Genomic DNA, 115,343 nt, shown 5'->3' with positions numbered 1-115,343 from the left:
CAAAAGCAGGTACTACATACACCCCTTGTGCAGAGGTGACTCTGGCTGCGTACTGTTCACTGTCCGCTGCTGATTTGAGCATCCGCATACCGTCTCGCAACCACTGAATAGCTGAGCCAGCGACAAAAATACTTCCCTCCAGTGCGTACTCTACTTTACCGTCCAACCCCCAGGCAATCGTCGTCAATAAGCCGTGCTGCGAGGAAACTGCTGTTGAGCCCGTATTCATGAGCATGAAGCAGCCTGTTCCGTATGTATTTTTTGCCATTCCTTCATCAAAGCATGCTTGCCCGAACAAAGCAGCCTGCTGGTCTCCAGCCGCTCCGGCAATTGGCACTTCCGCTCCAAAAAACAGATTTCGATCTGTGTGGGCGTATACCTCGGAGCTAGAACAAACCTTTGGCAGCATCGCTTTGGGTACATCAAGCAAAGCAAGTAATTCCTCATCCCAGGTTAGCTCGTGTATGTTGTACAGAAGGGTTCGCGATGCATTCGTATAATCCGTCACATGGGCGCGACCTCCCGACAGCTTCCAAATCAGCCATGTGTCGATCGTGCCAAACAACAGCTCCCCTCGTTCTGCCCGCTCTCTCGCTCCTGGTACGTGATCCAGAATCCACTTGACCTTGGTTCCCGAAAAATAAGCATCGATTAATAGACCTGTTTTCGCGCGAACCCAGTCATTTTTCCCCTCCTGCTTCAAGTCATCGCAAATTTTGCTCGTTTGTCGCGACTGCCAGACGATCGCATTGTAGATCGGAACTCCGGTCTGCTTATCCCAAACCAGTGTCGTTTCACGCTGATTCGTGATTCCAATCGCCGCCACCTCGTCCGCCGAAATGTTGTGGCTCGTCAGAACCTGCCCGATTACGGCCACCACAGATGACCAAATCTCTAGCCCATCATGCTCTACCCAGCCCGGCTCGGGAAAAAGCTGTGTAAACTCTTTTTGAGCCACACCGGCTATTTTCCCTTCGTGAGTAAAAAGCATGGCACGCGTGCTCGTCGTTCCTTGGTCAATGGCTAACACGTAACGCTTTTCTGTTGCTGTCATCTGCTTCGCCTCTCTTTCCTTGTCTAGTCTGCCTCGTGTAGCAAATTTTTTCTTACTACCTATATTTGAGAAAAAGAAGTTGATCCCTTTTTTCAGCAGAAAGATAAGAAAAGAAAGAAGCTCTTGCTTTTTATTCAGCCGTCTCCAATACCGGGAAACACCGCACCGACAAACCAAAATCGCTCTCCAGTACTGCTTCATGCTCAGCAGTTAAACCACTCGTAATCAACCCGGCACGCAAAACACCTCCGAGATCAAACTGCACTTTTAATTTATGGATCGAAACACCTGCGGTACGTAAAAAGTGCAGAACCCGATCAGGGGTAGCCGAGGAGCATGAGCCTTCGAGATAACACAGCGAACATTGATCCTCCTGCAGGGCGCCAGACTGTGTTGCAGCAATTTCTTTCCAGGCTGGATGTGGTGCAAATGGCTGTGTCAACAAATACGCCAAGTCTTCTACCACCGCACTAGCCGTCGGCAGCTCACCTGCTCCTCTTCCTGTAAACAGCAGGTCACCCACAATATTTCCGGAGAGCTGTACCGCATTGAACGCATCCTGAATTTGAGCCAGTGGATGGACAACAGGCAGCATCGTTGGCTGGACAGAAAGACGAATGCCTTGCTCTGTCTGATAGGCCTGAGCAATCAGCTTGATCCGATAGCCCAGCTCGCTTGCGATATGAATGTGCCCTGCCGAAAGATCCGAAATTCCTTTTCGTACCACATCTGCTAACGGAAGAGATTCTCCGTATACCAGTTGGGCCAGAATGTACAATTTATACATCGCATCGAAGCCCTCTACGTCCGAGCGAGGGTCCGCTTCGGCATAGCCCAGCTCTTGTGCTTCTTTCAGCACCTCTTGATAAGACAGCTGCTCGGCTTCCATTTTGGTCAAAATAAAGTTGGTGGTTCCATTGAGAATTCCACGTACACCACTAATGTCATTGGTTCTTAAAAATTGGCGCAGAACACTCAAAATAGGAATTCCACCGGCGACACTCGCTTCATACGCCAGATGCACCTCATGCTGGTTTGCCAGCTCCACCAGCTCTGTTCCCCGTTTTGCCAGCAGCTCTTTGTTGGCGGTCACCACATGACATCCTTTTTCAATCAACGCACGGACGTAATCATAGGTAGGCTCAACGCCTCCCATCACTTCCACGACGATATCCACATCACTCTTTAATACATCCTCAAAATCTGTCGTCAATATCGCCTGATCGATCTGAACGGCACGCTCCTTTTCAGAATCCCGAACCAGTGCCTTTACAATTTCAATGCGCTTTCCCAAACGTGCTGACAGCTTTTCTTGTTGCGACCGTATTGTTTTTATGACGCCACCGCCTACAGTTCCCAATCCTAGCAATCCCACTTTAATTACGTCTGCGCTCATCCTAACCACTCCATCCTTGTAATTGAAAAAAGAAAAGCCTTCTTCGCTAAGAAGAAGGCTTTAGGCATCGCTGCTCCCCTTCTCCTTATCTCCCAGGAACCTGTGTCCTGCAGGAATTGGCACCTTGTCACATGTTGCATGACGGTTGCCGGGCTTCATCGGGCCAGTCCCTCCACCTCTCTGGATAAAGAAAAATATGAATTTTGGCACTTCCAAAAGATTTAAAAATCTCTTTTTACTAAGCGTTACGACGCTCTCACGAAAACAAAAAAACCTGCTTCATTTAAGAAGAAGGTTCGTCTTTACATGTACGCGACACCCGCTTCTTATCTGCCGAGACTCATCGCCTCGCAGGAATTGGCACCTTGTCACCTCATGTGACGGTTGCCGGGCTTCACAGGGCCAGACCCTCCACCTCTCTGGATAAGAACAGTGTATTCTGTTGAGCTTTATTCTAAGAAATTCCATACCATCCGTCAACACAATTCTTTCTTTTCAATAAAAAGGAATTTGGCTGATTCCAACCAAGCAACAGCTACCAGGTTTGCTTTTAGTTAGCGTCCTTTGAAAAACTGGATGGCATGTTCCAAATAAATTTTTTCATCCGTCTCTCAGCTCTCCATCCCAAAATATAGCGGCAACGGGACAAACTGCTTCACAGGCCCACAATCAATACAGGTGTCGGGATCAATGTAAAATTGGTCAGTACCTTCTTCAATACAGCCTCCCGGGCAAACATCCATACATTCACCGGCTTTTTCCTCAATACAGTTCGCAGGCTTTTTTCGTGCATTTGTAGCGCCGAGCAATGTTTATCTTCATGATAATCATTTCAATTCTGAAAAAGTGATTGTAGATCAGGAGGTCCTGCAGCGGATTGACAAGCTAGCACATGAGGTTGTTTTTATGCAGAAAAGACTCAATCAAAGACTGAAGCTCTAGGAGTCTATGGCAAAATGCAGCCAAAAAAACAGGACAGCTCGAATGATTCATTCGTCTGTCCTGTCCGGTATTTGAAGGGATTAGGATTGAAGATTGCGTTTACGGATTTTATAGACATATTTTTTGCTGCCTTCTGCCAAGCATTCTGGCCGGGATATATTGGCATTCAGCAAGGATTCAAATAAACGCAGCTCACACTGACAAGCATGGTTGTACTGATGAGCGATTTTCGCGATTGGACAATTATGCTCAATAAACATGTACTCGTCGTCGCTGGTCTTTTTCAGCTCCACCATGTATCCATTCTCGCTCTGAATATCTGCGAGAATAGCGACCTTTTCTTCAAAGTCTTTGTCTTCCAAGCTTTTCGTATATTTTTTGTACAAGGTTTCTTTTCTGCGTTCAAACAATCTCTCTACCATGCTCTCTCCAGATTCCTGTACCAGCTCATCAAGAAGATCTAACGCAATGGAGTGATATTTCGTAGGAAAAAGAACGTTCGCACGCTCTGTCAAAGAGTAAGTGGCAGTCGGTCTACCCATAGGGCGCCGTACGATTCTGGACTCAATAAACCCATCCCGCTCAAGTGAATCGATATGGCGGCGAACAGGCATCGATGTAATGTTTAGATGATCTGTGAGATCTTTGGCGCTTAGCTCGTCATTTGTTTTTAACAGATGTAAAATCGTCTCGCGGGTCGACAATTCGTCTTTAGGTTGCAATGTCATTTACCACCTTGTGTTTTCTTTCAATTTAAAGCCACACGACTATCCAGACATAAGAGTAAAAAAAGTATTGTAGCACAATCTAGCAGGTTGACAAGTACGGTTGAACTTCTTACATGCTCGTAGTTATCCTAATCACGAAGGATCCTTTGTACCATGGATATAAAGCAGCTGTCTTTATTTGATCGCGTCGGCGGAGCACCTGTCATCCATCGTCTGGTCGATTTATTTTACATGAATGTGCTGGCAGAGCCTAAGCTGGCACCGTTGTTCCCGCAAGATATGAGTTTGGTCATCAGTAAACAGAAGCAGTTTCTCACCCAATATTTCGGTGGTCCTCCTCTCTATACAAACGAGCATGGACATCCGAAGATGAGAGCGCGTCACTTGCCATTTCCGGTCACAAAGGAACGGGCAGACGCATGGCTTGCCTGTATGCAAAGAGCGTTGGAGGAAACTACCCCTGAAGTCGCATTGCGAGAAGAGATGATGGCCCGTTTATCCACTACAGCGTATTTTTTTATTAATAAGGAGGAATAAGATTTGGAACAAGAGGACTTGTTATGGCACTAGGGCTTGTTGTCGTTGAAGTATGCGAACAAAACATTCTGGCTGCCCATTCAATAGATGAGCTTGAACAAGAGAATCCTGAGGTTGCTGTACTGAGGACACAATGCTTGTTCATGTGCCATATGTGCCGAGCTGTACCTTATGCCATGGTGAATCAGAAGAGGGTATATGCCAAAAGGCTAGATCAATGCTTTGGACTACTGAAGGAGACCATCGAAGAAGAAATTGTGGCTTTTTTCGACGAATCATAAGAACCGGGACAGCAAAAAGGCAAGTGCAGCGACACTTGCCTTTCTTCATGGGAAACCAGCCTACAACAATGCTTCTCCCCTGTGGCGTCCTCAAAATAAGACATGTTTTCAACCACGCCCAAAATGCGATGGTTCGTTTGCTGCGGCATCTTCCCTGCACGAGCTGCGACGTGGCTTGCGGGAGCACTTGCCTTCATGTCAACAAAAACCCCTTCATCCATAGCTGTAGCATCAGGAAACAACAACGAAAATCGATAAAGTGGGCCAAAGGATAATTTGATAAAGTTGCGCGCCATCACTATACTTAATATTAATAAATGTATAAAAACGTTATGATAACGAATTGGGCACAAGAAAAAACCTCACTTTGAACAAAGCTTGATCAAAGTGAGGCTTGATAACACACCCCATTAACAATGGGATGTTAACGGGAACATAAAATTCCCCTTCAGCAATGGCTTTTTCGATAAGATGAATAAAGCATCATCATCATTTTGCATAATGGTTGCGGTCATTCCCTCGATCGTAAAATCAGGCGTGAAAGAAAATACCACTTTTTTCGTCGTTTCCTTCACAAGGCTTGCGATAACCGCTTCAACATTCGGTGCACACAGCGATATGATATCGAAAATACGCAGGATCCCTTCTTCTTCCTCCATGAGCACAATCGTTTCTAACTCTTCCAAATAGAAAATAGATTCCTGAAATACAACTGTGAAATAAAACAGTAACAAGCTTTCATTCTGCTCCACATCTAAAATCTTTGTGTTTACATATCGGTTTTTCGCGAATCTTTCAAGTAAGGAAAGGTCGTTTTCAATCGTAAGCTGCTTTACTTTCGCATCTGTATTCATTTGAATCGAGCTTTTTTCCAGGTCTACGCTAAACTCACTTTCATGTAAACGTGTAAAGCCAAACCTCGGGTAAAAATCCAAAACCGTTTCATTCGCAAAAAGATACATGAAGTCACAACTCTTTGCATGCTCCTTCATAATGTGCTGCATTAATTGCTTCGCAAGGCCTTGATTGCGATAATTTTCATCTGTCATAACTGTACCAATCTGAATCGCTTTAAAGGTTTCGCCATTTATAATCACTGACATTTGATTGACCGAAGCATTTGCAATAACCTTGCCTTTATCCACAAAAGAATACGGCCTATAGCTGTCATTCCAATACCCTTTGTCGTACCAATCTCGAAAATCTAACTTGAAGGTTTGCATCACTAAGGAATTAAAGCTCTCCTTCAAGCTTTCGTTATTACGATAATCACTTACTAATGTATATTCTTGCATGTAAATTCCCTCCGATTTATTTTTTCATTACTTTGATTCATGACGTGTATTTACGGGAATGACCACCTCCTAAAAACAGAAAAAGACCTCATGAGAATAAACTCATAAAGTCTTTGTATACGCCAAAAATAATGGGTACCAGCCTAAAGCAAGTGCCTGCCTTCAGCTGGATGACAACCCGTTATTTTTTGCTTATATGAATTAGACATGATATGGCTTCTCTATTATCGCAAAAGGGCATCCCAAATAAAACTATTTGTAAAGGATAGAATCGCCCTTCTATTAAATTCGTTGGAATTTAATTTGCGATAATGAGTTTTAACATATAGTCTAATCTCCCTTCTGTTTTTAAGATTGAAGTTATCCTATCACCTTTACCAGATGCTTGTCTACCATTCCTTGCCCGAATTTTTGTTCATTTTCATGCATGATGAATTATCCAGTATGAAATTCCAAACCGTATTTATGGAAGATGGCCTGGTATTTCTTTTCGAATATCGTCCATCGATTCTCTGTTCCGTACTTTTCCTGCAAAGCCTTCAAATATTGTCTAGCCGCTGCTACATCATTGGATTGCAGTAGCAAATGAAAGCTTTCTTCACCCAGATGTAAAAAGGGACCGGAAGTATAGTAATGAACGATATCTCGAGCACTGTTCATCTTCTCATAAAAATGGTTAACCTCTTCTAATTCACTAAGCAGCGTTTTTCTCAAATCATCCATATTCGTATCAGGAGTGATTGAATAACGGTCTGGGGCAGACTCGGTAATTTCCCCTATTCTTGCTCTGAAGTGACAATCCACTTCTTTGGGTGTAGTCAAAATCTCTCTAGATTGTATCTGTGCCAACTCCGCTGCATAAATACCGCAGTTCACATAAAACATGACATTGTCCGAAGAGTTGCCAGAGGATTTTTGGAAATGAATCATGTAAATGAGACTTTCTGTGGTCTTATAAAAATTCAAACCTTTCTTTGCGAAGCCATGCTTGGAAAGGAACGGCTTGACATCACACTTTACCAGTTCGTTAAAGAGCTGCTGCAATAAGATCCCTCCTAGAAGATTGCTATCCATATCTTAAAAGCTCACATCTTTTCGCGCAATGACGAATTAGCGAAAGGACTCCGCGCTTCTTTTCTCTTTTACAAATCTCGTAAACAAGTACCGAACAATCGGGCCTACGATAAAAAGCTGCAAAGGAAAAGCAACAATAAAGTTTTTGCCTACGAATGTAAAGTAACTCGCAAGTATGGCTTGTCCATCGATGCTGTGAAAATAGTAAGCAGTCCCCAATCCATAAAGAGACATGCAAAGAACCATTCCACTCACCATAAAAAAGGCCATGGACAAAATCACAAGTACTTTCTTGGACTTGTCAAAAGGTAGTGCAAAAGCGAGTTTCTTTGCAATTGGACCGACCAGGAAGGATTCCAGTACGAAAGCGATGATATATACCAGAATAAACTGGATGAGTAACCCTTCCAATGAGATCGTGCCGAGCAAACCGTTCGTCCATAAATTGTACGATGTCATGAACAGAGCCATCCCAAAACACATCATTAGTCCAAAATAAAAGCTTTCTTTCTTCGTCGTTGGCAATTTCCATCATCCCTTCTTTGAAATGCTTTTTCATCATAAGGATTTAGGAAGCCTCTTCATAAGTGAACAGTTTGTGAACATTTTTTCACAAAACAAAATCATGGGCAGAAAGACGAAACAATTCCTGTTCATTCCATCATAAAAGCACCCGTTAGAAGGGTGCTTTTTAACCAAGCTCAAATTATGAATGCTATGGCTCCCAATGAATCAGCGCCACATCATGAGTCATGCCGTTCTTTCGTTCAACAGGGAAGGTTCGGTACGTATGCTTGATCCCGAGCTCCTCCAATATTTCCGAGATGGCGACCGCTCTTTCTTTTTCATACAGCTGATCCTGACAGGAAAGCGAGAGAGGTCCAGCAAACGGACGCCCAATCGACTGAACTAAAAACACATGTCGTTTTGCAGTCTCATGCATCTTCAGCAGTGCCTCTTTCATATCGCGAATCCGGTAGAATGCGTTGGCGCTAAACAGCACATCTGCCTTAGCCTCTTCAACCTCCTCCCATTTTTCATGCACGACCTCTGGCAGTTCATAGCCAGTCTTTTGCCAATTGGAACGAAATTCGGCAAACATCGATGCAGACGGCTCAACCAAGGTAATACGTCCAATATGCGGCGCAAATAATTGTGTGAAGCCCCCCGTTCCAGGACCTACCTCTAACAAGTTATCCTCTGGGCGAAGATGAGGAAACACCGCGTCCATCATAACCGAAGTATACGGTGCGAGCGGATTGCGCTCATCATACATGGGAGCGTACCCTTCCCAAAACTTCTCTTCCTCGGAATCGTCCTTCACGCGGACATCGGTCTGCACTGCTCTCTCCCATGCTGTGATCCAAAATGCGGAAGCAGACATGGATATCGGTCGACTACTCATTGTGTCCTCTCCTCTCATTTACCCGTTCAGCTGATACCCACAAAAAGCGTGTACAAGCTTCTGACTATACGGATGGGCAGGGTCACTCATCACCTTTTCGCTTTGATCCAGCTCAACAATTTCCCCCTTGTGCATCACCGCGATCCGATCGCTCACATGAGCCACCAAATCGAGATCATGGGAGATGAACAAGTATGTTAAATCAAACTGTTGCTGGATCGTTTTCAACACTTCGATGACTTGCGCCTGCACCGATACATCAAGCATTGATGTTGGTTCATCCAGAACGATAAATCGTGGATTTAGTGTAAGAGCGCGAGCAATCACTACCCGCTGGATCTGTCCACCGCTAACCTGATGTGGATAGCGCGATAAAATATCGTGAGTCAAGCCTACGGGCTCCAATACCTCTTTGACCCGCTCGACAGCCTGTTCCTTGTCCATGATTTTATGCAGCAGTAACGGCTCAACCAGACTTTGCAGCATCGTCTGACGTGGGTGTAGCGCCGAATCCGGATGCTGAAATATGATTTGCATCCTGGTCCGCAGGGAAAACATTTGCCGCATGGTATAGTGTGTAATATCTGTACTCTCGAAAAATATATGACCCTCGTCGACAGGAAGCAGCTTGACCATTAACCGAGACAAGGTCGACTTTCCGCAGCCACTCTCCCCGATCAAGCCCAGTGTCTCTCCTCTCCCAATGGAAAAAGAGACATGCTTGACTGCTTCATACGTCTGCTGTCGTAGCCAGCCGGTCTTGAACGTTTTGCTCACTCGCTCGACCCGAATCATGCAAAAAGCACCTCACTTTGCGATCATCTACGGTATAGAGCTCAGGAGCGATGCGGTCACAGTACACAAGCCGCTGCGAGCAGCGCGCCTGAAATTTACAGCCATGGTGCTCCTCCATGAGACTGGGACTAAGCCCGGGAATCGGAATCATTCCTTTTCCTGGCATGGACTGTAGCAGCCCACTTGTATACGGATGCTTCGGCTTTGCAAAAAGCTCATCGGCTGGGCCGCTCTCGACAATCTCCCCCGCGTACATAACTCCGATTTCATCACACAATGACTTGGCTACATACAGATCATGCGTAATGATCAGAATTCCTGCACCTGTCTGTGTTGCCACCTGGCGGATCAAACTAACTACCTGATCACGTACAATCGCATCCAACCCTTTGGTTGGCTCGTCTGCTATGAGGAGCGCAGGCTGTCCTGCTGCTCCGATGGCTGTGAGAACGCGCTGCTTCATCCCTCCGCTCAGTTGGAACGGATACTGCTGTAGCTTCTCCCACGGCTCTGGCATGTTCAACTCTGCCAGCAACCGGGCGGCATGTGCTCGTTTTTGTTTTCGTGTATAGGGCGCTTTGATCGCTTCCGCAATTTGGCGACCAATTCGCATGACTGGATTTAGTGACGTAGCTGGATTTTGCGGGACAAAAGCAATCTTCGTCCCTCGCAGCTTTCGTAGTCCATCCTTTTGTAGCAAGAGCAAATCCTGTCCCATGAAGCGGATCACACCCGTTATTTTTGCTGTATCGGACAATAACCCTGGGATGGAGAGGCCGAGTACAGACTTCCCGCTCCCTGTTTCTCCGATGAGCCCCATGATTTGTCCTTTTTGCACGGTCAGACTGGCACCATCGACGGCTCTAACTTTCCCCAATGGCGTGTGAAACGTAACCGTCAGCTCTTCTATTGACAGCAAAGGCTCCATAGAGACTGCCTCCTTGTCCTTTTCATGATAGCCAGCTTGCCTTTTCCGTTTTGGTATCGAGTGCATCGCGCAGGGCATCCCCGATGCAATTAATCGCAAAAGAAATCAAGGCGATGCATAGTCCTGGCGCCAGAATGAGATGAAAGTAGCTGCGAAAAAACGGCCGAGCATCGTTGACCATGACCCCCCAGTCAGGAGTTGGCGGCTGCAAGCCAAGCCCAAGAAAGCTGAGCGAGGCAATCGATAAAATGACGCGTCCGATACGCACAGTGAACAGAACGATAATTGGTCCGATCATATTGGGAACAACATAGTGGATCAGCGTGTACAAATGATTGCCGCCGATTGCGCGAATTCCCTCAATGTAGGACTCCTCACGTATTTTCATAACCTCTCCACGTACGACTCGAGAAAAGTCCGCCCACGATGTCACAACCAATGCAATAAACATGCTCTCCACGCCTGGCCCTAATGTTCCTGCGATCGCAATCATAAAGCTCAGTCCAGGCAAGCCTTGAAAAATATGGATAAAGGCTTGGGTGACATCATCCAGCCAGCCGCCGAAATAACCTGCGAGTGTGCCGATAACCAGACCGATCAGCATCGTGGCTACTGTTACAGCAAGCGCGAGCACGATGGAAACTCTCCCTCCGTACAACACCCGGCTGAAAACATCCCGCCCTAACGTATCTGTACCTAGCCAATGCTCGCCAGAAATCGGCGCGAGCCTCTCCGACATCCGAATTTGGTTCGGATCGTAAGGAGCAAGCCATGGTGCAAGCAGACTGCTGCCGATCATGACAATCAGGATCACAGTGGCTAGGACGCCAATCGGGCCAAGTGAATGAAGAAAGTAGCGCAATCGCGTCATTTCAGCTTCACCCCCAGCTTTACTTGTGGATGAATCCAAGCATAGGAAAAGTCGACGAGCAAATTAAACACGACGTAAACGAGGCCCGTAAAAACCACATATCCCTGAATGACTGGGTAATCTCTGCGAAAAATAGCATCCATGGCAAACATGCCGATTCCAGGCAGGGCAAAAATGACTTCTACAATCACAGAACCTCCCAGAATCGAGCCAAAATAGATTCCGATGACCGTAATCAGAGGAATGAGTGAGTTGCGCAAGGCGTGAAAGGACAAGATGCTTGGCTCCCGCAAGCCTTTTGCCCGCGCAGTCAAAATGTAGTTCTGATTCAGTGCCTCCATCAGGGCAGCTCGGGTCAGCCGCATCAATACGGCGCTCGTGCCACAAGCCAGCACCATGGCAGGCATGATCAGATGCTGCCAGGTTCCGTACCCGCTTGTCGGAAGCCAGCCCAGCTTTTCTGAAAACAAGGTGATCAGCGAAATTGCCAACCAAAAGCCAGGGATCGAGACGAGTATAAGCGCCAGAAAGCGTCCTGCCTGATCCAGCCATGTGTTTTTCTTTAGCGCCATGAGCATACCAAGCGGAATGCCAAAGCCTACAGCAAACAGAACAGCCAATAGGGAGAGCGAAAGCGTGACGGGCAAGCGGCGAATAATTTCACCGCTAACCGCTTCTTTTGTCATATAGGAGACGCCCAGATCACCTTGCACAGCCTTTCCCAGCCATCTGCCATATTGCACAGGAAGCGAATCATTCAGGCCCAGCTCTTCACGCTTCGCTGCGATTTCTTGCGACGTCGGTTCGCTGATTCCACTCATGCTAAGCGCTTCTACTGCAGGATCTCCCGGAGAAATGACACTGAGAAGAAAGGCAAGCAAGGATATCCCAATCAAAATGGGAATGGTCGTAGCCAGTCTGCGAACCAAGTAAAGCATGTTACTTCGCCCACTCTAGCTGCGGAAGTGTCGTTCCATAAATCGTTGCTTGATAGCCTTTTATTTGTTTGTTATACGCGATCAGACTCGCATCGTTAAACAATGGGATGGTAGGCAGTTCTTCCACAGATATCGCTTGAAGCTCGTCATATATTTTTCGGCGCTCGTCCATGGAAAGCGTATTTTTGGCTTGTTCGAGCAGCGCATCTACCCGCTCACTCTTATAGCCGAGACTGTAGCTCTTATTGCTTGAACCGTCGCTCGCAATATAGTTTGTAAAGATTGTGTACGGATCAGCGCTCGGCAAGCCTTGGGTAGCGAGAGCGAGGTTGTAATCACCCTTTGCCTGAGCGTCTTTGAATGCCGCTCCATCGAGAATACGGATTTCTACATCGAGATTCAGTTCGGCAAGGATCGCTTGGAGCCATTCTGCCTGTGCTTTGTACGGGTAACGGTTGAGTCCATAGGTCGGTACAATTAAATCCACCTTCTCACGCTTGCCACCAAGTGCTTCTGTGGCCAGCTTTTTCGCTTCCTCAGTGTTATGTGCGATCGGGAAATCCTTGTAAAACGGCGAAGTCACATTCAACAGGTTTGCGGTCGCAGTCGGATAACCCAAATACAGCTCTTGCACCAGCTGCTCCCGGTCAATCAGTATGCTGACTGCTTTGCGCATCTTCGGATTGTCAAATGGCGGTTTTTTTCCATTCGGATGCAAGTAATGCGAGATCGTCGACTTGGCTGTAGAAATCTCAAAACGATCATCTTTTAACAGTTCCTTAGCAAGTGACGGAGGAATGGCTCCCAAGTCCATCACACCCATGATCTCCCCTGATTTTAACGCGGAAAGTCTCGTATCCGGGTCAGGAATGACGCGTACGCGAATCTTTTTGGTTTTGGCTTTTTCACCGTAGTAACCATCGAATGCTTCTAACAGCGCATACTGATCCTTTTCATGCGCAGCCAGCTTGAAAGGGCCGGTGCCTTGAGGCAGCCCGTTGAAATCTCCTTTTTCATCGAAATTTTTCGGACTGTAGATCGGACTCGAAAAACTCACCATCGAATAAAGTAACGTAGGCTGCGGCTGCTCGAATGTGAGCTTGAAGGAAAGGTCATCTACTTTGACGATTTCCTTTAAACCCGGGTACGATTTCTTACTGTCCAGTGTGTAAAAAGGCGAGCTTTTTGGACTTACCTGCTGGTAGCGATTGAAGTTGGTGATCACCGCATCCGCATTCAGCTTTTCCCCGTCATGAAAAAGAACATTCTCTTGCAGTGTGAACGTCCACTCTTTGCCGTCATCGGACATCTTCCAGCTTTTCGCTAGCTTTGGTGCTGGCTCCCCGTCCTCTCCAGCTGTCAAAAGTGGCTCCCATACATAAAGAATGGTGCTTGTATAATACGCATCCTGTGGCCCTGGTGCCAAATCACGCGGAGCTGCGAGGATGACTTCATCTGGATTGGCTGACGCAGGCTCTGCTGTAGACTCATTCGTTTTTTGCGTAGCCGCAGGCTCAGTCGTCGCCTGCTGTGGAGCTGCTCCGCATCCAATTAGTGTGAAGACCAGGCATAGCGATAACAGCCAAAACCCAATCGTTTGTATCTTCAGTCGATTATTTGTGTGCAACATACTTCTTTCCTCGCTTTCATTTTTCTCTATCATCGGTGCATTTCGTTTCTTCCCAGCAAAAAAACACCTTTCCCTTCTATGAATGCAAGGAAAAGATGCCTCTATGTTTTTTATCCAACCCAAACCTGGCCGTCTTTAACACCTCCCCATTCTCCGTAGGTCAAAACAGTGTCGTCAAAACAGGCAGGTCTCCTGACTCCAGAATCACCATCAAACTGCACCTTCCCAATCGAGTGGATCAGTGGTTTCTCGCGTTTGATTCATCTGTTACAGTGGCGGGACCGTGTCGGTATTGCACCGATCTTCCCTATTAAGCTCCGTCATCTGACATCGAGCACCTGTTTCCACATTATTCAATTTTACTGCTTTAGCAACCAATGCTAGCATAAATTTCACAGATTTGAAATGATTTTCCTATCATTTTACTCGGAAAATAAACTTTCTACTTCTTCCTTGCTGCAACACGCGCATTGGCGCACGCTTGTAATATTCTCATCTGCAATAACAACTTCTTCTATATATCCGCACCACTGACAAATGAACAGCTCGTTCATGTCCTACCTCCGCACACGTCTGGCTTGTTGTTCATTATTTCCATCCATCCTGTTTTTAGCCCAACACAAAAAGGCACTTCCCACGATCGAATCGAACGTTAGAAATGCCAGAGAATAGCGGAAATAAAAAACGTTTCGCATGCTGGTACAAAAGCCACCTCTAACACCTCCCCATCTTCCGTAGGTCGATCAGTGTTGTCGGAACAGGCAGGTCTCCTGACTTTGGGATCATCATCAGTCGCTTGCCTTCCCAATCCATGGCTGGATCAGTGGCATCTGTACGCTGACTCCCCTCTTACAGTGGCGGGACCGTGTCGGATTTTCACCGAGCTTCCCTATTATCCTTGGATTCTCTCAATTCCAAGGAACCTGTTCCCAGATATGCAGTTTTCTCGTGTGTCTTATTGGACCATTTTACCTTACTTTGGCTATTTTTTGGGAAATGCATTTGTTTTTTCGTGCTGCAAGAGCCAGTCCTTTCGCCATAATCCACCCGCATAGCCAGTCAAGCTGCCATTGGCTCCGACGATCCGATGACAAGGAACTACGATGCTCAAGCGATTTTTTCCATTTGCATTGCCAACAGCCCGCACAGCCTTTTCATTTCCAAGTGTAGTCGCAATGGCTGAATACGAGGTTGTCTCTCCATACGGTATCGTCACCAATGTGTTCCATACATTTTTTTGAAAGCTCGTCCCTTCCATGTAGATAGGAAATGAAAACTCACTTCGCATTCCGCTAAAATATTCTTCAAGCTGCTTGTAGCAATCCCACAAAACCTGTGGGACCTGGTTCTTGTTTGCGGGAATATGAGGAGCTTCCCTTTCTGCAAACATGATGGAACGAACAGCTTCCTCTGTCCCGATGATCTCCATTACTCCGATCGGTGATGGATAATCAAGCTTATGTAAAATCATCATAGAGCGACCTCCATAAATAAAACGTTGCGTACGCTTCCCAGCCCTTCCAGTTCTGAGCCATTTGTCTGATCTGTTCCTGGGATGGTTTTTCCTGCCAACCGAGCTGCACTTTTAGCGCATTGTGCAAGCCTACATCTGCGATGGGAAAAGCAGTCGCCTGCTGCAAGCTTTTCATCATGACGTAATCAGCCGTCCAGGCTCCTACGCCACGAATGGCTGTGAGGGCTTTATGCATTTCTCCCGGCTCCTGCATTTGAAGCAAGCCTTCTTTTTTGAGCTCGCCAGTCGCCATTTTTTTTGCTACCTCAATCACATACTCCGCTTTTCTGGTCGTAAACTGGAGCTGTCGCAAGTCATCTACCTCTAGAGCAGCTACAGTTTGAACAGTCGGGTAAAGCCAGTACGTTTCTTTTTCAAACACTACTTTTTCCCCGAATTGCTCGACAAAGCGTTTTTTCATCGTATAGGCAAAGCTGAGCGTGATTTGCTGACCAATAATGGCCCATGTCAACGCTTCAAATAAATCAGGGATGCCAACGATCCGCATACCATAGTACCGCTTTACAAGTGGCTGTAAAATCTCATCTTGCTCTGCCCGCTCGTAAAAAGGCTGCAAATCACGCTGCCAATCAAACAATTGCTCCAGATAAAGCGTTACTTCCCTGGCTATCGCTTCTGATGGTTTCCCTACGAGAAATTGTATCTGCAGCTTCTGCTCTGCACCCGGATTTTGAGGCTCCTTGCAGCTAATCTTGAGTAACAAGAGCTCTCCATTGACCTTCATCAATTTATAAAAGGAATCTTTTTCGATTCGATGCAATACTTCTTGATCCGATCTGCCCAGGAAAGCTAGACACTCTTTGAATGAAAAACAGTCTGGGGCTGGCACTTCCATTATCTCCATACGATTCAGCTTGCTCCCTCCTCCCTCGCCTTTTTGCGATATTCTCCTGGTGAGCATAATTTTCCTTTGCGAAAGGCGTGATAAAAATGGGACGGGCTTTGGAACCCCACCTCGTAGCATACTTCCAGATTCGATAAGCTTGTGGTGCTAATCAGATGGGCGGCTTTATCCACTCGGATTTTTTCCAAATAAGAACGTGGGGTCTCTGCTGTGTGCTGTTTAAACAATCGCTCTAGGTAAAAAGCGCTGAGTCCTACATGTCTCGCAATATCTTCGAGAACGACTTTTTGCTTGTACGAGTCAATCAAAAATGTCTTTACCTGTGAAACGACGCTCATTTGTGGCGTTTGATTGGAATCCGGCTGACATCTTTTACACGCTCGAAAGCCTGCCGCCTCTACTTCTTTTCTCTCCTGATAGAACAAGACGTTTTCTTTCTTTGGCTTTCGAGAGCGACAGGATGGGCGACAGTATATTTTGGTTGTTTTGACGGCAGTCAGGAACACGTCATCGTATGCGCTGTCACAGGCAAGAATGATCTCCCATTTTTCATCAAAAGTCAGCTGGAGCTGCTCCATTGTATTTCCCTCCCGTCCTGTTACGTCTCCCACTTTACCAAGGATCAGTCACGGTTTCATCTTCATTCTTGCTATTATGGTCATGGAAATAGAAAAAAAGCCACCTAGGCAACAGGCAGCTCTACAGAAACAAAATGATCCGATCCAGCTTATACCGACAAGTATTTTTCCTTCAACACCTGAACGTGATGCTTTTCATGCCCTGTCAGTACATAAGCAATCGCTCTCGCAGACACCTTGGCATTGCCTAAATTGCCGGTGTTTGTCCAAGCCTCCTGGGGCACACCACGTAATAGGGTCAGCGTGGCTTGACGTACAGCCGTGAATTCTTCCAGCAGGTCAGACAGATTGCGCTCATGAAAACGGGCTGCTTTCACATAGGCCTCCTGATCAAAGCCAAATAGCTGTGCCTGCTCTCCCCTGGCGAAGCTGAGAACACGATAGCTCATGATGCGTTCCGTTTCGATGATGTGACCCAGCACCTCTTTGACCGTCCACTTGTCCGGGGCATAACGATCATCTCCCTGATTTTCCTCTAGGGAAGAGAGCAAAGAGACTGTTTCTTTCATTTGCTCCGACAGAATTACAGACAAATCGCCTTCTGGTACTTGATCAATATAAATAAAATAATAGCCGCTTGCTTCATCGCGGGTAGGTCTACTAAGCATATGGCTGTCCTCCTCCTACTGTTTGTATTCCCAATTATAGCATTGCGCCAGTCAAATCATCATTATAGGTTGAAAAATCAGAACATTTCTGGTAGGAGGATCTCTTTCCATGGAGGTTGCAAAAGCGATTGCCGCTGGATTTTCCTTCGAGGATATGAACACGACGATTCACGATCTTATCCACTACTATTTGGATCAAAATCGATAAAATCCGTAACCCCGCTCTCGCATTTTAGGAGGCGGGGTTTCCCTTTCATTTTACACACATGTTATAATCTGGACACAGACATCTGGTAAACACGTCTCTCTTAATGGTATGCATTGAATTACATAGAATGGAATGATATCATTATCTCAATACCGTCTGGTCGGTATTTCTCATTATTGGAGGCTTGATTCTTTTGAAAAAAAAGATCCAGAACGACGAACTCTTAAACGCCGTATCACGAATTATTAACACCAAGGGAGTCTCTTACCTCACGCTGGAGAATGTCGCGAATGAAGCCGGAGTAAGCAAAGGCGGCCTGTTGCATTACTTTCCGAACAAAAAGGCGCTGATTGAGGGCGGTATCACTTCTGTAATCGAGAAATACACAGAAAATTTAGAGAAAAGCTCTCAAAAGGATTCCGATCCTGGTCATACACTCCGCGCCTATATCGAGGTCTCCATGCATGACCCTGATCAATTAACCGCGGGTTTGCTCGCTGCCATTGCCACTGATCCCGAGCTGCTCAAGCCTTTGCAAGACCATTATGCTGTCTGGCAGCGCCATGTCGAAAATGATGGACTGGACCCCGTGTTCGCAACGATCATCCGACTCGCCATAGATGGCCTATGGTTCTGCGATATGTTCGGCTTGACCTCTGTGGAACCAGAGCTGCGCGAAAAAGTCTTGAACGAGCTTGTTGCCTTGACTCGGAAGGATCAGTTGTAATCTAGGGTGAATGCCAGGAAAAAGGATAACCATCCCTGCTACTAAACAGGCTGGTTATCCTTTGTTTGATGGATCAGGTCAAATTCATTTTGGGCTGAGTCGTATCGGCCGACAAGCTGGAGGAGTCAAGCTCTTCCTCTTTTTTATCCATAGCAAGGGTAGGCGCAGGTTTTTTAAATCCATTCGTCAGGAAAATGAGCATCACGAAGCCACAGGAAACCCAGACAACACCAAGAATCAGAGCAATTCTACTAATGTTAAACCACATCGCGGCTATAAACAGGATACCAATCAAAGGGAACACGAGATGAAAAATAATCCCTTTCCATGACCTCGTTTTATTCTCAATGAAGTAATGCTTGATTACACAGAGGTTGACAAACGTAAAAGCAGTGTACGCACCAAAGCTGATGATGGAAGCGACCTGATCCAAGGTTAGAAAAACGGCATTCATGCCAAGCGCTCCGATAAGCAAAATGTTGTAGATCGGAATACCGCTTTTTGGATGTAAATAGCCAAATATTTTTCGCGGTATCACATTATCTCGCCCCATCGCAAACAGTAAGCGAGAGATGCTCATCTGTGCCGATATTCCCCCCACGAGACAGCTGGCAATCACCACACCTAAAAACAAGGACGAAAAGAGAATTCCCCCGATTTGTTGCGCGATTTCAAAAGCTGCACCATCCGGGCTTGCAAACACAGAAATATTCGGAAATGCCGATTGCATGAAATATGTTAGGATGACGTACAGGATACCAATAAACACAGCCAGTGAAATCATGACTTTGGGAATGGTTTTGGTGGGATTGTGTGTTTCTTCTGCCAGCGTGCTGACAGCGTCAAACCCGATAAAGGTATAAGCAAGAATCACTGCCCCTGACAATAAGGTCGGCCAGGTCAAGGTCGATGAGTAAAACGCCTGGAAAGAAAAAAGCTGTGCCGGGTCCTGCGTCAACTGATATTTGATCAGCAGTGCAATGAAAATCGCGATCGTAATCAGTTGAACAATGATGAGAAGGGTTGTAAACGAAACCGCTACCTTGACGTTGAATACGTTGGCTAGCGTCATGGTCAGCATAATCGCCACTACCCAGACCCACAACGGCACTTGCGGGAACAGTGGCTCCAAATAAATCGTGACGGATAGCACATAGGTAAACGGCAGAAACAAGTAATCGAACAAGGTCGTCCATCCGACTAAAAAGCCCGTATTTGAGTGAAACGTTTGCTGTACATAGGTGTACGCTGAACCCGCTCGCGGAAAGACCTTCGACATTTTGGCATAGCTCAGCACTGTGAAAAAAATAGCAATCGCAGCAAAGGCGTAAACAGCTGGAACATGTCCATTTGTAATGCCTGCTGCAATACCGTAGACAAAGAACGCAGAAGTCGGCACCAAGAGCCCGATCCCCAATATGAATACGCTAAAAAAGCCTAGCGACCTTTTGAGCCCACCCGCTTCACTATTCATCGCACATCATCCCCTTTTGGAAAATCTTGTAAAATAAACAAAATATTTTGGTAAGTGGTAATATTCTGAATGAATAAGTCGTGCAGCTACAAAAGAAAGCGATATCATTTTTGGAAACAGCAAAGGGGCGCATACAAACTCTGAATGGGTGCTTACACTGCATATTCAGGAGTTGGATACGGCCCCTATGTATCAAAGCCTACGATTTCAGTTTCTCGTTCTATTTTTTACCTTGATTATATTGTAGATAAACAACATGAGTTTGCAAGTACTCTTCTAAGCCATGCTTGCCATCTGCTCCACCAATCCCGGATTTCTTCCAACCTGCATGGAAGCCTTGAATGGCTTCAAAGTTTTCACGATTGATATACGTTTCTCCGAATTGCAGCTCGTTGCTAGCCCGCATCGCTACATCGATATTTTGCGTGTAAATCGACGAGGTCAAACCGTATTCGCAGTGATTCGCCAGCTCAATTGCCTCATCCAGATCAGAGAAGGTGGCAATGGGTAAAACTGGGCCAAAAATCTCTTCTTGCATGATTTCCATCTCGTTTGTTACGTTTACGAGCACGGTTGGCTCATAGTAGTAGCCGACATCTCCTGCTCTTTTTCCGCCTGTCAGCAGTTTTGCACCCGCAGCAATGGCTCGTTTTACCTGGTTGTCTACGGATTCAAGAGCACCTTTATTCACAAGTGGCCCCATATCAATGTCTCTGTCTACCAACGGATTTCCGTACTTGGTTTGTTCCATCGCCTTGACGATTTTTTCGATAAATTCCTCCGCGATCCTCTCGTGTACGTAAACACGCTCAGCACAATTGCACACTTGTCCGGTATTAATGACACGGGATGCAACAATGGACTTGACCGCCAGATCGATATCTGCATCATCCATGACAATGGCTGGTGCCTTGCCCCCCAGCTCCAACGATACTTTCGTGATGTTTTCCGCTGCTGCACGCATGACTGCCGCCCCTGCTGCGTAGCTGCCTGTCAAGCTGACCATGCCCACTTTCGGATTGGCAGAAAGCTCATTGCCCAGCACTCGGCCGCTGCCTGTTACGATGTTGATGACACCTTTGGGCAGACCCGCCTTTTCCACGATTTTTGCAAACTCGATTGCATTGTTCGGAGATTCGTCGCTTGGCTTAATCACAATCGTATTTCCTGTAATCAGCGCTGGTGCCGCTTTGCGAGCGATGAGAAAGAATGGGAAGTTCCACGGCAGAATACCTGCGATTACTCCGACCGGCTGCTTGAAGACAAAAATATTTTCGTTTCGTCGGTCACTCTGAACAATCTCGCCCTCATATCTTCTCGCCCACTCTGCCATGTAGTCGATGTAATCGGCTGTAAAATGGACCTCAACCTCAGCGAGAGCAAGCGTCTTCCCCATTTCCTCTGAAATCGTACGCGCTAAGTCATCGACGTTTTCACGAATTTCTTTGGAGATGGCACGCAGGTGGGCAGCACGCTCAATCGGCGCCAGCTTCGCCCAGCCTTTTTGTGCACGTTCTGCTGCCTCAATCGCTCTGCGTACGTCTTCGACTGTTCCTTTTGGTACTTCCGAGATGACTTCTTCTGTCGCAGGATTGATGACTAGGGTTGTCTCCTGTGAGCTGGAGTCGACGAACTCACCATCGATAAACATTTGGTACTTTTTCGTTGCGATTTGCATGCGACTTGCCCCTTTCGTTTTTTCGCTTGTAGAATTATTTTTCGATTATTCAGTCATATGTTAACGAGCGTTTAACGCCTGTAACACCAAGCCCTGGAAATGATGAAGAGCGTGTTCACTGATATCTCCCGTTCTTTCCTCATCAACGATCAGGCGTCCACCCGCATATCCTTTTGATTTCAGCCCTTTGTGCACCGCTTCGCAAATCGAAATATCTTCGGGGTTCAAAACGTTTTTCATATAATTGATGCCTGCCCAGCCTTCTTCCGTTGGCTCTTTGTCCAGGAAGTAAAAGTCAAAATACTCGATGGTCGTATCCGGTCCAGTCGGCATGATATGAAAGATTTGCAGCGCTGTTTCCCCTGGATTCGCATTAAACATGGTCAGCGGCCAGAGCCAGTAGGCAATAAAATTTTGGTTGCCGCCATTCGGATCAATTTTGTAAGCGACCTTTCCGTCTGAGTTGCCCATCGGCGCTGTATGGGATGAATAGTAGTCGTAGATGTAGGACTTATAGTTTTTCAAGTCAATCAGATCACACAAAGCGGGGTGTGTATGACTGCAATGGTTGCATTCCAGAAAGTTGTCGATGACTACTTTCCAGTTGGCTTTGACCTCGAATTTCAGACGGTGGGAGAACGTCAGCTTATCCAGCTCAGGGATGTAGCGCTTCAGGTCTTGCTCCAACCCGTTGTACATTACGTGTGCCGGCTGTGCATCCCTATCCAGATTGAAGAAAATCAGATTCGCATATTCCTCTACCCGCACAGGAGTAAGGCAGTGCTCCTTGTGGTCGAATCCTTTTACCTTGTCAGCACCGCGCCCTTTGATCAGCTCTCCGTCCATCTGGAAAGTCCAGGCGTGGTAAGGACAGACGATTGTCGTTTTTTTTCCTTCCCCCTCCAATAATTGGTGACCGCGGTGAGGGCACACATTATAAAACGCTTTCAATTGATTGTCTTTGGTTCTCGTAATGAGTACTTCCTGATCCAAAATCGCGTACGTAAAATAAGAGCCTGGCTGTCTCAGCTTTTCCGCGTGACAGGCGAAAATCCAGTTTTTAAAGAAGATGGCTTCCCGCTCTATTTCAAAAATTTGAGGGTCCGTGTAATACGGTGCCGTCAAAGCATAAGATTGCTCCGGGTCAGAATGGAATTTGTGGGGAAATGGTGCCACCTTTGTGTTTAACATGCTTTTGACCTCCTGATCATTTGATATTTCCAAACCATCCAGACGGTTTATATACATAACATACCATCCGGACGGTTTTTATGCAACAGTTTTAATTTAATAAATTTTCAAAATTTAATCTTCGTTTTTATCAACGGCTGCAATCACAATTCATGTTCGATGTGCTTTGCCAGGATTGGCTATGGTCAAATCGCGCGGTGAGTCGCAACATTCTTCTTTTCATAGGCAGCAGACATAAAAAAAGATGACCCCTAATGAATTCAAGGGTCATCTCCTGGAGGTACATCGTTCGTACCGATTCTCTTATTGTTCCAGCACCTTTTCAAGCTCACCGCACCATTTACTCCAGCCATACTTCGCTCCACCCAGTGCTTGCGCATTCGAAATTCCCGTTTGTTCAAGATGAAGGTTAACTTCTCCTTCTCCTAAATCCTTCAGCGTCCAGGTAACTGTGTGCTTCTCTCCTCCACTGGCCCACGTATAGGACAAGCGGTTTGGTTCGTCTACGATCAGTACTTCACCGTCAATAATTCCATCCCAGTATTCGGAAGGCTGTGTACGGAACTGAAATTGGTGTCCTACGACAGGTTTAAAATTGTTTTCCATCGCCTGGCCGGTTTGGTTATTAACCACCCATTTAGCAAGCTTGTTTGAATCGGTTAATGCAGACCAAAGCTTCTCCATTGATGTCTTGTATTGAAAATCCAAGGATAATGTTAAGCTCATTCTTCTTCCTCCTCCAATAGTTGGCCCAAGCGAACCATATTTGCACTCCAGAACCTGTTGTAGAAGGCCACCCAGTCTTGAACTTCTCTTAGTGGAGAGGCGTTTAGCCTAAATCGCGTTTCTCTGCCTACTTTTCGGTCCAGTACCAGCCCTGCTTCTTTTAGGATCGTCAAATGCTTGGATACCGCTGTACGCCCCATTTGAAATTGTACAGTTAATTCATGAAGCGGTATCTCTTCTGCCTCTGCTAACAGCTGAATCAGCTTGCGTCTAGTTGGATCTGCAATCGCGTCAAAAATATCCCTCGACTGGTTGCTCTCGCTCACGACACTCCCTCCAAAATCTTTTTCTATTTGTGGTACGAAGGGACAGCCGTTTCTTCACCACCTCCCTAAAGTTTACAGCTCGCCGGACGCAACGTCCACGAGACGATATTTAGTGCCGAATAAAAAAGCGGAAGAATGATAGCAAACCCGTAATCACCATAATCACTGGCAAACATATGAGAGATGGCTGCACCAGTCATTAAAAAGAAGATGCCTGCATGAACCCATTCTTTAAGCCGAGGAAATCCTGGCACGACGAGAGCGATGGCTCCAAGCACTTTCCATATCCCGAGAATAGTCAAGACGTATGAAGGGTAACCAAGCTTTGTCACTAATTCGAGGTTCCCCCCAAATTGCATCAATTGACCGATACCACTTAACATAACCGATGCTGCGAGTAGTAATGTGACCGTCCAATACGCAATCATTTTTCCACGGGGCTGTGCTCCTATCTGCGAAGTTAATTCCGCACTGATCACCTTGCTCATTTTTTCCTCCTCCTACATGGTTTTCAAGAGAGTCTTCTTCAGGCTCCAATCTTCCAAATTATGAGCCTTTAATTGGACACCAAATGGTGACACTTCGATAATACGACACCTTTTGGTGTCATGTCAATTCCATTTGTTAGCACTACAAAAATTCCGAAGTCATCGTTTTTGCCCCTAGACTGTACACTACAAATTATGTTTTAGACCCCAAAACCACTTTGCTACATGGATCTGTTGGAAGGTTATTCCATTAACTTTTTATTAATCCGGACGGAATGACTTCTTACTTTTTAAAATGGCATAAAGCCAATGAACTAGCTTATTCGCGCATGCTACTAGTGCCACTTTATGAGGCTTTAACGAAGAGAAGATGCTAAACGACATCCCTCATTTCATTTCACTAAATATGGTTGCTTAGTTAAGGTAGCTTACTCTTGATGGTTCTTTGATAACACCAAGACAACTGAAGCACGGATGAGTCGGAACTGAACTAAAGTGCGGACAAAGATCCTGTCGTGCAGCATATCTGACCTCCACCTCGTGGGAAGGTTGATTGAAGGAATGTGGAAGCGTAGACTCTGTGAGACATGGGAGGGTTGACCTCCATGAGAGAGAGTGGAGATCCTTAAGTGCGACCATACTTTACCTGAGTAACCACTTTTTACTGACAAGTGGCTAGGTAGGAGCACTTTTGCGATTTCCTCAACCCCAGGATTTTCTTCTGTTTCAACATGGTTCCAAGCAAGAGTTGTCTTTTAGATTTGAATTCCAAGAAATCGTGAGATTTCGAGAGTATTCAGGAGAACAAAGAAACCTCATAGAGGGAGATTAGTTCAACATTAAACAATTAAAGAGACCACCCCGTTTTAAGGCGATCTCCAATTATTACCTCTATAACATAACTATGAGTCATTAATCGTGTCTATATTTAGAAGTGGCTAAACGCTATGAGTGCAAAACAGGACGATGTGCATTTTCAAAGTGGTCATTTACGAAAAAATCGAGCTTTTAAACCAATCTGCCACGAGAAGCGGAGCTTCGATCGGGAATTGATGGCCGTAAGGAAGCGAATCAATGTCGAAGCGGCGGAACGGTGCCGGAAGACGAAACTCGCCGTCCCGCTCGCCCCGCAATAGTCGAACTTTGTCCGGATTCCAGATTTCTGGCCGCAGCCTGAATGAACTGGTTTGCGTGAGAAGAGACATCGCCCAAGCGTTGGTATGGCGAATGCGCGACGATTTAAGATCACGGATCATTGCCTCGACATATCGTTCCATACCCTCGCCCCCATTGGTGAAATCACCGCCCTTCCGCAGTTCACTTTCAATAGAATACGGATTGATGCACTTTAAGATCTTGTCGGTTATCGTAGCATACCGATACTTGGTCGATACGGGGTGCAGGACGGGCTGCAGCAGCACTAGCTTCCGAATGCGAGGTTCTATCCGCTCCATGACCATAGCAGCGATCAGCCCGCCGAACGAATGGCCAGCCAACATAACCGGCTCCTCCAGTTCAAGAATGAGCTCTGTGACTGCCTCTACGCAGTCCTCAATTAAGGATGAGCCACGAGGAATTGGCGAACGGCCAAAACCTGGAAAATCCACCAGGATCGAACGGTGGCCGTTCAGTCGTTCGGCAATGGGCATAAGCCGGTCAGCGCTACTGAACGTACCGTGCAGTAATACAAGTGGCGGACCTTCGCACGTCCGTTCTAACGTGATGATTTTGGATCTTCTCTTCTGCATGAACCCTTCCGACGCTGTGAATGCCGGGTGGGATAGCCGAAAGTCAAGATCGGCGATCACGAAAGGGAAGGTGTCTTTTGTCAAAGAAGTGCGTTTTCCGTGCATATCCTCGATGGTCGTTTTCGAACTAACCGAGAAGTCACGATTCACAATAAAATTCATTGATTCGGATGGGATGCCTAAGCGTTCTCCTATGGCCGCGCCGAGTGCAGTTTTGAGCATCGCTGGCGGGACGCTTCCAATCGGCCTCATCGTGCGCAGCTCGGTGGCGATGGTACTGATTAGCGCGCTCATGGTTGGACTATCGCTCCGGGGATCCAACAAATAATACGTATTGCTGGCGATGTCATCCGTGCGAACGAGATTGGCTACGAACGAAGCGACATGATCCAGATGCACCATAGGCAGCCAGTGTTTGTCTCCGCCGGGCACGAGGGGCATCAGGTTTCTGCGAACGGCGTCCACCAAGATCCCCAGTCCACCGAGCTGTTCCGTCTTGCCAGTAACAGAGTCGCCAATCACAGTACTTGGGTTTACCGTGGATAATGGGATCGCGTGCTTGTGGAGCGCTTTACGAAGGTAGGCGTCCGCTTGAAACTTAGATCGTTCGTAGGGAGGAGCATGCCGTAGCGCGGCATCTTGGTCTGTTAACCCGTTCTCTTCGTTGTACGGGCTCATATACCCGACGATATGAATAAATTGTTTGAGCCTTCTGTTCCGATGAATTTGCACAGCTAATTCGGCTAGCTCCTTTGATGGTAGAAGAAACGCACGCTCCGCTTCCGCCGCATTCAGTCGAATGTTCATGGGACCACCCGCGTGAATGATCAAATCGACATCGGTCAGTAGCTCGTAATCGGCCGAACTCATGCCGAGACGTGGTAGCGATAAGTCCCCAACGATCGGTTTGATCCTTTGTTGTAGACTTGAAGGCAACTGTTCGATTACCGGGTAGAATCGCGATAAGTCACGCGCCAATGCATACACCTCGTGCCCTTCAGTTGTAACCTCTGCCAATATGGCTTTGCCGATGAAGCCTGTGGCCCCTGTTAGAAAAATTTTCATAAGAATTCCTCCTTGGTTTTTAACTTAGTACTAATCGGTACTAATTAATCCAAAAAAAACGCCTAAGCGATTAACGCTTAAGCATAAGCATGGACACAAGCCCATGACGCAGCTCCTCCAACAATCTGGGACGTGCACATGCCTTTGCGACGAACAGCGCTCCCTCGACGGACGTTACGATCAGCGCCGCTGTTGCCGCCGTCGGCATATTTTGGGAGAGCTCTCCTCTTTGCTGACCGAACTCAAGCAGACGCTCCACCCCGATTAATTGCCAATCGAAGAAAGCTTTGATTTTCGCGGCGACTTCTTCGGAGACGTGAGCCGTTTGTGTATACAGGGTCAGGAATGGGCAGCCCCCCAGAATATCCTGCTGCTCCTGATGATCCGCAAACAGGCGCAGCATTCGGTCCAAGCGATCCGGAATAGACAACTCGTCTTGCGACAATACAAGAGAGATTTGCCGATCATACCGATCGATTAATTGGTCGACGATGGCGATTAGAAGCTCTTCTTTGTTTTTGTAATGATAATAGATGTTGGTTTTTGACACGTTACTGACGGTGACGATGTCGTCCATGCTCGTCAACTGATACCCTCGGGTTAGGAATAGCGACGCAGCCACCTGAAGCACCGTTTCTTTGTTGGACACACGAGATTGATTATTTTTCATATTTAGTACTATACAGTACTAGAAAATAAGAGTCAAGCCTGACGTTTCTCATTCGGGTCTGAGCTGTTTGGAGAAGTAAAAGCAGAGAACTGCATTACAGAAAAAAATAGGCACTCGTAATTGAACTAACGTGGAACGATAGATTAACATAAATGAAGCTGAAAAATGTATAACGCTACTGACAAGATGGTGTCAGTAGCGTTTTTATATCGTTACATCAGATGATTATTAGAGAGTTTTTTTTGCTTATCGAAATGCGCTCTCGTCATCATATTCTGCAAATGGACTGTTTCAAAATTTTTAAACATGTAACCCATGAATCATGGAGAAAGAAGGGACAGTAACGATGACGATCAATCTAAAACACCAGCAAAGCCGCTACTGGATTGGAGTTGTATCTGCTTCTCACGTAAAAATGGGGGTGCAGGGTGAATTCGCACAGCTCTGCCATGGCAAGTCGACACCATTACGGCGGATGTCATCAAATGATTGGTTGATATACTACTCTCCACGAAAGGACTTGTCGAGGGGAGAGGTGCTTCATTCCCTGGACGCATTGGTCTTCAGGATTATTGAAAAAATGCGGGAATGGAGTGACTGTTCAGGAAACATTGAACGTCGCTTAGTACCTACAGGGGTTACTTTAACAGTTGAACCAGTCAATAAAACGCCTAGAGAGTGGGCTGAGCGCACCTATACAAATATCCAACAGTGGACTGAACTGCCTAAAGGTGGCCACTTTGCTGCATTCGAAGAGACAGAGTTGTTAGCCGAGGAGATTCGTGCTTTCTTTCGCCCAATACGCCAGAAGATGGGAAGGTTTAGCGTTGAGGTTTAGGATAGATCATCTTATACAGTATTTCGGTTATAGACAGTGAGGTGAAACGTATTATATGGTAGATCACTACGCTAACGGGTTTGATAGTTAAATTAGTCAGTCTAAAACTTTATTATCTCGGTACATCAGACGTTATCATCAAAGATTGGCAACATAAGATTACTTATAGAGAAGGATAGACGTGAGAGCAGAGATCCACAGAGTGCGTGGCGATGACAATCAGAAGCAAGACGAACGAGGGAACGCTTGTTCAAGTTGTTTGTGACGAAGCCAAAATAAGTGCGAAGCGTGTCTGCCCTTATTGTATTGTTGGATTCTTGACACGGGGAACATTTTATTCTCTAAAGTCTTCGGCTAAAATCAAAAACGCGCCTAAAACCATAGTGGTTTTGCGCGTTTTGTCGGGACGAATACCGTGTCAGGACGGAGTGTTCATAGCGGTCTGAATATTTTTCAGATCGAGCTTAATTTGCTCCGGAATATGGTAGGGATGGTATAGGCCCCGCTGCATCATGTAGTTTGTTATCTTTTCATGGGAGTCTATAGCTTCGTCGAGCTGTTTCATCAAAATTTGCTTGATTTCGGGGGTGGCACATTCGGTTACGGCCATGGCGTAGTTTCTGACTCCGCTCTTGGCGTTCATCAAAAAATCCATTGCGATCACGTCGTCGGTCAGCGTTTGAAGCCCTGTCATGTGTTCTAATATTGTGTTCATGTTATATCTCCTATAGGGTCATTTTAGACAGCACTCCACCGAGCTCCTGAAGCTGCTGCTGAGATAATTGCACGTCTTGCTGCAAAATTTGTAAGAGCTCCGGGTCGGTTACCAGAGCTTGCATGGTTTTGGATTTGGTCATGCAAACAGTCTTGAACGCAGCCATCTCATGAACCTCCAGCATCTCATGCAAGGCGTAATTGGAATTCATTTGATTTTCCTCCCATTTATTTATCTATATTCAAGGCTTTAAGAGGACTTTGATGCAATCGTCCGTTTTCGTATCGAACACTTCATAGCCGCGCTTGGCCTCGCTGAGCGGAATGACGTGCGTGACAATGTCTCCAGGGTCCACTTTCCCCGACGTAACCAACTCGTACATATACGGCATATAATGAATGACAGGAGCTTGTCCAGAACGGATATTCACGTTGCGCTGCATGATGTCGCCCAACGGGAATCCGTTATAGCGTCCGCCGTATACCCCAGTGACTTGGATGGTCCCGCCTTTGCGGACAGCCTGAGACGCAATGATAAATGCGCTCATGGTGCCGCCTTGCAGTTTCAAACCGCTGGCTAGAAATTCGAGATCGCTCATCTTACCGTCCATTCCTACCGCATCAATTACGACATCGGCGCCGCCTTTGGTCATTTCCTTGAGATTGTTGCCGATATTCTTATCATGCTCGAAGTTTACGATTTCCACATTGTTCGTTCGCTTCGCATGCTGTAAACGGTAATCGACATAGTCAACGGCGATTACCCGCTTTGCTCCCTTCAGCCAACAGAATTTCTGGGCTAGAAGTCCGACCGGGCCGCAGCCGAGCACGATGACCGTATCTCCATTCTTTACGCCCGCGTTATCTACGCTCCAGAATGCCGTCGTCATTGCATCGGCGATCAAGCTTAGCTTTTCATCCGGTTGTTCGCAGTTTTCGGGAATCTTGAAGTGGGTGAAATTTGCGAACGGGACTCGTAAGTACTCGGCTTGCCCACCAGGGTATCCGCCGGTCGTTCCGGAGTAGCCGAAATATGCCCCCATATCCCCGTGTTCGTTTGACTTGTCACATTGGCTTTCCAGCTGATTTTTGCAAAAAAAGCATTCTCCGCATGCGATGTTGAACGGGATGATCACACGGTCACCTTTCTTTACCTTTGTCACGCCGGGGCCAATTTCTTCTACGATCCCCATCGGTTCATGCCCGATAACATAATTCTCCTGAAGGTTAGGAATCATCCCGTGAATAAGGTGAAGGTCAGAACCACAAATGGCGGTACTGGTGATCTTGACTATCATATCGTCCGGTTTCTCAATCTTCGGATCCGGTACCTCTTTGACCACGACATTTTTAATCCCTTGGTACGTTACCGCCTTCATGCATTATGTCCTCCAATATGTTCATCTGGGGTACGATCAAACATCCCTTTACGTGACGTATCTTCCGGGAACAAATTCATCTGCCCGATCATCGCCGTATTTTTCGCCGAAAGCTGGTCGAGTTGGTACTGTTCGTTCAGCTCGTAAGGATGGAACCATTTTTTGCGAATCATGAGTTCCGTGATTTCTTGGTGCATCGCAATCCCCTGCTTAAGATGATTGCGCAGCAGAGCTCTTACATCCGGAGAAGACGTTTCCGTCAGGGCGATGGACAAATTTCGCACACCCTCCTTGGCACGAAGAAGGAAGTCCATTGCAAAAGTCATATCTGCCATTTCCGGCATATTTAATGAATTAATCGGGTCTAGATAATCAGTATTCATTTGCGTTCCCCTTTAATGTGTTATAGGTGTGGGGCTATTCGGAACAGGCGCTTGGAAAGGAGCTCTCGCGTAGATTGCTTGCAGCTCGGCGATCTGTTGTGTGGATTGAAATACATCTTTCTGCATTAACGCTTTTAGCTCTTGGTCAAAAACCAAGCCTTGCAAAAGTTTTGACTTAGCCAGGCAGAGCGTTTTAAAGTTTAACGCTTCATGCAGTTCGATCGATTCGTGCAGTGCTAGCGTTGGAGTATTCATTGAAAAATTATTCCCTCCTTTTTTCATCAACGTTAGATTCTCCGACTCATCGGATCTTAATACTAAAAATGATTGCCGGAGATGTGGGGTCCGGATATTTCCCATGCAGTCGTAAGAATATAAAAAAAATCTCAACCGCATACTTATTTCTGTTTAAGTTATTGATCTTTGCTCAAGGAAGGAGGACTCACCTTGCCAAATGAAAACAAAATCAATCTAGCCACCGAAAATGTAAGAAAACCGGCAGAAGGTACACTTAACTCGAGCGGCAATACGCTGAAGCAGCATGCATCTAACGCGGTTTCTGAGGCGCAAACGGCTTTAAATCAGGCGATAAGCTCGATAAGTGAATCTAATTCGGCAACAAATTCACAAGCTTTGGAGACAGCCAGGCAGCAATTGACCCAAGCAGAGGAATTTTTAGATCAAGCGCAAACTTCAGCAAACGCATTACGTCTGCCGGACCAGCGCAGCGAATCATGACAAGCGAAAGGGAGGCCCTTAAGGGGCCTCCCTATTATTACGGGTTGGTCGTTAAAATGATGACGATCTTCAGCACTACAGCGCAAGCTGGGAGACGTCTTCGGAGAACCCCATATTTAAGAACGTGTCGTACTGGCTGCGTTCTTTTGTTTTGCAGCTTCCACTCGTGTCATGGTTTCGAAGTAGATCACACAGAACACTCGAGTCATCAGGAATGTGAGAACAATCGTGGCCCATGACCAAAACCAGTTCCAACGAACATACCAAATCAGATCGGTATATTGTTCGATAAGCACCTCGACCACCGTCAGTACAGTAGTGAATAATACATAATAGCCGAATTGAATCCAGCGCCTCCGATGGGACGGATAATAGGCGTTAAACACCGCGCATGTCATCGGATAAGCCATATATTCATAGGAGAAGCTGGTCCGGCTAACGTCGGCAAGCTCCCTTACGGGATAGGCGAGAAGTTGGAGTTCGACCACGGCATGACCGAAAATACACGTAATCCACTGTTTGAACAAATAAGCGCCAATCGCCAATCGACGTTTAGAGAATCAATAACTAATGAAAGGATCCACACGGAAATGATGATCCCATATTGCAGTTGCAAACTCATTGCTCGCTCGCTTCCTTCTTGAAAACTTTGCGATCTCTAAAGAACCAGCGCGCTAGGCCGTGGACGGATAGGAATATAATCGATAACACGATCGCCATCAAACTCCAGTGAAAATGTACATAATTGACCAATTCGGTATTTGCGGCTAGCAACCCATCAATTAAGGTGAGCAGTGAAATCCAGGCGGCAAAGTAAAAACACTTCGTCAAATTATTCTCACGAGGTCTGTAGATGTAATAAAGACCGCTCGCAACAGGCGTCCACACCACTTTGAACGCGATATTCAAATCCGAAGATTTGGGAAATTCACGCAACGGGTAGGCCACCAAATCAAAGAACGAGCAGCAGTTCTACCGTCCATACCACAGCCTGACACGCAAGAAAGCACATCACGAATTCATGAGCTTTCACTTTTGGAACAAGGAAATAGATGGTGGCCACGCACACAAACCAGAATAGCAGCAATAATTTCGTTCCATGTCCATGGCCAGAGCTTGTACAAGGAAGGAGATCCTATGCATAGTGTACTTCTTTTTATTCATACTCTCGTTGGCGGTGATACTCAGGCAAAAACACAACACCATTTACTCGTTGTCCGTCATAGACACAAACTTGCAGGGTTCCCGTAATAATATTTTATTATCCAGGCACTTGAACCACATTCAGTCATATATAGGTGATAGCAGTTCGAACCTATTGAGGAGGATTTTATACAAGTGATGTTACCGAGTGAAAAGTATTTCGGTAAGTTTGAGGCGGTTTTTTTATTTTACGGAGCCATGCCTACAGGCGTAACTGTTTCTGAAACCGGACGTATTTTCATTTGCTTTCCGAAATGGGGAGACGACGTTAAATTTACGGTGGCTGAAATCGTTCACGATACATTACTGCCTTATCCTAGTTTAAACGCTAATGTGGTAAGCCCATCGAATATCACAACGTCCTTCATTAGTGTCCAAAGTGTCGTTGCTGATGGAAATGGAACGCTTTGGGTATTGGATACAGGAGCTCCTAATTTCTCAGAACCTATCAAAGGGGGGGCGAAGTTAGTCGCTGTAGATTTAAATTCAAATACAATAAGAAGTGTATATACATTTACGGAAGAAGTTGTCCTGCCAACCACTTATCTAAATGATGTCCGATTTGATTTTCGTGTTGGTAAAGCAGGTTATGCTTATATAACGGATTCGTCTTCCCGAGGACCAGGAGCCATTATTGTCGTTGATTTAGAAACGGGTTATGCTTGGAGACGGTTAAACGGGGCAATTTCAACTTCGCCCGATCTCTTTCTCTTACCGAAAGTTGAAGGTAAAATCCTGATGAATCGAAACAAAGACGGATCTACTTCACCCTTTAGATTGGCATCCGATGGTGTAGCGATTTCCCCGGACGGCAAGATGTTGTATTTCTGTCCTCTCTCCAGTCGTCATCTGTACTCGATTTCATCGGAAGCCCTAAGAGACCGAACGATACCGGATATGAATTTACAGTATCACGTGAAGTATTGGGGAGAAAAAGGTGCTTCAGATGGAATGATCACCGATGCAAAAGGAAACGTTTACGCTGGAGATTATGAAAACAATAGTATTCGAAAGATATTGTCAAATGGAATAATGGAAACCATCGCACATGATCCAAGAATTTTATGGCCGGATACTTTTTCTATTGGTCCAGATCAATACTTATATTTCATCGTGAACCAATTACATCGGCAGGCAAGATTTCATTATGGAAATGACCTGCGGCAGAAGCCTTATAGTTTACTCCGTATGAAAATAGACGAACCACCTGCTCCTACCTTTTAATAAAAATTTCACTTTACAAAGTTCAATCTATTTGCATAGAAAATGTATTTTATGACTTTATGGTTATTAAGAATTTGGAGGCTGCCCCTCGGCAGCCTGTTCAGCTAACGGGATCGATAACCAAAAACACACCACGACAAAGCTGCCGCGATGATGATCGGCAGCTTTGTTACGCTAACTGGCAGTTATGCTTAATAACATTGACCAATTTATGGTAAAATCGATATACTTTTCTAAAAACCATACAAATAAAGGAGATTACCATGGAGGATCAATGGGTGATTTAATGAGGTGTGTTTCTTTTATTTTCCTAATACTGTGTTTTCTTATAAGTGGATGTAGTGGTGGCACTCATATCGATAAAAGAAGTAAATCAATGCTCTATGAGTTCACTGAACCTTTTAGATTCCCATTTGAAGTTAATGATGTTCGGACAGAGATCGCAATTGATAATCCTGATTCACTCCAACAATACGTATTTCATTATAAAAACAAGCAGACTAAACAAGAAATAAATTACATTTTAAGCAAGGTTATTGATAAACCAGAAGAAATATCAAAACAAGGCAAGCAGCTTGTGAAACTTAAAAATGGAGAACAAGCGTATTACGAAGAAGACGAGACGAGCCAATTAATATGGTGGGACGGCGAAAATGGTTTTTTAGCTCGATTTGTTTATTACATCAACGGTAATCGCGAGCAATTAGGTAGTAATAAATTAGCTCAATCCGACCTAATAGACTTAATTAATCAGGTTCAAAAGTAAGGTTGGTTCCCCTTAAATTATTCGGTCACAATTAAACTAGCAGGTACAATAGCGGTACAAACACAAACAGAGGCTGCCGGTGTTAATACTGGCAGCCTTTGCTAAACTATACCAGCTAATAGCTTGTCAACATTCCCAGCTTAGTAATTATAAATCATGTGGTATAGTGAAAAATAAGCATGACAAATAACCTCCCAATTTGAGATCTGTTGGAAGGTTATACCATTAACTTTTTATTAATCCGGACGGAATGACTTCTTACTTTTTAAAATGGCATAAAGCCAATGAACTAGCTTATTCGCTCATGCTACTAATGCCACTTTATGAGGCTTTCCTTCAGCTCTTTTGTGGTCGTAAAACTCCTTTATCCGAGTATTGCGAGAGCGGATAAGCCCACATTGGACAGCCATTACTAGCGCGTACCGAAGCTGCCGAGAACCACGTTTTGTGATTCGATTTCGAGTTGCGGTGAACTTTCCTGAAGCAAAAACACTCGGGTCTATGCCAGCGAAGGCGACCAGCTTCTTTGGGTGATCAAATCGGTCGATTTCACCAATTTCCGATAAAATTGTTGCCGCAATTTTATGGCCAATACCGGGAATCGACTGGATTAAATCATACTCTTCAATCTCTTTAGCCAGGGCATCTATGTTCTGTTCCAATTCAGCAAGATGCTCCTGGTATTGAAGAATAAGGGTGATAAGGATTTTTAGATTAATTAAGTGGCTTGAGTACATCGTTTACTGGAATGGATTTTGTTTTGCCGCATCCAGCAACCTTTGAACTCGCTCGTTAATCCAATCTTCTGATCGACCACGTTTTGAAGAAAGTAGAAGACTGATCTTGGATTTTAGCGTTGTTGAATCGGTTTGAATCACTGAATATGATGTTGGAAACTCGTATAAAAACCGTAGTGAAACACTTGAATACATAGCACCGAAGACGCCTTTATAAGCAGGGAAAACTTGATCCAAAACGGCTTGGAATTGCAACTTTGTTTGCACACACATCTTAGAAAAGGCCTCGTATTGCCGCGTTAGATAGCCCAGATTAAGCAACTGAACTCCCCTTTTTTTGAAAGGTTCGAATTCTTCCCTATAGTGTAATTCGCCCAAAAGATAAGCATCAGCAGCATCCGTTTTCACCTTACGAAGATTAGATTTTCTAAGGCGGTTTGAAATGAGCGGATTGATAACAATGAATAAATAGTGATGCTCTTCTAAGAACTGAACCACTGGGCTTTGGAAATGCCCAGTCGCTTCAAGAATCAGTGTAGGGCGCTTTCCAGATACAAGCTCAACGTCACGAATCGCTTGAAGCAGTTTTTCGAGACCTTCCTGCGTATGTGCAAAGTGAAAAGTCCTTTTGTACGGTTTTCCTCGGTCTAAAAAAGCTTGACCATGACTTTCTTCTTTAGAGATATCTAACCCGATAACTGGATTCATCCAATCCCTCCTTGATGTAAATTTACCGGTAGCCTCTATGAATCTTCTTGTCGCTCCACAGCATCGCATGTGATACGGGATATTTGTCCCAACCAGCCTCAATCATGGTCATGACAAGTAGAGGTGAACATTATAGCGCTCGGGATCAAGTCCCACGGGCAGTTGCGTTCGACCCGGCTACCTTAATCCTCAGAGCAAATGCAAAAAGGATCAACCAGAAAGAACTGGTTGATCACATAATACGACGGGCAGATTAGCTGAGGATGAAGTTTTTCTGATTCAAACACAAAAAACTCGCCCAAAATGAACGAGTTTTTTATACCTAATCTTATGGCAAATAACAAATTAGAATAACTTCTAACACAAAACGATGATTCTATAGGGGATGGTTTGGGCTGGGATACTTCTTGTGGCAGCTCCATAGATAACAATTAGATCTCGGTTCACGGGGCTTCTAGAAAAGGGTTGCCCATTTGTTAACACGATTTGGGTATTTGGAGAAATATTTACTTGTAATTGCCCGTCATTACTCACCATCTGACTATTAAAATGATCTACTTTTACATTCTGGAATGAGCTGTATTTTACCATGACAAGTGCTCGATATTGTGGAGGATAAATAAAAGGAACAGGCGCATTCCCATCATAATATCCAGTTACGTGATCTCCTATTGCCACCATTACATGGTCTACAAAGTAGGTTGTCGGTGAAACTACGAAATTAACTGATGCTCCCGAACCGTTATCTACAGATATTAATTTATAACAGCCTTCCCCTTCACCATTTTGCCCTATGATGAAATCACTAATCATTGTAACGGTCCCCTCAAAAGAATAGAAATGAATCATGCAAATACCTCCATTGCTTAAAGGCAGGTAGTGGGCCTATTGTTAATGTTTATCAAACAAAGATCTATTCAGTACCAAAAAGTGATTTTTGCCCATGACTTTTTGTAATCAACATTGAAGGGTGTTCATCTAACAGGTTCGTTCAATCACAACAGCGCAAGTCCCTTCTCTCCATAAAAAAAGAAAGGGACTTTTGCTTCCCCTTCTCTCCAATCTTCTCCCATGCTTTTCTGTTTGAGTTACCGATGATGACTTACATTCCCCATCACGTTTTGCTTCTTGACCAGTAGCTGCTTCAAATTAGAAAGATTAATCAAGACAATTCCGATGATAATCGTTATGCCCCCTACGAGAGACATAACGGATAGCGGCTCATGATAAAACATGACCCCTAGACTGAGCGCAATTAACGGGGAAATGTAGAGCCACGTCGCTGGAAAGACAGGATTTGTCTTGGCGACCAGCCAATAAAAAATCGTATGGCCCATCATCGACCCGACAAAAATCAAGTAAACAAGCGAAATGATTGCAGATGGCGTACCCATCGACTGCACATGCACGTTCTCCGTGAACAACGACAAAATGAGCAGCAGTGCTCCCCCATATATCATTTGGGCAGCATTCAGGGCAATCGGCGAACTATCTTGAAATCGTTGAATGACGCTGCGGGAATATACCGTCCCCACCGAGTAAAAGACTTGACCGAACAGCACAGTCGCGCAGCCCATCAGCCAAACGGAGCTAAATGTAATCGTTAGTCCAGGTAAAAGCATCAAAATAACACCTGCAAGTCCAACCAGACAGCCGATCCAAGAAATCGCGGGAAGACTTTTTCGCGTAATCGTGGTTTGAAGCAGTAGAATCATCAGTGGAGCGGTTGCTGACAAAACAGCTGCAATCCCTGAGCTCAAATACTGTTCGGCCCAATACAAGGTCGCAAAAACTCCAAAGGTCAAAGCGAATCCTGTGAGGAACATCTCTTTTTTGAGTAACAGCGATAGGCTCGCTTTCCCTCTCCACACCATGAAGACAAATAAAATCACACCTGCTAGAAAAAAGCGAATGCCCGCTGAGAAAAAGGGCGGCGCCCCCGCATCAATTCCTACTTTAATTGCCAAAAAAGTCGTTCCAAAGATCAGACACATGATGATGTAATTGAACAGGACCATTTCCTACTCCTCCTTTTCACCATCATAAAGGGGTAGACACAGAACAGATGAAAGAAAACAGAACAGATTGAATGTCTATCCGTTATACTAGGTGAAAGGAGGGTGGCACATGAAAAAGGAGATTTCTTCCGGCACTCTATCTGAGAAGCTGTTCGAGCAGGTTTATGATTATGTACTCGAACGAATTCGACGCGGAGAATGGAAGGCAGACGAGAAGCTTCCCTCAGTCCGGCAGCTCGCCGTAGAATTGAATGTACACCGGCTCACGGTGTTTAAAGCGTATCAATTGCTCAAACAAAATCAGCATGTATATGTCAAAGATAAATCCGGCTACTATGTCCAATCAAGCAGTATGCTGCAAGTCGCAAGGCAGGATGACCCCATCGTTTCCGCATACGTTCATAAAAGCCATCTCTCTGAAATCCATCAAGTGCAAGCTGCCTATCAATTTTCCATCGCTCTGCTTGACCCTAACCTTTTGCCGAATCTCTATTTTTCCGAGTATGTGAAAAAAGTTTTTGATCTGTACCCTAAAGTGCTCGGGACGTACTCGACAACGCAGGGAGATCTGGAGCTGCGCGAGGCGCTCTGTCACTATTTTACCAAGCACTATCGTTTCTTCCTGTCTCCCAGTGAGCTTTTGATTACCTCTGGCTCACAGGAAGCAATCGATTTAATTGCCAGGGTCCTGATCAAAAACAGAGATGTCGTGCTTCTGGAAAGACCGACGTACAGCCCTGCCATTGATGTGTTCAGGCGCCAAGGCGCTACTACGATTTCAGTCGAGATACATCCCTACGGCTATGATCTCGAAGAAGTAGAGCGGCTCATGCAGCAGCATAAACCACGGCTTTTTTATCTCAACCCTACCTTTCACAATCCAACGGGGTACGTAGTTCCTGCGAAGCAGCGCAAGCGCTTGGTTGAGCTTGCGGAAAAATACCACTGTCTCCTGGTCGAAGATGACCCGTGTCGAGATATTTATTTTGAAGAGGAGCCACCGCTTCCACTCTTTTCCTACGATACAGCAGGGTACGTCATTTATATCCGCAGCTTCAGCAAATATATAGCTCCTGGTCTTAGCATCGCAACTGTCGCTTGCCGCCCAGCCTGCATGAATTATTTGCTGAAGGCAAAATCGTTAGCAGATAGCGGATCACCTTTGTTGAATCAGAAGATTTTTTTGCACTACTTCTTTTCCGAACGGATGCAGCAGCATTTGGCGAAGCTTCGGACCGCCCTGGCCATGCGCAAAGAACTGATGGAAGCAGAATTGTCTGGCACCGGTTGGGAATGGTACAGTCCGACAGGCGGCTTTAATTTATGGATAAAGCTGCCTGTATCAACGCCGATGGATACCCTCTTGAGCAAGAGTATCGAACAGTCCATCACCTTTGTGCCCGGTTCTATCTGTGATCCTGTCCGCGAATTAACCACCTGGATCAGAATGAGCTACTCCTTTTTGAACGATCAGCAAATGCGGGAAGGGCTCAAGCGGTTTATCCAGGTAACGAAAGAGATTGTGCCACACGACAAGTGCGGGTCAGCATAGTGCATATAAATTCTTTTACGTGAAAGAAAAACCAGTCCAACACCGTGAGTGACAGTTCAGCTTTCCCTCACATGTGTCGGACTGGTTTCTTTTTTGTACTCTAATCAGATCGTGATTCCTTCGAACAAGAGCACTCTAGCTGGCGCCGCATCTGTCCCAATGAGCTTGAGAGGAGCTGCTACCATGAAATACTCGCCGTGTGGTACTTCCAGCAGGCGCAGTCCTTCCATTACGATGACATTTCCTGCAAACAAACTTTTGTGCGTCGGATGACCTTCCTGGCTACGCTCAATTCCGAGTGCATCGGTACCAACACCCCTCACCCCGATTTGTGAGAGGTAATCCGCTCCATCTGCTGCCAAGTATACAAACGAAAAAGAAAACGCCTCTTCCAATGAGTTTCTCGTTTTAAACAAGACAAAGTCATTTTTCTGGATTTGAAATGGCTCCAGATCCGCTTGTGTAATTCGGTCTTCCAGCTGTGTAAGATCTAGCAGCTTGCACATTCCAACTAGTTTTTCTATCGGAATGCTCTCCATTGTTTCCCCATCATTCACCATATGAAGCGGTGCATCCACGTGTGTACCTGTATGTACATCCAGCTCGATTCTGGATTCAGTTACGTAGCCGTTCGTGATTGTTTTAAAGCTTGGCTGCTTTTCTGGCTTGTTCTTGTAAACCGTCATTCCCTCATAAATAGCTCCGGTTACATCGTACATTTTCATGCTTTTCCTCCCCCTCGCTGGTCTGCTGGAAAAACAAGTCCAATCTGTTTTCTTGCTTCATCCATAATCTGCATCGCCAACAGTGAGGCGGTATGAGAATTCGTGGTTGATTCCTTCTCCCCCGCATGGAACAGGCGCATGAATTCCCTGATTTCATAGTGCATCGTTTTCGGTGTTTGGGCTCTTGTTACGTCTTCGATTCGCCCATCTCGGTAACGAATTTCTACCTTTTGCGGATGATTGATCTTGTCTATGACCATAGTGGCGTCTTCCCCCTGTATTTCAGCTGGGAGGTAGGAAGTCGTGATTTTTGAGTAGCTGATGACGGCATCATGCTCAGGGTACTTTAACAAAATGCTTCCTTCTCCATCGACTCCAGATTCAAGCATGACAGCCTCTGCTTTGATCTGGCTCGGTTCACCGAATAACACAATCAGTGGATAGAGACAGTAAATACCAATGTCCATCAGTGCCCCGTTCGCAAAGTTTGGATCAAAGGCGCGAAGAATCGTCCCTTCCTTGTAGGCATCATAGCGGGAGGAATATTGACAGTTACTCGCCACATAACGACGTATTTTTCCCAGCTTGTGCAAATTTTCCTGAATCGCGAAAAAATTGGGTGCAAGTGTTGATTTTACTGCCTCCATAAGCAAGACGTTATTCTTTTCTGCAGCAAGAAGCATCGCTTCTACCTCCTGTGCATTAGAGGCAAAAGGTTTTTCACACAGCACATGCTTGCCCAGATTCATGCATTGGATTGCTTGCTCGGCGTGAAAGGAATTGGGACTTGCGATATACACCGCATCGATGTGCTTACTTGCAGCCAGCTCTTCAACATCTGTAAACACATGCGGAGCACTAAATTTTTCTGCGAATTCATTGGCGCGATCGATCGTGCGTGAATAGACAGCCTGCAAAGAAAAGCCTTCTACCTCCTGGCCTGCTCGAATAAATTCTTCCGTGATCCAGTTTGTGCCGATGACGCCAAATCGCATAGTTCCTTCTCTCCTTTTACGCTTTTTCGTTTTTCTCGACGGCATGTCCGCCGAATTCGTTACGCAGGGCAGCAACTACTTTTCCTGTGAACGTATCTGTCTCCAGTGAGCGGTAGCGCATCAAAAGCGACATCGCGATGACAGGCGTAGCGACCTGTAAGTCCAGCGCCGTTTCGACCGTCCATTTTCCTTCTCCGGAAGAATGCATGACCCCTTTGATCTCTTCCAATGCTGGGTCCTTTGAAAAAGCTCTACCTGTAAGCTCCATCAGCCAAGAGCGTATGACCGATCCGTGATTCCACACTTGGGCTACTTTTTCATAATCGTATTCAAACTCGCTCTTTTCCAAAACCTCGAATCCTTCGCCAATCGCCGCCATCATTCCGTATTCGATTCCATTATGAACCATTTTCAGAAAATGCCCGCTGCCTGCCTTGCCTGCGTACAAGTATCCGTTCTCCACTGCTGTATCTCGAAAGAGGGGCTCAACCGTCTCCCACGCGTCGGCGTCTCCACCCACCATGTAACACGCGCCATGACGAGCGCCTTCCACCCCGCCCGAGGTGCCCGCATCCATATAGCGAATCCCGAATTTTTTTGCCTGCTCGTACCTGCGGATCGATTCCTTGTAATGTGAATTCCCCGCTTCAATGACGATATCGCCCTCAGACAATAACGGCGTGATTTCTTCTAATACCGTGTCCACAACTGCATGCGGCACCATGATCCAGACCACTCTGGGCGCTTCCAACTCGCGCACAAGCACAGGAAGACTTGCAGCAGCAACCGCTCCATAGCTGCTCAACTGTTCAACAGCCTGCGCATTGACATCGTAGACGACGACCTGGTGTTGATGCTCCAGCAGGTTTTGACCAAGATTGAATCCCATTTTGCCCAAACCGACCAAACCGACCTTCATTTTTCTTCTCCTCCTTTTACTCATCGGGAGTGTACGCCCGACATTTCACGTTCCCGCTCCTCGTCTTGCCACCACGAAAATCCTTGCTCCATAAGTAGCTCTGCAGACTCCTGAGGTCCGTAACTCCCAGCTGGATAGACATGCAGGGGAACCTGGTTCTGTGCAAATGCCTCTAAAATCGGCGTTACCCACTTCCAAGCCAGCTTTACCTCCATCCAATGTGCAAAATAAGTAGAGTCACCCTGTATAGCATCAGAAAGCAACAGCTCATACGCTTCCGGAGCTTGGCTTGCATCGGTAGAAAAATCAACGGTAACAGGCTCTAGCTTGCCACGCTCAGCTGCATTTTTTTGATTAACCTGCAGTGAAATACCTTCTTCGGGATTGATGTTGAGGATGAGCAGGTTTGGCGCTGTTTGCTGGTTGCGATAGCTACCCTCCAACGGATTTTTGAACTCGATAATGATTTTGGTCGATTTCTCTTTTATTCGTTTTCCCGTACGTATATAAAAAGGAACGCCAGACCAAAGTGGATCATCTATCCATACACGCAAAGCAACAAACGTATCTGTCATCGAATCCGCCTCTACCCCAGGCTCGTCCCTGTAACTGACCACGCTGTGCCCTTGCAGATTGCCTGCACCATATTGACCACGCACAACGCTCCTCATGACATCCTCTGTTTCCATTGGTCGGACAGCTTCCATCACCTTTCGCTTTTCCTTGCGAATTTCCTTTGCATTGATGCGATTTGGCAGATGCATTGCGATCATCATGAGCAGCTGCAGCATATGGTTTTGGACCATGTCGCGGAGCGCTCCCGCATGGTCGTAGTACCCGGCTCTATCTTCAACTCCTACAGTCTCGTTTGCTGTGATTTGAACATTAGCGATATATTTGTTATTCCAGATTGCTTGAAAGATTGGGTTTGCGAACTCGATTGCTTCGAGATTGCGCACCATCGGCTTGCCCAGGTAGTGATCGATTCGATAGATTTCTTCCTCGGCAAAGGATGCGCACAGCTTCTCGTTCAAGGCTTCCGCTGATTGCAGATCACGGCCAAACGGTTTCTCGATAATCAGCCGCTTCCAGCCCGTTGTCTCACATAGCCCGCTCGCTTTGATATGGCCTGCAATCACATCGAAAAACTCCGGAGCAACCGACAAGTAAAACAGGCGGTTTTGCGGAAGATTCCATTCTTGCTCACACTGAATAACCTGGCCCAGTAATGCCAGGTAATCATCTTTTTGCGTCACATCCACTGATACGTAGCGAATCGTCGATAAAAACGCATGGATGCAGGATGAATCGACCTCCCTGCGCTGTGCTGCGTCACTTACAGACTGCTCTACGCTTCGTAAAAATTCCGCAACTGTGTACGTCCTTCTCCCTACCCCGACGATTGCATAAGAGGCTGGCAGCTTTTGATCGACGTACAGGTTGAACAGGGCAGGGAATATTTTTCGTTTTGCCAAGTCCCCTGTAGCACCAAACAGCACAAAAGTCATTGCTTTCATCGTTGTTCTCCCTTTTCCTTCTTGGCATTCGCGAAGCTTCGCGGCACGATCTATACACCGTTATTATTAGAGAAAACGAGCCTATTATCAAGCAAAGGATTTACATGTTTTTCATATGCTCTTTGCGCATGGGACGTCTGAGTCAAATCATATACATAGAGTAAACACACATTCTCTTTTTACAAGGAGGTATCCATGAAATTGAATTTGAGATTACGCCCTCCAGAGTACGTAGGTCACAAAGAATTGTTTTTGGAAAAATGGTTGTTTCGAATGCGAAGATAGTCGGTTTGCCCATCAGGGAGGAGGACTCTATGCGAGTCGCAATCGTAGGCGTTGGTGGTGTCGGACAAGTAAGTGCGTGTGAATTGATAAAATCGCGTTACGTAACCAAGCTGGTTCTTGCTGATATTTCTATTGGTCCTGCAGAGGAGCTCGCTGCAGAGCTGCGTAGGGAAACAGATGTGGAGATTCAGGTAAAACGGGTAGATGCCCGCGATGTGTCGAGTGTGCAGGCCATTCTGGACGACATCGATCTTTTGCTTCATATCGGGCTTCCGGAAAACAATTTTGAAGTGATGAAAGCATGCCTGAATACAAGGACGCATTATATTGATACTGCTTCATCCGGTCCACAATGGTTGCGTAAACAACTATCCTGGAACGATCAGTTCCGCGCTGCCGGAATCCTGGGGATCATGGGACTGGGATGTGATCCTGGATTCTCCAATATTGCCGCCCGTTACGCAGTTGACCAGCTGGACGAGGTTGATGCGATTCTGATTCGGGACGGCGATAATTCGGTTGTAGATTATGACGGCTTTTGCTCCTATTTCAGTCCACAAACGGCGATTCAGGAATGTTTGGCCAAACCCAATTATTGGACTGTGGACAAAGGCGAGCAATACTTCCCTTCCCCTTTTGCGAATAAGGAAGAATTTGAATTCCCTGAGCCGATTGGCTGGCTGGACTGCTATCATGTCGAGCACGAAGAAGCCACGACCTTGGGAGAGACAATCGGTCGCGCCAAAGGCTGCAAATATGTGGATTTTAAATACGCGCTGCATCCCGACTTTGTTAACACCTTAAAAGTGTTGCGGTATTTGGGGCTGGACAGTGACGAAGAAATCGAGGTAAAAGGCGTGCGCGTCTCCCCGCGTGATGTAGTTGTGACCACGATGCCGAAGCCGGTTGATCTGGCTGGCAAGATTCACGGATATTCCAGCGTTGGCGCTCTCGTCAAAGGCATAAAGGATAACAAGCGAAAAGAAGTTTACGTCTACACGATCGCGAATCATGACGAGGTTTTTTACAAGACCGAATTCCAGGCGACGATCTGGCAAACAGGCATCCCACCTGTTGTTGCTGTGGACATGATTGCAGAGGGGCTTTTAACCACTACGGGCTGTATCCCTCCCGAGTTGATTGATCCGATCCCGTTTTTGACGAGACTCAAAGCTCGTGGCATGGCTTGGGATGTGATTGAAAAAACCTCTCCGCTTCTGCAAATCAGGTAGATCGTAAATTGAGATAAAAAGAAGAACCGTTCGCGCCACCCGGCTTGGACGGTTTTTCGTTGTTTCGTCTTGAACATGAACATGTAGTCAAATGAATTACCGGCGCAGTACTGCACGCACCGGGCTGCCATCTGCTTCCACGATGGATAAAGGCAAGGCGATAAGTTCATACATTCCTGGCTCTACATCATCTAACCATAGTCCCTCTAAGATGTGTATATCGTTTTGATGTAAGCCATGGTGGGCAGGCAATTCTTTGCTATCAAGCGGATCAACCGATGGCACATCAACACCAATCAGGCGAATTCCTTTTTCCGCAAGAAAAGGAGCTAAGTCCGGACGCAGATAACAAATCGTCTCTGGAAACTGCTCTGGATCACTCCAAGAGGACGTGCGCAGCAGCAGACGCGTGATGCCTGTCAGGTCAATCTGCGCCAAATCATCTGCACCAATGCTTTCTAGTCCCGATACATCAACGAGCTTTGCTTGACCCACATACAAATTCAAATCAAGCTCTGTTATCTTCCTGCCATCGTCGTCGAAATGAAAGGGAGCATCTACGTGTGTTCCTGTATGGATGCTCATCGTCAGCTTGCCTACATTCACAGAGCCACTATCGGACTTTGGCCAGCTCACTTCATACTGAAAAGGAGTATCCCCTGGCCAGGTAGGCATTCCTCGTTTGAGCGTGCGGGAAATATCGTAAAGTTTCATGCGTCCTCCTTTTGCTTCGCGCAGAATCTTTCGTTTAAATATTTCCAGATTATAGAATCATAGAAAGACTGTCAATATTCCTGCGTACGAAAAAGATAGGTACAGAAGGAATTTTGTTCATACACAGCCAATGATCTAGGAAAAGAAAATGAATAAAGTGAGGAGCGACCCTATTTGCGTATCATCACTCTATGTGGATCTACCCGCTTCAAAAAACAATTTCGTGAGGTGGAAGCTACTCTCACCCTGCAAGGCAACATTGTCCAGAGCCTCGGGTTCTTCGAGCAAAGTGACGGCATGATCATTACGTCTGAACAAGAAGCTCTGTTTGAACGTATCCACGCGAAAAAAATAGACATGGCAGATGAAATCCTCGTGATTGATGTTGGAGGCTATATCGGGAAGAGTACAGCGAAAGAAATTGCCTACGCCAAGCAGTTAGGAAAAACCGTACGCTACTACTCTGATTTGTCACCCCATGCTGCCCATTCCGAACTGGGGGATCAGGTGCGTGAAAAGCAGGAAATCGTTCGGCTCAATGACCATGTCTTGTATCTGCCTGCCAGTCATGAAACAGACCGCCCTATTCTCGCAGCCATATCAGGTACAAGCCGTACGTTGATTATGGACGCTGGCAACTCCCCCGCTCATGCAGCACTCTTTCTTCGCGGACTTTCTGTCTATGACCTTCCACGTACGGAGCTCATAGCGCTGACTCATTGGCACTGGGATCATATTTTCGGTTTGAGCCAAATGAATTTACCTGCAATCGCCCACGTCCGAACAAAATTCGAGATGGAAAAGCTGGCTGAAATGGCTTGGTCAGATGCGGCGCTCGATCAGCGCGTAGAGGAAGGCATTGAGATTTCCTTTTGTGCAGAAATGATCAAGAAGGAGCTTCCTGGACTTTTGCGCAACGAAATTTCCATTGTACCTCCTACCCTTGTTTTTGAAGATCGACTGGAAATCGATTTAGGACAGGTTACCTGCATCTTGCAGCATGTAGGTGGAGATCACGCGCAAGACTCGATCGTGTTGTATGTGAAGGAAACAAAGACACTTTTCCTTGGTGATTGTCTGGCACCCGATATTTACACGCGTGACTGGAACTATTCACCTGCCGCTTTTTTAGAGCTGCTGAGCAAGATCGAAGCCTTTGATGCTGACACCTATGTAGAGTCACATAGTGCTCCTATGCCGAAAAGCCAATTTCAGCGTGAAATGAATGAGATGAAGCAAATGGCTCAAGCCGTCATGCAAAATCGTGGAGATAAAAATACAGTACATGATCATCTAACAGAAGCGTTCAATCGTGAGTGGACACAGACCGATGATGAGCTTCTCGATTATTTTCTTAACGGCTATCGATGATAACAGATGGAGAAGGCTTTTATGAGAATGATCCGGTCCGCCAGCAAATCGTTGCGCTGCTCATTGACAAAGAGAGCATGAATGTCTCCCAGATCGCAGAGCACATACCCATGTCCAGACCAACCGTCTCCTACCACATAAACATTTTGAAGCAAGCTGGCCTGCTCCAAGTACAAAAAAAGGAACAGAGATGTACTACCGTCTGTTGGCGTCTACGGGACAGTACGAAGCCAAATCGCCAAAATCCTGTACGACCGACATCCTGAAATCGAACTGCTCCTAAGGGGAGTCATTCTTTCAATCTGAAGGTGTACAAATAATGGTTTAACATTGCCAGCATGACCATTACTGCCCACACTCAGCATCTCGATAAATCTCTATTGGTCCCAAAAAAGAGGCGGATACGATTTTAGAATCGTATCCACCTCTTTGGAGCAAGCCTTTTCCGTTATTATTCAAAAAAAGTGCGCGGCGATTTGCGCCATTCTCCCAAGATCTTCTCCTGCTCGGAAGTGATGACACCTTGCTCAGTTGCTGCCTCAAGCAGTGCCGTATAGTTGGAGATGGTGGTGCATGGAATGCCAGCGTCGGCAAACAGAGCTTCTGCGTCAGGGAACTGGTAGCTGAAAATCGCTACTACGCCAAGAACCTCTCCGCCCTCTGCTTGAACAGCTTGTGCTGCTTTCAGGGAGCTGCCGCCTGTTGAAATCAAATCCTCGATAACCACGACTTTTTGACCAGCTGACAAAGCACCCTCGATCTGATTTTGACGACCATGACCTTTTGCTTTATCACGCACATAAATCATTGGCAGATCAAGCAGCTCGGCTACCCATGCAGCGTGCGGAATTCCAGCTGTCGCGGTTCCTGCAACTACCTCAGCTTGTGGATAGCGCTCACGGATCAGCTCAGCAAATGCCTGGGCAATTTCACGACGCACCTGTGGATGAGACATGGTGATTCGGTTATCACAATAAATAGGAGATTTTATTCCAGATGTCCAAGTAAAAGGTTGATCCGGACGCAGGTGTACAGCACCGATCGAAAGCAAGCTGCCTGCAATCTTTTTGGAATTGGTATTTGTCATCTTGTTTCTTCCCTCCAGGTGATCTTATTTCCGGTCTGCTTCTACCGTTTGCACGATGCTTTGCCAAGTGGCAACGGGATCTTTTGCATTCGTAATCGCGCGACCAATCACGAGATAATCGCTCCCCAAGCGGAATGCCTCTTCTGGTGTTGTAATCCGAGTCTGATCACCCTGGTCCGCTCCGATTGGACGAATGCCAGGCGTCACGGTGACAAATTCGTAACCTGCTGCCTTTTTAATCATCGGAACCTCAAGTGGTGAAGCGACAACCCCGTCCAAACCAGCCTGCTTTGTCAGCATGGCATAATGTACGACTACATCTTCAACCGAGCCTGGAATCATCAATTCCTGATTCATCGTAGAAAGTCCAGTAGAAGTAAGCATGGTTACCCCGATCAGGATGGGACGAGCAGCACCTGCTGCTGTCCCCTGTTCCAGTCCTTCTCTCGCTGCTGCCATCATGGCAATACCACCGGCTGCATGTACATTCACCATGTCTGCTCCCAGACGCGCGAGGCTTCTCATTGCACCTTTTGCCGTATTCGGGATATCATGCACCTTGAGGTCAAGAAACACCTTCAGTCCCTTTTCTTTCAAGTAGGATACGATAGCGGGCCCTTCTGCATAAGCAAGCTCCATCCCTACTTTTACATAGCGAATATGTCCTTCCAATGGCTCTATGCACTGCTTCACTTCTTCCAGTGTGGAAAAGTCGAGCGCAACGATCATGCGCTCACGAATATCTACTGTTTGTTGCACACTACTCTCCCCCTTTTCTATACCGTCACCGTTACTTTTGCTCCTGCCATTTGTGCTGGCATCGCTTCCGTAGAGAACGTAATGGTCTCAAGCACATGCAGCAAAGCTGAAGCCGTATCCAGCGAAGTCAGGCAAACCGCTCCATTTTCCACCGCTTCACGGCGAATTCGGAAGCCATCGCGCTGTGGTGTTTTGCCTTTGGTTAATGTATTGAGCACGATGTTCGCTTCCCCGGTATGAATCACATCCAACAGGTTTGGTGTGCCTTCAGACAGCTTGTTGATACGTGTTACTGGCAGTCCAGCCTGTTCCAGATAATCTGCCGTGCCAGCGGTCGCCATCAGCTTGAAGCCGAGGTGACGGAAGCGTTTTACGATATCCAATGCTTCTTCCTTATCTTTATCGGCTACTGTTACGAGCAGCGTACCTTGTGTCGGGATATTCATGCCAGCTGCAACCAAGCCTTTGTAGAGCGCTTTGGCCAGCGTGCTCTCACGTCCCATTACTTCACCAGTAGATTTCATCTCAGGACCGAGAGTAATGTCTACACGGCGCAGCTTGGCAAAGGAGAACACTGGTACTTTTACCGAAACCACTTTTTCCTCTGGATGATAGCCAGGTGTAAAGCCTTGATCCACGATCGAGTGTCCGAGAATCGCCTTGGTTGCGATATTGGCCATCGGAATTCCTGTCACTTTGGAGAGGAATGGCACCGTACGGGAGGAGCGAGGGTTTACCTCGATGACATATGGACGATCTTTGTAGATAACGAACTGGATGTTGAGCAAGCCTTTGATTTGCAGCGCTTGAGCCAGCTTTGTCGTCATTTCGACCAGCTCATCCTTGATCGCTTGCGACAGGGATTGTGGTGGATATACCGCAATCGAGTCACCCGAGTGAACCCCTGCACGCTCGATATGTTCCATAATTCCTGGGATCAGAACATTTTCGCCATCGCAGATCGCATCTACTTCGGCTTCTACCCCTACCATGTACCTGTCTACGAGTACCGGATGGTCAGGATTGACCTTTACCGCTTTTTCCATGTACTCCAAGAGCTCAGGCTGGTTATAGACAATCTCCATCGCACGTCCACCAAGGACATAGGATGGCCGCACCAGGACTGGGAAGCCCAAGCCTTCCGCAGCGACAACTGCTTGCTCTACGGATGTTACTGTTTTTCCTGGCGGTTGAGCGATGTTCAGCTCGCGCAAGAGTGCTTCAAACTTCTCGCGATTTTCTGCCGCATCGATATTTTCCAGACTCGTTCCCAAGATTTTGATCCCACGTGCAGTCAGCTTGTCGGCCAGGTTGATCGCGGTTTGACCGCCAAACTGTACAATGACACCCTCTGGTTTTTCTGCATCCAGAATGTTCATCACATCCTCGATGTACAGCGGTTCAAAGTAGAGACGGTCGGAGGTATTGAAGTCGGTTGAAACGGTTTCCGGGTTGTTGTTCACGATGACCGCTTCATAGCCTGCTTCTCTCAATGCCCAGACAGCATGTACAGTCGCATAGTCAAACTCAATCCCTTGGCCGATTCGGATCGGACCGGAGCCAAGCACAACTACCCGTTTTTTTCCTGTTTCGATACGTTCGTCCTCAGTCTCATAGCTGGAGTAGTAGTATGGTGTTTGTGCTTCGAACTCAGCTGCGCAAGTATCCACCATTTTATAAACCGGAACAAATCCGTTTTCTTTGCGTAGTTCACGAACTGCATCCTCTGTTTGACCAGAGAGCTCTGCAATTTTTCTATCTGTAAAGCCCATACGCTTGGCTTCATACAGCTTTTCAGTCGTCAAGCCCTGTGCCAATTCCGCTTCAAAAGCAACCATTTTGTGGAACTTGTGCAGGAAGAACAGGTCGATGTTGGTCAGCGCATGCAGCTCGTCGATTGTCCAGCCGCGACGCAGCGCTTCAGCCAGAAGGAACAAGCGCTCGTCGTCGGCTTGTACGAGGCGTGCTTTCAGTTCTTCAACCGGAATGTCTGCTGCACCTTTGATTTCGATATGGTAGCTGCCGATCTCGAGGGAACGGATTGCTTTCATGATCGATTCTTCAAATGTACGTCCGATCGCCATGACTTCGCCTGTTGCTTTCATCTGTGTACCGAGCTTGCGATTGGCAGACTGGAACTTGTCAAACGGCCATCGTGGGATTTTGCTGACGATGTAGTCCAGTGTTGGTTCAAAGCATGCATATGTTTGGCCGGTTACCGGGTTTTTCAGTTCATCCAGCGTGTAACCAATCGCGATTTTTGCAGCCATTTTGGCAATCGGATAACCAGTTGCTTTGGAAGCAAGTGCAGAGGAACGGCTCACGCGCGGGTTAACCTCGATCACATAGTATTGAAAGCTGTGCGGGTCGAGTGCGTATTGGACGTTGCAACCGCCCTCAATCCCCAGTGCACGAATAATGTTCAGTGCGGAGGAGCGCAGCATTTGGTACTCGCGGTCAGCGAGTGTCTGGCTTGGTGCGACTACAATCGAATCTCCTGTATGAACGCCGACTGGGTCGATATTTTCCATATTGCAGACCACGATGCAGTTGTCGCTTGCATCACGCATCACTTCATACTCAATTTCCTTCATACCTGCAATGCTCTTCTCGATCAGGCATTGCGTGATCGGCGAGTATTTCAAGCCACTTGCGACAATTTCACGCAGGCTCTCTTCATCGTCACAAATACCTCCGCCAGTTCCACCCAAGGTGTAGGCTGGACGTACAATGATCGGATAGCCGATCTCATTTGCGAAGTTTACAGCTTCCTCTACTGTACTTACAATTACGGATTCTGGTACAGGCTCACCCAGCTCATTCATCAGGGCGCGGAACAATTCGCGATCCTCCGCCTGCTTGATCGACTCCAGCTTGGTGCCGAGAAGCTTTACATTTTCTTGCTCCAGTACTCCTGCTTCGGCAAGCGCTACTGCCATATTCAAGCCTGTTTGCCCACCCAGTGTCGGCAAAAGTCCATCTGGCTTTTCTTTGCGAATGACACGCGCCACGAATTCTGGTGTGATCGGTTCGATGTATACTTTATCCGCCATGTTCGTATCAGTCATGATGGTTGCTGGGTTGGAGTTAATTAGAACAACTTCCATTCCCTCTTCTTTCAAAGCTTCGCATGCTTGTGTGCCTGCATAGTCAAACTCAGCTGCTTGCCCGATAACGATAGGACCGGAACCGATCACGAGGATCTTTTTTAGATTAGCGTGTTTTGGCATGAGTTTTCTCCTCCTTAACGTTATCCATCATTGCAAGAAACTGATCAAACAAGTAGCCGGAGTCATAAGGACCTGGCGCTGCTTCCGGGTGATATTGAACCGAGAATGCGTTCTTCGATACGTTGCGAAGTCCCTCAATCGTTCCGTCATTCAATGCGATATGTGTAATTTCCAGCTCTGTGCCAGCCAATGATTCTTCCTCGACCGCATAGCTATGGTTTTGAGAAGTAATGTACGTTCTGCCTGTAGGTAATTCCTTCACTGGATGGTTTCCACCACGGTGACCAAATTTCAATTTGATAGAATCAGCGCCGGATGCGAGTGCAAACAATTGGTGACCCAGGCAAATTCCGAAAAGTGGGTATTCTCCCAATATCCCGCGAATCATCTCTACTGCTACTGGCACATCTTTTGGATCTCCAGGTCCGTTCGAGAGCAGGATGCCATCCGGCTGAATACGGCGAATCTCTTCTGCTGTTACGTTGTAAGGCACAACCACCACATCGCAGTTACGCTTTGTTAGCTCGCGCAAAATCCCGTGCTTGGAGCCGAAATCCACCAGCGCTACGCGATGTCCTGTTCCTGGGCAGCTGAAGACGCTTTTAGTAGAGACACGTGATACCTGGTCTGTCATCAGCTCTGTGCCTGTAAGTGCCGCGACCAACTCAGCAAGTGGAGCTTCACTGGTCGTAATCAAGCCTTTCATCGTTCCGTGGTAACGGATTTTTCTGGTCAGCATCCGTGTATCAATGCCTGCGATTCCCGGTATGTCATATGTTTTCAAAAGCTCATCGAGTGTGTTCGTATTGCGCCAGTTGCTTGGCATGTCACAGTGTTCCCGTACCACAAAGCCGTGAATGTATGGGCGCACAGCTTCAAAGTCGTCCCGATTAATACCGTAATTGCCGATCAATGGGTAGGTCATCGTTACGATTTGTCCGCAATAAGACGGGTCTGACAAAACCTCTTGATAACCTGTCAGTCCTGTATTGAACACGACTTCCCCGTAGGACTCCTTCGTCGCCCCAAAAGCTGTACCGATAAACTCTGTTCCGTCTTCCAAGATCAATCTAGCACGCATCTAACGCTCCTCCTTCTGTATCGGGCAAGACGCCACCGTCTTACCCGTTTTGCCAGCTTGTGCTTGCTTGGCTGCTCTCTCTTTTTCTAGCCCTCTTGATGTACGATTTTGCCATCTACCAGTGTCAGGATTGGCCAGCCCTTGCACGCCCAGCCTGTAAACGGTGTATTGGTTCCTTTGCTCGCAAAGGTTGTCGGATCGATCGTTTTATCTGTTTCTAGATCAATGACAGTCAAATCGGCAGGTGCTCCTACTTCCAAGCGGCCGTATGGCAGTCCAAATGCAGCAGCGGGTTTAATCGTCAGCAGCTCCACCAGCGTTTTCAGCGTCAGCTCACCCGTTTGAACCAGATGCGTATAGAGCAGTGGGAAAGCTGTCTCCAGTCCGACGATTCCGAACGGAGCACGGTTGATGCCGTTTGCTTTTTCTTCTGCTGTATGTGGCGCATGGTCAGTGGCAATCATATCGATCGTGCCATCCTTCAGTCCTGCAATGAGTGCAGCGCGATCCTCGCGGGAACGAAGCGGCGGATTCATTTTCCAGTTTGTATCGAGACTGTCTGGAATATCCTCATCACACAAGAGCAGATGGTGCGGAGTCACTTCGCAAGTGACGTTCACTCCTGCACGCTTGCCATCCCGTACGAGACGGACAGATTCTTTAGCACTGATGTGGCATACATGGTAGTGGACACCAGTTTGTTCTGCCAGCAAAATGTCGCGTCCTACGTGGATCGATTCGGATTCAGACGGGATACCTGGCAGTCCATGACGGGCAGCTACAACTCCATCATGTAGAGCCGCGCCCGGGATCAACAGGTCCTCATCCTCACAGTGAGCCACGATGGAAATTCCGAGCTCAGCTGCTGCTTTCATCGCCGTTTTCATCATGCCTGTAGATTGTACACCCACCCCATCATCGGTCAGGGCAAAAATACCCGCTTCTTTCAATCCAGCGAAATCGGTCAGATCTTTGCCCAGCTGGCGGATCGTAATCGCACCGTAAGGAATCACACGTGCCATACCTGCCTCGCGTGCTTTGTCCAAAATGTACTTCACGGTCTCCACGCTATCGATGGAAGGGCGCGTATTGGGCATGCAGGCGATGGTTGTAAAGCCGCCTTTCACCGCTGCTTTTGCTCCTGTTTCGATTGTTTCTTTATGTTCAAATCCAGGCTCGCGCAAATGAACGTGCACGTCGATCAGGCCAGCGCTGATCATTCCGCCTTTGCAATCGACCCATTCGTGACCTTCTCGCGCTATTGCCTCGCCGATTGCCTTGATTTGTCCCTCTTCAACCAATATTTCTACCGGGATAAGCTCTCCCGCTTGATTTAGTATGTTGCCGTTGCCAAGGATGGTTCCCATGTCATTTCGCTCCCTTTCAGTAATGTTTCTAGTACTGCCATGCGTGCTGCTACTCCGTTGGTTACCTGTCTTTGAATCAGTGATGTCTCACACTCTACCAGGTCTGTATGAATCTCTACGCCACGATTCACTGGTGCCGGGTGCATAATCACCGCGTCAGCTTTCATCATTTTGGCACGCTCTAGGGTCAATCCATGTGCCTGATGATATTCTTCCTTTGAAATGTAGAGTGATTCCGTGTGACGCTCCAATTGCACACGGAGCATCATAACTACATCCGCTGTCTGGACAGCCTCTTCCATGCTCACAATTTTCACACCATCTGGAACTTGTGCCGGCATCATAGTCGTCGGTCCAGAGAGGATCAGATTGATACCGAGCTTCGGCATCGCGTGCAGATGTGATCCAAGTACACGGCTGTGGCGCAGGTCGCCGATAATCGCGACGGTGAGTCCTGCCAGCTTGCCGAATTGGCGTTTCATGGTCAGCAGGTCCAGCAGACATTGTGTCGGGTGCTCATTTGTTCCGTCCCCTGCATTGATCAGCTTCATATCGACTGTTTCTGCGAGCTCTTGCAAAAGTCCCTCTTTTTTCGTGCGGATGACAGCTGCCTCCACGCCCATTGCTTCCAGCGTGCGGATGGTGTCATATACCGTTTCACCTTTTACCGCGGAGGAGGTTTCAGGTATGAAGTTTAATACGTGGGCACCCAGTCTCTTTTGGGCTACTTCAAAAGAGAAGCGGGTTCTGGTGCTGGCTTCAAAGAACAGGTTCGCCACAAAGCGTCCGTGCAAAATAGTTGCCTGCTCGGCAGGGCGATTCGCCCAGTACTCTGCACGGTTCAGCAGTTGAATCATCTGTTCCTTGGTTAAATCTTTCAAGCCAATCAGGTGCGCCATGTTGTTCATTTTGAATTCCTCCGTTTTCTCTGATTTATAAGAAAACCTCTACCGAGGCTTGTTCATGGTGGAGCGAAAGAAAAAGCTTCTTGAATCGCTTTGCCGTTTTAAGTGGGCAAGCGAGACAAGAAGCTGTGTAGTCCGCCGATTTTGGGCGTCTTTAAACAGCGTTCTATGCCTTGCCAGCCTCTCGGGACTGGATTTAAAGGAATGCGAACGTATCAAGCTGTTTCTGTATTCTGTTCCTGCTCGCGGTTTGCCTCACCCATCGCTGCTTCCTTGCCTGGCAGAATCACATGCAGAATGATGCCCAGGAAGGTAGAGAACGCGATATTGTCGATGGTTAAATCGCTTAAGGCACCTAAGCCCGCGAAGCTGATTTTATATCCGCCGATTCCGGTAACCAGAATCGCTGCAGCGACGATCATGTTGCGTTTATTGGCAAAGTCTACTTTGTTTTCAACATACATCCGCAGACCCTGCGCTGCGATGATTCCGAACAGGATGATGGAGACTCCACCCAAGACCGGAGTCGGAATGCTCATCAAAAGCGCGCTGATTTTACCGATGAAGGCGAACAGGATGGCCATTACAGCTGCAAGTGCGATCACGACTCGGCTGTAAACCCGTGTGATGGCAAGTACACCGATGTTTTCCCCATACGTCGTAGCTGGTGGCCCCCCGATAAAAGCTGCCAGCGAAGTGGCGATACCATCTCCGAGCAAGCTGCGGTGCAGTCCCGGATTTTTCATCAAGTCACGATCCATGACCTTGCTTGTTACGAGCAGGTGACCCAAGTGCTCAGCGAGTGTAACAAACGCTACCGGAGCGATAACCAGTGCTGCGATCCATGCGGATGGCTGCGTGATAACTTCTGCTACTGCACCGAATTTGAAGTGTGTAGTGAACATGTCTCTAAAGCTTACGAACACAGGTGCGACAGCTACCTTTTGAAAGTCAATCAAGCCAGGGTGGCGCAAGAGCGTGTACACATACCCTACAATAATTCCGATCAGGATTGGAATCAGTCCGAAGAATCCGCGCAGCATAACCGCTGCAAGAATGGTCACAATCAGAGTAACCAGTGAGATTTCAATGGATGTAAGTGACATTTGTGATTGACCATCTACCGTCACTTTTGTTGCCATATCTACTGCTACGCCTGCAAGGCTTAGTCCGATTACTACGATAACCGATGCGATTACAACAGGAGGCAGTATCTTGTCTAGCCACTTGACTCCAGCCTTCTTCACAATCGCAGCAACGATGATGTACACAATCCCGGAGAGAAAGCATCCCAGTAGGGCAGTTCCTACACCGTGCGACGCAGTAACAGCAATGATCGGTCCGATGAAGGCAAATGAGGAACCAAGGTAATTCGGAATTTTGCCTTTTGTAATCCACAGGAACAACAGCGTTCCAATACCGCTTGTGAACAGGGCGGTGGCTACATCCAGTCCAGTCAGGATTGGTACGAGTACAGTCGAACCAAACATGGCGAACAGATGCTGAATGCTAAGTGGCAGCAATCGAGATATATGTGGTGTTTCGTCTACGTCTACAAAGTTTTTTTGGCTCATGACCTTATGTTCCCCCTGTGTTCCTTATTTCTTTCGCTCAAACAAAAAGCCTCTATGTGCGGACACAAAGAGGCTAGCTTCTCCATCATCTAGTGGGAAGACTTCTTGCCTCTTGCCGACCTCACGGGATCGTTTTTAAAGAGGAATCATTCAATTTTTACAGAAGCTGCCTGATGGATACGATATCCATCACGTCAACCTCATCCAGCTGCACATCCACGATTTCCGTGCGAGCTGTTGGAACATTTTTCCCGACGAAATCCGGGCGGATCGGAAGCTCGCGATGACCGCGATCAACCAGTACAGCCAATTGGATCATTCGTGGACGTCCGTTGTCAATCAGCGCGTCAAGCGCAGCACGAACCGTGCGTCCGGTGTAGAGTACATCATCTACGAGAATAACCGTTTTACCCGTAATTTGGGATGGGAGGGACGAGCCCTGTAAGACGGCATCTTCTGACTTGTGCTGCAAGTCGTCACGATAGAATGTAATGTCCAACTCACCGACTGGTACTTTCACATTCTCGATCATTTCGATTCTCTCCACCAGACGTTGTGCCAAGTAAATCCCTCTGGTTTTGATGCCGACAATGATACAATCCTCGACACCCTTGTTGCGTTCGATAATTTCGTGTGCAATTCGTGTGAGCGCCCGGCGAATTGCTGCTTCATCCATGATGACACTTTTGTTGATCATCTGCTTTTCCCTCCTCGACGGGAACAGTGGACTTATAGAAAAACGGCTCCTTGTCAGGAGACAAGAAGCCGCTTGGACAAGGCTAGCTATCAGAGGGGACTCCCCTTTTTGCTACCATGTCTCTTCCGTGCCCTTGCCAGCCTCACTGGACTGGATTTAAAGGTTCCATTCGTCATGTAGAATTATGTCATGGAACAGGACGGGTGTCAATGGAATCAAAAGAAATCTAACTATTCCAATGAATACGAACCCACGGTGGCAAATAATTGGCGTAATAGCCGATATCGCCCGTAATGCCTTTAATCAGCTCAACTTCATTGTCTCCTTGCTTCAAAAACAATGATCCGCTCTCTGCTTCGTTCATTCTCATGAACAACAGCTGTGTGCCATCATGAGAAGGTGTTGGATAATAATCGGCAGTCTGCTCCGTCCCCTGTGTCACCTGCTTTTGCTCGCCATTTTCTTCTCGCTTCCAAATACGCTGGCCGGGCACCATCACTTTTTTCGGATCATAGTGATACTCCGTGCCTTTTCCGCGTGAGAAGTAAAGCACTTCTTGTCCTTTGCCAGACCAGACAGGCAGCGTGTCCACCCATTCTTTTTGACTGGCGGGTACGACCTTGCCCTCGCGTTCTGCCAGATTCAGATGCTTGTTCATCGTGGCGATCCGGTCAGTCCCCTCTATAAATGCGAGATTTTTGCTGTCGGGTGACCAGGCAAGCCATTCTGAATACGCCAGACCTGTTCCAAGCACTATCGGGAGCTGATTTGGTTGTGTTAAGTTAAATAACTGGATAGGTACGCCATCTGCTGACAGGGATCCTGAGTTATAGCGAACAAAAAACGCAACGTGTGTACCATCTGGAGAGACCTTCATTCCTTCTGGCGCCCAGGGATAAATCCCTTCCTCCACTTTTGGCGGCTTAGCAACGGGATAGGTAGCTTGCGTTTTTCCCGCAAGACTTCGAAGTTCAAGTGTCATCGCCCGATTTTTTTCTGCTGGCGTGGAAACCAGCAGCTTTTCACCATCAGGCATCCATGTAAAATCAACGATATCCACTGTGGTTTTACTTTGCAGGGTGAGCTCACCACGATCCGAGATCGTTTTGAGGACAAGCTGGGTAGTAGGCACTTCATTGCTGCCGATATTGATTGTAAAGGCGAATGTGTTTGCTTTTGGTGACCATTTCGGTTTTTGCATGACGGGTCTTTCGTCTACTCGGATGACCCCGCTCCCATCGGTCCTTACCGCCCACAAATAACCAGGCGTCGAGTAGTTGTCATTTCCTTTGTATTGGAGATACAACAGCCATTTCCCATCTGCCGACCAATCAACGATCTCTGAGAATCCATTCGTTGTAATCTGTTTGGGAGCCTCATTTTGATTCCTTGCATCCAGTAAATAAAGATGCTGGTGACTGGTGAAAGCAAGGTTTGCAGGAACACTAACGTTCTTGCTCACCCGCTCTGGCAGATTCCCAGTGTCAGCAGCCATAGCCTGCCCACTCCCGGCAATCAGCATGGCAAACGTGCTGGCTATGCCAATCAGTCTGCTCCATCCTTTGTGCATGTGCCAGTTCCTCCCTACTTCCTGATTTTAAAAAAACGCCAGAAGAAAGCTCTCTGCCCTCTACTAGCGTTTTCCGTTCCCATTCTCATTATGTAAGTCTCACATCGTTGTCGGTTGAAGCATTAAAAATCGATTTCCGTACAAGTCCTCAAAAATGACTTCCTTCCCGTACATCACGTCATGAGGTTCACTGATAAATTTCACCCCACGCTGCCGGAAAGTCTCATACGTCCCTTCGAAATCCTCCGTTTGCCAAACCCACATCGGGTTTTTGCCTACCTGCTGGAGCATGATTTGTGCCACGTCTTCCCGATGCCAGTGCGTAGGGTCATGCAACACGATTTCAAGCTCCTGATCAGGCAACCCGATGGTCAACCAACGAGAGCCGTCATCCATTTTGGAATCCATCCGTTTTTGAAAACCGAGTTTTTCTGTGTAAAACTGGAGGGCCTCCTCACAATCGTGGACATACAACGTCACATGAGCTAACCGGTTAAGCATTAACGATTCCTCCAACTTTATAATTGTCGTAGGTATTGCATCACATCAACCAATTCTTTTGGCAGCGGTGCCTCAAACTCCAAACGCTCGCCTGTGAGTGGATGGGTAAAGCCAAGCGTCTTTGCATGAAGCGCCTGTCCGTCCAAATCAAGTGTGTCTTTTGGTCCGTACTTAGGATCACCCGCAAGTGGATATTCAATATATTTCATATGCACACGAATTTGGTGAGTACGTCCCGTTTCCAGCTTGAGCTCAACCAATGTATGCTCCTTGAAGCGCTCCAGCACGACAAAATGAGTAATGGCTGGCTTGCTGTTTTCAAACACGACAGCCATCTGCTGTCTATTTTTCGGGTCACGACCGATAGGCGCATCAATCGTTCCCATTTCATGCGGGATGACTCCATGTACAATCGCCACGTATTTGCGATCCACACTATGCGCTTTCAGTTGTTCGGCGAGTCCGACATGTGCCTTGTCATTTTTTGCGACCATCAACAAGCCAGATGTATCCTTGTCAATCCGATGTACGATACCCGGGCGAAGCACACCGTTAATGCCAGACAAATCCTTGCAGTGTGCGAGCAATCCATTCACAAGTGTACCACCATAGTGGCCAGGTGCCGGATGGACAACCAATCCTCGTGGCTTGTTCACGACGACAACGTCACTGTCCTCATAGACGATTTCCAGTGGCATAGCTTCTGGTTCAATCGTCATTTCTTTTGGCGGTGGAACACGCAGCGTGACTTCATCCTCTGCCTGCAGCTTGTAGTTGTTCTTGATTGGTTCGCCGTTTACAGTTACGCGCCCTTCCTTAATCCAGGCCTGGACTTGAGAACGAGACCAGTCTTCATTTTGCTGGGTAATAAATTTGTCGATCCGCTCGCTTACATCGGAGGGTTCTACGTTCCAATCATAACGTTCAAATAATTGCGTGTCGTTCATGCTTGTCTCCTCATCAGGTTACTATGTAAGCATCTGCTCGTTAGTATCAGCGAAAACAGACTCTTCCATTACCGGTCTTTTTTCTTACCATCCAACAGAACGTCGAGCAGCAAAAGGGCAACCCCGATTGTAATCGCCATATCTGCCACATTGAAAATAGGGAAGTTGATCAAGGTGAAATCGAGAAAGTCAACGACCTGGCCAGTTGTAGCGCGATCAATAAAGTTTCCAATCGCACCACCCAAAACCAGCGACAATGCCAGGGAAGCACGCGGTTGTTTTTTTCCAATGCGAATCAGAGAAAACACGATTCCGACGACTACGGCAATGGTAATTACGATAAACAGCCAGCGTTGGTTTTGCAAAATACCAAAAGCTGCCCCCATATTTCGATGTGAGGTAAGATGAAATACATCAGCGATTAACGGAATCGATTCGCCTCGCTCCATATACTTCAATACGAGATGCTTGGTCCACTGATCAAGCGCAATAATGACTGCAGCAATGAGATAATACAACAATGGGATATCCTCCTTCATCTGACTCAATCAGCCGAACAGTGCGTGTTCAAAAAGTTGGCTTTTCAGCACCGAGAAAATGGCAAGAACCGTACGAAGGAGGAGCGGAGTGTAGGCATGCTACATGACCACCGGACTTCGAAGGTGAACGTCATTTTCGATGTCGAATTAGCTTTCACGACTCCTTCGTGATCAAAAGACGACTTTTTGAAAAACCTCTAGCAATCACTTTTGTCAAATGTTCATTTTACCAGAGTCAGGTTATTGGAACAAGCGCCATGCTTTTTTATACAAGCGATATCCTCTGCGTACCCCGTCCAGCACCCACAGGGGAATTTTCCAGCCGCGGTCCTTGAGAAAGGGTAGGTATACCTTGTAATAGGCCTTGCGCAAATCCCGCCACTTACTATCCGGGATGTTTTTGTAGTAATCGGATACATCGATGAGATAACCACGACCATGATCCATCAGCACGTTTTTTCCATGAACATCATGCGGAAACAGCCCTTTTTTGCGTGCCTCCACTAGTGCCTCTTCTACATCCTCGATCACTCTAGGAGGAATCGGAATTCCAAATTGCACACAATCGAATAAAGAGATGCCGTTCATGCGCGTGATCACTAAATAGCCTTCGCCTGAATCATAACAAACAGGGAACGATCTTGTCTCACCCAGCTTTCGATATACCTCCACCTCATGCTCCCAGCCAGAACGCCCTGGGGCATATAGTTTTATCACTACAGGAGGATAGTCAGGATGAGCAAACACAGCCGCGTAATTGCCAGTGCCGACCAGCTCCCACGGATAGGGCGTATGAAGCACTACAACCGGATCGTCTGGCGACTGGCTTTCTACCTTTACTTCCTGTAAAAAAGACTGCAATACTTGTTGGTCTATGCGCATAGTTCCCCATCTCTCATCTAGATACCGACTTCACATACATTGATTCTAGCAAAATGTTTTTTTATAAAAAACCCCCAAATCTAACAGTTTACAAACAGTAGAAGTTAAGCGGTTGATAACAAAAGAGAACCTCACCATTACGGCAGGTTCTCGCTTGCATGCTATACATTGATTTCCTGAAACCACTCACGAATAGCTTCCTTGATTTTTTCCAATGCGGATGCATTCGTTGCTTCGCAGTAAATGCGCACGAGTGGCTCTGTTCCAGAAGGGCGAATCAATACCCAGTGTCCCTCCTCCAGCATCAACTTGATCCCATCCATTCGGTTTACCCCTTGCACACGGTATGAACCCACCTGTACAGGTGGCAAGGAAATCATGCGTTGGATCCACTGATCCTTATCCTCAAGGCGCATATCGAGACGCGTATGGAACAATTCCCCAAACTCATCGTAGACATCCCGCAAAATCTGATCGATTCCTTTGTTTTCAGTAGCGCACATCTCAGCAAGCAACAGATTGATCAGAACGCCGTCTTTTTCAGGAATGTGGCCAAGTATGCTCGCTCCGCCACTTTCCTCTCCTCCGATCAGAACATCCCCTTTTCTCATCTGTTCACCGACATACTTGAACCCAACCGGGGTCTCTACCAGTTCTAATCCGTACTTTTCTGCCATTCTGTCCAACAAATGCGTCGTTGCAACTGTCCGGACAATCCTGCCTGTGAGATCTCGATTCTTTCGCAAATGATAGGTTAAGAGAGCCAATACATCATTCGGAGGGATATATTGACCAAAACGATCTACTGCTCCAAAACGGTCGGCATCCCCATCATTCGCAAGCCCAAGTGTAGCTTGTTGGTTCACCACTACTTTTTTCAGCAAGGTCAGATGCTTGTCATTTGGTTCAGGCAAATCGCCACCGAAAGCGGCATCAGGTGTCTCTCTGATGCCCACTGTACTCACACCAGCCTCTGCCAACAGACCGCTTACATATCCCATCCCGGCACCATGCATGGCATCTACAACGACGCGCAGGTCAGACCCTTTCAAAGCATCCATATTGATCATACGGCGTAAATGCGCTTCATAATGCGGGCGCAGAACAATGACCTGCATGAGCTTTTGTTTGACCGCTTCTGTCAATGTCATCGTGTGGACTTCCCCAGACTTCTCTATTTCTTGTATCCACGCTTCCAGTCGCTGGGTAATTGCCGGGGTCGCTGGACCCGCATACTCCGGGATATACTTGATCCCGTTGTATTCAGGAGGATTGTGGCTAGCAGTGACCATCACCGCCCCACTGGCAGCAAAGTGCTTGACGCCAAATGCGACCGCAGGAGTAGGTGCTGCTTCGTTCACCAAATAGGTGCGAATTCCGTTGCCGGTCAGGACAGAGACGATTTCTTCCGCAAATCGGCGACCTAAAAACCGCGTGTCATGACCAACCAAAATCGGCTGCTCCTGTTGCCCCGTTTCCTTTGTATAGCTGGCAATTGCCTGTGCGACAATGCGTACGTTTTCCATGGTAAATCCGTCGGCTACGATGTCACGCCAACCGTCCGTACCAAAACGGATTGCTCTCATCTCCTCAGCTCTCCTCTCGTTACCGTAACTCTTTCACCTTCTCCAAATAGCGCAGAACCGTAGCAACATAGGTAGCATGCGACCAGGTTAGGGGGGCAACTGACACGGGAGCTCCTGTATACGGATCAAGTTGTTCCGAGAGGACGCCGCTCTGAAGGGCGTGACGGACCACCCATGAAAGTCTGCGTTTCGGCTCCTCTAGCTCCTCTCTGGATTTGGCTGTGGCAATCTCCCAATCTGCGACCCACAAGGTACAAATAATCCAGGGATTTCCTGGAACCTTCGCTGTATCATGTGACTTCCTGAAATAGTAATCTCCTTGGTACCGAGCAAAGCCACCCACTTCCGTATCTACGCGCAGACTGCGTTTCACCGCCTCCATCGTACTATTGACTCGCGGATCATCTGCTGGAAGGACATCCAAAGCAAACAACGCAAACAGGCTGCTCTCTACGGTAAAATCTTTCTCGATCTTCCCGTTCGGTCGAATATAAATCCCGCGCAGGAATCGGCCAATTTCAGGATCGTACAAATGCTTGAGCATCGCGGATCGGATACGCTCTGCACCTTCATCGTAGCGCTTGTAACGACGGTCGTCGCCAAACAGCTGCGCAAAACGGGCGGCTGCTTTTAGTCCTGCAAAAACAGCCGCACTCGTGAAGGTGAAAATTCCTCTCCGCTCTTCCCATAAATCATAACTGGGCTTCGGAAGCTGCAAATCAGTCTGTACATACTCCAGCAAGAAACGGGCCGCAGGTCGCACCAGGGTAGGATATAGTGCCTGACAATCCTCAATCTGCTTGCCACTCTTGTACTGCTCCCACAAGGCATGCAGCACCAATGCGGTCTCATCCTCTTGAATCGGCAATTGAACCTCACCATCGACGATGTATGGATGCCAGCTGGAGCCAACCGACCCGTCTGGATTGTACTTGTGCAATAAATACCCTTCTTTGTTAAGTGCCTCCGCGCAAAAGCGGAAAAACGGTGCAACTACCCCCGTATAGCCCGCCTGAGCCATGGCACTGGCGATTAATGCTCCGTCACGTGGCCACATATAGCTGTAATGATCGCGGTTGTATTGCAAAATATCCGAATCATTGGCTGCGAGGATCGCTCCGTTCTGATCAATCTGGGTACGTACCAAGAGGAGACTGGTTTTGTACAAGTCCACGACATCTGCAGGCAGGTCGGCAAAATCGCGTTGCTCCTTGTTTACCCAACGCTGCCAGTAAACCGCAACGCGGGAAAGCAAACGTTCCGGATCACTGTCCAGTACATATTGATTCAAGGCTTTCACAGCTTCGTAGGATTCCCCGACACACATCCAGTAAGACATTGTCTTTTCTTCGAGTGGCTGCAGCATCAGACGAAAGGACACGGTGCTATCTACGGACCCCTGGGCGATCGGATTTCCGGACAGCAGCCCATCCTCCGCATCACGCCACGTTCCTTCGGCATAGTTAAACCGTTTGATCCCTGTGCTGAATTGATCAATGCCACCTTCTCGAGTACTTCCATTGATCATGATGTACACATTCCGTTTGTAGTGATAAACGGTTCGCAGCATTGGATCAAAAACAGCTGTGTCGCCAACTTCCGTTTCATTCAGACTGAAATCATGGTTGAAAAACAAGCGCACCTCACGAGCTTCATTTGAATGATTCCGTACACGCACTTTTTTCAAATAAATGGGATCGCGCTGGTGTACCCCATCTTCTATATAAAGGGAAAGTCCCAGATGCTCATGGTGTGCATGGACATCGGTCACCAGCGACTGGCGACCGTATCCGAGCTTGCGGTCCCAGCCGTCCTCATCAACCCAGGAAAATCGCCCCTGTACCCATACCCCTAGCTTGCTAAAATGACCGCCTACATGATTCAACTGACCAACATATGGATAATAAAAATCGCGCATATGAAGCCTGTCATCAAAATTGATCAGCAGTCTTCCATTCCCTACGACGAGTGGTCTTGGCATACCCTCACGTCCTTTTCGCAGGCTGTCGCCAAATAGCCATTATTGATATTCTGCTATCCGCCTTGCATAGGAAGAAGCAAGCGTAGCCGCTGTTTCCGCAGTAGCTCCTTGGGAGATGACCTTGACATGCGACTCCTCTGTATCCGGCAAGATCAACACCCAGCCATTCACATCGTAGACCTTGATTCCATCGACCAGCTCCAACATTTTCCCTTTATTTTCCTCCAGTACCTTGCGCATCACTTTCCCTTTTGACGACCACGGGCAAAATACCGTTTTGCGCTCCATATGGCATGCCGGCAAAAGCTCTAGCAATACACTGAGCGGCTTTTCTTCCCGCGCGAGATACGAGAGGATTCTCATCAGGCTATACACCGCGTCAAACATCGGATGGAAGCGTTCATCCACAGAAACTTCCATCATGGAGCGCGGTGCAACCTTTGTCCGTACCACTTCGATTTGCAAGAGCTGAGCCAGATGCTCGAGCTCCATTGGTGCACTCACAGGCAAGCCTATTCGCTGGTGATGACCGCTGCATGCCAGAAGCTGTAGAGCAAGAAGCTGCTCGGTTGATAGTTTTTGTCCCTGCTCGGTAAACAGCGAAAATTGCTCCGCATTTTTATCAAGCCGAATTCCCAGGTCAGCACCATTTTTGCTGACTCCCTCTTGAATCGGGCCGTACACAACTGTAATCCCTAAAGCTTGAAAAAACGGCGCCAAAAACGTTGGTAGAAACCGAGGCTCACAATCTATCAAAAGGTGGAATCGTTGTCGCTGGATTCGCGCGACGTCAATATGCTCTGCCATCGCTCGCAAGTAGGCATCCTGGACATGATGCTCCACATGCAATTCTCCCAGATGATGCAGGCTTCGCACGTATGTTTCTTGCCAGTAGGCATTTTCAATTTTTCTTTCCAAATCACGCGAAATCGGCAATCCTGCATGATCAATGAACTGAATCACGACCTCTTTTTCTTCGAGTGGCTCTGCCATGTACAGATGGATGCCACCTATGCACTGCAAGCCTCTTACCCCATATCGCATCAAAGGTGCATTCCCCATGCCAAAATCAACAGTGTCGACGCCGGAAGAGCACAGGCTCGTCATCATACTATGCTTAAGCAGCTGGGCAAATGGGTGAGAGCATGCCGACAGGGCGATTCTACTGCCCGGCTTGAGCAAATAAGCGTATGCTGCCGCAAGCCTGGTGACAAACTCGGTTGTAATTTCCACGTTACCGATTCCTTTTATGCCATTTGTGCCAAACAAATTTTTCGTTTGCTTCGTCCCGTAAATCAGAGAAGTGTGAACAGTGGCACTCTCTTCTACTTCCTTATCCGGCCATATTTTCACACCGGCCTTTACAACGGATTTGGAACCGATTCGGCATTGATCGCCGATGGCTGCACCCTCGCCGAGCAAAACGGATTCCCCTATGCGGATATTGCGGCAAAGTGTGCTTCCGTTGATCTCTGCTTTTTTCCCGATGACCGTATTCTCCCAAACGATTGTTTGTGCCAGCTTGGTCCCAGTGGCTACCGTAGTATTTGAGCCCAGCACAGAATAGGGCCCAACAGCTACCCCTTTTTGCAAATGAACATTTTCACTAATATAAACTGGCCCTTCCAAGCGGACGGAAGAATCAATGCGCACATGATTTTCCAGGAAAATGCGTGGAGCAATCTCCTGTGCCTTGATCTCCAAATTTACACGTCCATCCAGAAGGTCGAATTGTGCCTGTCGATATACCTCCAATGAGCCAATATCCGACCAGTATCCTTCGGCAGAGTATCCGTAGAGTGGCTGCCCTTCCTGCAAAAAGAGGGGAAACACTTCCTTGCTGAAATCGACTTCTCGGTCTTCTGCGATATAGGAAAGCACCTCCGGCTCGCATACGTACATACCGGTGTTTACCGTGTCACTAAAGACTTCCGCCCAGCTCGGCTTCTCGACAAAGCGGTTAATACGCCCGCTCTCATCGGTCATCACCACACCAAACTCCAGTGGCGATTCCACCTTGGTCAAGATTAAAGTAGCCAATGCGTTATTTTGATCATGAAAGCGAATCGCGTCTGACAGATGAATATCAGTCAAGGTATCCCCACTAATCACGATGAAGCGCTCATCCAGAAAATCCGCGCAATTTTTTACACTGCCTGCTGTTCCAAGCGGAGTCGTTTCTTCAAAATATACGAGCGATACACCATAGTGAGAACCATCACCGAACGTATTGCGAATGACATCGGGCAGATATTGGAGCGTCACTGCAATCTCAGTAATTCCGTGTTTTTTCAGGAGATCAATCGTGTACTCCATGCAAGGCCGGTTTAACAATGGCACCATTGGTTTTGGAGTATGGGATGTTAACGGACGTAGACGGGTACCTTTACCACCAGCCATGATTACTGCCTTCATCTCTCTTTGCTCCTCCTTCATTTGGCTACATTTTCTAAGTTGCTCCTACTTCTACCCTTTGTGAAGACAATGTCAGCAAGCGATATTGATCAATTGTTTGTTGGGCAAGCTTCGCCCATTCATAATGCAGCCGTACATCGGTCATTGCCGCTTCTGCCATTTGACGACGCTTGTCGGGGTTTCCCAGCATCCAGTGCAGCTGATTGACCAATGATTCTACATCACCCGCGTATACAGTTGCCCCGTTCTCTCCGTGTCGGATGATTTCGCGCAACCCTCCGGTATCTGCTACGACAAGTGGTGTTCCAAAAGACATCGCTTCAAGCGCCACGATACCAAATGGCTCATAAAGACTCGGAAATACAGCAACATCTGCTAGTAAAAACAGCTGATTCCTCCGCTCATCATCGACAAAGCCTAAGAAGCGAGTGTGATGGGCGACTCCCCTCTGAAAGGCGACTTGCTTCAACTCATCCTGCATCGGCCCCCTACCAGCTACGACAAGCTGCAGCGCAGGATAGGCATGAACAAGCCGTGCCACCGCCTCGATTAGTAAATGAGCTCCTTTTTCTCGTACCAGACGTCCTACAAAAAAAAGGATGGGGCCATCGCCAAGGGACAATTCTTGCCTGAGGTCCCCGGATGCGAACGGCTGTGTCATTGTTGTTTCCACTCCGTTATGAATGACACTGATTTTCTCAGCAGCTACAGCAAACAGCCTGCTGATTTCGTGTCCCATGTAGTGACTGCAGACGATGACACGCTCCGAAACTGCCGTCAGCATCCGCTCACACTCATGAATGCGATGCTGCAGCGGCGTATGAATGCCTTGGTGGCGACCATGCTCCAAAGCATGAATTGTCGTGATTAATGGAATGGCTAACCGTTGCTTCAATTCAGCAGCAGCCCAGCTTACGAGCCAGTCGTGCGCATGGATCACATCTGCTCGCAATCCATTGCCTCGAAGCTCCTCCACCGCATCGACGATCGCAAGATTCAGCTGGAAAACCCATTGCATGAAGTCTTCCTGCTCTCCTGGGATATACGTGGGGAGCCTGTGTACATGCACACCGTCCATTTGCTCCTGCCTTGCTTCAGAATCAGCTGCGGCAGTCAGAACATGCACCTCGATCCCTTGACTTACCAGATGACGGGAAAGATCATAAACTGCCCGACCAAGTCCCCCGACCACATGAGGAGGAAACTCCCAGCTCAGCATCAATACGGTCTTCTCTGCTTGCTGGGATTGACTCGCTGCTACCATTTGACGCGATACGTTCACTCTATGCGCACGATTCGGCAAATAGTACGTCACATCAAGGTCTGGAAACAGGGGAAAGGCTCCTTCCATTTCGCCCAAGCGCTGCTCATCCGGCTGCTCCTGCTCAAACATCACCAGCAATTCTCGAAAACGCGCCAAGTGGTCGTGAATACGGCGGACTGCGTATTCGACTACGGTTTGACCGTCCAAGATAAATGCCCAGTCACTGCTCTGCGCAAGCATCAGCTCACGCGCTGCCTGCCTGAGGCAACGAGTCTTCACCTGAACGCCATACACATTCTGTCTGTCAGTTTCATGCAGACTGGTCACAGCGGCAATCAGCTCTCTTTCTGCTTGATGCAAATGCCGATAGATCCAGCCGTTTCGCTCGTTTAGCCACACTTCCCCATAACCATTTCTCCCCCAGGTAGACATGGGGAGATGAGCCCGATCCTGCTCAGGATAGCGTGCCAAGTACTCGGAAGGTGTAATTAATGTCACCTGCTGGGAATCACATACGGTTTTCCGCAGGAGATAATCCAGAAACTGCGGCCCTTCATACCACCAATGCCCAAACAGCTCAGCATCATAGGTAGCAACCACCAATGGCTCACGATCCATCCAAGTCGAGGCGGTCTCCACCTGGCGCTCTCGATGGTACAAAAAGTGTCCCGCATGAGATGCCGCTTTTTCTCGTGCCCACTCAGGTTCATACCAATCCTTTTGCTCGCTTCGTCCTGTAATCCGATGATATTTCAAACCAGTATGTACACGGATTCCAGCAGGATGAATATACGGCTCGATATAATCCATTTCCCGATCAAAACCGATATCCCGATAATATTCCCGGTAATCGTAATCACCCGGATAGCCATCGTACGAGCTCCATACCTGGCGGGAAGCTACATCATCGCGTGCAAAAGCTGCGACATCATGTGGAGTGAACAACGGCGCATACAAGCCTCTGCGTGGAGTCGGAGTCGCATGGTTAATGGTATGACTGTCTACGAAAAAGAAGCGCAGCCCTGCTTCCTTTAATAAGCGATCCACTCCTGGCGTATATCCGCATTCAGGCAGCCAAATTCCCTTTGGGCGCTGACCAAGAATGCGCTGATGGGTATCAATCCCCACTTGAAGCTGCCCTCTGATCGCTTCCTCTGTTTCAACAAACGGAAGAAAAGCATGAGTGGCTGCACACGTAATCAGCTCCACGCAGCCTGACTCTTCCACGCACTTTAGACCGGTGATCAGCTTGTAGTCGAGCTTTTGACAATACGTGGCGATGGTTCGGAATCGTTCCAAATACATTTTGGCAACGCGATGCTCTTTTGGATGGTTAGCCGTTCTTTTGACTTCTTTACCTGCCAGTTCAACCGTTTTGGCTAAATGCGCCCGAAATCGGGATTGGATCAGTTCATCGTCCAGCATGGACAATAGGGTAGGAGAAACAGCAAGGGTCATGCGAAAATCGATTCCATCTGCAAGAAGCTTGTCAAAAACCAGTAACAAGGGGATATAGGACTCCAGCATCGATTCGTACACCCACCGCTCTTCCAGGTAATCGTCCCGGTCCCCGTGTCTGACATAAGGCAGATGGGCGTGCAACACGAGGGAGAGAAAACCGTTCTTCACGGATGACACCTCACTTATTTGGTTGATTTGGAATAGAGGGAATACGAGGAGAAGTTTTCATACCAGGAAGGTGTTGCAGAATTTTTTACAGGATCTACCAGTGGTTCTCCCCAGACAGCTTTTGTATTGCGAGGTGTAATGACTGGATCGGAGCGTAGAATCGGGCAGAAACGCCCCTGCTCATACAAGCCGAAATCGACAATATACGTTCTACCTGGCGCAACATCATTGACATACCAAGAGTGCGCCTCTTCTGATACCAAAACATCTTTTATGTCATTTGCGTTTTTCCCATCAAACAAACGCTCTGTTACATCGTAGATGCGCAGGCCTTTTTGGATATAGCGGAAATCAGCCTGCATATAGGAAGCAACCATTCTCATTCGCGGCCACGTAATCTCCCAGTATACAAACAGCACAGTCGGACCTTGTGCCATTACTTTCACGAGATCTCGCCCGTAAAAGGCCGGTAGCTGCCACTCATGCTCCGCACGCGAAAGGAGGCGCTGTGATACCTTAGAATCTGCAGTTGCTACCGGATCTTGTTTGGATTTGTCTTTTTGCAAACGATATTTTACCTGTCCTACTGTTAAGCCACATTCTTTGGCAATTTGTGCTATGGACTTGGACTGTGATTTTAACTCAAGAATTTTTTCCAACATCGTCTACGCGCTCCTTTCCGCATTCTTTCCCTGTTTGCCACACTGTCATCATAGCCAATACCGCTAACAAAGACTGTCGAACGTTGGAAGCACTTCCCTTCTTCTTTTGTCGATAATCCATGATGTTTTCGTCATCCGTAAACAAAACTCGATAATGAGTAAATGGAAACCGCTTCCACGCATACAATATCCTTCTTTTTTCCGAACAAAGGCCATCCCATAGCGATAGCGGTTTAACCGCTTCTTCTCATCCATACATCTTACAAAGCCGAACTCCAATACATTCATTGCTTTATGAAAATTACGTTACAGAAATATTTTCGATCAGTAGAAAATTGGGGGATGGCGAGCCTATGTCGACTCGATAGTCATAGGTGAACACATAGTCTGGGTGAGAAGGGGTAGAAAATGTTAGCTACACAACAAAAAACCCGCTGCTGAGCGGGCTTGCTTCTAGTTCGCATGTAAAATTATCTTCTTTTGGTAATGCGACCGGAGCCACCCACTTTTGTTCGAGGGGGCGAATTGCTCTTCGGTGAGGAAAAGATGGAGGAGCGTTTTGGTGTAACTGAGCTGCTTGACTTGGAGGAGCTACTGTCAGAATTACGAATAATCTTGCCAGTACTGCCCGTCGAAGGTTCAACCTGTTTTTTGAAAATGTCTCCGCCCGTTCCTGCCGAGCCATCCGTATTCTTTGTCGTAGCGCTACGCTTCGTGATACTTCCTGTACGTTCCTTGGTAATCGGCGGAGCTGCTTTTTTTTCCTTTTCAGTCGGGGTATGATATGAGCCCGTCGAAGGCTGGTAAATATCCTTGCTCGAGTAGCCACGATAGCTACCCTTTGAGCTATTTTTCATACCGTCGAATATGTCATTGAGTATCGTCGCTACGAGGTACCCCTGTAAAAAGGATGAATCGTAATTTTGCCGCACGTATTCCTTGGAATCTACTTCAATGAGGGTATCTGATGGTTTGTCAGCATCCTTTTGAAGATGGTAAATCTCGTCCTTATAAACAAGGAACATATGCTCTGTATCTTCTTTGGAGATCTCTTCAGGCTGCTTCTGATCTGCCAGCTCTTGTGCCACCTCAGGCACCGTCTTATCTTCCGCCCGGTATATACGTGAGGTCTGCCCCTTATCCTTGGTTGATACGGATTCTAATGGATAGGAATTGCTGATATCCGCGGAGCAGCCCGTAGTCGCCAACACAAGAAAGAAAATAGCCGGAACGAGCATGAGCTTGATCAATTTCATCCAACTTTGTGGCATCTTCTCACCCCCTACGTTCCGCGTAAGACCTGCACATCAGCTGGAAGGACAGTCTCCCCCTCATATAGCATGAATCGGCCATCCTGCCATTCGATTCGCAGCAGTTGACGCTGATCGGATTGGAATTGCCAGATGTACTGCTCTCCAGATGTATGAAAAGGAGCTTTGCCCACGACATTCACTTGTCCTGTATACTGCTCCTCCAAATGGTAGGTAACATCATCCATTTCAATCGTAGTCGGCACTTCCTCGACTGAATCCAGGCGACCGTCGATGACGTTATACAGGTGGTATATGGTTTTCTCCCGTTCCTCGATAAATAGGTAACGAATCGTGTTGCCATCCTGCAAGGTCAGCATGTTTGCATTGCGACTGGCGTTATTCGCCTTGCCAGTCACTTGATACGTCTCCAGTGATACCTCCACGACATCTCCGGGGCCGACAGTCAGGATGCTTTTTTCTTCTGCTGGTGGTTCATGCTTTGCAAATATATTTTGAATTCGTTTAAACAAGCTCATTACTTTACTCCTCTCAGGCACGCGCTACAGACATGCAGCCAAAATCAGGGCACCTACAATATGAAAGGAACCGGCCAGCATCGCGTGTGCGACTTTCCCCTGCTTCGTTCCCTGCTCCAGATCCAGTCCAGCCGCTTTGTTCAAAATGAGTTCTACAATTTTCTCCAGGAAGAACAAGATGATGAAAGAGACCACTGAAACAAGTAATGCCACAAACAAATCTCTTGAGTTCAGCATCGATTGCGATAAAATGTAGCCTTGTGCAAACAGCTTCATTACAAAACGGGTCGTTACAGCTACATTGCCATTTTTTATTTCCTGTATATCGTTGTATTTCGTAAAGAGTGCGTCAAGCCACATCAAAACGGTTAACAAAACGGCGCCTGCACCCGTCCAGACGAGCATCGCCATAACCTGAATCCAATCCAAAACGTATCCCCCCGAATCAAGTTGTTATCCAACAACTCTTGTATCACGCGCTAAAAAAAAGGGGAACCGCCCGAAGCGGTTTACCCCTCATATTTTTTCATGAGCGCAGCCAATTCATCTTCCACTTGCTGGTCCTTGCTCAGCTTGGCAATTTCATCATCCAGGGAGCTCTCTTTTTTGTAAACCTCTCCACTGGCTTCTGCTTCTGCTTCCATTTGCAGCGCTTTTTCTTCCATACGCTTCAAGCCAGCCATAGCGGAGTTGCCATCGAAGCCAGCCATTGCTTGATTGATCGTTTTTTGAGCTTTTGCCGCATTAACACGAGCAACCAAAGTTTCGCGCTTGTTTTTCAGTTCGGTAATTTGTTTTTTCATTTCGGTCAGCTTGTCGCGCAGACCATCTGCTGCCAGCTTGTTTTTCTCGTAGCCTTCTTTGTACTCGACCATTTTCTGCTCGGCTGCTTTCTTTTCTTCCAAAGCACGACGGGCGAGGTCGATGTTTTTAGCTTGAGCTGCAACATGCGCCTGCTCCTCACGCTTTTTCACCAAAGCTTCCTGCTCTTCGTAAAGCACTTTGAATTTCTTCTCCAAAGCAATTTGGGCAGCGACTGCTTTTTCTGCTTCTCCCAAGTCTTCTTGCATATCACGCAAATATTGATCAGTCATTTTAATTGGATCTTCCGCTTTTTCAATCAGTGCATACAGATTGGACATGGTCAAATCGCGAAGTCTTTTAAAAATGGACATAGATTCTTCCTCCTTGAGTACGTTCTAGGACCAGCGACTGCCAGGAGTGCCGTTCCCTCTATACATGTTTCTACGTTTCTTACGCAAGTAAGTTTCATCATCTTCTGATTAATTTTTACTCGCGGCTCACTTTTGCCTTTTTTTCCTGCTCGTCCCACATCAGATAAGCGTCGAAACGTTCCTTTCCTTTGACAAAGCCTTTGATCAAATTGGTTTTTCCGGTATCCATCAGCTTTTTTACCATAGCCGCTGATATTTTTTTGCCCATGATCGTCTTGGAAAGCGTCACAGTACACTGTGCAGTCTTGTAGTTCGCGCAGCCATAAAATTCACCCTTGTCCACCATATCTCCCTTGCAAGCACGACAGGTAGCGACTTTTGAGCCGAGTGTAAATTTGGATGCCTGCTTGGATTTGGGCATGGACGAAATATCGTAATCCTCCAGCTTCCAGCCCTTGGACTGCTCGATCGCATCCTCCACAATTTTGTGGGACAGCTTTTTTACTTGCTCCATAAAAGCTCCAGCAGAAGCCTCACCTTGACCGATTTGACCCAAGCGCTGCTCCCAACGTGCGGTCATTTCCGGAGATGCCAAAATTTTATCCCCGATCACATCAATGAGCATGGAGCCTTTTTGTGTTGCGAAGACCTGGTTTTTGCGCACCTCAATGTATTTGCGCTCTTTAAGCATGTTGATAATACCCGCACGAGTCGCCTCTGTGCCGAGTCCTTCTGTTTTCATCAAGACCTTTTCCAGCTCTTGGTTATCCAGATGCTTGCCCGCCGTTTTCATTAAAGTAATGAGCTGACCTTCGGTGTAGCGCTTTGGCGGCTGTGTCTTGCTTTCCTTGGCTTCCACCTTGCGCACCTTCCCTGTTTCCCCTTTGGTCAACGGTGGCAGAATGGATTCCTTGTCATCCTTTTCTTCATCAAACAGCACCTCACGCCAGCCGGCACGAATCTGCACTTTACCTTTGCTCAAAAACGAGGCTCTGGCATCAACCATGGTCGTCACATTGGTGTAATCAAACAACGCACTTTCGCAGTGGGCTGCAATCAGTCTGCGGGCAACCAGATCGTAAATTTTACGCTCTTCGTCACTTAGCTTTGAGACTGTCGGAACCTGCTCCGTCGGGATGATCGCATAGTGATCGGTTACTTTCTTTTGGTTTACATAGCGTCTGTCCTGCGCAATCGACCCTTTGGGTGTCGGGAAGTATGCCTGATACTCAGACTGCTTGGACAGCTTGGCTAAAATATCCGGAAAGGTCTTGGCTTCTTCTGCTGTGACAAACGCCGAGTCCGAACGAGGATAAGAGAGTATCCCTTTTACATACAGCTTTTGCGCGATTTCGAGTGTCTTTTGCGGCGAGTATTTAAACATCTTGTTGGCTGTCGCCTGGAGCGCAGATAGATTGAACAAATACGGCGGCATGAACTCCTTGCGCTCCGTTTCAACCTCTTGTACCTGCGCAGGCTTGTCTTTGCAAAATGCAGCGATTCTTGCAGCCATCTCGGGATCATTCAGACGTGTTTCGCCGTCTTTGTGCCAGACACCCTCGTAACGCTTTTTATCTACTTCAAATGTTGCCTTGACCTCCCAGAACGGCTCCGGCTTGAAGGCCGCTATTTCTTTTTCACGCTTGACCACCAGTGCGAGGGTCGGAGTTTGGACGCGACCTGCTGAGAAAACATCGCTGATCCCTTTTTGTTTCAACAAGATGGTATATACTCGTGAAGCGTTCATCCCGACGAGCCAGTCTGCACAGGAACGGCTATACGCTTCTTCATACAAATTACGTGTCTCATTCTCATCCAATAGCGCTTCAAAGCCCGCTGTCACTGCCCGCTCTGTCAAGGAAGAGATCCATAGACGCTTCATCGGCTTTTTCACTCCGCACATCTCGATGATGGTGCGCACGATGAGCTCACCTTCGCGTCCAGCATCGCCTGCATGAACAATACCTTTTACGTCACTTCGTTTCAGCAGCTGCTTGATGATCGCAAATTGCTTCGCTTTGGACTTCATGACCTGATGGCGAAAAGTCTCTGGGATGAGTGGCAGCGATGGAATCGACCACCTTTTCCACGCAGGATTATAGGCTTCTGGAGGAACCAGCTCACAAACATGCCCGACTGCCCATGTAAAAAAAGCTCCGTTGGGGAATATGCGATTCGGATGGACCTCTACAAAGCCTTGCTGCTTTCTATGGGCAAAAGGACTCGCCAGCTTCATCGCCTGGTCCGGTTTTTCTGCAATCACGACTTTCATACCTGCTCTTCTCCCTATCTACTACCTGAGTTGCCTGGGACCTTTGTACACAAAACATTCGTTCCCGCATTTATTTTACTACATCACGCGCCTAAAGAAGAGGGAATGATTTCCTAAAACGATCGTTCACCAAAAATTTTTCCGCGTGCAACTACGGCTAGCTCGATTTTTTCAAGTGTCTGGCAGTACAGCTCACTCATCTCTGCCGTTTGCACAGACGCCTCGGACAAAACAAGCCCATGGATTGCCTCCACTTGACCATGGTACCAGTCAAGGTCCGCAGGAAGGGAGTGTTCGACCTTTTTCCATGCCTGGCGAAGGGAGGGCGAGTAGAAACGACTCGCTCCCGGTTTGATTTGGCAATTCACGATTCTCTTTTGGTAACTCCTGCCGGGAACCGTTTCGTTGACATCGTGAAACAGCTGTGGCCAAAAGTCTTTCCTCGATCCGGTATGCACCTTCCTCTCAGCCCAGCTTCTTACACCTGCCAGGTAATCCGAAGTGCGAAACAACAGGGCATACAAACTCTTCCCCAACGTGATGCGCTCGATCAATGAAGCAAAGTGAGAGACGTTTCGTCCGATTAATCGCAGGGGGCGCTGATTTTCACTCTCTTGGTCAGCCTGATACGGAAACAAAATTTGATTGAGCTGCAGCAGCTCCTGAAGCGTAAACGGCATCGTTTTCAGAACGGTGCTCTGGTATTGCGGGCTGTTCATCACGTGCTTTTCCAAAAAATTTTGCTCATTGATAATCAGAGCAATCGCAAGCTGGTCGAGATCCCCTTTTTTCCAAAAATGATTCCATACCGCTTGCATGAAGGCTGAAACGTTAAGATGGGGAAGTAGATGAAAAAGGTTGGTCTGCTGCTTTACGCTCTCCTCATACAGTAATAATTGAGGGTAGGCATCGTGAAAAATCAGCCAATTGCCACGCTCCAAAAACGAAAAGAAGTCCAATTGTTCCTTGGCAGACAAGAGGCGGGGCAGCAGTCCTCCGCGCAAATCCGTCATACTCCACCCGGCATTACGCGAAACAAGATGAGCCAATAGAGCCCACCTAATTTCAGGTCGCCTCTGGTAAAAGTCGAGATAGGCATGAGTCCTGTCGACGTTGTCGCCGTTATGCTTCGTTGTTTGATTTCGAATCATTTCCACCGTTTTTTGCTCTGACGCAGACAGTCCTGTCAAAGACTGCCCTTGTTTTTCAACCGCTTTTCCTTTTTTCAATTCCTTGATGAGAGGCTGGAGTGACGGCTGAACGAACCATGGTACTTTCACGCTCCATCCTCCTTTTTCTGTACCGTATTTTTCCGGAGGTGAACCGAGATGCAAGACGTGCAACATGCTATGCAGCGCATCCAAATATTTTTGCAAGAGAGACAGGAGGCAGACGGCACCTGGAGATTTTGTTTGGAGAGCTCTCCGATGACCGACGCTCACATGATCATCCTATTGCGTACGCTCGGGATTGATGATGAGGATTTGATTGAGAAGCTCTCCAGACATATTGCCTCAAAGCAACAGGAAAACGGTGCATGGAAATTATATCCAGATGAAGATCAGGGTCATTTGTCGACTACCATCGACTGCTACTTTGCCCTCTTGTATTCTGGACGCTATACAAAAGCGGATCACCAAATGGTTCAAGCCCGCTCTTTTATCCGTGAAAAAGGCGGACTGACTGCGGGAAACATGCTGACCAAGCTAACCACTGCCTTGACGGGACAATACCAATGGCCTCCTCATTTTATCGTACCAGTCGAGTTAACCTTACTCCCCCCCAGCTCCCCTGTCAGCTTTTATGATTTTGTTGGTTACGCCCGTGTTCACCTTGCCCCCATCATGATTTGTGCGGATCGTAAATATGTACGTAAACTGCCCAACACTCCTGACTTGTCCGATTTGTACACAGCTACCCCAATCGCGCCTGGCATCTATAACCACTCCGTACTTGATGGCTTTGTTCGAGACGGACAATCCTTCCTCTTTTCGATCCACTCGTACATCCAGCGTCTGCCGTTTCTGCCAACACAGCTGCACGAGCTTTCCCTGCGCAGACTGGAGCAATTTATACTCGCACGGATAGAACCGGACGGCACACTGTACAATTACTCAACCTCGACCTATTTTATGATTTTTGCACTCCTCGCACGTGGCTACGCTCCGAACAATCCCATCATTCTCAAAGCGATGCATGGACTGATTGGTTCCATCTACCCACTTGATACAGGGGCCCACCTGCAGCTAGCAACTTCCGCTGTTTGGGATACCGCTCTTTTGTCGTACACGCTACAGCATAGTGGATTGCCAAATACGCACCCAACGATTCAACAAGCCAATCGCTACCTGCTCGGCAAGCAGCAATCCACATACGGGGACTGGAGGATTAGAAACCCTGGAGCGACTCCTGGTGGCTGGGGCTTTTCTGACTTTAATACCATGAATCCAGATATCGATGATTCGACGGCTGCCCTGCGCGCTCTCCACTCCCTGTCCCAGCAGGATGCTTCCACTGAGGCGGCCTGGAAGCGTGGACTCGATTGGGTTTTATCGATGCAAAATGATGACGGAGGCTGGCCAGCCTTCGAGAAAAATACAAATTCGCCTCTCGTTACTAATCTGCCGATCGAAGGCTCCGATACAGTCAGCACGGATCCATCCTCATCCGACCTGACAGGCCGAACATTGGAATTCCTCGGCTCTTCGGCAGGCATGGGCCTAACCGATTCACGCATGCAAAAAGCATTGCACTGGCTGATCGCCAATCAAGAAACCGATGGCTCCTGGTACGGAAGATGGGGTATCTCCTATATTTACGGAACTTGGGCAGCCCTAACCGGAATGATGGCGATTGGCGTATCTCCCAATCATCCGGCTGTGAAAAAGGCCATTCATTGGCTGCTCCAACAGCAAAATGACGATGGAGGCTGGGGGGAATCCTGCATGAGCGATGAAAAGAAGAAGTACGTCCCGCTCAGAGCAAGCACCCCCTCCCAGACAGCATGGGCTGTCGATGCTTTGATCGCCGTTTTCCCACAATCGACTCCTGCTCTTACAAAAGGAATCCGTTATTTAATAAATAGTATCGACGCAAACGATTGGACCACTTCCTACCCAACTGGCGGCGGTCGCCCTGGAGGCACGTATTTTGCCTATCATAGCTACCGCTGGATATGGCCGCTACTCGCTTTGAGTCATTACCGGAACAAATACATGAGCAGTTGAAGTCATTCCATAGGTTCGCATAAAATTGGCCTTCCTACGAGTGGCTTGATTGGGACTTCTTTCCCGATAAATAGGGAATCTTCAGGCGTATCGAAGACGGAAGAGCATGTAATGACATCCGCATCTCCAATTAAGATAAGAGAGGCTTTGGTTGCCTCTGGGATCTCCACTTCTTCCACTGCAATTTTTTTATTGTTGACGCGCATATTAAGCATTGTTTTTTCGAAGCTCCTTTTCGCAGCGTAGTCATCGATTTTCATGATGCTCTTGCAGCATATGCCTAGCAAATCTTATCCGTCTCAAAAACAGATATGAACACCCACTGAACAATCACATAGAATACAAAAAGGGATTTCTCCAAAAGGATGTGAGAAGATGCCTGCAATAGTGGGAGTCGTTAATGTAAACAGCATGAGTGGTGTCTTCAACGTCGGGGATGTCCGCAGGATTGCACCTGTCAGCTATATTAAAACCTTTGCAGGTGGCGGATCATTTAATTCTGGAACCAATCTGTACTTCAGGATTCCGAAAAGCGTTGTTTATGTAAATGAATCACGAGGCGATAATTGGCCCGTATTTGTGGAGGAAATGACAGAATCCACGATCGAGGGACGGGATCAAACATGAATTTCTTTGTCCATCAAAATATTGTCATTCATCATTTAAAAATCGATGGCATTTCCAATTCATCGGTTTGTCAAATCGGTAGTGCCGGAATTATTAAGCCCTTATCCCAGCTATACAATACGGGTGGCTTTACAGGGCCAGCCCCTTCTGCAGGGCCAATCCCCCGAGTTGAACGGGAGCAATTCGTACCGCTTGTTCCTCTGGTTGAACCGGTGCGTTAGGGTAAAGACCGTTTTATGCTTGTTGAAGAGAAGGATGATCGTCATGTACATGAGTCCGGAGTTGATGCAATATTTTCAGCAGCTACATGACTATTTGCAAGTCCAGAACAAAAAGATGGAATCGATGAAGCAAATGCTTGAGCAGTTACAGCAGGACGTTAATGAACTAAAGGAGAAACAAGTCCCCTCGGTCATTAAGAATGAGTATAAATTTGACCTGTTAAAGGTGGAGAGATTGGAAGGTACCCTAAACATTGGCTTGAACCCAAAAAGCTCCGATTCTTCCATTGGGGATTTTGCCATCAATCAATCGATGGACGTCCCCTCTCCCCCACATTCTGCGTCAGACTCTTTTGAGCGTGTCCAACGGGAAATCAATCGCTACCTCGATCATGACGCTTATCGCGTGCTTGAGCGAATTGAAGATGAATGTGGGTACCCGCTTGACGATGCCTATCGCGGCTTCATCATGGATGATATTCGCAAACAGATTGATCATCGCATCCGGTATTACTTGAATCAATTTGATACCAGTCAATGGGAGCCAGAACAAATTGAAGCATGGGAACAAAAAACGGTTCAAAAAGTGAAACGCGATATTGAACGAACGTGTGAAACCTTTATTCAAAATTTACCGCGTGAGAGGAACGATTCCTGACATGATTTATCGGGTTACAAATGGGGACCTCTGTGTAGGCAGCCTGAAAGTAGTCAATATCGTAACCGGAAGCTCCCTGTTTATCGGAGACACCAAAACCGTCACTCTTGTTTCCTCCTATGAAACTCCACCTGAATCAGTGATCGTCGGTGTCACAACGCCGCTACGTCCCTGAGAAATGTAATTGCATCGCAGAGGAGCAAAAAAGAATGAAACGAACCAGTCATGTGCAGTGCTATTCCAGCATTTCCTTTGACACCTCATCTGTATTACAGATCGGAGATTCACAAGAGCTTGATACTAGGTCTTACGTACTTGCCGTTCAACGAGAACAAGCAATCTTCTACGAGAATGAGTTTTTGTTCCAAGATTATTTTGTTTTTTGTGAGCCAATCGAAATTCCAATCATAACCGAACCGATCGAGATTCAGACGTTTCATGAAAACGCTGGGATTTATGTCAACAAAGTAAGGGTAGATTTTGCAGCGGCTTCTTCTGTCATCCATATCGGATCGAATGATTCTATCTCTTTGGAAACACGTGTGAAAAATATACGCCATGTGATGAAGGAAAAGAATAAAGACCAACAGTAGCGGGAGGCGAGATCATTTGCCCTCAGTCATTGGTGCCGTCAATATCAACAGCAACTCAGGAACTGTAAACTTTGGTGACACCCTGAACATTTCTCCAAAGAGTGCGACCAAGGCGTTTTCCGGCTCAGGCGGCGGTAATACTGGTAACCTCGTCAATACAATTAATGGTGTCAGCTCTACCAATACACTTGATCCAAGTGTCGTTGATCAGCCACTCGTAGGAAACGTGTGAGTAGCAGTGTTAATGTTTTCATTAACACTGTTTTGGCGTGAAATGGACAAGCCTGGCGGGGTCAATAAGAAAACCTCTATCGAGGATTTTTCAAAGATGAGCGACCGCGTTTAGCGGATAGTTTTCATGCGCTCCAGAATTCATAAGCCTCGCGCTTATAAATTCTTATACGTTAAAAAAGAGAGGGCAGCTGCCCTCTCTACAAATTGGCTTTATAGGTCGTTTTTCTTTCCCGAAACGAATGATCTCTGGCAAGAATTAATTCCAGCAGCCCATCCTCGTACTTTGCTTTCATGCCATTTGCGCTGACTGGCACCGGTAGCTCGATTTCACGATGAAAAGGACCGCAATATCGCTCTGTCTGTATCCTTGAGCGGTTATAGGCAGGCTCTTTGATTTCCCCGCTTAGCTCCAGTGTTCGCTGATCAGTCAGTGACACTTCCAGACTGTCACGTGCAAAGCCAGGAAGCTCACAGCATACTATCACGAGCTTATCGGTCTGGAAAATGTCGATAAGAGGAAAATCGTCTGTTTCATTGATGCGTACCACCGTGGGTTGCTGCCTTTCTCTGACTGGAGCTGCTTGTTTCGCCTTATCCTTGCCTTTGTTTTTTGCTTTTTTTACAGTCGGTACAATCGGCTTTGCTTGTGCCTGTGGATTTTGAATCGAATGATTGTTTAATTTCACCAGATTATCCCAAAAATTCGTATCCAAAATTTGATTCATCTGGCTTAACGCTTTCCACGGATGCTCTTGATCCATGCTCAGCCTGGATAGACTCTCCGACGTTTTTTGCAGCTGCTTCATCGTTTCGCGTAAATTTTTCAATCACCATCGCCCTCCCTTCCTGCTAGCAGGTAAGGAACACTAATGCCACATCCCTCGTTAGCCAGTATATGTACCTATGCCTGGGTGGGTGAGCTATTGGCTATTCTCCGTTTTGAGCACTGTTTGTATAATCCGTCACTGGTGCTGGCGGGGCGAGAATATCAGGTGGTGGCATATCTGCTGGTGTCTCTGGATTTGTTGGTTCTGGATTGTTGTCTGCCGGTGCCGGTTGTGTTGATGGCTTTGGTGCTGGCTTCTGCGTTGCCGGCTTCTGAGTGGCGGGCTGCTCTTTTACTGTCGTTGCAGGCTTTGGCTGTGTAGCTGGCTTTGGATTCGCCTTCATCTCTGCTTTCGCTACCTCTGCTACGGCCGCGTTGCTCAGCTCAGCAGTGGCTAGAGATTCATTTTCTCCCATCTCGGTCCGTAGTGTATTGCGAACGGCTTGCATATTTTCACTGGGCCAAAGCGAGTAGGGTGAGCTCCAGAAGGCGCCATTTTCCAGCGAAATCATATTTTCGGAATTTACCTTACCGAAATCGAGCGCCAGTCCTTTAATCTGATCCTTGGACAAGTCAGTTTTAATATGCTTGCCGACTGCTTCCATAACCGCAGTCAAACTGGAGAGACCATCCACGGAAACGACCTTGTCCGCGACCGCGCGGATGACCTGCTGCTGACGCCTGTTTCGGTCGAAATCACTGGAATTGTATGCTTCTCCGCGTCTGTCGAGACGATGTCGGACGAATCCAAGTGCTTGTTCACCATTTAGCACTTGTGTCCCTTTTTTCAAATTGCGGTAGACTCCCTCTTTTGGCAGCTCGTACACAAGATCGCGATCCACATCTACTTTGACTCCACCGAGTTTATCAATCACAGCTGTAAAGCCGTCAAAATCAAGCTGCACATAGTGTTCAACATCAATACCAAGCATGTGCTGCAATGTTTTTTTGAGCAAGGTCATGCCATTTTCTGTCTCAGGCTTTCCCTTGCTTTCCGCTTCCTTCTTTATATTTTCTCCGAGTGCAAATACTTCATTGACCTTGTGATATCCGGGATAGCCGGGAATCTGGACCCTGGTGTCACGCGGCAATGAAACCATCGTGAGCTTTTGCGTGACCGGGTTTGCTACGGCAACTACCAACACGTCTGTGTTTAGCATCCCGATATTTTTGCGTGTATCGACTCCGACGATGACGAAGGAAAGAGCCTTCTTGCCTTCATACGGCTGCTCCACGACAGTCTGATCCGGCAGCTTGTATGGGTCATCTGTTACGGTTTCAAGCGTTTTGTCAACTTCCCTGAGGGCATAGCCCACTCCTATTGCCAGCAAACAGAGCATAAGACAACTAGCCAATAGTACGTACATCCGAGTGCTTCGCGTTCCGCGTTTTTTCTTCTTTCGCGTTGACTTTGCTGGGATAGGGGGTTTTTCATTTTTGGAGAGCACGTTTTTTGAATCACTCCTTTTCTCGTTTCGGCGTCCATTTTGGCATTTTGAGTTATTTTATTTTTCTGGAAAACATTTGTCCCATTTTACCACAATCTGCCGATTATTTGTAGAATCATGGCGAAGGGGTAGCAAAGAGATAGACGGAAGGTTCTTGCGCTTGCGAAATGAAACAGGTAGTCTATCAGTAATGAAAACTGTGAAAACGAAGGAGAACAGGTCGTGTACGCTTTTATCGATGACTTTGGCTTGCCTGTAACGCTGACTTTTGATGCAGCGGAGTATAGAGAGCACGCAGCACATCATGTCCTTATTTTTGCCTTCTGGCGAGGAAAGCTGTTGTTTACCCGCCATCGTACCCGAGGAATCGAGTTGCCTGGGGGAAAGGTGGAGCCAGGAGAGAGCAGTTTAGCTGCTGCTGTTCGTGAAGTCTATGAGGAAACAGGCGCCATTTTGGACGGGCTGGAACGGATCGGACAGTATACGATTGCCACAGATATGAGGAAAGATATTTACGTAGCCAAAGCTTTGGACTTTAATCCGCATCCGTCGGGAAATGATGTGGAAGGGGCTCTGTTTTTTGAAGAGATTCCTCGCACTGTCAAGGGTGATCCCAGCTTTAGCCGTCTCCTGTATGACGATATTTACCCCCTCTCGCTCGAGCAGGCATTGCGTCATCCATTTGCTGCTCCATAATTTCAGATTCTCCTCAAAAAAAAAACAGGCATTTCCATACCCCCGACACGTTTTATGCTCACGTGCCAGAGGCAGGGATGCCTGTTAATTTTTTTCTTTTTCCTTATTGCCTGTGAGTACCCGCTTCACTAGCTCATTTGGATCAAAACCGAACTTCTCGACGGCATGATCTCTGCGTTTGGTCTCCAGCGTCTCCGGTTCGATGCCAAGTACCTCCGAAATATGCCGCCAGGCTTGTGTCTCCCGTTCTTCTTGGGTTTGCTCAGCCGACCCTTGGGATTGGCTTGCGGCCTGCTTCGGTTTTAGAAAGAATATCGCAACAATCGCAAACACCAGTGATAGCCCTGCGATTGTGCTAAACATGACGGTGCGAGAAATACCGAGTAGCCACGTAAAAATCGGCGGCCCGACAGCTACACCGATAAAACGGACACCACTGTACAGTGATGTAATCATTCCTCGCTCGGACTTTTGTACCGCTCCAACAATCATGCTGTTCAGGCATGGTAGGATTAGACCTGTGCCCAGGCTGCCGATGACAAGAATTCCAATGAGCGCATAAGCGCCTTTGACAAAGCTAGCCAGGACATACGATGCTGCCAGCATAAACATTCCCACGATGACAAAAAGCCTCATCAGCGTAAGCTTCTTTTTGATTACGAGTCCGGTTAAATACGCCGCTATGCTCATCACCAGCAATGGCACTGCCAAAAATCCGCCTTTTATTACACCATCGATCTTGTATTTTTCTTCTAGTAGATCAGAGAGATAAAACAACACACCAAACAGCGTAAAAAGGCAGATGCTCCCGATAAAAAAAGCTGTAACCAGCCACTTTCCGTGCTGCTTGAACACTTGTCCGATCGAATGAACGTACTGCTTGATCGGCAACGGCTGTTTATCCTGCTTCTTTTCTTTAGTCAAAAACAAAAAGAGGACAAGGATGACCCCACAAATAATCGGGAATGCCAGAAAAACCATATACCAGGAAATGAGCGCGAGCAGCGATCCAAAAATCGGGCTCAGTACCTTGCCCAATCCATTCGATGTCTCCATCAGACCCAATGCCCTGCTCTCGGATGCTCCATCAAACAGATCACCAACCAGGGCCATCGCAATCGGCGCTGTACCGGCTGCTCCTATCCCCTGCAAAACTCGCCCGCCCATAATCAGCATGTACGGTTTGTCGATCCATAAAGCAGAAAGACCCGCTACCAATCCGCCAATTCCATACAAGCCGAGTGCAATGATAATCACAATTTTTCTCCCGAAGCGATCTGAAAGGTACCCTGCGAGCGGAATGACAATTCCTGCTGCGATGGAAAAGGCTGTGATTAACAAGCTGGTTTGCAAGGAAGTCAGGTGCAGCTTGGATTTCATTGTCGGCAAAACAGGTATCAGCATCGAGTTGCCAAGTACCATCACCAGTGGAATTCCCATCAAGCCTATCAGGTTTTTCGCATTTTGTGCCATACGAAACTCCTCATCTTACGCATAGACGCTGCCATCCCAGCGCGCTGCGTTTATAATCTCCCAATTCGGTTCTACGCCAATCCCAACACCATCCGGAATAGACACACTGCCATTGACAACCGAGACTGGAAACAGATACGTAAATGGATTCTCCATGACATCCCACTCAACCGGCTCAATCTGATCCTCATCCATTTTGGACCATGGCAACAAGCACGCCTGAGCAAATAAAGTGTACAATCTGGCAAGGCTGCCATCAAAGGAATGCGGTGAAACGCGATATCCAAACTCTCGTGCTATCTGCAGATGGGTTCGAAACGCTTCGATTCCTTCGGTATGCAGCAAATCGGGCTGCGCAATATCTATGGCTCCTTCTTTGTAGAGCGGAAGAAATTGTGCACAGCGAACCAGATTTTCGCCTCCAGCTAGAGGAATCGACAACGCGGCGCGAAGCTTGACGTACTCTCCCACTCGCTCCATCGGCATCGGCTCCTCTAGCCACATCCAATTCCCGTATTGCGAGAAAATAGGGTTCCATCTTGCTGCAGATGCCATATCGTAGCTTTGGTTGGCGTCGACTGCCACCTGTATATTTCCCGGCAAGCTCTTCATCATTGAATCAATGTGGGTACGATCTTCATAATATGCTCTTCCGCCAATTTTTACTTTTATGTGCTGAAAGCCAGCCTGTACCTGCTCTTGGACCCTACGGATAGATAGCTGTATCCAGTCTTCGCGCTCCGTATAGGATTGAAACGAGGCGTAAACTGGAATAGTGGAGTGAATCTTTCCTCCCCATAGCTCGCAAACGGACATCCCAGCCGATTTGGCGGCGATTTCTGTTAGAGCCATGCTGACTCCTGCCGCAGAACGCTGATGCCATTTGCTGATCACATCAACGAGCGCTATCCGATTGCTTGCTTGCTTTCCGAGCAAATACGGGACAATTCGTTCTCGAAACCCTTTATCCAAGGTAGGAAGCCAGTCTATCACTTCGCCCCAGCCATCAATCCCCGATCGGGTGATCACCCGTATCAGATACGACGTCCGATACCGCTTGTATCCATTCGCATCGCCGTACGCTTGGGATAAACGATGCAGGAGCGGATACGTCTCAACACGTTCAATCTGCATAGCAGGCGTTATCCCTGTCACAACAAGTCGTTCCGCCCTTCCCGTTCTGCTCTTTCTTCTTCATAGTCATCGTAATCAAGATAATTTCCCTTGCCCTCGCCCTTGCGCATGTATTCCTCGTACGTGCCACTGCGCATGAAATGGACGCTATCTGGACCGTGATAGCCCTCGATATCGGTGTAGCCGATTTCTTCTACAGCTTCGACAAATCCGTCAGGTTCATCACTCTCAATGTACATTTCTTTGTAATCAGTCTTGTCGTTATCCACATAGGAAAAAGGTGTACTCGAAGTCCCCCACGCCTCGACGATCTGCCAGGCATCCTCTCCATCAAAGCCATTCTGTCCTTCCTTCTCATCGAGGGAGGTTCTGCCGAACGGCGGCTGCAGAAACTCTTCTTCGATCGGACGCGAGTCATTGATGTTTGGAGCTGGTGCATGCTCCTTGCACGTTTGCGCCTGTGGCAGTGCCTCTAGCCTCTCTTCAGGGATGGCTTCGCCGCAAACGGTACAGATGCCATATGACCCCTCGTCCATTCGCGTCAGGGCCTGATCAATTTCCTTGAGCGTCTCTCTGTCCAGACTGTCCAAAGCCAAATCTTTTTCCCGCTCGAACATTTCACTGCCAATATCTGCGGGATGGTTATCATACATAGAAAACTCCTGCAACGAAGTTGTCATCGGTTCTCTCATGCCATAATGATCCTGAACGCGATCTTCTAGTTCCTTCTTTTGTTCAAGCAGCTTTTGCCTGAAGCTGGCGATCTTATTCTGGTCCATGCCCATCCACCACCTTCGTTTGGTTTCCTCAACAGGTAGTATGTCTTTGCAGCCATGTAAATAACCCACCAAAAGCTTGTGCAAAGCAACTGCTGGCAGCCTAGCCAAAAGAAAAAACCTGCCATCCACTTGGACGACAGGTTTGTGTTTTGTACTGCGTATTATTCTGTTACATGAGCATAGTGTTCTTCCACAATATCGGCACAACGTCCGCAAATGGACGCATGTGACTCACGGGAGCCCACATCTTTTTTGACTACACGGCAACGTTCGCACTTGACGCCATCTGCTGCGGAAACAACGACTGCAATTCCTTCCAGCTGTGCTGCTTCTTCTGGTGCAGAAGAAGTGTTTGCATGCAGATCCACGTCAGCCACGATGAACAGGTCAGCCAAATCATCCATCGCTGCCAACGTTTTCGCTACTTCCTCTGTTTGCGGATAGAGCGCAAGCTTCGCATCTACCGAGTTACCAAATACTTTGTTGCGGCGCGCTTCTTCCATCGCTTTAAGCACTTCATCACGTACTTCAAGGAAAGCATCCCATTTACTTTCTTCATCTGCAGAGAAGCCAAGATGCTGCTCGTTCGCTTCCGGCATATCTGTCAGTTGTACGCTCTTTTCTTCAACACCTGGTACGAATGCCCAAACCTCGTCTGCCGTATGTGGCAGAAGTGGAGCAACGAGCTTCACCAGGCTCACGAGGCAATCGTACATCACTGTTTGTGCTGCACGGCGTTTTTGGCTATCTGGAGCTTCCACATACAGACGATCTTTACAAATATCGAGATAGAATGCAGACAGATCAATCACGCAGAAATTACGAACTGCGTGGAATACCGTATGGAATTGGTAATCGTCGTACGCCTTGCGCACGCGGCTAACCATTTTTGCTGCTTTCGCCAGTACATAACGATCCAGCTCACCAAGCTGCTCGTAGTCTACACGATCTTTTGCCGGATCGAAACCATCGAGGTTACCGAGCAAGAAACGGAATGTGTTGCGGATTTTGCGATAGACCTCTGCAATTTGGCTCAATATCGCATCGGAAATACGCTGGTCTGCCTGATAGTCAACCGATGCTACCCACAGACGTAAAATATCGGCACCCATGTTGTCGATAACCTTTTGTGGCACGATGGTATTTCCAAGCGACTTGGACATTTTGCGTCCTTCTCCATCCAAAGTAAATCCGTGGCTTAATACGCCTTTGTACGGAGCAGTTCCGTAGACGGCAACACTGGTCGACAAGGAAGAGTTAAACCATCCACGATATTGGTCAGAGCCTTCCAGATACAGATCAGCTGGCCAGCTCAGTCCGCGTTCTCTCAGTACAGCCTGATGGCTGGAGCCAGAATCGAACCAAACGTCCATAATATCGGTTTCTTTGCGGAAGTCTTTGCAATCGCACTTGCTGCAAGAAAGACCTTCTGGAACCAGCTCGTTAGCTTCGCGAGCGAACCAGACGGATGAGCCCTCTTTGCGGAACAGATCGGCAATATGATTGATCGTCAAGTCATTGATGATCGGCTCATTGCATGATTTACAATAGAAAATCGGAATCGGAACACCCCATACGCGCTGACGGGAAATGCACCAGTCACCACGGTCTGCAATCATGTTTGCCAGACGGGTTTCGCCCCAATGCGGAATCCATTTTACGTTCTTGATGGCCTCCAACATTTGCTCACGGAAGCCGTCGATTGATGCAAACCACTGCTCGGTCGCGCGGTAAATAACCGGCTTTTTGGTGCGCCAGTCATGCGGATAGGAGTGAGTAAAGAAGCTCAGCTTCAGGAGCGCTCCTGTTTCTTTCAGCTTCTCTGTGATTACTTTGTTTGCATCCTCATAGAACAGACCTTCGAAGCCAGGTGCCTCATTGGTCATTTTTCCTTCATGATCGACTGGGCAAAGCACTCCCAAATCGTACTTTTGTCCAACGTTGAAGTCATCTTCCCCGTGTCCTGGTGCGGTATGTACGCAGCCAGTACCAGCATCCAAGGTTACGTGTTCACCCAGGATAAGCAGGGATGTACGCTCATAGAATGGGTGCTGGGTCAGTACGCCTTCAAGTTCTTGCCCTTTAAAAGTAGCCAGTACTTCTGGATTTTCCCAGCCGATTTCCTTGCCAGCAGCTTCAAGCAATCCGCTTGCGACCAGGAATTTGCGATCATCGACTTTTACTACGCTGTATTCCAGCTCAGGATGGAGGGAAATCGCCAAGTTCGCAGGCAACGTCCACGGAGTAGTCGTCCAGATCACTACACCTGTATCTGTGTCCAGCTTGCCCTTACCGTCTACAACCTGGAAGCTGACGTAGATGGATGGGGAGCGCTTGTCCTTGTATTCGATCTCAGCATCGGCCAAAGCTGTTTCAGAAGACGGAGACCAGTATACACAGCGCAGACCTTTGTAAATATAGCCTTTTTTCGCCATTTCGCCAAAGACGCGAATTTGGTTGGCTTCATACTCAGGAAGCAGTGTCACATAAGGGTTTTCCCAATCCCCGCGAACTCCGAGACGTTTGAATTGATCACGTTGCTTATCGATGTAAGACCAAGCATACTCCTCGCAGCGTTTGCGGAAATCGTTCACTTCGATGCTGCGACGATCGAGTCCCTGTGCATTGACAATCGCTTGCTCAATCGGCAATCCGTGTGTATCCCAGCCTGGAATATAAGGGGCACAGAAGCCTGCCATCGATTTATAACGTACGATGAAATCCTTGAGAATTTTATTCAAGGCGTGACCAATATGAATATCTCCATTCGCATACGGAGGACCATCATGCAAAATGAAAGATGGGCGGCCTGCAGTACGCTCCTGCACTTGCTTGTAAATATCCATTTCTTCCCATGCAGCCTGCATTTGCGGCTCGCGATTGGGCAAATTACCGCGCATTGGGAAATCCGTTTTTGGTAGCGATAAGGTTTTGCTGTAATCCATGGCCTGATTCACTCCTAAATAGTTTAGAAAACCTGATAAAATAAAAAGCCCTCGCTCATCCCTTCGAAAAAAGGGACGAGAGAAGACTCCCGTGGTACCACCCTGATTGAGCGACTTCATTGGCAAAAGTCAATAAAAACGCTCCACTTGTCTCATTCGTAACGGGAATGACGCGCTCACTTACTCGTCTGCTGTCATCTGATCCAGATAAAAAGCAGAGTTTCGGGTATTGGACTCACGGGTGATTTTCGTGCGATTGCAACTGGTCGGGATTTCACCTGTTCCCGACTCTCTAAGCAGTGCCTAATCGCCTACTCTTCCCAGTCATCGTCAACTGTAGCAACTGATTGTGTTGGTATTTCGCTGCCACATATCATTATTTGTAATCCAAAAAGTTTGTCTTTCATTATAGTATCATCTTAAACGGAACGTCAATATTTTATTCAACCGCTACCGCTGAATCCGCTTGCTCGATATCATCCCAAGCACCATTTTCAAGCATTTCGAGTTGAGCTTCAAGCAATGTACGGAAACGCATGCGGTAAACGGATGCCCGTTTTTTCAGCTCTTCAATTTCGATCGCGATTTTGCGGGATTTCGCAAGTGCTTCGTTAACGATGCGATCTGCATTTTTCTCTGCTTCCTTCAAAATCAGCTGCGCTTCCTTGCGAGCATTGGATTTGACATCCTCTGCTGTCTCTTGGGCAACAAGGATTGATTTGCTCAAATTCTCTTCCAAGCTTTTATAGTAATCGACGCGCTCATTCAAAATTGCGACGCGCTCTTCCGCTTCCTTTTTTTCTTTAATCAGGAGTTCAAAATCCTTGATCACCTGATCGAGAAATTCGTTCACCTCGTCGATGTTGTAACCGCGAAAGCCTGTGCTGAATTCTTTGTTATGTATATCCAATGGCGTTAATGGCACATGAATCCCCCACTTTTCCCGATAATTCGTACTTATGTTTTCGACAGGATTTCTATTGTTTCCTGCCGGATTTTACAAATTTTTGCGTTAATGCTTCATCCTATGTAACCAGTCCAACGATCATGCGAATTCTTCCGCTGCGAGTTGGACCTGCTACCTCAAGCAGCTTAAAGCGGCCAAAGCCCGCCATAGACACCATATCTCCAGCCCGTAGCTGGTGCGAAGGGTCTTCAACTGCTTTCCAATTGACTTTGACCTTCCCGGCACGAATCGGGACAAGCGCTTTCGCCCGTGAGAGATTATGCACCTCGCCCAAAACGGCATCGATTCGCGGGGAAGGAACCGTAATCGTTTTTTCCATATAACGCGGCTCTGGTGGTGTGAATTGGTCCCACGAGACCCGTTCGAATTGGACAGATGTACGATGGATTTGTGTCACCTGTGTGCAAACATAATCGGCGACTTCCTCTACCACGATCGAGTAACAATACTTTTCATCAGTGAACATATCACCGAATTTTTCCCGTTTTAGCCCTGCGTTCAGCAATGCTCCCATGACATCGCGATGCTCCAGTGAGTGAAATCGTTGATCTGCCTTTATGCCCAGCAGCACAATTCGATAATCCTCAGGCTCCGGGAGCAGATAATCCGGGTGCAAAATAACCCGCACACGTTCTGCTCCTTCATAGCCGCCACTTGCCGACACGCTGACATCCTGTACTTGCGAAACGAGGCTTTGAAAAATACTCAGCTGTCTCGGGTCCACAAAATCAGTAAGGCGCATGGCCTGCTTGCGCTCTACCAGCGAAAGCATTTCCAGCGCCCGTTCTACAAAAGGACGTTCTTCTTTTGCAAAATGATCGAATACACTCATGTTTTTCACTCGCCTACATCAATTTCACCAAGATAGTAAACAGTCCATCGTATGCCAAGCGCAAAGCAATCAAAGCTACGATCGGGGAAATATCGATGAATCCAAGTGTAGGGATGAAGCGGCGAAACGGTGCCAAATATGGCTCAACCAATCGCTCTAATAGTTGCCCGATTCCTGTGCTTCGCATTTGAGGAACCCAGGACATCAGTATGTACGCAATAATCATGAATTGATAAACGGTAAAAGCAAAATTAATAACCGTCAACAAGTAACCCATTGGCTCACCCTTTTTTTCGTCGTTGAATCGCTATTCTTCCAATACGCTGGAGATGGTCCCCTGAATGTCTACATGATCAGGTGTGCATACAAAAATGGTATCTCCCACTTTTTGAATATCGCCGTTCAGCGCATACACCGTTCCGCTCAAAAAGTCGATGATTCGTTTCGCTTGATCCTTCTCTACGCGGTGCAGATTCACTACTACTGGTCTGCGATGACGAAGATTGTCAGCGATATCCTGCGCATCACTATAGTGACGGGGTTCACAGAGGATCAAACGAATCCCCTCCTTTTCCCGCGCTTGAAACGGTACTACGTTGTTCGCCCGGCTTTGGCTAGCTGGCTGCCTTTTATTGGAGGAATCATTGTCTTCGTGTTCCTCGTGTACCGTTTCCTCGATGTATTCTTCGTTCTCCAAACCCAAAAACCCCATCAACTTGTTCATGACACCCATCTTTTTTCCTCCTCTCTAGCTTGCTCGGCTGGTTTGATTCACGTAGTTATTCCGGCTTGACCAATACAGAGCCAAGACGGATATATGTAGCTCCCTCTTCAATTGCCACTTCAAAGTCACTGGACATGCCCATCGATAACTCCTCGATGTGCGCATGCGGGAACGCCCACTCATTGATGCGCTCTTTCCACTCATAAAGACCCCGGAATACGTGACGCGCCTCCTCTTGATTATCGACAACAGGCGCCATTGTCATTAATCCAATGATCTTTATATGTTTCATATTACTGGTTTCACGCAAAAAAGCCAATACATCATTGGGACTAAGCCCAAATTTTGTCTCTTCACCGGAAATATTGACTTGCAAAAAGCAATTTACGACAGTATCAAGTGCTTCCCCACGCTTATTCAGCTCTTGTGCGAGTGACACACGATCCAGCGAATGGATGTACGGAAAACGACCTACCACCTCTTTGGCTTTGTTCGTTTGCAAATGCCCAATGAAATGCCACGCGCCTCTGTCACCATGCAGCTCATGCTTAGGGAGAGCATCCTGCACGCGGTTTTCCCCAATATCCATAATTCCGACATCCAGTAAATCGCCGATTGCCTTTGCATCAACGTACTTGGTCACGGCAATAATTTTCACTTCTTCGCGTTTGCGGTTTGCCCGGTCACAAGCAGCTTGTATTCTTTTTTCAATCGCTTCCAGCCTGTCTTTTATCGCTTGTTGCTCGTTTGTCATGACTCTTTCCCCTCTCTTTGTTTCTACACAGCCTTCCAGCCGATATACGAAGCCATCCGTCCTGTAGTACCAGCGATGCCAGCTTCCTTGCGATGCGAGAAAAACATGTCCGTGCGGCAGCTTGTACACCAATCTGTCGTCATGATTTGTTCGCGCACAATGCCCGATTCGAGTAAAATGGCGGTATTTAGTTGGCGTAAATCAAGCATGTATCGATTATTTTGGGACGCTGTGACTGCCGCTTCCCAGTCTTTTGCGCTTGCTCGCACTTGTGTGATGATCCGATCGTCCACCTCATAACAGCAGCCGCCAATTGAAGGACCAATCGCTACAAGCAGCTCTCCCGGCTTAGCTTGAAATTGATCCTGCATGGATTTCACCATTTCCTCGGCAATTCTCCCCACTGTACCTTTCCAGCCAGCATGAGCAAGGCCAATCGCACCCGTAGCAGGATGCAGGAAGTATAACGGAACGCAATCAGCATAAAAGGAAGTCAGCAGAACACCCTTTTGTCCGGTAAACAAACCATCGGTAGACTTGATCACGTCATCCAGACTATCTTTGCCTGCTCCTGCCGCCATCACCTGGCATACGCGATTTCCATGCACCTGATCTGCACACGTCCATGCGGAAAAAGGCATGTCTACCTCTTGTGCAAGCTTTTGCCTATTGGACACAACATGCTCCTGCTCATCCCCTACATGCAATCCCATATTAAAAGATCCGTACGGTTGTTCACTTTCCCCACCCGCGCGAATCGTAAACCCGGCCACTAATCCTGGAAAGCGGCTCTCCCATTCCAGCAAACGTAAGAATGGCTTCTCCTCTACCATAACAAACGGTTCTCTCATGTTGTTCTCACCTTCCTCATATGGCTTATCATACCATAGCCGCGAAGATTAGAGAAACGTGGCTTACCATCTGCAGCCATCTACGAACTCCTTTTCTAAAAGCGAAAAAAAGGCGCTTTTCCGCCTTTCTTTCCCTACTCCCTGTATTCATCTCCACCAGAGGTTCTCGCTTCAACCTTCAATGTTTCCTCCATACGTACCAGCACCACATCTTTCCCGATTTTGACGATATTGCGCCAAGGGATGACGTAGTCGTTCCCGGAAGAAAAGAAACCGAGAAACTTGCCTGGTCCCGGTATGACGATGGCCTCCACACGTCCATGACGCAGATCAATCTCAAGATCAGAGATTTGACCCAGCCGTTTCCCATCCAGAATGTTTACCACTTCTTTGGTCTGGAAGTCAGAGATTTTCACCATTCTCCCTCACCTACTTTTCTCCGTTACTTTCAGTATATGAGTGAGCGTGAGAATATGTCCGTTTCGTTAGGAGTGTCGATGAGAAAACTTTGCTTTGCCGACGCGTAGCAAAGACAGGGGCTGATTGCACAAAAAAATCCGGCGAGGAAAACACCGCCGGATGAGTATGTAGTTCAACTTACGATTGCACGTGTTTTTGCATATGAGCAATTGCCGCTTTCTCCAGACGAGATACCTGGGCTTGTGAAATGCCGATTTCCTCCGCTACTTCCATCTGGGTCTTCCCCTCATAAAAGCGCATGGACAAAATCATTTTTTCCCTGTCACCCAGTCGTTGCATCCCTTCACGCAGGGCAATCTCCTCTACCCAGGTTACGTCCTTGTTTTTTTCGTCGCTGATTTGATCCATGACATAAATCGGGTCCCCGCCATCTTGGTAGATCGGTTCGAACAATGAGACCGGGTCCTGGATCGCATCAAGCGCAAACACGACGTCTTCCTTGGCCACGTTCAATTCCTGGGAAATCTCTGTAATGGTGGGCTCTCGCGAATGCTTGTTGGTCAGGTTGTCACGTACCTGTAATGCTTTGTAGGCGATGTCTCGCAGGGATCTGGATACGCGAATCGGATTGTTGTCCCGTAGATAGCGTCGTATTTCCCCGATAATCATCGGTACCGCATACGTAGAAAATTTTACGTTTTGACCGAGATCGAAGTTATCGATCGCTTTCATCAATCCAATGCAGCCCACTTGAAACAAATCATCTACAAATTCTCCGCGATTGTTAAAACGCTGGATCACGCTGAGCACCAGACGCAAGTTTCCGTTGACCAATTTTTCACGGGCTGGCAGTTCGCCACTCTGCAATCGCTCAAACAAATCCCGCATTTCTTTGTTGGTCAATACCGGAAGCTTGGAGGTGTCTACTCCGCAGATCTCGACTTTATTTCGCGTCACGTCTTTCCCTCCTCGAAGCAAGAAAAAAGTCCCTAACCCGGTTGTCTTGAAAGGCCGCGTACTGACGCGTAGCCGACAAGTAATGGCAATTGGGCCACTATCTGTCACTGGTTTAGGAACAGTATCCCCTCAGGATGGGAAAATATGCGTTAGACCATTTTGTTGAATTCTTTTCGCAACCGTTTTATAATTCGCTTTTCCAGACGCGAAATATACGATTGTGAAATGCCTAGCAAATCCGCTACATCCTTCTGTGTTTTCTCCTCTTCTCCCGCCAATCCGAAACGCAGCTCCATAATAATTCGTTCCCGATCTGAAAGTTTATCCAATGCTTTTTTCAGCAGCTTGCGGTCCACCTGATCCTCGATATTTTTGTAGATCGTGTCATTCTCCGTCCCCAATACATCAGAGAGCAAAAGCTCGTTTCCATCCCAATCGATGTTCAACGGCTCATCGAAAGAGACCTCGGAGCGGATTTTGTTGTTTCTGCGTAAGTACATCAAAATCTCGTTTTCGATGCAGCGTGAAGCGTACGTTGCGAGCTTTATATTTTTATCTGGATCAAACGTATTTACCGCCTTGATCAAACCAATCGTCCCGATACTGACCAAATCCTCGATATTGATTCCTGTATTCTCAAACTTGCGAGCAATATACACTACCAGACGAAGATTGCGCTCAATCAGCATACCTCGGACAGCAGGATCACCCGATGGCAACCGACCCAGCAGCACTTCCTCTTCTTCCCTGGTCAGAGGTGGAGGCAATGCTTCACTCCCGCCGATATAATAGACTTCTTCAGCGCGTGCACCAATCCATAGCAGGAAACGGTACCAGGTCAATTGTAAATGTAGGCGAAGTTTTACATACATGATTAGCCCTCCTGTTTGAGAATAAAGGTTGGTTCTTTCCTTTCAGTTTCCATCATAGCCGGATGCACGATGGCCTGGTACTTCCCGTCAGCTGCGAGTGGAATCGGATTAAGTCCGATCAGCACTTTTGCCGTTTCGTAGCGAACACCGTCCTGCATAACAAAGACATGGTCCGGTTTGATTGCGAGCAAAAAATCCATTCCTCTTGATACACTTCGATACGGGATCAATCGTACGCGAGATTGCCACTGTGCAGGGAGCTCCTCCCAAGATCCGTCCAGCTTCTCCCACACTCCACCGTTTTCATCGGTTTGTCGGAGAAGCGACGGCGGAAGCAGATGTGCTAACATTTTCGTTTCCATGATCATGACGGGAATGCGCGTAATCGGTTCATGCAGCTGGTTGCCGGTATCAACCAGACCTCGGCAAATCACTTTTTCACCGAGTAAGGTCACAACTACATCGACGAGAAAAGCTTCGATTTTACGCGGTTCCTGAATAGCTCGATAGCTCTTTTTTCCGAGTACAAACACCAGTGCAAAACCAATGACGAGAATCGCAAGCGTCGGTTTAAATCCAATCCCGAATCCATCGTTGTGCGTCACCACCAATCCATTGACGATTTCACTCTGCGGCGCTAAAAAATATTGGAGACCAAACACTCCTCCCCCGAAGACAAACGCAACGAAGTAAAAAATAATCAGGTTGTTAGCAAAAGCGAGTAATCTCCTGTTCCCAAAGGCAATCCATAGCATGATGATGGAAAAGAGTAGCTTGACAGACCATTGATACATCGAAGAAAACGCCGGAAAAAAGAAAAAGGCAAGATAGGTGCATCCAAACAAGGAAGCAAGGGCAATCCTCCACCATACTACGCGCTCTTTGCGAAAATAAGCTGTAAACCAGAGCAACAAGGTATCAATGCCCAGATTGAGGAGTAGAATGATATCAAGGTACACAACCACTTCTGTTTCACCTCCTGTCCTTCCCCTTACCTGGCCCGCAAGCATATACGAAGATAGAAATATGCGAGAAATGCCACGCTTGGTAGTGACGGAACAGGTCTGTTCGTGGACTACCTCCTATCAGTAAATGCAGTATATATCAATGTGTATGTAAAGTCTGTCAATTCTTGACGGTGTTTTTTTGGTTTTTTTGTAGAACGTTTTTTGTCATAAAACCGCCTTCCTACTCGTACAATTTTGCCCACTTGTCCACCCGTTTCGGTTCCCTTCCGTTGGCCTCTTCAAGACTTGTCCTCCCCTTAGCACTCCCCCAACTCTTTATGGCAAAATAAAAAAAGCCTTGTCCCTTTTACGGAACAAGGCCTTGCTCATTTACTTTTTGTTGCGACGACGGTTGCGCAGGAACGCTGGAATATCCAGATTGTCCAGATTGCTCATGGAGAAGAAGGACTTATCATCTTCCTCTTCTTTTGGACGGCTGGTATTCGTATTTGAAATTGGGGTTGGACGATTTCCGGATGTGCTGATCGGCTGTTGCTGCCGACGTGGTGGCTCAGCAGCGCGTTGTGCTTGCTCAAAACCTGTAGCAATTACGGTTACGACCAGCTCGTTTTTCAAATCTTCGTTAATGATCGCACCGAAGATCATGTTTACATCAGGGTCTGCCGCAGAAGAAACGATATCGGCTGCCTCGTTTACTTCATACAAGCTGAGGTTGGTACCACCAGCGATGTTCATGAGAACACCACGTGCACCATCAATGGAGTTTTCCAACAGAGGGCTGGAAATCGCACGACGAGCGGCTTCAGCTGCACGGTTTTCTCCACTGCCTACACCGATACCCATCAATGCTGAGCCACGCTCTGTCATGATTGTCTTCACGTCAGCAAAGTCCAGGTTGATCAGTCCAGGCACCGCAATCAGGTCGGAGATCCCTTGAACACCCTGGCGCAAAATGTTGTCTGCCTCACGGAAAGCTTCCAGCATCGGCGTATTTTTATCTACAATTTCCAACAAGCGATCATTCGGGATCACAATCAAGGTATCGACTTTTTCTTTCAAAGCCGCAATTCCCACTTCACCATGCTGGGAACGTTTGCGTCCCTCAAAGGAGAACGGACGGGTAACAACCCCTACTGTAAGGGCACCCAGTTCTTTCGCAATTTCAGCAACTACTGGAGCCGCACCGGTACCGGTACCGCCACCCATACCAGCTGTTACGAACACCATATCCGCACCACGCAGGGCGTTTTCAATCAAATCGCGGCTTTCTTCAGCAGCCTTTTTTCCGATTTCCGGATTAGCGCCCGCTCCGAGACCACGAGTCAGTTTTTCTCCGATTTGCAGCTTGATGTCTGCACTAGACAGTTGGAGTGCCTGTGCATCCGTGTTCAGGGTAATAAACTCTACCCCTTTCACGCCGCTTGCGATCATACGGTTTACCGCGTTGCTACCGCCTCCACCGCAACCAATCACCTTAATTCGTGCAAAGGATTCCAAATCCATATCAAATTCCAGCATATTGCTAGTCCTCCCCAATTCAACATAAGAAAGCTCCGTGAATACGAAAACTTTATAACAAGCGTAGAAACATTCCGTTGATCCTCTTCACTTTCATTGGGAAACGAAACATCTCGATTATCGCCAATTTGGTGTAAAAAGCGGCAACGGTAAAAACTTTCTCTTGAAGCATCATCATGGTGTGTTACCGCATGTTTGCGGAAAACAGTTTAAATGAACTCACTAAACCAATTTTTCATTTTTTCCATCAAACCGCCACCTTCTTTTGGCTTAGACACGGTTTGCTTCTCGCTGCTCTTGGTTACTTTGCTGCCTTTGAATGAGGGGGTGACGCTAACGCTGCGGCGCTCCATCAACTGCAAGGCATACTGAATCAAACCTACCCCAGTGGTGTAGGCAGGATCGCGGACTCCAATGTAATCAGGAATCGCGATTCGCACAGGAGCATCCAGTTCTTCCTTTGCCAGCTCCAACATACCTGGCATTGCCACTGTACCACCAGTAAGTACATAACCGCCTGCGATTTCATCGCGATAGCCCAGCTTGTAGACAGCCTGCTCTACTAGTTGGAATATTTCCGCAGCACGCGGCTCAATAATGCTGGCCAAATCCACTTGGGTAAACTGCTTTTCTACCTCGCTGCCAATCCGATTCACCTTGAATTTGACGTCATCTGATGCTTCATCGATCAAGGCGCAGCCGTTTTTCGTCTTAACCCGGTCTGCTACATCCGTGTGTGTGCGCAATCCCAGTGAAATATCACTGGTAATGTGGTCGCCACCGATGCCGATCACGGTGGTTGCTGCCAATTTTCCTTGCTCGAATACACCGATCGTGGTAGAACCCGCACCGATGTCGACTAAAACGACACCCATATTTTTGTCATCCTTGGAAAGAGCGACAGTGCTTGCTGCGAGTGGTTGCAAGAAAATCCCTGCAACTCGCAAATTAGTTCTTTGGGTACAGCGAACAATGTTATGTACGACCGTTTTCAACCCGGTCACGATGGTTCCTTCCATTTCCAGACGGACACCGATCATACCACGAGGGTCTTTTATACCACCTTGTCCATCAACGATGTACTCCTTTGGTACGACCTCGATAATTTCACGGTCCGGTGGAATGGCAACAACCTTTGCTGCCTGAATTACGCGTTGGATGTCTTCTTCTCGTATCTCACGGTCTTCGCTGGATACAGCGACAACCCCTTGTGTTTCATGCAGCTCAATGTGGTTTCCAGTAATCCCCACATATACTTCTTCGATCGAAACATCAACCATGCGCTCAGCATGATCCACTGCTTCACGGATGGCATGCACGGTTTGGTCGATGTCGACGATCACGCCCTTCTTAATTCCTTCGGAGTGTGATTGGCCGACGCCGATGATGTTGATGGAACCGTTGGTGATTTCGCCGATCATGACGCGTACTTTGGATGTTCCAATGTCTAGGCTGACGATGAGTTCATTGCTTACCAAACCTGTGACACCTCCCCTGCTACGTCTTTTATCTTGCTAAGATGAGAACACCTGCATAATTTATTCCACACAGGACTACCATTCCCTTTTTTTCATCTTGAATTTTTGTAAAAAAATGACCTTCTTCCCATTTCTTCGTTCTACTCCTGTTGATTAATCCAACGAGATAGAACAATTCTCCTAATAACCGCCAAGTTGTTGAACAATCGAACACCAAAAGCTACGATTGCTGCCAAGTAGAGATCGATGCCCAAGAATGCCCCGATAAAAGCAAGGCCTGCTGCAAAGAGCGTGTTGAAAAAGAATCCGGACATAAAAATCCGAACGTTAAAAGTGCGCTCAAGGAATGAACGAATCCCTCCAAAGATCGTATCCAATCCAGCCAAAAGGGCAATGGACAGATAGCTACTGTATTCCTGGGGCACACGCCAATCCAGCAAAAAGCCGACAGCGAGACCGACAATCAGTCCGATAAGCGGGAGCCACATGGTTACGAATCTCCTTTTTCTTTCACAGGTTTCATAAATTGGATGGAACGTGTTTCATTATTGGCGGAAATCATCAGCTTGTCCCGTTTTTCGGCCAGCACCTTTTTGTTTGCAAGCTGAAAGTTTTCCTCCACACCCTCCAGCTTCAATGCTGACAGCAGAACGTCAGGTTCCCCCAATGCTTTTATTTCATACGGAGGCTTGATTGTCCTGGTATCAATCTGAATCACGTCCCCTACGTTGCGAATAGCGGAAGTGGTTATTAAGCGATGACCGTTGATTGAGACTGCTTGTGCTCCGTTGGCAAACAAAATATTGACCAACCAGCGCAAATCCTCATCATCAATCGTGTAATCACCGACAACCGGCACAGGCATGTGCTCGTCCAGGATGTGCTCATCGGGAATGTGGGCATCGACTACTTCCAGCACGACACCTGCTCCCTCTACGCCAACCATACCAGCCATCCTGCGATTACGTGCCAGCTCCTCTTTCATGACGGAGATGCTTTCATCTTCGCTGAGTGAGGTTTCGTACTGATAGTACAGCTGATTGTACTTCGAAATGTCTGCCAGCAAGTTTTTATGCTTTTCCAGTTCTTTTTGCAGCGTTGTTCTAAGCTCTGCAATGCTCCTGGACTCTTTGTGCACGGGATGCAAACTGCTTCGCAACTGAACAGTCAACATCACACCTATGATAGCACTAATAATGGCAAGAATAAATGTGATTTTACGGCTTTTTTGTAACATAGGTAAACGCATCCTTTAATTAGGAGTGTTTGGTTTTGGAGTCACCGACAAAAGCAGGTAATTGGACCCGGTCCTTTTTGGCTACGTCGATTTGCACAAAGTCCTGAAGGCTATGTAGTACACCCCCTGGCAAATTCAACGCGCTCTCCATAGTTCCAGGGTCCCCTATGGCAGTGACGACAAAAGGAGCAGCAGATTTAATGCCATTGACAATAATGGTCGGTCCTACACAGCGTATCGATGAGTTGCTGACAAGCCGCTGTCCATTGATGCTGATCGCCTCCGCGCCAGCTGCTCGCAGCTCATTGACAACAAGTCGCACATCCTGCTCATGTACGATGTAGTTGGCAATGTCAGCACTATTGGCCGCGTTCTGGCTATCCTGCATCGTAATCACGATTCCTGGCCCTTCAACGGCAACCACTCCTGAAAGCATCCGTGCTGCTTCCAGCTGGCTGAGTGTTTCCGCTGCCTCTGATTTGCGCTCAGCCATTGCTTCCTCCACTTTGCCTACTTGGCGCTGCAAGTCAATCAATTGATTTTCCAGATGTCTGTTTTGTTCTTTTTCTGAGAGAATCCGGTCATTCAATTGTGTTTCCTGCTGGAAGAGCTGATCATTGATGCGCTCCTTGCGCGTCAACTTCGTGGTTTCAATCGAGGTGGCCACCAGAAAGCCGGTACAAAACGTCACAACGGTTAAATAAAGATGAAACTTACGGCGACGACTCATTGTCTGCTTTCCCCTTTTTAGTGTGTAGAAAAGTTCACGCGCTGCTCCATAACAAAGCAAGCTTGCGCAAACATCTCAAAACGCCTCATTACGTGCCTTAGCGTCTTTTCGAGCATTTCTTTGGTACAAAGTTTACTGCGGCTTTTGCGTTTGCTCTTCTCCGTTCGTAAGTGGAATCGCTGAACCCGCTGCCCCGTAAGGAACAAACCAAGGCTGTTCAAACAAAGAAAGCACTCCTTTTGAATTGGCAGGCAGCTCTTTGACGATCGACGGGTACCAGTTCAACATCTTGTCCAGCTTATAAAGCACGCTGCGAACCTCGTTTCCGTCCCGCATATACAAGGTTACGCGCTGTTTATCATAGATGGTTGGCGTCAGAGCAATATCGGAAATTTCTCCAAGTACAGCCGGGGTGAGCTTTGACAACGATTTCGCGAGATTAGGGAGCTGCTCTGGCGATGCCCAGGAGCTGATCAAGGGCCTGTCCACTACACGGTCGGCAAAGTTAACTTCCTTTAGCACAACTCCTGTTTCCAGCAGAGGGTATCTCGCTCCATCCTGACCGTTCCAAAAAGCGACCCGCTTAATTTCTGTCACATGCAGCATGATCACTCCCGGAAACGATCGGCTAATTGTTACCTCTTTGATTCCGGTCAACGGTTTCAGACTGCTCTGTACACTGCCTTCCCAAACATTGAGAAATTGCATATCCTTCGTCAGACCCGAATTTTGAATAATTTGCTCTGTAGAATAAATATCATTTCCGAACACTTGAATTTCCTGTACTTTGCTGTACGGAGATCGAATAAAAACAATAATAAGAACGGTAAGAAAAAAGAAAAGAAGCAAAAAGACCAGTTTGCGGTTTCCCCGTTTACGGGGGCGTTGCTGTTTGACTTGCGGAATACGTTCCTCAATTACCGCCATGGCCGTACCTTCCTCGTTCATACTAGGCTTTGCGCCTGCAAAAATAAACATGAACTTTCCCTAGCTGCTCATCCAAAATCATACAAGATGTAAAAAAATGTAAATTTACAAAACAGGGAAAGCGGCATAGCAGTATGCCGCTTATCTACCCTCGGTTATATCGACACCCGTGATATATTTGCTCCTAGCTGACTCAACTGATGCTCCAAGCGTTCATATCCCCGGTCGATATGGTGGATCTGATTCACCGTAGTAGTCCCTTCTGCTGCAAGACCCGCAAGAACCAAAGCTGCTCCTGCTCGAAGATCTGTCGCTTCCACATTCGTAGCAGTCAATTTGCCAACGCCACGAATAATAGCGGAGCCCAGATCAACGTATATGGAGGCGCCCATTCGCGCCAATTCATTCACATGTTTGAATCTTCCTTCAAAAATCGTTTCTTTAATGACACTCGTTCCCCTCGCCTGTGACAAAAACACCATCAGCTGCGCCTGTAAATCAGTGGGAAACCCAGGGAATGGCGAGGTGATGATCCGGTCGTAGGCACGTGGACGCGAGGTGCATTTGATTTCCATTATATCATGGCGGGTCTTGATTTCAACACCACAGCTACGGGCAACCTCAATCAATGCTGTAAGATGTTCAGGAAGCGTGTTCGTCAGCTCGACATGCCCTTGCGATACGCCGATTGCCAATAAGTAGGTTCCTGTTACAATCCGGTCCGGAATAATCCGATAGCTCACTGATCGAAGCCGGGGGACGCCGCTTATTTCAATTGTATCTGTTCCCGCACCGCGGATACGCGCGCCCATCGCATTCAAAAAGTTTTGCAAATCGATAATCTCCGGTTCTCTTGCAGCATTGCAAATTCGCGTTGTACCTTTTGCCAGCACTGCCGCCATCATAATGTTTTCTGTTGCGCCCACACTGGGGAAGGAAAGAAAGATATTGGTCCCGCGCAATTGCTTCGCCCGAAATGTAATGTAGCCTTCCGATTCTTCAATCTTGGCTCCGAGCGCAGTCAGGCCGGCTAAATGCAAATCAATTCTGCGCTCTCCAATATCGCACCCACCTGGTCTGGAAATGGTAACCTCACCCAATCTTGCCAAGAGCGGTCCAGCCAAGAAAATAGAAGAGCGCATCTGGCTCATCAAGTCATCTGGCACTAACGGGACGGAGACAGACGACGTATCTAGATCAACACAGCTGTCCACATGGTTCGTTTTCGCTCCCAGCGACGTGAGGATCTCCAGCATGACCTTTATATCTTTTAGGTGGGGAACGTCATAGATATAGAATTGCCCTTCCGCCAGCACAGCGGCTGCAAGAATAGGAAGAGCAGCGTTCTTAGCTCCTTGGATCCGAAGCGAACCGGACAGAGGTCTTCCGCCTTCGATCGCAAAAGTCTCCAAACTTTCACCTCCGTGTTACCCCTCGCCCACCACCAGGACTTCCGGGTGCAGGTCAACCCCGTATTTCTCGAGGATCGTGCTCCGTACATGGCTGATCAAGGTGAGGACGTCGGTAGCCGTGGCCCCTCCACAATTCACGATGAAGTTCGAATGTTTTTCCGAAACCTGAGCTCCTCCAATTCGGTATCCTTTGAGTCCTGCTGCTTCAATCAGGCGTCCCGCATGATCCTGTGGCGGATTCCGAAACACGCTGCCGGCACACGGCATTTGCAATGGCTGTGTCTGGCGCCGTCTGTCTTTGTTTGCAGCGAGTGTAGCCGCAATCTCCTTGCGATCTCCAGTGCGCAATTGAAACCGGGCCTCAAGCACGATTCCTTTTTGCTTTTGCAGCAAGGAAGTCCGGTAACTAAAGCTCAGTTCTTCGTTATTCAACACCTTACATTCGCCGTTTTCGAAGAGGATCTCGGCTTCAATAAGAATACGTGAAAGATCAGATCCGTGTGCCCCAGCATTCATGTAGACGGCCCCGCCTACTGTACCAGGAATACCTCCTGCAAATTCCATACCTGTTAATCCCATCTTACCTGCCTCCACCGCCAGGCGGATCATGGAATATCCGGCACCCACACACACCTCTTCGCCCTTGAACTCACAGTGGCTTAGTCCCTCTGCCACCTTCAGCACGGCTCCTCGAAACCCTCCGTCCCTCACCAGAAGGTTGGAACCGCGCCCTATCACATTCCAAGGAACTTTATGGCGATGGAGAATCTGCAAGGCTGTTTGCAAGGATGCTTTATCCTTGGGCTGGATCAACAAATCAGCAGGACCCCCAATCCGCCAAGTCGTATGATTGGCGAGAGGTTCATCAGTCCACACTTTTTCGATTCCCGCTTTCTTCAACTCATCTGCGATTTGTTTCATCTTGTGAACCTCCTGATACAATTGCTAGGTCGGACCTAGGTCTTCTCACGTGTTTGCTCTATACTATGCATTCGCCCAGATAGCGTGACAGTCGCCTATCCGCTCATTTCTTTCGTGCGATGGCAGTCAACTGATCCACGATCTCAGTGGCTGCGTGAGGCATTCCTAAAGAAAGGGAAGACTTCTTCATTTGTTCCCATCTTTTCGCATCAGCGAGTATGGCAGACAGCGCTTTAAGCAGACTCTCTCCGGTCAATTCCTGCTCAACAATGACCTCTGCCGCTCCTACCTTTTCCAAGCCGCGCGCATTTTTTTCCTGATGATTATTCGTCACGTACGGGGATGGAATCAAAATGGATGGAACCCCAAGTGCAGTCACTTCTGCCAAGGTAGATGCTCCAGCCCGTCCCACCAGAACATGGGTAGCCGCTAAAACGTCCGGCATATTGTGGACGAATGGAAGCACCGTTATGTTCGTGGAAATATCGCCCATTTGCTGCAACTCGGCATGAATTTTCTCATAGTGAACGTCCCCTGTGACATACACAAAATGAGTATCGGTAAACTGACCTAACTGGTTTACCATGGCAACAACCGCTTCATTGATTGCCCTGGCGCCGCGACTGCCGCCGAAAATCAAGACGATTTTTTTACCCGCATCCACGCCCAAAAAGCTACGACCCGCTTCTGCATTCCCGTGCATTACTTCTGTTGCACGCGGATTTCCGGTCAGCACCGTTTTGGCCGAGGGGAAAAAGGCTAGAGACTCGGAAAACGAAACAGCTACCTTGGTAACCGATCGCGACAAAAACTTGTTCGTTAAACCAGGCACCACATTTTGCTCGTGAATCATCGTTGGAATTCCCAGCTTTGCTGCCGCGTAGACAACTGGACCACATACGTAGCCACCCGTACCAATAACTACATCCGGCCGAAATTCTCGAAGCATTTTTTTCGAATCGGACACAGCCCGTAAAAATTTCCACAGCGTCTTCAAATTATCCAGAGTCAGCTTTCGCTTAAGGCCGCTGATCTCTACCGATTGAAACGGAATTTCCGTGCGTGGAACAAGCTGTGCCTCAAGCCCATGCTTACTGCCGATATACAAAAAGGCAGCCTGCGGATGTTGGCGAGAAACTTCTCTCGCCACCGCAAGCGCCGGATAAATATGCCCACCTGTGCCACCGCCTGTTAGGACGACGCGCATACGATCACACCTTCCATGAACGTTCCTCTATATCATTGCTTCTATCTTCATCATAATCGTTTTTTATCGTGAAAACCGAGAAATATTCAACAAGACTCCGACACCTGTCAGCATCAGTGTCAAGGATGAGCCTCCATAGCTTAAAAAGGGCAATGTGATTCCCGTTACAGGAAACATACCGGTCACAACCCCGATGTTGATAACGACCTGGATCGCAATCATTCCGATGATGCCTAAAGCAAGAAGACTGCCGAATAAATCTGGCGCCGTAATCGCTGTCCTCATCCCCCGCCACAAAAGCAGCAGGAACAAGAGGAGGATTAAGGTCCCGCCGATGAAGCCCAGCTCCTCAGCTACAATCGAAAAAATAAAATCATTGTATGGTTCCGGGAGATACAGATGCTTTTGTCTACTCTGACCGAGACCTAATCCCAAAAGTCCTCCAGGTCCAATCGCGTATAGCGACTGGATGATTTGATATCCCGTATTGAGAGGGTCTGACCACGGATCGAGGAAGGAAGTGATCCTCTTGACCCGATAGGGTGCCGATAAAACCAATCCGACAAAGCCGGCTACACCAAGCATGCCAAGCCCAGCAAAATGACTCACTCTGGCACCGGAGGCAAAAATCATGATGACAGCCGTCCCCATCAAAACAGTTCCTGTGCCCAAGTCTGGCTGGAGCATGATCAAACCGAAGCACACCGACGGAATCCCCAATGCAGGAACCAGCCCTTTGCGAAACAGAACAACTTGTTTTTGGTTGTCCGACAGCCATTTAGCCAGAAAAGCAACAACACCCAGCTTGGCGAATTCACCTGGCTGAATCCCGAATGCCCCAAATCCTAACCAGCTTTTTGAACCGTTCACTTCAATCCCGATTAACAAGACCAGTACAAGAAGTCCCAAGCTCGCAATAAAACCTACTTTGGCCCACTGCTTCCACACCCAATAATCAATGTTCATCGTAATGTACATCGAGGTGATGCCAAGCAGAGCAAAAATCAGCTGGCGCTTGGCAAAAAAATAAGGATCGGAAAATGGCGGCTTTTGCGCAACAATCGCACTGGCGCTGTACACCATCACGATGCCAATTCCCAATAAAAAAAGTGTTGCAAAAATAATTACAAAGTCGGGGGCAGAGCGTACCTTGCTCATTTTGCCAGGTCATCCTTTCTCACGCCGTCCCGATCAACTGTTTATTCATGAAGCACTTTGGGACGTTATGCTAGGCTTGTTTTAAGTCTATGCACGCCGTCCTTAAACATGCTCCCCCGAACTTCAAACGAAGGAAACATGTCCCAGCTCGCACACGCCGGGCTGAGTAAAACCACGTCTCCCGGTTGTGCTAATCGCGAAGCAGCAAGAACGGCTTTGTCCACAGTATCGACATGGATTCGCTCGTTAATCCCTGCATCTTCTGCCCGCTCCAGTAAAATTGGTGCCGTTTCTCCGAGAGCGATAACCGCTTTGACTCTTCCTGAAATGACAGGTAGCAGCTCCCGGAAGTCTACCCCCCGATCAAGCCCCCCGCAAATCCAGACAACAGGCTCTGTGCATGCCTGCAGGGCTCTTGAAGCTGCCTCTGGATTGGTAGCCTTGGAATCATTAAAGTAATTGACCCCATTAATCGAAGCAACAAATTCCATCCGATGCTCTACACCAGCAAACGTAGAGAGAACCGTTGCAATCGATTGCTTGTCTGCTCCAGCCAGGAGCGTCACGAGAATAGCCGCCAATGCGTTGTCCACATGTGGTACCGTAATGTCTTTTACTCCAATGATTTCTTCAACATGGCCCTGACCATCTGCATACACAATCATGCCGTCCTTCACGTAAGCACCTCTGGGCACTTCCTGCGTCTTGCTAAAGAAATAGGTACGAGCTGACAAGTGTCCACAGTGATTCATGATCTCAGACTGGTCGTATGGAAGAATCGCGACATCCTCCTCGGTCTGATTTGCAAACAGTTTCAGCTTGGCATTCAAATACTCTTCCATGGAATGATGGTAATCCAAATGAGCCGGGTACAGATTTAGCAGCACGCCGATATGTGGACGAAACTCTTTTGTCCCCATTAGCTGAAAGCTGCTCAGCTCCGCTACCAACCATTCATCCGGCTGCGCCGTTTCAGCCAGCCCGCATAGAACCGTTCCGATATTGCCACCAACCATAGAGCTGATATTGGCTTGCTTTAAAATCAAACCAACGAGTGTCGTCGTCGTCGTTTTTCCATTGGAGCCGGTGATCCCGATTATGGGTGCTTTCGCAATCTGATATGCGAGCTCCACCTCAGTCATGACTGGAATTCCCAGCTCGAGTGCTCGAGCTACCGGAGCAGCTTCGTAGGGGATTCCTGGATTTTTGACGACAAGTGCTACATCCGTATGTACGAGATCGTCAGGATGATACCCGCAAATGACCGTAATCCCGAGCGCCTCCAGCTCTTCTGCTCCCGGCGATTCCCCGCGCGGCTTACGGTCATTGACCACGACATGCGCACCAAAGCGGTGTAACAGCTTTGCCACTGCCACACCGCTTTTCGCCATTCCTAAAACGACAATTTGTTTCCCTTGATAGTCGATCATCTGATTGTCACCACCTCGAGGTATACACCCAGTCCAGCAAAAAAGATCCCCACCAACCAAAAGGTCACAACAACTCGCCACTCGGACCAGCCTGTTAACTCAAAGTGGTGATGAAGAGGACTCATTCGGAAAATCCGCTTTCCTCTCGTTTTAAAGGAAATAACTTGAATGATTACAGAAAGCGTCTCAACAACAAACACTCCACCGATGATCGCTAAAAGCAGCTCGGTTTTTGTCATAATCGCAATGGCCGCCAAGGCACCACCCAGCCCCAATGAGCCAGTGTCGCCCATAAATACACGCGCCGGATGAGCATTGAAGACGAGGAACCCAAGAACAGCACCAACCACGGCTGCGCTGAAAATAGCCGTATCATAATCCTGTCCAAACCAGGCGATGATGGCATAAGCACCGAATGCAATCGCCCCTGTACCTGCGAGCAAGCCGTCCAAGCCGTCTGTAATGTTGACAGCATTGGTCGTACCAACTAACAAGAACAAGAGGAATGGGAAGTAAAAATAGCCAAGCTCCAGCTTCCACTCTGTCCCCGGGAAATGCAGCGATGTATCATGCCCCATCGTATACAACAAAATATAAGCACCAATACCAAGCACAATCTGGCCAGCAAATTTTTGTTTTGCGGTCAAACCCAGATTGCGTTTTTTTCTGATCTTAATGTAATCATCCAAAAATCCGATCAACCCGTATCCGAGTGTCACCAACAGCAAAAAATATACTTTCATTCCCACATTGGCAAACTTCAGTACCGTAAAAATGAGTGCCAAAAGAATGATGGTCCCCCCCATCGTAGGGGTACCTGCCTTCTTATAATGGGACTGTGGCCCTTCTTCCCGGATTGCCTGCCCAAACTTCAGACGGCGAAGGAACGGGATAAATAGTGGTCCAATAAGTACAGCGATGAGAAACGCAGCGACGATCGTGACGATGAGTACGTTGTCAGCGAACATGCCCGAACCTCCTTTCTTTCGATGCTATTTGAACGCATCTGTCTTTATTCTTGGTTGTACCGGGCGATCGCTTCACGTGCTACCTCGCGATCGTCGAAGGACAATACTTCCGATTTTATAATTTGGTACGTTTCATGACCTTTTCCTGCAATCAGGATGACATCCTCTGCCTTCGCAAGCGAAACCGCGTGATTGATTGCCTCGCGTCGGTCTACAACGGATGTATAGCTGTTCTTGGATACACTGGCGAGGCCTGCAAGCATATCGTCAATTATCGCTTGCGGCTCCTCTGAACGAGGATTATCTGATGTTAAGACGGTCATATCTGCATACTTTGTTGCGATCTGCGCCATAATTGGGCGCTTGGTGCGGTCTCGATCTCCGCCGCAGCCGACTACGCAGAAAATCCGCCCTTTGGCAAACTCTTTAATGGTCATCAGAGCATTTTCCAAGCTGTCAGGAGTATGCGAATAATCGACCAGTACCGCAAATGGCTGACCTGCTTCCACAGCCTCAAAGCGTCCATCTACACCAGCAACTGTTTCCAGACTGGCTTTGATCTCTTCCAGTATGATTCCTTCAGCAAGTGTAACCGCGATTGCTGCAAGAGCGTTATACACATTGAACTTCCCCATCATCCGCAGGTTAAAGCGAACGCTGCCAGCAAACGTATGAGCTGTAAAGGAAGTACCCTTGCTCGTAATTTCAATATCGGTGGCCCGCACATCAGCCGCACGATCAATTCCATATGTGATGACTCTGGCAGGAGTAACCGTCGCGTACAGCTCCGAGGCATCGTCATCCGCATTTAATACAGCCGTCTTGAGTCTGTCGGGATCATAGCTATTTCCCAACTGGGAAAAGAGCAACGATTTGGCGTAGCGATAGTTATCCATCGTTTTGTGGTAGTCCAGATGATCCTGCGTCAGGTTTGTAAACACAGCTGTATGGATGTTGCAGCCGCGTACACGCCCCATCTCCAGCGCATGAGAGGACACCTCAATAATCGCGTAGTCTGTGTTCACATCGCACATGCGACGGAAGCTTCGTTGCAGATCTACAGCGTCAGGAGTCGTGTTCTTCACTTCTTCTGTGACATCACCAATCCGCATGTGAATCGTACCGATCAACCCCGTCTGTTTGCGTTGGTCACGCAAAATCTTGTCGATCAGATGAGTGGTGGTCGTCTTTCCATTAGTCCCTGTCACACCAATCACTTTTAATTCACGTGTGGGAGAACCGAAAATACGATCAGCCAGCATCGCCATTGCCCGCCGGGTATCCGGCACTCTGACAATGGTAGCTGGCACGTCCAGATCTTTTTCGGATAGCACAGCAACGGCTCCATTGTTAACCGCTTGAGCCGCAAACGTATGTCCATCCACGGTATACCCAGTCAGACAAACAAACAAGAAGCCGGGTTTAACCTGGCGCGAGTCTGCTGTCAAACCAGTAATCTCCATGCTGTCATCCCCTGTGACCTGATATGGCAACAGCGGCATGAGCAGATCCCGTAGAAACATGAAACAGGCACCCCATTCTCCAACTAGTATAGACAAAAATGTACCGATTTGTACAAGCACAAAGACAGAGCGTCCGTAGACAAGCCTACTTCCCTCCGCCTTCGAAATCTCATTTTATAGCTAATTGTTCAATTTGTCACCAAGATGGATACGAATTTTTCCGCCCTCTTCGATTTTTACACCTGCTGCCGGCGATTGTGCGATCACATACTTCCCTTTTCCTGAAACAACAAGAGGGAGAGTCTCGTACGTTGTGACAACATCTTGCATGGTCTGACCTACCATGTTTGGCACCTCAATCGGACTTCTTTCACCCAGAGCCTTGTTAATCTCTTTGGAAATGCCGTCTTTGCGCTTCGGAACATTCATATGCTGCAGAGACGACTCGATGATGCTTTTTACACTTGGAGCAGCGATCAAACCACCGAATGCAAGTGCTTTTGGATTATCGACAGCAAAATAAACAAGGATTTGTGGATCATCCGCCGGGGCAAAGCCTATGAAGGACACGATATATTCTCCATCCATGTAGCGACCATTTTTAACTTTTTGCGCAGTACCTGTTTTCCCGCCTACACGATAGCCTTCGATGTAGGCCTTATTGCCTGTACCGCGGGCGACAACGCTTTCCAGCGCATAACGAACCTTGTCTGAGGTATCCTTGCTAATGACTTGACGTACTTCTGTCGGGACCGTTCTGCCTATGACGTCGTGGGTAATACCGTCACGCCACTCTTTGGCTACAAAAGGCTTCATCAGCTTGCCTCCGTTGATCGCCGCGGCCACAGCAGCCATTTGCTGAATAGGCGTAACGGAAACCCCTTGACCGAACGAAGTCGTGCCTAGTTCGACCGGACCTACCCGATTCAGATTAAAGAGCAGGCCATTCTCTTCACCAA

The 115,343-nt window shown here is 47.5% G+C and carries 111 protein-coding genes, 3 pseudogenes, 4 riboswitches and 1 other annotated feature (2 of these 119 running past the window's edge); of the genes and pseudogenes, 19 read left to right on the top strand and 95 right to left on the bottom strand.

All coding sequences use genetic code 11. The features are described 5' to 3' along the window. From glpK to ADS79_RS11885, 4 genes and pseudogenes are all read right to left on the bottom strand, one after another. Positions 1–1,054, bottom strand: the 5' portion of a protein-coding gene (gene glpK, locus ADS79_RS11895) for a glycerol kinase GlpK (protein WP_049738616.1). The gene continues 452 nt to the left of window position 1, outside the view; only the first 1,054 of its 1,506 coding nucleotides appear in the window; it begins with the start codon at positions 1,052–1,054; the stop codon falls past the left edge of the window. A gap of 130 nt (positions 1,055–1,184) precedes the next feature. Next, positions 1,185–2,450 carry a homoserine dehydrogenase gene (locus tag ADS79_RS11890; protein ID WP_049738615.1) on the bottom strand — a complete coding sequence of 422 codons (1,266 nt, stop codon included), beginning with the start codon at positions 2,448–2,450 and terminating at the stop codon, positions 1,185–1,187. 82 nt (positions 2,451–2,532) lie between these two features. After that, positions 2,533–2,641, bottom strand: a riboswitch (SAM riboswitch). A gap of 132 nt (positions 2,642–2,773) precedes the next feature. Beyond that, positions 2,774–2,880, bottom strand: a riboswitch (SAM riboswitch). 124 nt (positions 2,881–3,004) lie between these two features. Next, positions 3,005–3,193 (bottom strand): annotated as a pseudogene (locus tag ADS79_RS36645) (indolepyruvate ferredoxin oxidoreductase subunit alpha). Positions 3,194–3,472: 279 nt separating this feature from the next. Beyond that, a complete protein-coding gene (locus ADS79_RS11885; RefSeq protein ID WP_049738614.1) occupies positions 3,473–4,120 on the bottom strand; it encodes a helix-turn-helix transcriptional regulator in 648 nt (215 codons plus the stop codon). A 153-nt stretch (positions 4,121–4,273) separates the two neighbouring features. Here ADS79_RS11885 and ADS79_RS11880 point away from each other — a divergent pair, with 153 nt between their 5' ends. Together ADS79_RS11880 and ADS79_RS11875 are read left to right on the top strand one after the other, a co-directional pair. After that, positions 4,274–4,657 carry a globin domain-containing protein gene (locus ADS79_RS11880; RefSeq protein ID WP_049738613.1) on the top strand — a complete coding sequence of 128 codons (384 nt, stop codon included), beginning with the start codon at positions 4,274–4,276 and terminating at the stop codon, positions 4,655–4,657. A 23-nt stretch (positions 4,658–4,680) separates the two neighbouring features. Next, positions 4,681–4,938 (top strand): DUF1450 domain-containing protein, encoded by a 258-nt coding sequence (locus ADS79_RS11875; RefSeq protein WP_049738612.1) that lies wholly within the window; start codon positions 4,681–4,683, stop codon positions 4,936–4,938. Positions 4,939–5,348: 410 nt separating this feature from the next. Here ADS79_RS11875 and ADS79_RS11870 read toward each other — a convergent pair whose 3' ends face one another. From ADS79_RS11870 to ADS79_RS11810, 13 genes are all read right to left on the bottom strand, one after another. After that, the gene (locus ADS79_RS11870; RefSeq protein ID WP_049738611.1) at positions 5,349–6,233 is read right to left on the bottom strand and encodes a GNAT family N-acetyltransferase; all 885 of its coding nucleotides are present in this window, start codon (positions 6,231–6,233) and stop codon (positions 5,349–5,351) included. A gap of 435 nt (positions 6,234–6,668) precedes the next feature. Further along, positions 6,669–7,277, bottom strand: a complete 609-nt coding sequence (locus ADS79_RS11865; RefSeq protein ID WP_236699955.1) for a DUF4304 domain-containing protein — start codon at positions 7,275–7,277, stop codon at positions 6,669–6,671. 66 nt (positions 7,278–7,343) lie between these two features. Continuing rightward, positions 7,344–7,832 (bottom strand): DUF2798 domain-containing protein, encoded by a 489-nt coding sequence (locus ADS79_RS11860; RefSeq protein WP_049738609.1) that lies wholly within the window; start codon positions 7,830–7,832, stop codon positions 7,344–7,346. A 190-nt stretch (positions 7,833–8,022) separates the two neighbouring features. Then, positions 8,023–8,712 carry a class I SAM-dependent methyltransferase gene (locus tag ADS79_RS11855; protein WP_049738608.1) on the bottom strand — a complete coding sequence of 230 codons (690 nt, stop codon included), beginning with the start codon at positions 8,710–8,712 and terminating at the stop codon, positions 8,023–8,025. 18 nt (positions 8,713–8,730) lie between these two features. Continuing rightward, complete coding sequence (locus ADS79_RS11850) at positions 8,731–9,507, bottom strand: ATP-binding cassette domain-containing protein (protein ID WP_049738607.1); 777 nt, start codon at positions 9,505–9,507, stop codon at positions 8,731–8,733. Further along, positions 9,443–10,435 carry an ABC transporter ATP-binding protein gene (locus tag ADS79_RS11845; protein WP_049738606.1) on the bottom strand — a complete coding sequence of 331 codons (993 nt, stop codon included), beginning with the start codon at positions 10,433–10,435 and terminating at the stop codon, positions 9,443–9,445. The genes ADS79_RS11850 and ADS79_RS11845 overlap by 65 nt, the downstream gene beginning before the upstream one ends. 22 nt (positions 10,436–10,457) lie before the next feature. After that, positions 10,458–11,306, bottom strand: coding sequence for an ABC transporter permease (locus ADS79_RS11840; RefSeq protein ID WP_049738605.1), 849 nt, complete (start codon positions 11,304–11,306; stop codon positions 10,458–10,460). Next, a complete protein-coding gene (gene nikB, locus ADS79_RS11835; RefSeq protein WP_049738604.1) occupies positions 11,303–12,244 on the bottom strand; it encodes a nickel ABC transporter permease in 942 nt (313 codons plus the stop codon). Before nikB ends, ADS79_RS11840 begins: the two co-directional genes overlap by 4 nt. 1 nt (position 12,245) lies before the next feature. Beyond that, the gene (locus tag ADS79_RS11830) at positions 12,246–13,874 is read right to left on the bottom strand and encodes an ABC transporter substrate-binding protein (protein ID WP_049738603.1); all 1,629 of its coding nucleotides are present in this window, start codon (positions 13,872–13,874) and stop codon (positions 12,246–12,248) included. A gap of 165 nt (positions 13,875–14,039) precedes the next feature. Further along, positions 14,040–14,231, bottom strand: a riboswitch (cobalamin riboswitch). Positions 14,232–14,617: 386 nt separating this feature from the next. Beyond that, positions 14,618–14,816: riboswitch (cobalamin riboswitch) on the bottom strand. Between the two features lie 40 nt (positions 14,817–14,856). Further along, on the bottom strand, positions 14,857–15,348 hold the full coding sequence (locus tag ADS79_RS11825) for a methylated-DNA--[protein]-cysteine S-methyltransferase (protein ID WP_049738602.1): 492 nt from the start codon (positions 15,346–15,348) through the stop codon (positions 14,857–14,859). Next, positions 15,332–16,252, bottom strand: a complete 921-nt coding sequence (locus tag ADS79_RS11820; RefSeq protein WP_049738601.1) for a DNA-3-methyladenine glycosylase family protein — start codon at positions 16,250–16,252, stop codon at positions 15,332–15,334. The genes ADS79_RS11825 and ADS79_RS11820 overlap by 17 nt, the downstream gene beginning before the upstream one ends. A gap of 5 nt (positions 16,253–16,257) precedes the next feature. Continuing rightward, positions 16,258–16,830, bottom strand: a complete 573-nt coding sequence (locus ADS79_RS11815) for a bifunctional transcriptional activator/DNA repair enzyme AdaA (RefSeq protein WP_049738600.1) — start codon at positions 16,828–16,830, stop codon at positions 16,258–16,260. A 149-nt stretch (positions 16,831–16,979) separates the two neighbouring features. Next, positions 16,980–17,498 carry a DinB family protein gene (locus ADS79_RS11810; protein ID WP_049738599.1) on the bottom strand — a complete coding sequence of 173 codons (519 nt, stop codon included), beginning with the start codon at positions 17,496–17,498 and terminating at the stop codon, positions 16,980–16,982. Between the two features lie 401 nt (positions 17,499–17,899). Here ADS79_RS11810 and ADS79_RS11805 point away from each other — a divergent pair, with 401 nt between their 5' ends. Continuing rightward, complete coding sequence (locus ADS79_RS11805) at positions 17,900–18,433, top strand: TetR/AcrR family transcriptional regulator (RefSeq protein WP_049738598.1); 534 nt, start codon at positions 17,900–17,902, stop codon at positions 18,431–18,433. A 73-nt stretch (positions 18,434–18,506) separates the two neighbouring features. Here ADS79_RS11805 and ADS79_RS11800 read toward each other — a convergent pair whose 3' ends face one another. The 8 genes from ADS79_RS11800 to ADS79_RS11765 form a co-directional block, all read right to left on the bottom strand. Next, a complete protein-coding gene (locus ADS79_RS11800) occupies positions 18,507–19,907 on the bottom strand; it encodes an APC family permease (protein WP_084765818.1) in 1,401 nt (466 codons plus the stop codon). A 220-nt stretch (positions 19,908–20,127) separates the two neighbouring features. Further along, positions 20,128–21,585, bottom strand: coding sequence for an aldehyde dehydrogenase (aldA, locus tag ADS79_RS11795; RefSeq protein ID WP_049738597.1), 1,458 nt, complete (start codon positions 21,583–21,585; stop codon positions 20,128–20,130). A 60-nt stretch (positions 21,586–21,645) separates the two neighbouring features. Continuing rightward, the gene (locus ADS79_RS11790; protein WP_049738596.1) at positions 21,646–22,776 is read right to left on the bottom strand and encodes an aromatic ring-hydroxylating oxygenase subunit alpha; all 1,131 of its coding nucleotides are present in this window, start codon (positions 22,774–22,776) and stop codon (positions 21,646–21,648) included. Between the two features lie 303 nt (positions 22,777–23,079). Continuing rightward, the gene (locus ADS79_RS11785) at positions 23,080–23,502 is read right to left on the bottom strand and encodes an SRPBCC family protein (RefSeq protein ID WP_049738595.1); all 423 of its coding nucleotides are present in this window, start codon (positions 23,500–23,502) and stop codon (positions 23,080–23,082) included. Then, entirely contained in the window at positions 23,499–23,828 is a 330-nt protein-coding gene (locus ADS79_RS11780; RefSeq protein ID WP_049738594.1) for an ArsR/SmtB family transcription factor, read from the bottom strand. The genes ADS79_RS11785 and ADS79_RS11780 overlap by 4 nt, the downstream gene beginning before the upstream one ends. A gap of 65 nt (positions 23,829–23,893) precedes the next feature. Further along, positions 23,894–24,316, bottom strand: coding sequence for a DoxX family protein (locus tag ADS79_RS11775; RefSeq protein ID WP_049738593.1), 423 nt, complete (start codon positions 24,314–24,316; stop codon positions 23,894–23,896). Positions 24,317–25,305: 989 nt separating this feature from the next. Then, the gene (locus ADS79_RS11770) at positions 25,306–27,129 is read right to left on the bottom strand and encodes an alpha/beta fold hydrolase (RefSeq protein WP_049738592.1); all 1,824 of its coding nucleotides are present in this window, start codon (positions 27,127–27,129) and stop codon (positions 25,306–25,308) included. 70 nt (positions 27,130–27,199) lie between these two features. After that, positions 27,200–27,706, bottom strand: coding sequence for a TetR/AcrR family transcriptional regulator (locus ADS79_RS11765; RefSeq protein WP_236699981.1), 507 nt, complete (start codon positions 27,704–27,706; stop codon positions 27,200–27,202). 439 nt (positions 27,707–28,145) lie between these two features. Here ADS79_RS11765 and ADS79_RS36085 point away from each other — a divergent pair, with 439 nt between their 5' ends. Beyond that, entirely contained in the window at positions 28,146–28,637 is a 492-nt protein-coding gene (locus ADS79_RS36085) for an EVE domain-containing protein (RefSeq protein WP_236699954.1), read from the top strand. A 418-nt stretch (positions 28,638–29,055) separates the two neighbouring features. On the opposite strand, the gene ADS79_RS11755 is transcribed toward ADS79_RS36085, so the two are convergent. Genes ADS79_RS11755 through ADS79_RS11735 form a run of 5 tightly spaced genes read right to left on the bottom strand, consistent with a single transcriptional unit; the run spans position 29,056 to position 31,368 of the window. Next, positions 29,056–29,352 carry a spore coat protein gene (locus tag ADS79_RS11755; RefSeq protein WP_049738591.1) on the bottom strand — a complete coding sequence of 99 codons (297 nt, stop codon included), beginning with the start codon at positions 29,350–29,352 and terminating at the stop codon, positions 29,056–29,058. 10 nt (positions 29,353–29,362) lie between these two features. Further along, positions 29,363–29,563: a hypothetical protein gene (locus ADS79_RS11750; RefSeq protein WP_049738590.1), complete on the bottom strand. Its 201-nt coding sequence runs from the start codon at positions 29,561–29,563 to the stop codon at positions 29,363–29,365. Between the two features lie 30 nt (positions 29,564–29,593). Then, complete coding sequence (locus ADS79_RS11745; protein ID WP_049738589.1) at positions 29,594–30,730, bottom strand: zinc-dependent alcohol dehydrogenase; 1,137 nt, start codon at positions 30,728–30,730, stop codon at positions 29,594–29,596. Further along, positions 30,727–31,113: a spore coat protein gene (locus ADS79_RS11740; RefSeq protein ID WP_049738588.1), complete on the bottom strand. Its 387-nt coding sequence runs from the start codon at positions 31,111–31,113 to the stop codon at positions 30,727–30,729. Before ADS79_RS11740 ends, ADS79_RS11745 begins: the two co-directional genes overlap by 4 nt. A 12-nt stretch (positions 31,114–31,125) precedes the next feature. Continuing rightward, the gene (locus tag ADS79_RS11735) at positions 31,126–31,368 is read right to left on the bottom strand and encodes a hypothetical protein (RefSeq protein ID WP_049738587.1); all 243 of its coding nucleotides are present in this window, start codon (positions 31,366–31,368) and stop codon (positions 31,126–31,128) included. Positions 31,369–31,560: 192 nt separating this feature from the next. Between ADS79_RS11735 and ADS79_RS11730 the strand changes: the two genes are divergently transcribed. After that, a complete protein-coding gene (locus ADS79_RS11730; RefSeq protein WP_049738586.1) occupies positions 31,561–31,851 on the top strand; it encodes a hypothetical protein in 291 nt (96 codons plus the stop codon). A gap of 116 nt (positions 31,852–31,967) precedes the next feature. On the opposite strand, the gene ADS79_RS34310 is transcribed toward ADS79_RS11730, so the two are convergent. Together ADS79_RS34310 and ADS79_RS11725 are read right to left on the bottom strand one after the other, a co-directional pair. Next, positions 31,968–32,378: a CBO0543 family protein gene (locus tag ADS79_RS34310; protein ID WP_236699953.1), complete on the bottom strand. Its 411-nt coding sequence runs from the start codon at positions 32,376–32,378 to the stop codon at positions 31,968–31,970. Positions 32,379–32,469: 91 nt separating this feature from the next. After that, complete coding sequence (locus ADS79_RS11725) at positions 32,470–32,799, bottom strand: CBO0543 family protein (protein ID WP_304363558.1); 330 nt, start codon at positions 32,797–32,799, stop codon at positions 32,470–32,472. Between the two features lie 384 nt (positions 32,800–33,183). Between ADS79_RS11725 and ADS79_RS11720 the strand changes: the two genes are divergently transcribed. Both ADS79_RS11720 and ADS79_RS11715 read left to right on the top strand, forming a co-directional pair. Then, on the top strand, positions 33,184–34,278 hold the full coding sequence (locus tag ADS79_RS11720) for an L-dopachrome tautomerase-related protein (protein ID WP_049738584.1): 1,095 nt from the start codon (positions 33,184–33,186) through the stop codon (positions 34,276–34,278). Positions 34,279–34,552: 274 nt separating this feature from the next. Further along, positions 34,553–35,044, top strand: a complete 492-nt coding sequence (locus tag ADS79_RS11715) for a hypothetical protein (protein WP_049738583.1) — start codon at positions 34,553–34,555, stop codon at positions 35,042–35,044. 305 nt (positions 35,045–35,349) lie between these two features. Here the strand turns inward: ADS79_RS11715 and ADS79_RS11710 are convergent. From ADS79_RS11710 to ADS79_RS11700, 3 genes and pseudogenes are all read right to left on the bottom strand, one after another. Continuing rightward, positions 35,350–36,489: pseudogene (locus tag ADS79_RS11710) on the bottom strand (IS110 family RNA-guided transposase); the annotation flags it as partial. A gap of 357 nt (positions 36,490–36,846) precedes the next feature. Further along, positions 36,847–37,338: a hypothetical protein gene (locus ADS79_RS11705; protein ID WP_049738582.1), complete on the bottom strand. Its 492-nt coding sequence runs from the start codon at positions 37,336–37,338 to the stop codon at positions 36,847–36,849. 239 nt (positions 37,339–37,577) lie between these two features. Further along, the gene (locus tag ADS79_RS11700; protein WP_049738581.1) at positions 37,578–38,507 is read right to left on the bottom strand and encodes a DMT family transporter; all 930 of its coding nucleotides are present in this window, start codon (positions 38,505–38,507) and stop codon (positions 37,578–37,580) included. Between the two features lie 109 nt (positions 38,508–38,616). Here ADS79_RS11700 and ADS79_RS11695 point away from each other — a divergent pair, with 109 nt between their 5' ends. Next, positions 38,617–40,059, top strand: coding sequence for an aminotransferase-like domain-containing protein (locus ADS79_RS11695; protein ID WP_049738580.1), 1,443 nt, complete (start codon positions 38,617–38,619; stop codon positions 40,057–40,059). Between the two features lie 104 nt (positions 40,060–40,163). On the opposite strand, the gene ADS79_RS11690 is transcribed toward ADS79_RS11695, so the two are convergent. From ADS79_RS11690 to zwf, 4 genes are read right to left on the bottom strand one after another with little or no spacing between them, the layout of a single operon-like run. Further along, entirely contained in the window at positions 40,164–40,784 is a 621-nt protein-coding gene (locus tag ADS79_RS11690; protein ID WP_049738579.1) for a cyclase family protein, read from the bottom strand. Beyond that, positions 40,781–41,779, bottom strand: a complete 999-nt coding sequence (locus ADS79_RS11685; RefSeq protein ID WP_049738578.1) for a Gfo/Idh/MocA family protein — start codon at positions 41,777–41,779, stop codon at positions 40,781–40,783. The genes ADS79_RS11690 and ADS79_RS11685 overlap by 4 nt, the downstream gene beginning before the upstream one ends. Before the next feature lie 16 nt (positions 41,780–41,795). After that, a complete protein-coding gene (gene gnd, locus ADS79_RS11680) occupies positions 41,796–42,698 on the bottom strand; it encodes a phosphogluconate dehydrogenase (NAD(+)-dependent, decarboxylating) (protein ID WP_049738577.1) in 903 nt (300 codons plus the stop codon). Between the two features lie 20 nt (positions 42,699–42,718). Then, a complete protein-coding gene (gene zwf / locus ADS79_RS11675) occupies positions 42,719–44,215 on the bottom strand; it encodes a glucose-6-phosphate dehydrogenase (protein ID WP_049738576.1) in 1,497 nt (498 codons plus the stop codon). Positions 44,216–44,529: 314 nt separating this feature from the next. On the opposite strand from zwf, the gene ADS79_RS11670 reads away from it, so the two are divergent. Then, the gene (locus ADS79_RS11670; protein WP_049738575.1) at positions 44,530–45,732 is read left to right on the top strand and encodes a saccharopine dehydrogenase family protein; all 1,203 of its coding nucleotides are present in this window, start codon (positions 44,530–44,532) and stop codon (positions 45,730–45,732) included. Between the two features lie 96 nt (positions 45,733–45,828). Here ADS79_RS11670 and kynB read toward each other — a convergent pair whose 3' ends face one another. Continuing rightward, positions 45,829–46,446, bottom strand: a complete 618-nt coding sequence (gene kynB / locus ADS79_RS11665; protein ID WP_049738574.1) for an arylformamidase — start codon at positions 46,444–46,446, stop codon at positions 45,829–45,831. Positions 46,447–46,620: 174 nt separating this feature from the next. Here kynB and ADS79_RS11660 point away from each other — a divergent pair, with 174 nt between their 5' ends. Beyond that, complete coding sequence (locus ADS79_RS11660) at positions 46,621–47,817, top strand: MBL fold metallo-hydrolase (RefSeq protein ID WP_084765812.1); 1,197 nt, start codon at positions 46,621–46,623, stop codon at positions 47,815–47,817. Further along, positions 47,814–48,100: pseudogene (locus ADS79_RS35845) on the top strand (ArsR/SmtB family transcription factor). The gene ADS79_RS11660 and the pseudogene ADS79_RS35845 overlap by 4 nt, the downstream one beginning before the upstream one ends. Positions 48,101–48,268: 168 nt before the next feature. Here ADS79_RS35845 and pyrE read toward each other — a convergent pair. The 24 genes from pyrE to ADS79_RS11535 all read right to left on the bottom strand — a co-directional run bounded on the left by pyrE (position 48,269) and on the right by ADS79_RS11535 (position 79,009). Further along, positions 48,269–48,904 carry an orotate phosphoribosyltransferase gene (pyrE, locus tag ADS79_RS11655; protein WP_049738573.1) on the bottom strand — a complete coding sequence of 212 codons (636 nt, stop codon included), beginning with the start codon at positions 48,902–48,904 and terminating at the stop codon, positions 48,269–48,271. A 24-nt stretch (positions 48,905–48,928) separates the two neighbouring features. Further along, positions 48,929–49,645, bottom strand: coding sequence for an orotidine-5'-phosphate decarboxylase (gene pyrF / locus ADS79_RS11650; protein ID WP_049739065.1), 717 nt, complete (start codon positions 49,643–49,645; stop codon positions 48,929–48,931). Positions 49,646–49,680: 35 nt separating this feature from the next. Next, positions 49,681–52,893 carry a carbamoyl-phosphate synthase large subunit gene (gene carB / locus ADS79_RS11645; RefSeq protein WP_049738572.1) on the bottom strand — a complete coding sequence of 1,071 codons (3,213 nt, stop codon included), beginning with the start codon at positions 52,891–52,893 and terminating at the stop codon, positions 49,681–49,683. Further along, positions 52,877–53,974, bottom strand: a complete 1,098-nt coding sequence (locus tag ADS79_RS11640) for a carbamoyl phosphate synthase small subunit (RefSeq protein WP_049738571.1) — start codon at positions 53,972–53,974, stop codon at positions 52,877–52,879. The genes carB and ADS79_RS11640 overlap by 17 nt, the downstream gene beginning before the upstream one ends. An 86-nt stretch (positions 53,975–54,060) precedes the next feature. Then, positions 54,061–55,341, bottom strand: a complete 1,281-nt coding sequence (locus ADS79_RS11635; protein WP_049738570.1) for a dihydroorotase — start codon at positions 55,339–55,341, stop codon at positions 54,061–54,063. Beyond that, on the bottom strand, positions 55,308–56,249 hold the full coding sequence (locus tag ADS79_RS11630; protein ID WP_049738569.1) for an aspartate carbamoyltransferase catalytic subunit: 942 nt from the start codon (positions 56,247–56,249) through the stop codon (positions 55,308–55,310). Before ADS79_RS11630 ends, ADS79_RS11635 begins: the two co-directional genes overlap by 34 nt. Positions 56,250–56,461: 212 nt before the next feature. Further along, positions 56,462–57,820: a solute carrier family 23 protein gene (locus ADS79_RS11625; RefSeq protein WP_049738568.1), complete on the bottom strand. Its 1,359-nt coding sequence runs from the start codon at positions 57,818–57,820 to the stop codon at positions 56,462–56,464. A gap of 157 nt (positions 57,821–57,977) precedes the next feature. Next, positions 57,978–58,517 (bottom strand): bifunctional pyr operon transcriptional regulator/uracil phosphoribosyltransferase PyrR, encoded by a 540-nt coding sequence (pyrR, locus tag ADS79_RS11620; RefSeq protein WP_049738567.1) that lies wholly within the window; start codon positions 58,515–58,517, stop codon positions 57,978–57,980. A 226-nt stretch (positions 58,518–58,743) separates the two neighbouring features. Beyond that, positions 58,744–60,087 (bottom strand): TolB family protein, encoded by a 1,344-nt coding sequence (locus ADS79_RS11615; RefSeq protein WP_049738566.1) that lies wholly within the window; start codon positions 60,085–60,087, stop codon positions 58,744–58,746. 99 nt (positions 60,088–60,186) lie between these two features. After that, positions 60,187–60,588 carry a VOC family protein gene (locus ADS79_RS11610; protein ID WP_049738565.1) on the bottom strand — a complete coding sequence of 134 codons (402 nt, stop codon included), beginning with the start codon at positions 60,586–60,588 and terminating at the stop codon, positions 60,187–60,189. A 17-nt stretch (positions 60,589–60,605) separates the two neighbouring features. Then, entirely contained in the window at positions 60,606–61,535 is a 930-nt protein-coding gene (locus ADS79_RS11605; protein ID WP_049738564.1) for an RluA family pseudouridine synthase, read from the bottom strand. Between the two features lie 68 nt (positions 61,536–61,603). Next, the gene (gene lspA / locus ADS79_RS11600; RefSeq protein ID WP_049738563.1) at positions 61,604–62,056 is read right to left on the bottom strand and encodes a signal peptidase II; all 453 of its coding nucleotides are present in this window, start codon (positions 62,054–62,056) and stop codon (positions 61,604–61,606) included. Positions 62,057–62,314: 258 nt separating this feature from the next. Next, a complete protein-coding gene (locus ADS79_RS11595) occupies positions 62,315–62,956 on the bottom strand; it encodes a serine/threonine-protein kinase (protein WP_049738562.1) in 642 nt (213 codons plus the stop codon). 161 nt (positions 62,957–63,117) lie between these two features. Next, positions 63,118–64,542 (bottom strand): phosphoglucomutase/phosphomannomutase family protein, encoded by a 1,425-nt coding sequence (locus ADS79_RS11590; RefSeq protein WP_049738561.1) that lies wholly within the window; start codon positions 64,540–64,542, stop codon positions 63,118–63,120. A gap of 19 nt (positions 64,543–64,561) precedes the next feature. Continuing rightward, positions 64,562–66,523: a glycoside hydrolase family 15 protein gene (locus ADS79_RS11585; RefSeq protein WP_049738560.1), complete on the bottom strand. Its 1,962-nt coding sequence runs from the start codon at positions 66,521–66,523 to the stop codon at positions 64,562–64,564. Between the two features lie 39 nt (positions 66,524–66,562). Next, positions 66,563–68,938, bottom strand: a complete 2,376-nt coding sequence (locus ADS79_RS11580) for a sugar phosphate nucleotidyltransferase (protein ID WP_049738559.1) — start codon at positions 68,936–68,938, stop codon at positions 66,563–66,565. A gap of 34 nt (positions 68,939–68,972) precedes the next feature. Further along, positions 68,973–71,831 carry a 1,4-alpha-glucan branching protein domain-containing protein gene (locus ADS79_RS11575; protein WP_049738558.1) on the bottom strand — a complete coding sequence of 953 codons (2,859 nt, stop codon included), beginning with the start codon at positions 71,829–71,831 and terminating at the stop codon, positions 68,973–68,975. Between the two features lie 14 nt (positions 71,832–71,845). Further along, positions 71,846–72,493 (bottom strand): DUF4912 domain-containing protein, encoded by a 648-nt coding sequence (locus tag ADS79_RS11570; RefSeq protein WP_049738557.1) that lies wholly within the window; start codon positions 72,491–72,493, stop codon positions 71,846–71,848. A 470-nt stretch (positions 72,494–72,963) separates the two neighbouring features. Further along, positions 72,964–73,764, bottom strand: a complete 801-nt coding sequence (locus tag ADS79_RS11560) for a DUF4247 domain-containing protein (protein ID WP_049738555.1) — start codon at positions 73,762–73,764, stop codon at positions 72,964–72,966. Positions 73,765–73,775: 11 nt separating this feature from the next. Then, entirely contained in the window at positions 73,776–74,282 is a 507-nt protein-coding gene (locus ADS79_RS11555) for a DUF4178 domain-containing protein (RefSeq protein ID WP_049738554.1), read from the bottom strand. 24 nt (positions 74,283–74,306) lie between these two features. Continuing rightward, a complete protein-coding gene (locus tag ADS79_RS11550) occupies positions 74,307–74,711 on the bottom strand; it encodes a DUF350 domain-containing protein (protein WP_049738553.1) in 405 nt (134 codons plus the stop codon). An 80-nt stretch (positions 74,712–74,791) separates the two neighbouring features. Next, positions 74,792–75,457, bottom strand: a complete 666-nt coding sequence (locus ADS79_RS11545) for a PspA/IM30 family protein (protein ID WP_049738552.1) — start codon at positions 75,455–75,457, stop codon at positions 74,792–74,794. A 115-nt stretch (positions 75,458–75,572) separates the two neighbouring features. After that, positions 75,573–77,729, bottom strand: coding sequence for a DNA topoisomerase III (locus ADS79_RS11540; RefSeq protein ID WP_049738551.1), 2,157 nt, complete (start codon positions 77,727–77,729; stop codon positions 75,573–75,575). Between the two features lie 113 nt (positions 77,730–77,842). Then, positions 77,843–79,009 (bottom strand): DUF2515 family protein, encoded by a 1,167-nt coding sequence (locus tag ADS79_RS11535; protein ID WP_049738550.1) that lies wholly within the window; start codon positions 79,007–79,009, stop codon positions 77,843–77,845. A 48-nt stretch (positions 79,010–79,057) separates the two neighbouring features. On the opposite strand from ADS79_RS11535, the gene shc reads away from it, so the two are divergent. Next, on the top strand, positions 79,058–80,956 hold the full coding sequence (gene shc / locus ADS79_RS11530) for a squalene--hopene cyclase (RefSeq protein ID WP_049738549.1): 1,899 nt from the start codon (positions 79,058–79,060) through the stop codon (positions 80,954–80,956). A 2-nt stretch (positions 80,957–80,958) separates the two neighbouring features. On the opposite strand, the gene ADS79_RS11525 is transcribed toward shc, so the two are convergent. Then, positions 80,959–81,216 carry a spore gernimation protein GerPD gene (locus ADS79_RS11525; protein ID WP_236699951.1) on the bottom strand — a complete coding sequence of 86 codons (258 nt, stop codon included), beginning with the start codon at positions 81,214–81,216 and terminating at the stop codon, positions 80,959–80,961. Positions 81,217–81,331: 115 nt separating this feature from the next. Between ADS79_RS11525 and ADS79_RS11520 the strand changes: the two genes are divergently transcribed. The 6 genes from ADS79_RS11520 to ADS79_RS11500 are packed head-to-tail and all read left to right on the top strand — an operon-like array spanning position 81,332 to position 83,287. Beyond that, on the top strand, positions 81,332–81,583 hold the full coding sequence (locus ADS79_RS11520) for a spore germination protein (protein ID WP_049738548.1): 252 nt from the start codon (positions 81,332–81,334) through the stop codon (positions 81,581–81,583). After that, entirely contained in the window at positions 81,580–81,804 is a 225-nt protein-coding gene (locus tag ADS79_RS11515; protein ID WP_049738547.1) for a spore germination protein GerPB, read from the top strand. Before ADS79_RS11520 ends, ADS79_RS11515 begins: the two co-directional genes overlap by 4 nt. Positions 81,805–81,847: 43 nt before the next feature. Further along, positions 81,848–82,462: a spore germination protein GerPC gene (gene gerPC, locus ADS79_RS11510; RefSeq protein ID WP_049738546.1), complete on the top strand. Its 615-nt coding sequence runs from the start codon at positions 81,848–81,850 to the stop codon at positions 82,460–82,462. A 1-nt stretch (position 82,463) separates the two neighbouring features. After that, positions 82,464–82,637 carry a spore gernimation protein gene (locus ADS79_RS34300; protein WP_084765810.1) on the top strand — a complete coding sequence of 58 codons (174 nt, stop codon included), beginning with the start codon at positions 82,464–82,466 and terminating at the stop codon, positions 82,635–82,637. Positions 82,638–82,671: 34 nt separating this feature from the next. Beyond that, on the top strand, positions 82,672–83,055 hold the full coding sequence (locus ADS79_RS11505; RefSeq protein ID WP_049738545.1) for a spore germination protein GerPE: 384 nt from the start codon (positions 82,672–82,674) through the stop codon (positions 83,053–83,055). 16 nt (positions 83,056–83,071) lie between these two features. Beyond that, positions 83,072–83,287, top strand: coding sequence for a spore germination protein (locus ADS79_RS11500; RefSeq protein WP_049738544.1), 216 nt, complete (start codon positions 83,072–83,074; stop codon positions 83,285–83,287). Between the two features lie 199 nt (positions 83,288–83,486). Here the strand turns inward: ADS79_RS11500 and ADS79_RS11495 are convergent, their stop codons facing one another. Both ADS79_RS11495 and ADS79_RS11490 read right to left on the bottom strand, forming a co-directional pair. Continuing rightward, positions 83,487–84,116: an Hsp20/alpha crystallin family protein gene (locus ADS79_RS11495; protein WP_049738543.1), complete on the bottom strand. Its 630-nt coding sequence runs from the start codon at positions 84,114–84,116 to the stop codon at positions 83,487–83,489. A 100-nt stretch (positions 84,117–84,216) separates the two neighbouring features. Continuing rightward, positions 84,217–85,470: an LCP family protein gene (locus tag ADS79_RS11490; RefSeq protein WP_236699950.1), complete on the bottom strand. Its 1,254-nt coding sequence runs from the start codon at positions 85,468–85,470 to the stop codon at positions 84,217–84,219. 315 nt (positions 85,471–85,785) lie between these two features. Between ADS79_RS11490 and ADS79_RS11485 the strand changes: the two genes are divergently transcribed. Continuing rightward, entirely contained in the window at positions 85,786–86,259 is a 474-nt protein-coding gene (locus ADS79_RS11485) for an NUDIX domain-containing protein (protein WP_049738541.1), read from the top strand. 84 nt (positions 86,260–86,343) lie between these two features. Here the strand turns inward: ADS79_RS11485 and ADS79_RS11480 are convergent, their stop codons facing one another. The 28 genes from ADS79_RS11480 to ADS79_RS11345 all read right to left on the bottom strand — a co-directional run. After that, positions 86,344–87,732 carry an MFS transporter gene (locus ADS79_RS11480; RefSeq protein WP_049738540.1) on the bottom strand — a complete coding sequence of 463 codons (1,389 nt, stop codon included), beginning with the start codon at positions 87,730–87,732 and terminating at the stop codon, positions 86,344–86,346. Positions 87,733–87,747: 15 nt separating this feature from the next. Beyond that, complete coding sequence (locus ADS79_RS11475; RefSeq protein WP_049738539.1) at positions 87,748–88,866, bottom strand: mandelate racemase/muconate lactonizing enzyme family protein; 1,119 nt, start codon at positions 88,864–88,866, stop codon at positions 87,748–87,750. A gap of 17 nt (positions 88,867–88,883) precedes the next feature. Continuing rightward, positions 88,884–89,645: a TraR/DksA C4-type zinc finger protein gene (locus tag ADS79_RS11470; protein WP_049738538.1), complete on the bottom strand. Its 762-nt coding sequence runs from the start codon at positions 89,643–89,645 to the stop codon at positions 88,884–88,886. A 161-nt stretch (positions 89,646–89,806) separates the two neighbouring features. After that, entirely contained in the window at positions 89,807–92,590 is a 2,784-nt protein-coding gene (gene ileS, locus ADS79_RS11465) for an isoleucine--tRNA ligase (protein WP_049738537.1), read from the bottom strand. Between the two features lie 68 nt (positions 92,591–92,658). Next, positions 92,659–92,927, bottom strand: a binding site (T-box leader). A gap of 102 nt (positions 92,928–93,029) precedes the next feature. Beyond that, on the bottom strand, positions 93,030–93,515 hold the full coding sequence (locus ADS79_RS11460) for a DivIVA domain-containing protein (RefSeq protein ID WP_049738536.1): 486 nt from the start codon (positions 93,513–93,515) through the stop codon (positions 93,030–93,032). Positions 93,516–93,615: 100 nt separating this feature from the next. Next, positions 93,616–94,389 (bottom strand): YlmH family RNA-binding protein, encoded by a 774-nt coding sequence (locus ADS79_RS11455; protein WP_049738535.1) that lies wholly within the window; start codon positions 94,387–94,389, stop codon positions 93,616–93,618. 13 nt (positions 94,390–94,402) lie between these two features. Then, positions 94,403–94,666 carry a YggT family protein gene (locus tag ADS79_RS11450; RefSeq protein WP_049738534.1) on the bottom strand — a complete coding sequence of 88 codons (264 nt, stop codon included), beginning with the start codon at positions 94,664–94,666 and terminating at the stop codon, positions 94,403–94,405. Positions 94,667–94,696: 30 nt separating this feature from the next. Further along, a complete protein-coding gene (locus tag ADS79_RS11445) occupies positions 94,697–95,122 on the bottom strand; it encodes a cell division protein SepF (protein WP_049738533.1) in 426 nt (141 codons plus the stop codon). A 46-nt stretch (positions 95,123–95,168) separates the two neighbouring features. Next, positions 95,169–95,867 (bottom strand): YggS family pyridoxal phosphate-dependent enzyme, encoded by a 699-nt coding sequence (locus tag ADS79_RS11440; RefSeq protein WP_049738532.1) that lies wholly within the window; start codon positions 95,865–95,867, stop codon positions 95,169–95,171. A 23-nt stretch (positions 95,868–95,890) separates the two neighbouring features. Further along, on the bottom strand, positions 95,891–96,718 hold the full coding sequence (gene pgeF / locus ADS79_RS11435) for a peptidoglycan editing factor PgeF (RefSeq protein ID WP_049738531.1): 828 nt from the start codon (positions 96,716–96,718) through the stop codon (positions 95,891–95,893). Positions 96,719–96,852: 134 nt separating this feature from the next. Then, positions 96,853–97,137, bottom strand: coding sequence for a YlmC/YmxH family sporulation protein (locus ADS79_RS11430; RefSeq protein WP_049738530.1), 285 nt, complete (start codon positions 97,135–97,137; stop codon positions 96,853–96,855). Between the two features lie 178 nt (positions 97,138–97,315). Continuing rightward, entirely contained in the window at positions 97,316–98,095 is a 780-nt protein-coding gene (gene sigG / locus ADS79_RS11425) for an RNA polymerase sporulation sigma factor SigG (RefSeq protein ID WP_049738529.1), read from the bottom strand. 149 nt (positions 98,096–98,244) lie between these two features. Further along, positions 98,245–98,967, bottom strand: coding sequence for an RNA polymerase sporulation sigma factor SigE (gene sigE / locus ADS79_RS11420; protein WP_049738528.1), 723 nt, complete (start codon positions 98,965–98,967; stop codon positions 98,245–98,247). Between the two features lie 2 nt (positions 98,968–98,969). Continuing rightward, the gene (gene spoIIGA / locus ADS79_RS11415; protein WP_049738527.1) at positions 98,970–99,932 is read right to left on the bottom strand and encodes a sigma-E processing peptidase SpoIIGA; all 963 of its coding nucleotides are present in this window, start codon (positions 99,930–99,932) and stop codon (positions 98,970–98,972) included. Positions 99,933–100,304: 372 nt separating this feature from the next. Beyond that, entirely contained in the window at positions 100,305–101,453 is a 1,149-nt protein-coding gene (ftsZ, locus tag ADS79_RS11410; RefSeq protein WP_049738526.1) for a cell division protein FtsZ, read from the bottom strand. Between the two features lie 209 nt (positions 101,454–101,662). Next, positions 101,663–102,931, bottom strand: coding sequence for a cell division protein FtsA (gene ftsA / locus ADS79_RS11405; RefSeq protein ID WP_049738525.1), 1,269 nt, complete (start codon positions 102,929–102,931; stop codon positions 101,663–101,665). 140 nt (positions 102,932–103,071) lie between these two features. Continuing rightward, complete coding sequence (locus ADS79_RS11400; RefSeq protein WP_049738524.1) at positions 103,072–103,419, bottom strand: small basic family protein; 348 nt, start codon at positions 103,417–103,419, stop codon at positions 103,072–103,074. Between the two features lie 2 nt (positions 103,420–103,421). After that, positions 103,422–104,168 carry a DUF881 domain-containing protein gene (locus ADS79_RS11395; protein WP_049738523.1) on the bottom strand — a complete coding sequence of 249 codons (747 nt, stop codon included), beginning with the start codon at positions 104,166–104,168 and terminating at the stop codon, positions 103,422–103,424. Positions 104,169–104,187: 19 nt separating this feature from the next. After that, complete coding sequence (locus ADS79_RS11390) at positions 104,188–104,898, bottom strand: DUF881 domain-containing protein (RefSeq protein WP_049738522.1); 711 nt, start codon at positions 104,896–104,898, stop codon at positions 104,188–104,190. Between the two features lie 132 nt (positions 104,899–105,030). After that, positions 105,031–105,825: a cell division protein FtsQ/DivIB gene (locus ADS79_RS11385; protein ID WP_049739063.1), complete on the bottom strand. Its 795-nt coding sequence runs from the start codon at positions 105,823–105,825 to the stop codon at positions 105,031–105,033. A gap of 155 nt (positions 105,826–105,980) precedes the next feature. Then, positions 105,981–107,237: a UDP-N-acetylglucosamine 1-carboxyvinyltransferase gene (murA, locus tag ADS79_RS11380; protein WP_049738521.1), complete on the bottom strand. Its 1,257-nt coding sequence runs from the start codon at positions 107,235–107,237 to the stop codon at positions 105,981–105,983. A gap of 15 nt (positions 107,238–107,252) precedes the next feature. Further along, on the bottom strand, positions 107,253–108,158 hold the full coding sequence (gene murB, locus ADS79_RS11375) for a UDP-N-acetylmuramate dehydrogenase (RefSeq protein ID WP_049738520.1): 906 nt from the start codon (positions 108,156–108,158) through the stop codon (positions 107,253–107,255). Between the two features lie 103 nt (positions 108,159–108,261). Next, complete coding sequence (gene murG, locus ADS79_RS11370) at positions 108,262–109,365, bottom strand: undecaprenyldiphospho-muramoylpentapeptide beta-N-acetylglucosaminyltransferase (RefSeq protein ID WP_049738519.1); 1,104 nt, start codon at positions 109,363–109,365, stop codon at positions 108,262–108,264. A gap of 63 nt (positions 109,366–109,428) precedes the next feature. Beyond that, the gene (gene spoVE, locus ADS79_RS11365; RefSeq protein ID WP_049738518.1) at positions 109,429–110,523 is read right to left on the bottom strand and encodes a stage V sporulation protein E; all 1,095 of its coding nucleotides are present in this window, start codon (positions 110,521–110,523) and stop codon (positions 109,429–109,431) included. Positions 110,524–110,588: 65 nt separating this feature from the next. Then, positions 110,589–111,953, bottom strand: coding sequence for a UDP-N-acetylmuramoyl-L-alanine--D-glutamate ligase (gene murD / locus ADS79_RS11360; RefSeq protein WP_049738517.1), 1,365 nt, complete (start codon positions 111,951–111,953; stop codon positions 110,589–110,591). Beyond that, the gene (gene mraY / locus ADS79_RS11355; RefSeq protein ID WP_049738516.1) at positions 111,950–112,921 is read right to left on the bottom strand and encodes a phospho-N-acetylmuramoyl-pentapeptide-transferase; all 972 of its coding nucleotides are present in this window, start codon (positions 112,919–112,921) and stop codon (positions 111,950–111,952) included. The genes murD and mraY overlap by 4 nt, the downstream gene beginning before the upstream one ends. Before the next feature lie 44 nt (positions 112,922–112,965). Beyond that, on the bottom strand, positions 112,966–114,444 hold the full coding sequence (locus ADS79_RS11350) for a UDP-N-acetylmuramoyl-L-alanyl-D-glutamate--2,6-diaminopimelate ligase (RefSeq protein WP_049738515.1): 1,479 nt from the start codon (positions 114,442–114,444) through the stop codon (positions 112,966–112,968). A 120-nt stretch (positions 114,445–114,564) separates the two neighbouring features. Further along, positions 114,565–115,343 carry the final stretch of a stage V sporulation protein D gene (locus ADS79_RS11345; protein WP_049738514.1) on the bottom strand. 1,150 nt of this gene lie beyond the right edge of the window, so only the last 779 of its 1,929 coding nucleotides appear in the window; its start codon lies off the right edge, out of view — the gene reads right to left on this strand; the stop codon is at positions 114,565–114,567.

The organism is Brevibacillus reuszeri (genome assembly GCF_001187725.1).
Taxonomy (GTDB): Bacteria; Bacillota; Bacilli; order Brevibacillales; family Brevibacillaceae; genus Brevibacillus; species Brevibacillus reuszeri.
Note: the sequence above shows the minus strand (reverse complement) of the source record. Positions and strands in the feature narration are given on the sequence as shown.

What these genes read in the sequence shown, in the direction of transcription:
- ADS79_RS11890 (WP_049738615.1), bottom strand. Translation starts at nt 2,450, where the DNA reads ATGAGCGCAGACGTAATTAAAGTGGGATTGCTAGGATTGGGAACTGTA.
- ADS79_RS11885 (WP_049738614.1), bottom strand. Translation starts at nt 4,120, where the DNA reads ATGACATTGCAACCTAAAGACGAATTGTCGACCCGCGAGACGATTTTA.
- ADS79_RS11880 (WP_049738613.1), top strand. Translation starts at nt 4,274, where the DNA reads ATGGATATAAAGCAGCTGTCTTTATTTGATCGCGTCGGCGGAGCACCT.
- ADS79_RS11875 (WP_049738612.1), top strand. Translation starts at nt 4,681, where the DNA reads ATGGCACTAGGGCTTGTTGTCGTTGAAGTATGCGAACAAAACATTCTG.
- ADS79_RS11870 (WP_049738611.1), bottom strand. Translation starts at nt 6,233, where the DNA reads ATGCAAGAATATACATTAGTAAGTGATTATCGTAATAACGAAAGCTTG.
- ADS79_RS11855 (WP_049738608.1), bottom strand. Translation starts at nt 8,712, where the DNA reads ATGAGTAGTCGACCGATATCCATGTCTGCTTCCGCATTTTGGATCACA.
- ADS79_RS11850 (WP_049738607.1), bottom strand. Translation starts at nt 9,507, where the DNA reads ATGATTCGGGTCGAGCGAGTGAGCAAAACGTTCAAGACCGGCTGGCTA.
- ADS79_RS11845 (WP_049738606.1), bottom strand. Translation starts at nt 10,435, where the DNA reads ATGGAGCCTTTGCTGTCAATAGAAGAGCTGACGGTTACGTTTCACACG.
- ADS79_RS11840 (WP_049738605.1), bottom strand. Translation starts at nt 11,306, where the DNA reads ATGACGCGATTGCGCTACTTTCTTCATTCACTTGGCCCGATTGGCGTC.
- nikB (WP_049738604.1), bottom strand. Translation starts at nt 12,244, where the DNA reads ATGCTTTACTTGGTTCGCAGACTGGCTACGACCATTCCCATTTTGATT.
- ADS79_RS11830 (WP_049738603.1), bottom strand. Translation starts at nt 13,874, where the DNA reads ATGTTGCACACAAATAATCGACTGAAGATACAAACGATTGGGTTTTGG.
- ADS79_RS11825 (WP_049738602.1), bottom strand. Translation starts at nt 15,348, where the DNA reads ATGATGATTTTACATAAGCTTGATTATCCATCACCGATCGGAGTAATG.
- ADS79_RS11820 (WP_049738601.1), bottom strand. Translation starts at nt 16,252, where the DNA reads ATGGAGATAATGGAAGTGCCAGCCCCAGACTGTTTTTCATTCAAAGAG.
- ADS79_RS11815 (WP_049738600.1), bottom strand. Translation starts at nt 16,830, where the DNA reads ATGGAGCAGCTCCAGCTGACTTTTGATGAAAAATGGGAGATCATTCTT.
- ADS79_RS11810 (WP_049738599.1), bottom strand. Translation starts at nt 17,498, where the DNA reads ATGCTTAGTAGACCTACCCGCGATGAAGCAAGCGGCTATTATTTTATT.
- ADS79_RS11800 (WP_084765818.1), bottom strand. Translation starts at nt 19,907, where the DNA reads ATGAATAGTGAAGCGGGTGGGCTCAAAAGGTCGCTAGGCTTTTTTAGC.
- aldA (WP_049738597.1), bottom strand. Translation starts at nt 21,585, where the DNA reads ATGCAAATCGCAACGAAAAAGTACCAAATGTTTATCGATGGTGAGTTC.
- ADS79_RS11790 (WP_049738596.1), bottom strand. Translation starts at nt 22,776, where the DNA reads ATGTTAAACACAAAGGTGGCACCATTTCCCCACAAATTCCATTCTGAC.
- ADS79_RS11785 (WP_049738595.1), bottom strand. Translation starts at nt 23,502, where the DNA reads ATGAGCTTAACATTATCCTTGGATTTTCAATACAAGACATCAATGGAG.
- ADS79_RS11775 (WP_049738593.1), bottom strand. Translation starts at nt 24,316, where the DNA reads ATGAGCAAGGTGATCAGTGCGGAATTAACTTCGCAGATAGGAGCACAG.
- ADS79_RS11770 (WP_049738592.1), bottom strand. Translation starts at nt 27,129, where the DNA reads ATGAAAATTTTTCTAACAGGGGCCACAGGCTTCATCGGCAAAGCCATA.
- ADS79_RS11765 (WP_236699981.1), bottom strand. Translation starts at nt 27,706, where the DNA reads ATGGACGACATCGTCACCGTCAGTAACGTGTCAAAAACCAACATCTAT.
- ADS79_RS36085 (WP_236699954.1), top strand. Translation starts at nt 28,146, where the DNA reads ATGACGATCAATCTAAAACACCAGCAAAGCCGCTACTGGATTGGAGTT.
- ADS79_RS11755 (WP_049738591.1), bottom strand. Translation starts at nt 29,352, where the DNA reads ATGAACACAATATTAGAACACATGACAGGGCTTCAAACGCTGACCGAC.
- ADS79_RS11750 (WP_049738590.1), bottom strand. Translation starts at nt 29,563, where the DNA reads ATGAATTCCAATTACGCCTTGCATGAGATGCTGGAGGTTCATGAGATG.
- ADS79_RS11745 (WP_049738589.1), bottom strand. Translation starts at nt 30,730, where the DNA reads ATGAAGGCGGTAACGTACCAAGGGATTAAAAATGTCGTGGTCAAAGAG.
- ADS79_RS11740 (WP_049738588.1), bottom strand. Translation starts at nt 31,113, where the DNA reads ATGAATACTGATTATCTAGACCCGATTAATTCATTAAATATGCCGGAA.
- ADS79_RS11735 (WP_049738587.1), bottom strand. Translation starts at nt 31,368, where the DNA reads ATGAATACTCCAACGCTAGCACTGCACGAATCGATCGAACTGCATGAA.
- ADS79_RS11715 (WP_049738583.1), top strand. Translation starts at nt 34,553, where the DNA reads ATGGGTGATTTAATGAGGTGTGTTTCTTTTATTTTCCTAATACTGTGT.
- ADS79_RS11705 (WP_049738582.1), bottom strand. Translation starts at nt 37,338, where the DNA reads ATGATTCATTTCTATTCTTTTGAGGGGACCGTTACAATGATTAGTGAT.
- ADS79_RS11700 (WP_049738581.1), bottom strand. Translation starts at nt 38,507, where the DNA reads ATGGTCCTGTTCAATTACATCATCATGTGTCTGATCTTTGGAACGACT.
- ADS79_RS11695 (WP_049738580.1), top strand. Translation starts at nt 38,617, where the DNA reads ATGAAAAAGGAGATTTCTTCCGGCACTCTATCTGAGAAGCTGTTCGAG.
- ADS79_RS11690 (WP_049738579.1), bottom strand. Translation starts at nt 40,784, where the DNA reads ATGAAAATGTACGATGTAACCGGAGCTATTTATGAGGGAATGACGGTT.
- ADS79_RS11685 (WP_049738578.1), bottom strand. Translation starts at nt 41,779, where the DNA reads ATGCGATTTGGCGTCATCGGCACAAACTGGATCACGGAAGAATTTATT.
- gnd (WP_049738577.1), bottom strand. Translation starts at nt 42,698, where the DNA reads ATGAAGGTCGGTTTGGTCGGTTTGGGCAAAATGGGATTCAATCTTGGT.
- zwf (WP_049738576.1), bottom strand. Translation starts at nt 44,215, where the DNA reads ATGAAAGCAATGACTTTTGTGCTGTTTGGTGCTACAGGGGACTTGGCA.
- ADS79_RS11670 (WP_049738575.1), top strand. Translation starts at nt 44,530, where the DNA reads ATGCGAGTCGCAATCGTAGGCGTTGGTGGTGTCGGACAAGTAAGTGCG.
- kynB (WP_049738574.1), bottom strand. Translation starts at nt 46,446, where the DNA reads ATGAAACTTTACGATATTTCCCGCACGCTCAAACGAGGAATGCCTACC.
- pyrE (WP_049738573.1), bottom strand. Translation starts at nt 48,904, where the DNA reads ATGACAAATACCAATTCCAAAAAGATTGCAGGCAGCTTGCTTTCGATC.
- carB (WP_049738572.1), bottom strand. Translation starts at nt 52,893, where the DNA reads ATGCCAAAACACGCTAATCTAAAAAAGATCCTCGTGATCGGTTCCGGT.
- ADS79_RS11640 (WP_049738571.1), bottom strand. Translation starts at nt 53,974, where the DNA reads ATGCGTGCTAGATTGATCTTGGAAGACGGAACAGAGTTTATCGGTACA.
- ADS79_RS11635 (WP_049738570.1), bottom strand. Translation starts at nt 55,341, where the DNA reads ATGGGAACCATCCTTGGCAACGGCAACATACTAAATCAAGCGGGAGAG.
- ADS79_RS11630 (WP_049738569.1), bottom strand. Translation starts at nt 56,249, where the DNA reads ATGAACAACATGGCGCACCTGATTGGCTTGAAAGATTTAACCAAGGAA.
- ADS79_RS11625 (WP_049738568.1), bottom strand. Translation starts at nt 57,820, where the DNA reads ATGAGCCAAAAAAACTTTGTAGACGTAGACGAAACACCACATATATCT.
- pyrR (WP_049738567.1), bottom strand. Translation starts at nt 58,517, where the DNA reads ATGATCAACAAAAGTGTCATCATGGATGAAGCAGCAATTCGCCGGGCG.
- ADS79_RS11615 (WP_049738566.1), bottom strand. Translation starts at nt 60,087, where the DNA reads ATGCACAAAGGATGGAGCAGACTGATTGGCATAGCCAGCACGTTTGCC.
- ADS79_RS11610 (WP_049738565.1), bottom strand. Translation starts at nt 60,588, where the DNA reads ATGCTTAACCGGTTAGCTCATGTGACGTTGTATGTCCACGATTGTGAG.
- ADS79_RS11605 (WP_049738564.1), bottom strand. Translation starts at nt 61,535, where the DNA reads ATGAACGACACGCAATTATTTGAACGTTATGATTGGAACGTAGAACCC.
- ADS79_RS11595 (WP_049738562.1), bottom strand. Translation starts at nt 62,956, where the DNA reads ATGCGCATAGACCAACAAGTATTGCAGTCTTTTTTACAGGAAGTAAAG.
- ADS79_RS11590 (WP_049738561.1), bottom strand. Translation starts at nt 64,542, where the DNA reads ATGAGAGCAATCCGTTTTGGTACGGACGGTTGGCGTGACATCGTAGCC.
- ADS79_RS11585 (WP_049738560.1), bottom strand. Translation starts at nt 66,523, where the DNA reads ATGCCAAGACCACTCGTCGTAGGGAATGGAAGACTGCTGATCAATTTT.
- ADS79_RS11580 (WP_049738559.1), bottom strand. Translation starts at nt 68,938, where the DNA reads ATGAAGGCAGTAATCATGGCTGGTGGTAAAGGTACCCGTCTACGTCCG.
- ADS79_RS11570 (WP_049738557.1), bottom strand. Translation starts at nt 72,493, where the DNA reads ATGTTGGAAAAAATTCTTGAGTTAAAATCACAGTCCAAGTCCATAGCA.
- ADS79_RS11560 (WP_049738555.1), bottom strand. Translation starts at nt 73,764, where the DNA reads ATGCCACAAAGTTGGATGAAATTGATCAAGCTCATGCTCGTTCCGGCT.
- ADS79_RS11555 (WP_049738554.1), bottom strand. Translation starts at nt 74,282, where the DNA reads ATGAGCTTGTTTAAACGAATTCAAAATATATTTGCAAAGCATGAACCA.
- ADS79_RS11545 (WP_049738552.1), bottom strand. Translation starts at nt 75,457, where the DNA reads ATGTCCATTTTTAAAAGACTTCGCGATTTGACCATGTCCAATCTGTAT.
- ADS79_RS11540 (WP_049738551.1), bottom strand. Translation starts at nt 77,729, where the DNA reads ATGAAAGTCGTGATTGCAGAAAAACCGGACCAGGCGATGAAGCTGGCG.
- shc (WP_049738549.1), top strand. Translation starts at nt 79,058, where the DNA reads ATGCAAGACGTGCAACATGCTATGCAGCGCATCCAAATATTTTTGCAA.
- ADS79_RS11525 (WP_236699951.1), bottom strand. Translation starts at nt 81,216, where the DNA reads ATGAAAATCGATGACTACGCTGCGAAAAGGAGCTTCGAAAAAACAATG.
- ADS79_RS11520 (WP_049738548.1), top strand. Translation starts at nt 81,332, where the DNA reads ATGCCTGCAATAGTGGGAGTCGTTAATGTAAACAGCATGAGTGGTGTC.
- ADS79_RS11515 (WP_049738547.1), top strand. Translation starts at nt 81,580, where the DNA reads ATGAATTTCTTTGTCCATCAAAATATTGTCATTCATCATTTAAAAATC.
- gerPC (WP_049738546.1), top strand. Translation starts at nt 81,848, where the DNA reads ATGTACATGAGTCCGGAGTTGATGCAATATTTTCAGCAGCTACATGAC.
- ADS79_RS34300 (WP_084765810.1), top strand. Translation starts at nt 82,464, where the DNA reads ATGATTTATCGGGTTACAAATGGGGACCTCTGTGTAGGCAGCCTGAAA.
- ADS79_RS11505 (WP_049738545.1), top strand. Translation starts at nt 82,672, where the DNA reads ATGAAACGAACCAGTCATGTGCAGTGCTATTCCAGCATTTCCTTTGAC.
- ADS79_RS11480 (WP_049738540.1), bottom strand. Translation starts at nt 87,732, where the DNA reads ATGGCACAAAATGCGAAAAACCTGATAGGCTTGATGGGAATTCCACTG.
- ADS79_RS11475 (WP_049738539.1), bottom strand. Translation starts at nt 88,866, where the DNA reads ATGCAGATTGAACGTGTTGAGACGTATCCGCTCCTGCATCGTTTATCC.
- ADS79_RS11470 (WP_049738538.1), bottom strand. Translation starts at nt 89,645, where the DNA reads ATGGACCAGAATAAGATCGCCAGCTTCAGGCAAAAGCTGCTTGAACAA.
- ileS (WP_049738537.1), bottom strand. Translation starts at nt 92,590, where the DNA reads ATGGATTACAGCAAAACCTTATCGCTACCAAAAACGGATTTCCCAATG.
- ADS79_RS11455 (WP_049738535.1), bottom strand. Translation starts at nt 94,389, where the DNA reads ATGAGTGTATTCGATCATTTTGCAAAAGAAGAACGTCCTTTTGTAGAA.
- ADS79_RS11450 (WP_049738534.1), bottom strand. Translation starts at nt 94,666, where the DNA reads ATGGGTTACTTGTTGACGGTTATTAATTTTGCTTTTACCGTTTATCAA.
- ADS79_RS11445 (WP_049738533.1), bottom strand. Translation starts at nt 95,122, where the DNA reads ATGGGTGTCATGAACAAGTTGATGGGGTTTTTGGGTTTGGAGAACGAA.
- ADS79_RS11440 (WP_049738532.1), bottom strand. Translation starts at nt 95,867, where the DNA reads ATGACAAACGAGCAACAAGCGATAAAAGACAGGCTGGAAGCGATTGAA.
- pgeF (WP_049738531.1), bottom strand. Translation starts at nt 96,718, where the DNA reads ATGAGAGAACCGTTTGTTATGGTAGAGGAGAAGCCATTCTTACGTTTG.
- ADS79_RS11430 (WP_049738530.1), bottom strand. Translation starts at nt 97,137, where the DNA reads ATGGTGAAAATCTCTGACTTCCAGACCAAAGAAGTGGTAAACATTCTG.
- sigE (WP_049738528.1), bottom strand. Translation starts at nt 98,967, where the DNA reads ATGTATGTAAAACTTCGCCTACATTTACAATTGACCTGGTACCGTTTC.
- ftsZ (WP_049738526.1), bottom strand. Translation starts at nt 101,453, where the DNA reads ATGCTGGAATTTGATATGGATTTGGAATCCTTTGCACGAATTAAGGTG.
- ADS79_RS11400 (WP_049738524.1), bottom strand. Translation starts at nt 103,419, where the DNA reads ATGTGGCTCCCGCTTATCGGACTGATTGTCGGTCTCGCTGTCGGCTTT.
- ADS79_RS11395 (WP_049738523.1), bottom strand. Translation starts at nt 104,168, where the DNA reads ATGTTACAAAAAAGCCGTAAAATCACATTTATTCTTGCCATTATTAGT.
- ADS79_RS11390 (WP_049738522.1), bottom strand. Translation starts at nt 104,898, where the DNA reads ATGAGTCGTCGCCGTAAGTTTCATCTTTATTTAACCGTTGTGACGTTT.
- ADS79_RS11385 (WP_049739063.1), bottom strand. Translation starts at nt 105,825, where the DNA reads ATGGCGGTAATTGAGGAACGTATTCCGCAAGTCAAACAGCAACGCCCC.
- murB (WP_049738520.1), bottom strand. Translation starts at nt 108,158, where the DNA reads ATGAAACAAATCGCAGATGAGTTGAAGAAAGCGGGAATCGAAAAAGTG.
- murG (WP_049738519.1), bottom strand. Translation starts at nt 109,365, where the DNA reads ATGCGCGTCGTCCTAACAGGCGGTGGCACAGGTGGGCATATTTATCCG.
- spoVE (WP_049738518.1), bottom strand. Translation starts at nt 110,523, where the DNA reads ATGAGCAAGGTACGCTCTGCCCCCGACTTTGTAATTATTTTTGCAACA.
- murD (WP_049738517.1), bottom strand. Translation starts at nt 111,953, where the DNA reads ATGATCGACTATCAAGGGAAACAAATTGTCGTTTTAGGAATGGCGAAA.
- mraY (WP_049738516.1), bottom strand. Translation starts at nt 112,921, where the DNA reads ATGTTCGCTGACAACGTACTCATCGTCACGATCGTCGCTGCGTTTCTC.
- ADS79_RS11350 (WP_049738515.1), bottom strand. Translation starts at nt 114,444, where the DNA reads ATGTTTCTACGGGATCTGCTCATGCCGCTGTTGCCATATCAGGTCACA.